Annotated in this window: 93 protein-coding genes and 2 pseudogenes (2 of these 95 only partly in view); 40 read left to right on the top strand and 55 right to left on the bottom strand. The window is 61.0% G+C overall.

Annotation, left to right across the window (positions count from 1 at the left end):
* Together LQ249_RS15155 and LQ249_RS15150 are read right to left on the bottom strand one after the other, a co-directional pair.
* On the bottom strand, nucleotides 1-417 hold the beginning of the coding sequence (locus tag LQ249_RS15155; RefSeq protein ID WP_057004111.1) for a HAMP domain-containing sensor histidine kinase. Its footprint begins 867 nt before the window's first position; 417 of the gene's 1284 nt are visible here — the first part of the coding sequence; the start codon lies at nucleotides 415-417; its stop codon lies beyond the left edge, outside the window.
* Complete coding sequence (locus LQ249_RS15150) at nucleotides 414-1097, bottom strand: response regulator transcription factor (RefSeq protein ID WP_046383420.1); 684 nt, start codon at nucleotides 1095-1097, stop codon at nucleotides 414-416. The genes LQ249_RS15155 and LQ249_RS15150 overlap by 4 nt, the downstream gene beginning before the upstream one ends.
* 187 nt (nucleotides 1098-1284) lie before the next feature.
* On the opposite strand from LQ249_RS15150, the gene bamA reads away from it, so the two are divergent.
* Nucleotides 1285-3651 carry an outer membrane protein assembly factor BamA gene (gene bamA / locus LQ249_RS15145; RefSeq protein ID WP_079443785.1) on the top strand — a complete coding sequence of 789 codons (2367 nt, stop codon included), beginning with the start codon at nucleotides 1285-1287 and terminating at the stop codon, nucleotides 3649-3651.
* Nucleotides 3652-4050: 399 nt separating this feature from the next.
* Here bamA and LQ249_RS15140 read toward each other — a convergent pair whose 3' ends face one another.
* The 5 genes from LQ249_RS15140 to LQ249_RS15120 form a co-directional block, all read right to left on the bottom strand.
* Entirely contained in the window at nucleotides 4051-4941 is an 891-nt protein-coding gene (locus LQ249_RS15140) for a helix-turn-helix domain-containing protein (RefSeq protein WP_046383417.1), read from the bottom strand.
* A gap of 407 nt (nucleotides 4942-5348) precedes the next feature.
* Complete coding sequence (locus LQ249_RS15135) at nucleotides 5349-6326, bottom strand: transporter (RefSeq protein WP_232565572.1); 978 nt, start codon at nucleotides 6324-6326, stop codon at nucleotides 5349-5351.
* A gap of 73 nt (nucleotides 6327-6399) precedes the next feature.
* Nucleotides 6400-7449, bottom strand: coding sequence for an alpha/beta fold hydrolase (locus LQ249_RS15130; protein WP_108524084.1), 1050 nt, complete (start codon nucleotides 7447-7449; stop codon nucleotides 6400-6402).
* An 83-nt stretch (nucleotides 7450-7532) separates the two neighbouring features.
* Nucleotides 7533-9182, bottom strand: a complete 1650-nt coding sequence (locus LQ249_RS15125; protein ID WP_232565571.1) for a flavin-containing monooxygenase — start codon at nucleotides 9180-9182, stop codon at nucleotides 7533-7535.
* A 231-nt stretch (nucleotides 9183-9413) separates the two neighbouring features.
* Nucleotides 9414-10979 (bottom strand): carbohydrate porin, encoded by a 1566-nt coding sequence (locus LQ249_RS15120; protein WP_046383413.1) that lies wholly within the window; start codon nucleotides 10977-10979, stop codon nucleotides 9414-9416.
* Nucleotides 10980-11148: 169 nt separating this feature from the next.
* On the opposite strand from LQ249_RS15120, the gene LQ249_RS15115 reads away from it, so the two are divergent.
* The 6 genes from LQ249_RS15115 to LQ249_RS15090 all read left to right on the top strand — a co-directional run bounded on the left by LQ249_RS15115 (nucleotide 11149) and on the right by LQ249_RS15090 (nucleotide 17986).
* Nucleotides 11149-12423: an ABC transporter substrate-binding protein gene (locus LQ249_RS15115; protein WP_232565570.1), complete on the top strand. Its 1275-nt coding sequence runs from the start codon at nucleotides 11149-11151 to the stop codon at nucleotides 12421-12423.
* Nucleotides 12424-12444: 21 nt separating this feature from the next.
* A complete protein-coding gene (locus LQ249_RS15110; RefSeq protein ID WP_046383411.1) occupies nucleotides 12445-13407 on the top strand; it encodes a carbohydrate ABC transporter permease in 963 nt (320 codons plus the stop codon).
* Nucleotides 13404-14246, top strand: a complete 843-nt coding sequence (locus tag LQ249_RS15105) for a carbohydrate ABC transporter permease (protein ID WP_046383410.1) — start codon at nucleotides 13404-13406, stop codon at nucleotides 14244-14246. Before LQ249_RS15110 ends, LQ249_RS15105 begins: the two co-directional genes overlap by 4 nt.
* A 27-nt stretch (nucleotides 14247-14273) precedes the next feature.
* Nucleotides 14274-15419, top strand: coding sequence for an ABC transporter ATP-binding protein (locus LQ249_RS15100; RefSeq protein WP_232565569.1), 1146 nt, complete (start codon nucleotides 14274-14276; stop codon nucleotides 15417-15419).
* Entirely contained in the window at nucleotides 15416-16918 is a 1503-nt protein-coding gene (locus LQ249_RS15095) for a glycoside hydrolase family 32 protein (protein ID WP_232565568.1), read from the top strand. Before LQ249_RS15100 ends, LQ249_RS15095 begins: the two co-directional genes overlap by 4 nt.
* A 75-nt stretch (nucleotides 16919-16993) precedes the next feature.
* Entirely contained in the window at nucleotides 16994-17986 is a 993-nt protein-coding gene (locus LQ249_RS15090) for a LacI family DNA-binding transcriptional regulator (protein WP_046383407.1), read from the top strand.
* A gap of 16 nt (nucleotides 17987-18002) precedes the next feature.
* Here the strand turns inward: LQ249_RS15090 and LQ249_RS15085 are convergent, their stop codons facing one another.
* The 5 genes from LQ249_RS15085 to LQ249_RS15065 form a co-directional block, all read right to left on the bottom strand.
* Entirely contained in the window at nucleotides 18003-19445 is a 1443-nt protein-coding gene (locus LQ249_RS15085) for a hypothetical protein (protein WP_232565567.1), read from the bottom strand.
* A 120-nt stretch (nucleotides 19446-19565) separates the two neighbouring features.
* Nucleotides 19566-20666: a hypothetical protein gene (locus tag LQ249_RS15080; protein WP_232565566.1), complete on the bottom strand. Its 1101-nt coding sequence runs from the start codon at nucleotides 20664-20666 to the stop codon at nucleotides 19566-19568.
* Nucleotides 20663-21646, bottom strand: a complete 984-nt coding sequence (locus tag LQ249_RS15075; RefSeq protein ID WP_177030146.1) for a hypothetical protein — start codon at nucleotides 21644-21646, stop codon at nucleotides 20663-20665. Before LQ249_RS15075 ends, LQ249_RS15080 begins: the two co-directional genes overlap by 4 nt.
* 10 nt (nucleotides 21647-21656) lie before the next feature.
* Nucleotides 21657-23333: a hypothetical protein gene (locus tag LQ249_RS15070; RefSeq protein ID WP_177030145.1), complete on the bottom strand. Its 1677-nt coding sequence runs from the start codon at nucleotides 23331-23333 to the stop codon at nucleotides 21657-21659.
* A 94-nt stretch (nucleotides 23334-23427) separates the two neighbouring features.
* Entirely contained in the window at nucleotides 23428-23799 is a 372-nt protein-coding gene (locus LQ249_RS15065) for a winged helix-turn-helix transcriptional regulator (protein WP_177030144.1), read from the bottom strand.
* A gap of 149 nt (nucleotides 23800-23948) precedes the next feature.
* On the opposite strand from LQ249_RS15065, the gene gstA reads away from it, so the two are divergent.
* Complete coding sequence (gstA, locus tag LQ249_RS15060; protein ID WP_046383405.1) at nucleotides 23949-24578, top strand: glutathione transferase GstA; 630 nt, start codon at nucleotides 23949-23951, stop codon at nucleotides 24576-24578.
* A gap of 6 nt (nucleotides 24579-24584) precedes the next feature.
* On the opposite strand, the gene ppsA is transcribed toward gstA, so the two are convergent.
* On the bottom strand, nucleotides 24585-27041 hold the full coding sequence (ppsA, locus tag LQ249_RS15055; RefSeq protein WP_232565565.1) for a phosphoenolpyruvate synthase: 2457 nt from the start codon (nucleotides 27039-27041) through the stop codon (nucleotides 24585-24587).
* The gene (gene glgA, locus LQ249_RS15050) at nucleotides 27038-28630 is read right to left on the bottom strand and encodes a glycogen synthase GlgA (RefSeq protein ID WP_057004104.1); all 1593 of its coding nucleotides are present in this window, start codon (nucleotides 28628-28630) and stop codon (nucleotides 27038-27040) included. The genes ppsA and glgA overlap by 4 nt, the downstream gene beginning before the upstream one ends.
* A 250-nt stretch (nucleotides 28631-28880) precedes the next feature.
* Between glgA and LQ249_RS15045 the strand changes: the two genes are divergently transcribed.
* Both LQ249_RS15045 and LQ249_RS15040 read left to right on the top strand, forming a co-directional pair.
* Nucleotides 28881-29690 (top strand): ABC transporter ATP-binding protein, encoded by an 810-nt coding sequence (locus tag LQ249_RS15045; RefSeq protein WP_057004103.1) that lies wholly within the window; start codon nucleotides 28881-28883, stop codon nucleotides 29688-29690.
* On the top strand, nucleotides 29687-30466 hold the full coding sequence (locus LQ249_RS15040) for an ABC transporter permease (RefSeq protein WP_169850537.1): 780 nt from the start codon (nucleotides 29687-29689) through the stop codon (nucleotides 30464-30466). The genes LQ249_RS15045 and LQ249_RS15040 overlap by 4 nt, the downstream gene beginning before the upstream one ends.
* An 18-nt stretch (nucleotides 30467-30484) precedes the next feature.
* On the opposite strand, the gene glgP is transcribed toward LQ249_RS15040, so the two are convergent.
* Nucleotides 30485-32986, bottom strand: coding sequence for an alpha-glucan family phosphorylase (glgP, locus tag LQ249_RS15035; RefSeq protein ID WP_232565564.1), 2502 nt, complete (start codon nucleotides 32984-32986; stop codon nucleotides 30485-30487).
* A 24-nt stretch (nucleotides 32987-33010) separates the two neighbouring features.
* Nucleotides 33011-34216: an acetate/propionate family kinase gene (locus tag LQ249_RS15030; RefSeq protein WP_201022240.1), complete on the bottom strand. Its 1206-nt coding sequence runs from the start codon at nucleotides 34214-34216 to the stop codon at nucleotides 33011-33013.
* 432 nt (nucleotides 34217-34648) lie between these two features.
* Between LQ249_RS15030 and arcD the strand changes: the two genes are divergently transcribed.
* Together arcD and LQ249_RS15020 are read left to right on the top strand one after the other, a co-directional pair.
* On the top strand, nucleotides 34649-36139 hold the full coding sequence (gene arcD, locus LQ249_RS15025; protein ID WP_057004100.1) for an arginine-ornithine antiporter: 1491 nt from the start codon (nucleotides 34649-34651) through the stop codon (nucleotides 36137-36139).
* Nucleotides 36140-36227: 88 nt separating this feature from the next.
* Nucleotides 36228-36770, top strand: a complete 543-nt coding sequence (locus tag LQ249_RS15020) for an Hsp20/alpha crystallin family protein (protein WP_046383400.1) — start codon at nucleotides 36228-36230, stop codon at nucleotides 36768-36770.
* A 322-nt stretch (nucleotides 36771-37092) separates the two neighbouring features.
* Here LQ249_RS15020 and LQ249_RS15015 read toward each other — a convergent pair whose 3' ends face one another.
* From LQ249_RS15015 to LQ249_RS15005, 3 genes are all read right to left on the bottom strand, one after another.
* Entirely contained in the window at nucleotides 37093-37347 is a 255-nt protein-coding gene (locus tag LQ249_RS15015) for an Lpp/OprI family alanine-zipper lipoprotein (protein ID WP_017845783.1), read from the bottom strand.
* 116 nt (nucleotides 37348-37463) lie between these two features.
* Complete coding sequence (polX, locus tag LQ249_RS15010) at nucleotides 37464-39251, bottom strand: DNA polymerase/3'-5' exonuclease PolX (protein WP_232565563.1); 1788 nt, start codon at nucleotides 39249-39251, stop codon at nucleotides 37464-37466.
* Nucleotides 39248-39781 (bottom strand): c-type cytochrome, encoded by a 534-nt coding sequence (locus LQ249_RS15005; RefSeq protein WP_167379485.1) that lies wholly within the window; start codon nucleotides 39779-39781, stop codon nucleotides 39248-39250. The genes polX and LQ249_RS15005 overlap by 4 nt, the downstream gene beginning before the upstream one ends.
* Before the next feature lie 275 nt (nucleotides 39782-40056).
* Here LQ249_RS15005 and LQ249_RS15000 point away from each other — a divergent pair, with 275 nt between their 5' ends.
* The gene (locus LQ249_RS15000) at nucleotides 40057-41403 is read left to right on the top strand and encodes an erythromycin esterase family protein (protein ID WP_232566611.1); all 1347 of its coding nucleotides are present in this window, start codon (nucleotides 40057-40059) and stop codon (nucleotides 41401-41403) included.
* Nucleotides 41404-41424: 21 nt separating this feature from the next.
* Here LQ249_RS15000 and LQ249_RS14995 read toward each other — a convergent pair whose 3' ends face one another.
* From LQ249_RS14995 to groL, 6 genes are all read right to left on the bottom strand, one after another.
* Nucleotides 41425-42114, bottom strand: a complete 690-nt coding sequence (locus LQ249_RS14995; protein ID WP_108524073.1) for a phosphoribosyltransferase — start codon at nucleotides 42112-42114, stop codon at nucleotides 41425-41427.
* A 44-nt stretch (nucleotides 42115-42158) separates the two neighbouring features.
* Nucleotides 42159-43043, bottom strand: a complete 885-nt coding sequence (locus LQ249_RS14990) for a universal stress protein (RefSeq protein WP_108524072.1) — start codon at nucleotides 43041-43043, stop codon at nucleotides 42159-42161.
* 47 nt (nucleotides 43044-43090) lie between these two features.
* Nucleotides 43091-43486, bottom strand: coding sequence for a hypothetical protein (locus LQ249_RS14985; RefSeq protein ID WP_026139877.1), 396 nt, complete (start codon nucleotides 43484-43486; stop codon nucleotides 43091-43093).
* 30 nt (nucleotides 43487-43516) lie between these two features.
* Complete coding sequence (locus LQ249_RS14980; RefSeq protein WP_169864555.1) at nucleotides 43517-44128, bottom strand: Spy/CpxP family protein refolding chaperone; 612 nt, start codon at nucleotides 44126-44128, stop codon at nucleotides 43517-43519.
* Between the two features lie 126 nt (nucleotides 44129-44254).
* Nucleotides 44255-44815 carry a nitroreductase family protein gene (locus LQ249_RS14975; protein WP_057004094.1) on the bottom strand — a complete coding sequence of 187 codons (561 nt, stop codon included), beginning with the start codon at nucleotides 44813-44815 and terminating at the stop codon, nucleotides 44255-44257.
* Between the two features lie 54 nt (nucleotides 44816-44869).
* Complete coding sequence (gene groL, locus LQ249_RS14970) at nucleotides 44870-46489, bottom strand: chaperonin GroEL (RefSeq protein ID WP_057004093.1); 1620 nt, start codon at nucleotides 46487-46489, stop codon at nucleotides 44870-44872.
* Nucleotides 46490-46742: 253 nt separating this feature from the next.
* On the opposite strand from groL, the gene LQ249_RS14965 reads away from it, so the two are divergent.
* Complete coding sequence (locus tag LQ249_RS14965; protein ID WP_232565562.1) at nucleotides 46743-47240, top strand: BCAM0308 family protein; 498 nt, start codon at nucleotides 46743-46745, stop codon at nucleotides 47238-47240.
* Nucleotides 47241-47254: 14 nt separating this feature from the next.
* Here LQ249_RS14965 and mgtA read toward each other — a convergent pair whose 3' ends face one another.
* The gene (mgtA, locus tag LQ249_RS14960; protein WP_232565561.1) at nucleotides 47255-50836 is read right to left on the bottom strand and encodes a magnesium-translocating P-type ATPase; all 3582 of its coding nucleotides are present in this window, start codon (nucleotides 50834-50836) and stop codon (nucleotides 47255-47257) included.
* A 197-nt stretch (nucleotides 50837-51033) separates the two neighbouring features.
* Between mgtA and LQ249_RS14955 the strand changes: the two genes are divergently transcribed.
* Nucleotides 51034-51603 carry a GNAT family N-acetyltransferase gene (locus LQ249_RS14955; RefSeq protein WP_232565560.1) on the top strand — a complete coding sequence of 190 codons (570 nt, stop codon included), beginning with the start codon at nucleotides 51034-51036 and terminating at the stop codon, nucleotides 51601-51603.
* Nucleotides 51604-51624: 21 nt separating this feature from the next.
* Here LQ249_RS14955 and LQ249_RS14950 read toward each other — a convergent pair whose 3' ends face one another.
* The 7 genes from LQ249_RS14950 to LQ249_RS14920 all read right to left on the bottom strand — a co-directional run bounded on the left by LQ249_RS14950 (nucleotide 51625) and on the right by LQ249_RS14920 (nucleotide 59942).
* A complete protein-coding gene (locus LQ249_RS14950) occupies nucleotides 51625-53313 on the bottom strand; it encodes an HAD-IIB family hydrolase (RefSeq protein WP_232565559.1) in 1689 nt (562 codons plus the stop codon).
* A 37-nt stretch (nucleotides 53314-53350) separates the two neighbouring features.
* Entirely contained in the window at nucleotides 53351-54076 is a 726-nt protein-coding gene (locus LQ249_RS14945) for a dienelactone hydrolase family protein (protein WP_046383389.1), read from the bottom strand.
* A gap of 296 nt (nucleotides 54077-54372) precedes the next feature.
* Complete coding sequence (locus tag LQ249_RS14940) at nucleotides 54373-55506, bottom strand: NAD(P)H-hydrate epimerase (protein WP_232565558.1); 1134 nt, start codon at nucleotides 55504-55506, stop codon at nucleotides 54373-54375.
* A 66-nt stretch (nucleotides 55507-55572) separates the two neighbouring features.
* On the bottom strand, nucleotides 55573-57009 hold the full coding sequence (locus tag LQ249_RS14935; protein ID WP_017845767.1) for an NAD(P)(+) transhydrogenase (Re/Si-specific) subunit beta: 1437 nt from the start codon (nucleotides 57007-57009) through the stop codon (nucleotides 55573-55575).
* Between the two features lie 9 nt (nucleotides 57010-57018).
* Nucleotides 57019-57360, bottom strand: a complete 342-nt coding sequence (locus LQ249_RS14930; protein ID WP_017845766.1) for an NAD(P) transhydrogenase subunit alpha — start codon at nucleotides 57358-57360, stop codon at nucleotides 57019-57021.
* Nucleotides 57357-58496 carry an NAD(P) transhydrogenase subunit alpha gene (locus LQ249_RS14925; RefSeq protein WP_128191457.1) on the bottom strand — a complete coding sequence of 380 codons (1140 nt, stop codon included), beginning with the start codon at nucleotides 58494-58496 and terminating at the stop codon, nucleotides 57357-57359. The genes LQ249_RS14930 and LQ249_RS14925 overlap by 4 nt, the downstream gene beginning before the upstream one ends.
* A 63-nt stretch (nucleotides 58497-58559) precedes the next feature.
* A complete protein-coding gene (locus tag LQ249_RS14920) occupies nucleotides 58560-59942 on the bottom strand; it encodes an NAD-dependent succinate-semialdehyde dehydrogenase (protein WP_046383385.1) in 1383 nt (460 codons plus the stop codon).
* Nucleotides 59943-60341: 399 nt separating this feature from the next.
* Here LQ249_RS14920 and LQ249_RS14915 point away from each other — a divergent pair, with 399 nt between their 5' ends.
* Nucleotides 60342-62186, top strand: coding sequence for a response regulator (locus tag LQ249_RS14915; protein ID WP_232565557.1), 1845 nt, complete (start codon nucleotides 60342-60344; stop codon nucleotides 62184-62186).
* A gap of 10 nt (nucleotides 62187-62196) precedes the next feature.
* Here LQ249_RS14915 and LQ249_RS14910 read toward each other — a convergent pair whose 3' ends face one another.
* From LQ249_RS14910 to LQ249_RS14900, 3 genes are all read right to left on the bottom strand, one after another.
* Entirely contained in the window at nucleotides 62197-62877 is a 681-nt protein-coding gene (locus LQ249_RS14910; RefSeq protein WP_017845762.1) for a BON domain-containing protein, read from the bottom strand.
* A gap of 126 nt (nucleotides 62878-63003) precedes the next feature.
* Nucleotides 63004-64386 carry an MBL fold metallo-hydrolase RNA specificity domain-containing protein gene (locus LQ249_RS14905; RefSeq protein ID WP_046383383.1) on the bottom strand — a complete coding sequence of 461 codons (1383 nt, stop codon included), beginning with the start codon at nucleotides 64384-64386 and terminating at the stop codon, nucleotides 63004-63006.
* Between the two features lie 35 nt (nucleotides 64387-64421).
* The gene (locus LQ249_RS14900; RefSeq protein ID WP_057004087.1) at nucleotides 64422-65342 is read right to left on the bottom strand and encodes a universal stress protein; all 921 of its coding nucleotides are present in this window, start codon (nucleotides 65340-65342) and stop codon (nucleotides 64422-64424) included.
* 283 nt (nucleotides 65343-65625) lie between these two features.
* On the opposite strand from LQ249_RS14900, the gene LQ249_RS14895 reads away from it, so the two are divergent.
* The 3 genes from LQ249_RS14895 (at nucleotide 65626) to LQ249_RS14885 (ending at nucleotide 68635) form a co-directional block, all read left to right on the top strand.
* Complete coding sequence (locus LQ249_RS14895; protein ID WP_017845759.1) at nucleotides 65626-66273, top strand: BON domain-containing protein; 648 nt, start codon at nucleotides 65626-65628, stop codon at nucleotides 66271-66273.
* A 79-nt stretch (nucleotides 66274-66352) separates the two neighbouring features.
* On the top strand, nucleotides 66353-68176 hold the full coding sequence (ftsH, locus tag LQ249_RS14890; protein WP_057004085.1) for an ATP-dependent zinc metalloprotease FtsH: 1824 nt from the start codon (nucleotides 66353-66355) through the stop codon (nucleotides 68174-68176).
* A gap of 33 nt (nucleotides 68177-68209) precedes the next feature.
* Nucleotides 68210-68635, top strand: coding sequence for a potassium channel family protein (locus LQ249_RS14885; protein WP_046383380.1), 426 nt, complete (start codon nucleotides 68210-68212; stop codon nucleotides 68633-68635).
* A gap of 3 nt (nucleotides 68636-68638) precedes the next feature.
* On the opposite strand, the gene LQ249_RS14880 is transcribed toward LQ249_RS14885, so the two are convergent.
* Nucleotides 68639-71008, bottom strand: a complete 2370-nt coding sequence (locus LQ249_RS14880; protein ID WP_057004084.1) for a phosphoketolase family protein — start codon at nucleotides 71006-71008, stop codon at nucleotides 68639-68641.
* Nucleotides 71009-71370: 362 nt separating this feature from the next.
* Between LQ249_RS14880 and LQ249_RS14875 the strand changes: the two genes are divergently transcribed.
* Nucleotides 71371-72000 carry a helix-turn-helix domain-containing protein gene (locus LQ249_RS14875; protein WP_017845755.1) on the top strand — a complete coding sequence of 210 codons (630 nt, stop codon included), beginning with the start codon at nucleotides 71371-71373 and terminating at the stop codon, nucleotides 71998-72000.
* 30 nt (nucleotides 72001-72030) lie between these two features.
* A complete protein-coding gene (locus tag LQ249_RS14870) occupies nucleotides 72031-73014 on the top strand; it encodes a zinc-dependent alcohol dehydrogenase family protein (protein ID WP_102617453.1) in 984 nt (327 codons plus the stop codon).
* A 13-nt stretch (nucleotides 73015-73027) separates the two neighbouring features.
* Here LQ249_RS14870 and LQ249_RS14865 read toward each other — a convergent pair whose 3' ends face one another.
* From LQ249_RS14865 to LQ249_RS14855, 3 genes are all read right to left on the bottom strand, one after another.
* On the bottom strand, nucleotides 73028-73279 hold the full coding sequence (locus LQ249_RS14865) for an Lpp/OprI family alanine-zipper lipoprotein (protein WP_017845753.1): 252 nt from the start codon (nucleotides 73277-73279) through the stop codon (nucleotides 73028-73030).
* A gap of 110 nt (nucleotides 73280-73389) precedes the next feature.
* Nucleotides 73390-74310, bottom strand: coding sequence for a universal stress protein (locus tag LQ249_RS14860; protein WP_232565556.1), 921 nt, complete (start codon nucleotides 74308-74310; stop codon nucleotides 73390-73392).
* A 51-nt stretch (nucleotides 74311-74361) separates the two neighbouring features.
* Nucleotides 74362-75276, bottom strand: coding sequence for a universal stress protein (locus LQ249_RS14855; RefSeq protein WP_232565555.1), 915 nt, complete (start codon nucleotides 75274-75276; stop codon nucleotides 74362-74364).
* A 188-nt stretch (nucleotides 75277-75464) separates the two neighbouring features.
* Here LQ249_RS14855 and LQ249_RS14850 point away from each other — a divergent pair, with 188 nt between their 5' ends.
* Both LQ249_RS14850 and LQ249_RS14845 read left to right on the top strand, forming a co-directional pair.
* Nucleotides 75465-76367 (top strand): GGDEF domain-containing protein, encoded by a 903-nt coding sequence (locus LQ249_RS14850; protein WP_017845750.1) that lies wholly within the window; start codon nucleotides 75465-75467, stop codon nucleotides 76365-76367.
* Between the two features lie 147 nt (nucleotides 76368-76514).
* Nucleotides 76515-77384 carry an isocitrate lyase/PEP mutase family protein gene (locus LQ249_RS14845; protein ID WP_046383376.1) on the top strand — a complete coding sequence of 290 codons (870 nt, stop codon included), beginning with the start codon at nucleotides 76515-76517 and terminating at the stop codon, nucleotides 77382-77384.
* Between the two features lie 20 nt (nucleotides 77385-77404).
* Here the strand turns inward: LQ249_RS14845 and LQ249_RS31790 are convergent.
* Nucleotides 77405-77881 (bottom strand): annotated as a pseudogene (locus LQ249_RS31790) (methyl-accepting chemotaxis protein); the annotation flags it as partial.
* A 111-nt stretch (nucleotides 77882-77992) separates the two neighbouring features.
* Nucleotides 77993-78760, bottom strand: a pseudogene (locus tag LQ249_RS31785) (PAS domain-containing protein); the annotation flags it as partial.
* Between the two features lie 199 nt (nucleotides 78761-78959).
* On the opposite strand from LQ249_RS31785, the gene LQ249_RS14835 reads away from it, so the two are divergent.
* Nucleotides 78960-79340: a RidA family protein gene (locus tag LQ249_RS14835; protein WP_046383374.1), complete on the top strand. Its 381-nt coding sequence runs from the start codon at nucleotides 78960-78962 to the stop codon at nucleotides 79338-79340.
* A 139-nt stretch (nucleotides 79341-79479) separates the two neighbouring features.
* Nucleotides 79480-81468 carry a peptidase U32 family protein gene (locus tag LQ249_RS14830; RefSeq protein WP_057004080.1) on the top strand — a complete coding sequence of 663 codons (1989 nt, stop codon included), beginning with the start codon at nucleotides 79480-79482 and terminating at the stop codon, nucleotides 81466-81468.
* Nucleotides 81469-81508: 40 nt separating this feature from the next.
* Here the strand turns inward: LQ249_RS14830 and LQ249_RS14825 are convergent, their stop codons facing one another.
* On the bottom strand, nucleotides 81509-82402 hold the full coding sequence (locus LQ249_RS14825; protein WP_057004079.1) for a DMT family transporter: 894 nt from the start codon (nucleotides 82400-82402) through the stop codon (nucleotides 81509-81511).
* 109 nt (nucleotides 82403-82511) lie between these two features.
* Here LQ249_RS14825 and LQ249_RS14820 point away from each other — a divergent pair, with 109 nt between their 5' ends.
* Entirely contained in the window at nucleotides 82512-82952 is a 441-nt protein-coding gene (locus tag LQ249_RS14820; protein ID WP_017845744.1) for an Lrp/AsnC family transcriptional regulator, read from the top strand.
* Between the two features lie 102 nt (nucleotides 82953-83054).
* Here the strand turns inward: LQ249_RS14820 and xylB are convergent, their stop codons facing one another.
* The 6 genes from xylB to LQ249_RS14790 form a co-directional block, all read right to left on the bottom strand.
* A complete protein-coding gene (xylB, locus tag LQ249_RS14815; RefSeq protein ID WP_232566596.1) occupies nucleotides 83055-84515 on the bottom strand; it encodes a xylulokinase in 1461 nt (486 codons plus the stop codon).
* Between the two features lie 16 nt (nucleotides 84516-84531).
* A complete protein-coding gene (locus tag LQ249_RS14810) occupies nucleotides 84532-85524 on the bottom strand; it encodes a LacI family DNA-binding transcriptional regulator (RefSeq protein ID WP_232566595.1) in 993 nt (330 codons plus the stop codon).
* A gap of 22 nt (nucleotides 85525-85546) precedes the next feature.
* Nucleotides 85547-86479 carry an ABC transporter substrate-binding protein gene (locus tag LQ249_RS14805; RefSeq protein ID WP_057004076.1) on the bottom strand — a complete coding sequence of 311 codons (933 nt, stop codon included), beginning with the start codon at nucleotides 86477-86479 and terminating at the stop codon, nucleotides 85547-85549.
* 34 nt (nucleotides 86480-86513) lie between these two features.
* On the bottom strand, nucleotides 86514-87482 hold the full coding sequence (locus LQ249_RS14800) for an ABC transporter permease subunit (RefSeq protein ID WP_086005473.1): 969 nt from the start codon (nucleotides 87480-87482) through the stop codon (nucleotides 86514-86516).
* 13 nt (nucleotides 87483-87495) lie between these two features.
* Complete coding sequence (locus tag LQ249_RS14795; RefSeq protein ID WP_057004075.1) at nucleotides 87496-89028, bottom strand: sugar ABC transporter ATP-binding protein; 1533 nt, start codon at nucleotides 89026-89028, stop codon at nucleotides 87496-87498.
* Between the two features lie 163 nt (nucleotides 89029-89191).
* Nucleotides 89192-89734: a cytochrome b gene (locus tag LQ249_RS14790; RefSeq protein ID WP_017845739.1), complete on the bottom strand. Its 543-nt coding sequence runs from the start codon at nucleotides 89732-89734 to the stop codon at nucleotides 89192-89194.
* Between the two features lie 182 nt (nucleotides 89735-89916).
* Between LQ249_RS14790 and LQ249_RS14785 the strand changes: the two genes are divergently transcribed.
* The 7 genes from LQ249_RS14785 to LQ249_RS14755 are packed head-to-tail and all read left to right on the top strand — an operon-like array spanning nucleotide 89917 to nucleotide 96205.
* Nucleotides 89917-90594 carry a thermostable hemolysin gene (locus tag LQ249_RS14785; protein WP_057004074.1) on the top strand — a complete coding sequence of 226 codons (678 nt, stop codon included), beginning with the start codon at nucleotides 89917-89919 and terminating at the stop codon, nucleotides 90592-90594.
* A complete protein-coding gene (locus LQ249_RS14780) occupies nucleotides 90584-92062 on the top strand; it encodes an AMP-binding protein (protein WP_057004073.1) in 1479 nt (492 codons plus the stop codon). The genes LQ249_RS14785 and LQ249_RS14780 overlap by 11 nt, the downstream gene beginning before the upstream one ends.
* The gene (locus tag LQ249_RS14775) at nucleotides 92059-92733 is read left to right on the top strand and encodes a TenA family transcriptional regulator (RefSeq protein ID WP_126588362.1); all 675 of its coding nucleotides are present in this window, start codon (nucleotides 92059-92061) and stop codon (nucleotides 92731-92733) included. Before LQ249_RS14780 ends, LQ249_RS14775 begins: the two co-directional genes overlap by 4 nt.
* Nucleotides 92720-93529: an SDR family oxidoreductase gene (locus LQ249_RS14770; protein ID WP_046383363.1), complete on the top strand. Its 810-nt coding sequence runs from the start codon at nucleotides 92720-92722 to the stop codon at nucleotides 93527-93529. The genes LQ249_RS14775 and LQ249_RS14770 overlap by 14 nt, the downstream gene beginning before the upstream one ends.
* Nucleotides 93526-94170 (top strand): tetratricopeptide repeat protein, encoded by a 645-nt coding sequence (locus tag LQ249_RS14765; RefSeq protein ID WP_046383362.1) that lies wholly within the window; start codon nucleotides 93526-93528, stop codon nucleotides 94168-94170. The genes LQ249_RS14770 and LQ249_RS14765 overlap by 4 nt, the downstream gene beginning before the upstream one ends.
* 11 nt (nucleotides 94171-94181) lie before the next feature.
* On the top strand, nucleotides 94182-94844 hold the full coding sequence (locus LQ249_RS14760) for a response regulator (RefSeq protein WP_017845733.1): 663 nt from the start codon (nucleotides 94182-94184) through the stop codon (nucleotides 94842-94844).
* Nucleotides 94841-96205 carry a sensor histidine kinase gene (locus LQ249_RS14755; RefSeq protein WP_232566594.1) on the top strand — a complete coding sequence of 455 codons (1365 nt, stop codon included), beginning with the start codon at nucleotides 94841-94843 and terminating at the stop codon, nucleotides 96203-96205. The genes LQ249_RS14760 and LQ249_RS14755 overlap by 4 nt, the downstream gene beginning before the upstream one ends.
* 7 nt (nucleotides 96206-96212) lie before the next feature.
* Here the strand turns inward: LQ249_RS14755 and LQ249_RS14750 are convergent, their stop codons facing one another.
* Together LQ249_RS14750 and LQ249_RS14745 are read right to left on the bottom strand one after the other, a co-directional pair.
* Nucleotides 96213-97451 carry an MgtC/SapB family protein gene (locus tag LQ249_RS14750; protein ID WP_079443751.1) on the bottom strand — a complete coding sequence of 413 codons (1239 nt, stop codon included), beginning with the start codon at nucleotides 97449-97451 and terminating at the stop codon, nucleotides 96213-96215.
* A 12-nt stretch (nucleotides 97452-97463) separates the two neighbouring features.
* On the bottom strand, nucleotides 97464-98537 hold the full coding sequence (locus LQ249_RS14745) for an NAD(P)-dependent alcohol dehydrogenase (RefSeq protein WP_090234857.1): 1074 nt from the start codon (nucleotides 98535-98537) through the stop codon (nucleotides 97464-97466).
* Nucleotides 98538-98780: 243 nt separating this feature from the next.
* On the opposite strand from LQ249_RS14745, the gene LQ249_RS14740 reads away from it, so the two are divergent.
* The 4 genes from LQ249_RS14740 to LQ249_RS14725 all read left to right on the top strand — a co-directional run bounded on the left by LQ249_RS14740 (nucleotide 98781) and on the right by LQ249_RS14725 (nucleotide 106573).
* Nucleotides 98781-99704: a universal stress protein gene (locus LQ249_RS14740; protein WP_046383358.1), complete on the top strand. Its 924-nt coding sequence runs from the start codon at nucleotides 98781-98783 to the stop codon at nucleotides 99702-99704.
* Between the two features lie 199 nt (nucleotides 99705-99903).
* Nucleotides 99904-100653 (top strand): helix-turn-helix domain-containing protein, encoded by a 750-nt coding sequence (locus LQ249_RS14735; protein WP_032804245.1) that lies wholly within the window; start codon nucleotides 99904-99906, stop codon nucleotides 100651-100653.
* A gap of 103 nt (nucleotides 100654-100756) precedes the next feature.
* Nucleotides 100757-101320, top strand: coding sequence for a GNAT family N-acetyltransferase (locus LQ249_RS14730; protein ID WP_046383356.1), 564 nt, complete (start codon nucleotides 100757-100759; stop codon nucleotides 101318-101320).
* Nucleotides 101321-101581: 261 nt separating this feature from the next.
* Entirely contained in the window at nucleotides 101582-106573 is a 4992-nt protein-coding gene (locus LQ249_RS14725; RefSeq protein ID WP_201022225.1) for a glycosyltransferase family 32 protein, read from the top strand.
* A 51-nt stretch (nucleotides 106574-106624) separates the two neighbouring features.
* On the opposite strand, the gene LQ249_RS31525 is transcribed toward LQ249_RS14725, so the two are convergent.
* Nucleotides 106625-106759, bottom strand: coding sequence for a hypothetical protein (locus LQ249_RS31525; protein ID WP_256350977.1), 135 nt, complete (start codon nucleotides 106757-106759; stop codon nucleotides 106625-106627).
* Nucleotides 106760-107182: 423 nt separating this feature from the next.
* On the opposite strand from LQ249_RS31525, the gene LQ249_RS14720 reads away from it, so the two are divergent.
* On the top strand, nucleotides 107183-108592 hold the full coding sequence (locus LQ249_RS14720; protein ID WP_026139870.1) for a circularly permuted type 2 ATP-grasp protein: 1410 nt from the start codon (nucleotides 107183-107185) through the stop codon (nucleotides 108590-108592).
* Between the two features lie 2 nt (nucleotides 108593-108594).
* Nucleotides 108595-109545 (top strand): alpha-E domain-containing protein, encoded by a 951-nt coding sequence (locus LQ249_RS14715; protein ID WP_057004065.1) that lies wholly within the window; start codon nucleotides 108595-108597, stop codon nucleotides 109543-109545.
* Here the strand turns inward: LQ249_RS14715 and LQ249_RS14710 are convergent.
* Nucleotides 109542-110462 carry an AraC family transcriptional regulator gene (locus LQ249_RS14710; protein ID WP_046383354.1) on the bottom strand — a complete coding sequence of 307 codons (921 nt, stop codon included), beginning with the start codon at nucleotides 110460-110462 and terminating at the stop codon, nucleotides 109542-109544. The two genes, LQ249_RS14715 and LQ249_RS14710, sit on opposite strands and share 4 nt — an antisense overlap.
* 99 nt (nucleotides 110463-110561) lie before the next feature.
* On the opposite strand from LQ249_RS14710, the gene LQ249_RS14705 reads away from it, so the two are divergent.
* Entirely contained in the window at nucleotides 110562-111521 is a 960-nt protein-coding gene (locus LQ249_RS14705) for an oxidoreductase (RefSeq protein ID WP_232566593.1), read from the top strand.
* Here LQ249_RS14705 and LQ249_RS14700 read toward each other — a convergent pair.
* Nucleotides 111511-113775, bottom strand: a complete 2265-nt coding sequence (locus LQ249_RS14700) for an ATP-dependent DNA helicase (RefSeq protein ID WP_169881104.1) — start codon at nucleotides 113773-113775, stop codon at nucleotides 111511-111513. The two genes, LQ249_RS14705 and LQ249_RS14700, sit on opposite strands and share 11 nt — an antisense overlap.
* A protein-coding gene (locus LQ249_RS14695) for a VRR-NUC domain-containing protein (protein ID WP_057004063.1) crosses the window boundary here: on the bottom strand, nucleotides 113772-115343 show its 3' portion. 75 nt of this gene lie beyond the right edge of the window; only the last 1572 of its 1647 coding nucleotides appear in the window; its start codon lies off the right edge, out of view; the stop codon is at nucleotides 113772-113774. Before LQ249_RS14695 ends, LQ249_RS14700 begins: the two co-directional genes overlap by 4 nt.

Genomic DNA, 115343 nt, shown 5'->3' with positions numbered 1-115343 from the left:
GAACAGCGCACTCATCAACGTGCCGATGAGCAGCGGGATCTGGTGCCAGGGCCGGCCGGGGACGTTGCCGGGGGCGTGGGTGGACCTGATCGAAAGCGCCAGGCCTTCCTTGCTGGTGACCGCTCGTTCATAGGCCGGTTGTTCAACGGGCGACCCCACGAGCAAGTGACCGTTGCTGTCATAGACGCCGATGTTCTCATCCGGCGGACGTTCCCAGACCGTGAGGAGCTGGCCTGCCGCGTCGACACCGACGCGTTCGAGCAGCCCGGTTTCCGCTGCCAGAATGGCTTCCACATACGGGTCGCTCGGGCGAAAACGGCTCAGTTCAAGCACGCCGATCCCGACCAGAAACGTCAGGGTGGTCGCCAGCCAGAAGGCCAGGAACAGTTTCCAGAACAGCAGGCTGGGCCGGGTCATTCGGCGATCAACAGGTAGCCAAGGCCGCGCACGCTCTGGATCCAGGCCTTGGTGTCCAGGCGCGGCCCCAACTTCTGCCGGATGCTGCTGATGTGTACGTCGATGCGCCGGTCGTAGCGGGTCAGCGGGCAGCCCAGGGCGTTGAGGGACAGGTCCTTTTTACTCACCACTTGGCCGGCGTTGCGGGCCAGTTCTTCGAGCAGGCTGAATTCGGTGCTGGTCAGGCCCAGCTCGACACCGCTCCATAGGGCCTGGCGCTTGCCGGGCCACAACACCAGCGCGCCGGTCTTGATCACTTCGGTGAGCGGCTGGCCCACCGGCTGCACCCTGCGCATGATCGCGCGCAGCCGTGCCACCAGCTCGCCCGGGGAGCTGGGCTTGGGCACGTAATCGTCGGCGCCGAGTTCCAGGCCGGTGATGCGGTCGATGTTGTCGCCACGGGCGGTCAGCAGCACCACGGGCACTTGGCTGACCGCGCGGATGCGCCGCAGCACCTCGATACCCGAACGCTGGGGCAGCATGACGTCCAGCACCACAATGCTGTAGCGCCCCGACAGCGCCTCGACCTCGCCCTCCTCGCCCGTATGCACGGCCGTGGCCTCAAAACCTTCGCGCGCCAAGTATTGGCTGAGCATTTCCGTCAATTCCTGGTCGTCGTCGACCAACAGTACGCAGATCATCGTGGGCTCGTCAGTGTGGGGTTGTCCATTATCAGCCTTTGCGCAGGTTATCAGGCCCACCTTTACCTAACTTGACATTCGGTTAACCGCACCAAACGCCGCGCGCTCTTATGCTGGCTGTTCACCGGTCGGCGAGTGAACCCAGCACGCCGGCGCTGCTTGTCGATGTGTTCTGGAAAAGATCTTGATGAATTTTTCGCGCCTGCTCTGCTCGGTTGCGCTGCTGCTCAATACCTCACTGGCACTCGCCCAAGGCTTCAAAATCTCGGATATTCGAATCAATGGCCTGCAACGCGTCTCGGCGGGCAGCGTATTCGGCGCATTGCCGCTGAACGTCGGCGACGAAGCGGATGACCGGCGCCTGGTGGACTCCACTCGCGCGCTGTTCAAGACCGGGTTCTTCCAGGATATCCAGCTGAGTCGCGAAGGTGATGTGCTGATTATCAATGTCGTCGAGCGTCCTTCGGTTGCCAGCATCGAGTTCGAGGGCAACAAGGCGATCTCCACCGAAGATTTGATGAAAGGCATGAAGCAATCGGGCCTTGCCGAAGGCGAGATATTCCAGCGCGCCACCCTGGAAGGCGTGCGCAACGAGTTGCAGCGTCAATACGTTGCCCAGGGCCGTTACTCGGCCTCGGTCGACACCGAGGTCGTGGCCCAGCCGCGCAATCGGGTCGGCCTGAAGATCAAGATCGATGAAGGCGAAGTGGCGTCGATCCAGCACATCAACGTGGTGGGCAATACGGTGTTCCCCGACGACGCGTTGATCGACCAATTCACGCTCAAGACCAGCAACTGGCTGTCATTTTTCAAGAACGACGATAAATACGCACGGGAGAAACTCTCCGGCGACCTCGAACGGCTGCGCTCCTATTACCTGGACCGTGGCTATATCAACATGGATATCACCTCGACCCAGGTCTCCATGACCCCGGATAAAAAGCACGTCTATATCACCGTGAACATCCAGGAAGGCCAGAAATACACGGTGCGTGAAGTCAAGCTGAGCGGCGAGCTGAAAGTCCCGCAAGAGCAGGTCCAGTCATTATTGCTGGTGCAAAAGGGCCAGGTGTTTTCGCGCAAGTTGATGACCACCACCTCGGAACTGATCACCCGCCGCCTGGGCAACGAAGGCTATACGTTCGCCAACGTCAACGGTACGCCTCAGGTGCATGAAGAAGACCACACGGTAGACATCACTTTCAGCATCGACCCCGGCAAGCGAGCTTACGTCAATCGCATCAACTTCCGAGGCAATACCAAGACCGACGACAAAGTGCTGCGTCGCGAAATGCGGCAGATGGAAGGCGGCTGGGCGTCGACCTACCTGATCGACCAATCCAAGGTGCGCCTGGAACGCCTGGGGTTCTTCAAGGAAGTGAACGTCGAGACGCCGGCCGTGGCCGGGCTGGATGACCAGCTGGATGTGAACTACGCCGTGGAAGAACAAGCCTCCGGCTCGATCACGGCCAGCGTCGGCTTCGCCCAGAGTTCGGGCCTGATCCTTGGCGGGTCGATTACCCAGAACAACTTTCTTGGCACGGGCAATTACGCCAGCCTGGGGCTGACCCGTTCGTCCTACCAGAGCAAGTACAACATCGGTTTCACCGACCCCTACTTCACCACCGATGGGGTTAGCCTGGGCTACAACGCGTTCTACAGCAAAACCGACTACAACAAATACTACGATGACGGGGTGTCCTATTACGCCATCAACAGTTTTGGCCTGGGTGCCAGCCTCGGTTACCCGATCAACGAGACTTCGCGCCTGACGTTCGGCCTGACCGCACAACACGACAGCATCGAGCCGGGCACCTACAGCGCCGACGAGATCTACGATTTCATCGAGCGCGAAGGCAAGGAATTCACCAACTTCAAGGCCAGCGCAGGCTGGTCGGAGTCGACCTTGAACAAAGGCGTACTGGCCACGCGCGGGCACGCGCAGAACCTCAACCTGACGGTGACGGTGCCCGGCAGTGACCTGAGTTTCTACAAAATCGACTATACGGGGCAAACCTTCCTGCCGGTCAGCAATACCACCGCCCTGCGCTTCCATACCAAGCTCGGTTACGGCAACGGTTATGGCTCCACGGACGGGTTGCCGTTCTATGAGAGCTATACGGCCGGCGGCGAAGGCACGGTACGTGGTTTTGAAAGCGGCACGCTCGGCCCGCGCAATACCCCGGCGACCGGGACCTATGCCAGCGCAGGTCAAGCGTACTACTCGGACCGGACTACGGAGGCGCTGGGCGGTAATATTCTGATTACCGGGGGCACGGAGTACTTGTTCCCCGTGCCGTTCATCAAAGACAACAAATCCGTGCGGACCTCCTTGTTCTGGGATGTGGGCACGGTGTATTCGGACAAGTGTTACCTCAGCACCACCCAAGGCTGCGGTGGTGTGGACCTGAGTCAGATGGCCAGTTCGGTGGGGGTTGGCGTGACCTGGTACAGCCCGCTGGGGCCGTTGAGTGTCAACCTGGCTTATCCGATTCGCACGCCGGAGAACGCGGATAAACAGGTGTTCCAGTTTTCCATGGGCCAGACGTTCTGACCATTTCAGCGGGTTAACGCGTTGCTCGCCGTCGCGGGATACCGGCGTTATGTTTTATCGCCTGGATCCGACAGGGCCTCGGCGACGGTTGCAGATTCGCGAGGCACATACGGTTCTGGAATAGAGGGTGCGAGTGGGGGCCGTGTGAGGGCTGACCGGGACTTACCGCGAACTTTCTCTTCCCATTTGGCACGCTCCTGAGGGATGTCTTCGATCGGGATTTTCCTGTCCGTGCGCCTAAGTGCGATCAGTGCCACCACCAATACGGTTACGACGGCCGAGGATAGAATATCTAAAAGGTCCATGTTTCTTTCCGGTAGCCGTTGGCCGGCGATGGCTTGACTTCGTTGATGGTTGTTCGGCGAAGCAGAAAATTACTTTCCGATCGTTGTAAGAACACTATTCCAGGTTGTTTGTTTTCCTTAGTTGCGTAGGCGTTACGCCAAGTTTGCTGCGCAGGACACGGGTCAAATGTGCCTGATCTGAAAACCCACAATGATAGGCAATTTCCTTAATCGACAGTGTGCCGCTGTACAGCATTCGCTTGGCCCGCTCGATGCGCTGCTCGGTAACAAAAGTGTGTGGCGAACAGTCGAACGATTCACTGAATTTCCTGGAAAACGTCCAGACGCCCAACCCTACGGCATCGGCCATTTCGTCCAGGCGTATGGACTCTTCCAGATGAGCATCGATGAACTCGAGCAAGTATTTTTTTTGCTGTTGCGACAGCCGACCAGGCGCACTGGACTCTTTAAAGGTGACACTCGCGTAATGCCGTAGAAGGTGAATGGCCAACTGCATGCTCAAGGCTTCCACATACAATGCGCCACCAATCCCACGACTTCTTACTTCATTGGTAATTGCGCCGACAATAGCCGTGAGGATCGTGTCTTGGGTACGGAGCAGATCATGCAGGCGCACCTCTTCAATCGGACGCTCCATAACATCCATGGCCACACGAGACATCAGCGCATTGGAAAGATAGAGATGAGAAACATCAATGTCTTGCGTCCAGTTCCAATGGGAGTCCTGTGACATCGTAAGCAGCGAAATATCGCCCGGCGCGCAAGCGGTACGTGTCCAGCCCTCATCCACACAGCGATCCATCGGTGTGCGGCCGCCAAAGTAATAAACGATCATGAAATGATCAAGGGGTGGAATGAGGACGTCCTGACCTTTATATCGATATGAGCGTTGCTGCATATCTTTCCATCCGAGTTCTTCGCTTGAGCTGAGAACTACGCCTGGCACCCACTTGAGAAGTTCCTTTGGAGTAATGACGGTCGGCATACTTGAAGTCTCACTTGAGGGCCGTCACCCTGGCTCTTATTGCGCTCCTACGCAAAGTTGAAAGCACTCGAGAGATGGCCGTGGAGTATTATTTTTATTAGTATTTACAGCTCACCAGAATACTAGCACGGGATGAGCAGTGTCGAAAAAAATATCCACCGTTATGCGACTTAAGTGATTATAAAAAAACCGAACACAGGGATTAAATGGGTATAAAGCGTGACCGAGATGATTTGCATGGGTTGAGGGTTGCGAACGTTTCCCGCCCCGCTAAAAAAACGGCCACCGCCGGGCGGCCGTAAAGGGGCTGCGAGAAGTGATTCTCGCAACGGAGCGACGCCTGCCAGGCCACTGCCCTGGTGATGTCTTCACTGATTTTCCTGGCGTAGCCGGCGTTGCTCAGTGACTTAGAATACGTAAAGCAATCGAAGATTGACGCGAGACTCTTCCTTGAAGCCATTTTCAACTGAAAGGTCTCGCCCCAATGTCGCAAGCAACTGAGTTTTCGGCGTCACGAAATAAGACCCGCCCAGCACTATTTTTGCTTGACGGCTTTCATCTTCCAGTTCGGTTCCGTCAACTTTCCTCTGCCCGCCCCATAGCCGGGAATAGCCGACATGCATAGCCGCGCGCTCACTGAACATGTACCTGATGAATCCCTGCATCTGATACTGCGGGTCCTGCTTCAGCGTCAGGTCGCGGGAGGAATAACGATCGTTGTCGCCGAAAAAAGTCACGTCAGCGACGAAATCCAGAATGACGCGGCTGCCGATGCCGTGCATGTATCCGCCCTGCAAGACATACTTCCATCGGTTCTCCCCAATATTCAACTCTTTATTCTTGTTGTAGTCGCCTACTGGCAAAAAAAGATATTGAGTGACGGCCAATGCGCGGTTTGTTGAAGGGTCCTGATGGATCCAGACCGCATTGGCCAGAATCGGATCGCCCATTCCGCTTTCGCTGCCCATGCCTTTAATATCACCACCGGCCGACAGGTGGCCAAAAGGCAATAGCAGTTGGATATTCGTCAGGACGCCTGCAAACGCTTGATAGCTGACCCCCCTCAGAATACTGACATCCGAGTACAGGTTATATTTGTCGCTTAACTGATTGCCGCGCACGTAATAATCGTGGCGTTCTGCGTGCTGTAAATACAGCAGCCCGAGCTGTGTGCCGTCTGGCATTGGCGTATAGTCGCCAGGATCGACATCCAGTGCGTGGCACACAATCGAAAGTTGTAGGCCAAGCATTAAAGTCGCCAACTGAAACGCATGCATAATTCGGCAGTGGGTATTGTTTTTCCTCAGGCAGCCGACGCTAGCAGCAGAACTCGACTTGAGCGTATTGGCCGCGCGCAAAGCATGTGCTGTTGTTATTATGTTCATCTTCAACCCTGTTTTTTTTAAAATTGTTCTGGGTCTAGCACAGGTGCCCTGTGCTATTTTTTTGAAGCTTGGTTCAATGTGTCGGGGACGAAAGCAGCTCTGCCAGATGGGCGTCCAGTTGATTGAGCATTTGCGTGTCGGTGCCAAAAAGTCCGAGGTGACCGTCGATTGATTGCAATGGCCTGAACTCGCTGTTCGGGATCATTTTCTGCTCCGACAGACAATCGTCCACGGTAAAGAACTGGTCATGTGAGATGGGCATGACATAGGTTTTCGCGCGGATTCGCCCCAGGGCCGTCGCAAGATCACCGCCCGTGTTTCGACTGACATCGCCCCGCTGCCATTTCCAGGCCATGGTCAGGAGGTTGTTAGGGTCCATTGCCGCAAAGTAGTTCGTCATAAAGCTGTCGACGAATACCTGCATCGACTCGAAACCCAGTGCCTTATGTCGCTCGGCGCGGAAGAACGCGGTACTCCAGCCCATCAATGTCCAAACTTTCGCGTGGCGCTTGAGCCCAGCCGCCACTGCCGCCGATGAGCCGTATAAGCCGGCCCGGAAGGCCGGATCGGTGGTTATCGCATCAATCAGTATTTCGCTGAACAGGAAGTCATGTTCGCTATTGCGCGCAGTGCCCGCTATGGCTGCGGCGCGTTTGACAAAGTCTGGATAGCGCACGGCCCACTCGTAGGTTTGCTGCGCGCCCATCGATCCCCCGACCACTAACGCCAGGCTCTCGATGCCAAAGTATTCGGTGAGCAATGTGTGCTGGGCACTGACGTCATCGCCAATCCTGACATTCGGGAACCCAGGGCCAGCCAATGAACCGCCGGTGTTACTCGCAGAGCTGGAAAGACCGTTACCGATCTGGTTGACGACGATGATGCAGTATTTCGCAGGGTCCAGCGCCCGCCCTTCGCCGATGTAAATCTGCTCCATCGCCTTGCTTGTGCCGGAATACCAAGTGGGAACCAGTATGGCGTTAGTCTTGTCGGCGTTCAGGGTGCCATGTACGGCTACGGCCAGCTGACATTCAGGAATGCACGAGCCTTCTTCAAGCTGAAGCGCTCCGATGTTGATCAGTTCAAAAGGACCGTGATGTTCCTGGGAGTAATAGTTGTTCATTTCAGGTTACCTCGAATATCGAGCTGTCACGGCGCAATAGAGAGTCGGAGTGACAGCTGCAATCAATGAGCAGTCGTTCGACCTCAAGCCATTTCAAAGCCTGGGTAACCCTGTGCGGCTATTTCGTCGCAGCGGCGATGATAGTTACCGACACCGCCGATATACGATACAAGTCGGTGCGGTTTTCCATCGACGTTGGAGCCCATGTACCAAGAGTCGGTTTTGACGACCAGGGTCTTCGCCGCCGTCTCGTCGTGATGCTGTACCCAGTCGTCCTCGAACTCTTTGGAAGCTTCCACGACGTGTTTGCCGTGCTGGATGGCAAACTCAATGCATCCGGTGATCCAGTCCACCTGCTGCTGCAGGCAAGTGGTCATGTTGCAAAGTGCAGCCGACGGTGCCAATGGCGCACCGGTGGTGAACAGGTTGGGGTAGCCATGGATCTGCAGCCCCATCGATGTACGGATTTCTTGTTTCCACTGCTCCCTCAGCGACCGGTTATCGCGCCCTCGAATGTCGATCCGGCTGAGTGCGCCGGAACCTGCATCGAAACCCACGGCCAGCACGATGATGTCTACCTCGTGAATCTTTCCATCCGCGGTCTGGAGCCCCTCCGGCACAATGCGCTCGATCGGCGACTGCTTGCAGTCGACCGCCTCGACGTTGGGTTGCAGATAGACTTCAAGGTACTTGCTTTCCAGCGGTACGCGATGGGTGCCGAAGCCATAGTCGGTCGGGATCAGCAGGTTGCAGAGATCTGGCCTCGACTGCAGGCGCTCACGCATCTTGATACGCACGAACTCCGACACGACTTCATTGACCTGTTCGTCAAAGAACATCTCGGGAAACGACGCCAGCCACATGGCCAAAGAGCCATCCTCCCAGAGTTGTTCAAGCACGGCTTGTCGCTCGTCGGGGGTTTTCTCGGCCCAGGGGCCGGCGTCGAAGTCATAGTCGAAACCGGCAAAGGTCTCTCGCACGCGCTTCTTGAGCTGGTGGAATTGGGTGCCCCACTTTTCCCAGTCTTCTTTGCTGTACTTAGGGTTCCTCATCGGAATCACATACTGCGGGGTACGCACGAAGACCTTCATCGATCCCACCGCCGGAGCGATGGTCTGGATCACCTGAATACCGGTGGCGCCAGTGCCTACCACGGCCACGCGCTTGCCGTTGAAGTCCACGGGGTCTTTTGGCCACAGGCCGGTGTGATAGATCTGACCGTTGAAGTCGGTTTGGCCGGGGAACCGATCGGACAGCGGAGCGGACAGCATCCCGCAGCAAGAGATCAGATATTGCGTATTGATCGTTTCGCCGGCCTCGGTTGTCACCCTCCAGTGCCCGCTCTCTTCGCAGAAGTGCGCGGCAGCGATGCGGGTGTTGAACTGGATATCTTTCTTGAGGTCGAGCCGATTGGCGACGAAGTTCAGCCACTGCTCTGTTTCGGGCTGAGCCGGGAAACGCTCGGTGGGTTGCCAGGACTTATAGAGTTCTTCAGAGAACCAGTACTGATAAATTTCTGCCTGAGAGTCAAACCGCGCACCGGGGTAACGATTCCAATACCATGTGCCGCCCACTCCGGAAGCCGTATCGTAGGCGCGGACCGTCAAGCCCATCTCACGAAGTCGATACAACTGGTAGAGGCCAGCTACCCCTGCACCAATCACCATTGCGTCCAAGTACGTGACTTTGCCGTTTTCGGCAGACACAGCGGCGAGTTTAGATTGAGCACTCATTTTGAAGCCTCATATTGTTATGTTTATATTTGCCTTTACTTACTTGCTGCCAGGCAATGCTTAAGGCACGGATAAACGATAACAACCGAGGCGCGTTCTACTCTTGAAGGAAATGGTGAATAGCTTGAACAATCCGGTGCGATGAACCGGGCTTCGCCGAGGCCGACGACAGAGGGGCGCGACGCAACCCGACCGACGCGCTGAAGGCGCGTAGGCCGGCGCGTCCAGGCATTAAAACCAGGTTTCCATCTGTATCCCGTATTGCCATACACCGCCGGCCTTGAAGTCGGTCTTGCCGAAGGCGTCAGAGGTCGCGTAGTTGTCCAGATCGGAAGACCAGTTCATCACGCTTGCGAACACTCGCAACTCGGGCCGCGTGAGAAGGTCGCCAACGTCAAGCTTGAATGTTGGCGCGACAGTGAACTTCCAGAAGTTACCGTCGACTGCATTACGTTGTAGATAGCCCTTCGGGTCGAGGTTCATGGTTTGCCAGCTCAATTCGTAGGCCATCTCAAAATTGCTGTTGATTTCATTGGCCAAACGCATGTTGAGGGTCATCCAGCGGTAGTCGTCACCCTTGACGTATCTATCCTTGCTCTGCTCGGCCAACAAGCTCGGGCCGATGCGCCAACCAGGCGCGATGGGCGTCTCGCCATACAGTGCCAGGCGCAGAGCGCGGGCGTCGTCAATCAACTCACCGTCCGAGCCGACGTTCTTGACCTCCGCGCCCAGGCCTTGCCCATAGAGCAGCGCGGTTTTGAAGAAGCCTTCCCTGCCGAAAAAGTTTTTCTGGTGGTTGGCCAGCATGGTGTGTACACCGGAATTCGCAGGCCTGAACCCCGCTTCGTTGGTGCGGGTGGCGAAATCGTTTTTCTTGGCGCCAATGCCATTGAACATCCACTGCCACTGACCATTATCGAAGAACTGGTTGGAGGTCAGGATGTAGCTTTCCACATCGGCATTCACACCGTCTCGACTGAAATCGCCGTAGGTACGCCCGATCAACGAGTAATTCGAGCGCCAATTCTTGTTCATCTGCACATCGTAGATGCCACCCCCGGTGCCGGCCAGATAGACAACGTCCGAATCCATCCAGTGGATATCGAAGTTATCGCGATCAAATCGCTTACCGGCCCACAAGGTCGCGTTCTCGAACACTGAGTTGCCCTTGAACGCGGCGAGATGGTCGAGTTCCGTGAAGACCTGGCGCACGTTCAACTTGCTTTCTTCGGCGGTCCAGTCATTGGAACTTTCCACGCCGTCGGCGATGGAGACCGTGAATTTCGCGCGGGTACCGTTCTGCGCATAGATCTCTTTCGACAGGTCTATACGCATGTAGGTGTCGTCTTCGTTACCGAGGCGCCCAACCGCGCCACCGACCGAGCCGGCCGGTGTCGTATACGGCCCGCCGCGGCCACCGCCGAGTCCCTGGTCAATCAGCAATCCCGAGCGGGCATAGCCTTTGAAGCTGAAGCCGTCTGTGAGGTGTCCGGTACCGCCCGGTTTTTCCAGGCTTTCTTGGCGGGCTTCGAGCTTTGCCAGCCGGGTATCCAGGGTCGGTGCCGCCGTTGCTTGCGCAGTGGCGGCAGCGGGCTGCAAGGGCGGCGTGGCGAGTTTGATCTGTTGCAATTCTCTGGCGAGTGCCTGGGTTTGCTGCTCGGCTGCGGCGGCACGTTTCTCGGCGGCGCTGGCGCGGGCTTCGAACGCGGCCATGCGTTCTTCCAGAGTCGCGGCCTGGGACGTCGCCGCCGAGGTGCTGAGCACGCCTGCGAGCAGCCATTGTGATGCTTTCTGCATGTGGATTTCCCTGTTTTGTTTTTATTGTTTTGTCCCAGCGACAGACGTGTTTTTCCGTGAGGTGTGAATTGCCAGAGTCGGCAAAAAAAAGGATGCCTCATCGAAAATACGCTGATACATTGATCGTGTTAACGTTAACTTCTCTAAAAACAAAAATAAAGAGGGCTTTATGAAACAACTGAAATCGCTCCTTCCCGCAGCGCTGCTTACCCTCTGTGCCGGGCTTCCTGGCGTCTCAAGCGCAGCCGATCTGACGATCTCGTGCGGTGCAGTGGGTGCCGAGTTACAACTGTGCAAAGAGGCTGTCGAGGCATGGTCGAAACAGACCGGCAACAACGTCGAGGTGGTTTCCACGCCTAACTCGGCAACCGAGAGGCTGTCGTTCTACCAACAGATCCTCAGTGCGCAGTCCAGCGACATCGACATCATTCAAATCGACATGGTGTGGCCGGGAATGCTGGCCAAACACCTGATGGATCTGCGCGAGGTGCTTGCGCCGGACGCGACCCAAGGCTACTTCCAGGCCCAGATCGATAACGCCACGGTGAACGGACGGCTGGTGACGATGCCATGGTTCACCGATTCGGGCCTGCTGTATTACCGCAAGGACTGGCTCGAGAAGTACAACAAGCCGGTGCCCCAGACGTGGGAGGAAATGACCGCTACCGCCAAGGAAGTTCAACACGCCGAACGCAACGCCGGTAACCCCAATGTGTGGGGCTACATATTTCAGGGGCGCGCCTACGAAGGTCTGACGTGCAATGCACTGGAGTGGATCAGCAGCCAACCGGAAGGCGGACTGGTCACCCCGCAAGGCGACATCGTGGTCAACAGCCCGGCTTCAAGAGCGGCTTTGACCCTGGCGAAAAGCTGGGTCGGCGACATCTCCCCGCGTGGCGTACTCAATTACACCGAGGAAGAAGGACGTGGTGTCTTCCAGTCGGGCAATGCGCTGTTCATGCGTAACTGGCCTTATGTCTGGGCCCTGGTGCAAAGCCCGGACAGTGCCGTCAAAGACAAGGTGGGCGTCGCTCCCCTGCCCCGCGGCGGCAACGCCGGCAGCCACGCGTCCACCCTTGGTGGGTGGGGTCTGGCGGTTTCGCGTTACAGCGCCCATCCGAAGCTTGCCGCAGAGCTGGTGAGTTACCTGACCAACGCTCAAGAGCAAAAACGGCGTGCGCTGATAGGCGCCTATAACCCGGTGATCGAGGCGCTGTATCAAGACCCCGAACTGCTCGCAGCAATGCCTTACTACCGTCAGCTCCACAGCATCCTCAACGACGGGGTCATGCGCCCCGCCTCAGTCACTGCCGAGCGCTATCCACGGGTCTCCAATGCGTTCTTCGATCGGGTGCATGGCGTGTTGGCGGGTGAGTTGCCCGTCGATCAGGCGCTTGCCGAGCTGGAAAGCGAACTCACGCGCATCAAACGCCGGAACTGGTAAGCCACAAGGAAGGAAATCACCATGTCTGTCTCTACTCCCCACGCCTCCTGTGACGAGCCCCTGCTCGCCAGGGAGACGCCCATACAGCGCCGCCGCCTGCGCGCCGCCTGGCTGTTTCTGACACCGATGTTGCTGTGCCTGGCCCTGGTAGCGGCCTGGCCGCTATTGCGCACATTCTGGTTCAGCCTGACCGACGCCAACCTGGCGGACACGCGTGGCGCAACCTTCGTCGGCTTTAGCAATTACCTGTTCTACAACGGCTCCGGCTGGTCGGGCATCCTGGTCGATCCACAATGGTGGAACGCGGTGCGCAACACGCTGCATTTCACCGTGGTGTCGGTGGGCCTGGAAATCGTCCTCGGGCTGCTGGTGGCATTGCTGCTGAACATCAAGTTCACCGGTCGGTCCCTGGTGCGTGCATTGATACTGATTCCCTGGGCGATTCCTACGATTGTCTCGGCGAAAATCTGGTCGTGGATGCTCAACGACCAGTTCGGCATCATCAATCACCTGATGCTGAGCCTCGGCCTGATTGACATGCCGTTGGCCTGGACGGCTGATGCGAGTCTGTCGATGTGGGCCGTCATCATCGTCGACGTCTGGAAGACCGTGCCCTTTGTCACACTGCTGATGCTGGCGGCCTTGCAGATGTTGCCGAGCGATTGCTACGAAGCCGCCAGGGTCGATGGCATTCATCCGCTGCACGTGTTCTGGCGTGTCACGCTTCCACTGTTGATGCCTGCATTGCTGGTGGCGGCGATCTTTCGCATCCTCGATTCGCTGCGGGTATTCGACGTTATCTATGTGCTGACCTCGAACTCGTCGAGCACCATGAGCATGTCGGTCTATGCGCGCCAGCACCTGGTGGAGTTCCAGGACGTGGGCTATGGCAGCGCGGCGTCGACGTTGCTGTTCCTGGTCGTCGCGGTGATTGCGTTGCTGTATCTCTACCTCGGACGCCGTCAACTGGAGGTGCGCTCATGAGCCCGCGTCTACTCAAAAAAGCGCTGTTGCGCCTCGGGTTCTGGTGCCTGATCGGAATTTTGCTGCTGTATGCGGTCTTCCCTTTCTACTACGCCATCGTGACGTCGCTGAAGCCATCCAGCACCTTGTTCGAGGTGAGCTACTGGATCGACCGTCCCGACTTCTCCAATTATGCGGCGGTACTCCATCAACCCTCGTTCCTGAAAGCTATCGGCAACTCGCTGGTGGTTGCGCTGTGCGTCGTGACGCTGGCGTTGTTCCTCAGCCTGACCGCCGCCTATGCCTTGGGCAGGGTGAAGTTCCGTGGGCGCGGCACAGTATTGATGATGGTGCTTGGCGTCTCGATGTTTCCCCAGGTCGCGGTACTGTCGGGGCTGTTCGAAGTGATCCGCGCCCTGGGCCTGTACAACACGTCCTGGGCGTTGATCCTGAGCTACACGATTTTCACCCTGCCCTTCACCGTCTGGGTGCTGACCACATTCATGGGCCAACTGCCCCATGAGCTGGAAGAGGCGGCAATCATGGATGGCGCTTCGCCGTGGGTCACGCTGACGCGGGTGCTGTTGCCGCTGCTCTGGCCCGCCCTGGTCACCACTGGCTTATTGGCCTTTATCGCAGCGTGGAACGAGTTCCTGTTCGCCCTGACCTTCACCCTCACCGACACGCAACGCACGGTACCGGTCGCCATTGCCTTGATTTCCGGCGGGAGCCCCCATGAGCTGCCGTGGGGACTGTTGATGGCCGCTTCGGTGCTGGTCACGGTCCCATTGGTGATTCTGGTGCTGATCTTCCAGCGCCGAATCGTATCCGGCCTCACTGCCGGCGCGTTAAAGGGTTGATGCCCAACAAATACAAGGAACAGCATCGTGATCAAATTGAAACTGGACAACGTGAACAAACAATTGGGCGGCGCGCGGATTCTTCGCGACGTCAGCCTGGAGATTGCCGCGGGCGAGTTCGTGGTGTTCGTTGGCCCTTCGGGCTGCGGAAAATCGACCCTGCTGCGACTGATCGCCGGGCTGGATTCGATCTGCGGCGGCGACCTGCTGATCGACGGACGACGGGTCAACGACCTGGAACCGCGTGAGCGCGGCGTCGGCATGGTGTTTCAGTCGTATGCGCTGTACCCGCACATGAGTGTCTACGACAACATCAGCTTCGGTCTCAAACTGGCCAAGACGGAAAAGAGCAGCTTGCGCGAGCGCGTGCTGAAAACTGCGCAGATCCTGCAACTGGACAAACTGCTGCAACGCAAACCAAAGGAACTGTCCGGAGGCCAGCGTCAGCGTGTGGCCATGGGCAGAGCCATGGCGCGGGAGCCGGACATTCTGTTGTTCGATGAACCGCTTTCCAATCTGGACGCATCCCTGCGGGTGCAGATGCGCAACGAAATCGCCCGTCTGCGTGCTCGACTGGGCTCGACCATGATCTACGTCACCCACGACCAGGTGGAAGCGATGACCCTGGCCGACAAAATTGTCGTGCTCAACGGCGGCCGCGTGGAGCAGGTCGGCTCACCGCGCGAACTCTATGAACGCCCGGCCAGCCGCTTTGTCGCCGGTTTTCTCGGCTCGCCCAGAATGAACTTTATGCCGGCGCGCCTGCATGCCCCAGGCAAAACCAGCCTGATCGACACCCCTGTAGCGGGCATGACTGCCCTGCCCTTCGACAGCTCGAACCTGCCGGCAGACGCGCAGCTGAGCCTGGGGATTCGCCCGGAGCACCTGTCGCTCAAAGCGGCTGAGGGCGCCAGCGGTGTCGTCGTGACCGGGGTCGAATACCTGGGCAGCGAAACCTATGTACACCTCGAATCGGGTCAGGACGAACCCCTGATCTGCCGTTGCGAGGTCAACGCCGGATGGCAGGTGGGCGATCGGGTCGAGCTGCAGCTGGACACTGACAACCTGCACCTGTTCGACGCCGACGGCACCGCCTTGAAACGCCATCCGGCCGCCGCCGAACACCTGCCCGATGACGTCGCTCTGCATTCATTCCGAGCACGCGCCCTATGACTTTGTCCTTGAATACCCTGAGCCAGCCAATGCCTTCAGCCCTTGACCTTGCGCAGCGCGCACTGCATGACGGTGCGTCTCGCGTCGTCGACGACTATCGCCCCGGCTATCATATTGCGCCACCGGCCGGCTGGATGAACGACCCGAACGGGGTCGTGTACTTTCGTGGCGAATATCACGTGTTCTATCAACATTACCCATTTGAAGCGAAATGGGGCCCGATGTATTGGGGGCACGCCAAGAGTGCCGACCTGGTTCATTGGCAGCACCTGCCCATTGCGCTGGCGCCCGGTGATGAGTGCGACCGTGACGGTTGTTTTTCCGGTAGCGCAGTGGTGTGTGGGGATACCTTGGCACTGATCTATACCGGGCACACTTGGCTTGGGGAAGTGGGCGACGAACGCTCGATCCGTCAAGTCCAGTGCCTGGCCACCAGTGTCGACGGCATCCGCTTCGTCAAGCATGGCGCAGTCATCGAGACCGCGCCGCAAGACAACATCATGCATTTTCGCGACCCCAAGGTATGGAAGGAGGATGACGCTTGGTACCTCATTGCCGGCGCACGCCTGGGCGACAGGCCGCTGCTTCCGTTGTACCGCTCCACCGATCTGCACACCTGGGAGTTCCTTGACTATATTGCCGCGGGCAGCGACGGCGATGGTTATATGTGGGAGTGTCCGGACCTGTTTCGACTGAACGGACGCGACGTGCTGCTGTATTCCCCGCAAGGCATGCTTGCCCAAGGGTACGAACGGCTGAACAAATACCAGACGGGTTATCGAGTGGGCCGACTCGACAGCGCGTGGCACTTCACCGGCGGGCCGTTTATCGAGCTGGATAACGGCCACGATTTCTACGCCGCGCAGACCCTCGTGGCCGCCGATGGTCGGCGTCTTGCCTGGGCCTGGCTCGACATGTGGGAAAGCCCGATGCCGAGCCAGGCGCATCACTGGAGCGGCATGCTCGGATTGCCACGCGAACTTGAACTGTGTGCCGATCGCCTGCGCATGTTTCCGGCCCGGGAACTCACCGCACTGCGCGGGACGCTGCTGCCGGCTACCGCGTGGTGGGAGGCGTCGGGAAGCCGCTGGGTGCCGCAAGTGAATGGCGATATGCTGGAAATCCATGTGCATCTGGATTTACTCGGCTGCACCGACGGCCACTTGGGAGTCGCCTTGCGTTGCAGCGACGATGGCCAGGAACAAACCCTGCTCTACTACGATGCGGCGTTGCAGCGCCTGGTTCTTGACCGCAGCCGCTCGGGCGCGCAAGTCAGCGGCCAGCGCAGCGTGGCGATAGACCCGACACAAGGGCAACTGGCACTGCGGGTGTTCCTCGATCGCTCGTCCATTGAAGTGTTCGACGAAAACGGCAGCTTCAGCCTGAGCAGTCGCCTCTACCCGCAGCCTGGCAGTCTGGGGGTGAAGCTCCTTGCAAGCGGGAGTGGTGGGCGTGTCGCCATTCCCAAGGCATGGCCACTCGCCTCGGGATGGTTATGAACCGTGTCATTCGAGTCGCGAGAAGCGCAGGCCATGTGTCATGATTCGGCCTCAACCTGACCGGTCTCGCTTCGCATGACTTCAGTGAAAGACGTTGCACAGCTAGCCGGCGTGTCCCTGATGACGGTTTCCCGAGCGCTCAACAACCCGGAAAAATTGAGCCCCGAAACCTATCAACGGGTGCGCCGCGCCATCGACGAATTGCAATTCGTGCCCAGCCTGTCGGCGCGCAGGATTCGCGGCGACAACCTCCAGACTCGAACCATCGGCGTCTTCGCGCTGGACACCGCGACAACCCCGTTCGCCGTCGAACTGCTGCTGTCCATCGAACAGACCGCGCAGCAAGCCGGCTGGAATGTATTTATCCTCAACCTGTTAAGCAACCCGCCCACCGACCAGAACATCGACCTGATGTTATCGCACCGTCCCGACGGGTTGATCTTCAGCGCCATGGGGCTGCGCCAGGTGTGCATTCCCGAGCGATTGAAGAGCACCCGCCTGGTGCTTGCCAATTGCCTGGCGGATGACAGCCGCCTGGTCAGTTATGTGCCCGACGATGAAATGGGGCAGTATCGAGCCGTACATCACGCCTTGAGCCAAGGCTATCGGCGCCCTCTGTTGATCAATCTCCCAAAACAGAGCCTGGCGTGGGGGCTGCGGCAAAAAGGCCTGCAGCGTGCCTGTCAGGCATTCGGGTTGTTGCCTGAGGCACTCCTGCAATATGACCTTTCCGATCATGACGCCTATGGTGAAACCGCGACCATCCTCGACCGGCACATCATCGAGGGTCGCCCCCAATTCGACATTCTGATCTGTGGCAACGACCGGATTGCTTTTTGTGCCTACCAGGTGTTGTTGGGCCGCGGGCTGAAAATCCCCGATGATGTCGCCGTGCTCGGCTACGACAATATGATCGGTATCGCCGAACTGTTCATCCCACCGCTGACAACGGTACAACTGCCGTACTACGAGATCGGTCGCAGGGCCGCCCGACACCTGATCGACGCCGTCGAGGTATCGGGAGCCCAGTCAGTCGATTGCCCGTTGGTTGCCAGGGCGTCGCTCTAAGGGATCGGTTAGGGTTTCAATCAGCCCAGAAACGCTCCAATGCCTCGACTGCAAAGTCCGGCAGCGGCGGCATTTTGCGGGTGTTGACACACGCCAGGCGCAGAATCAGCAATTCATACGCGGTGAATTGGGAGAAGTCCAAGTTCAGGTCAAACACCTTGTTTTCATTGGTCATAAAGAAGTAGGTAAAGTCCCTGAACCCTTCAATCACCAGCGAATCGACGCCGGCTTTACTCGAGGATGAATCGCAGAAGTAGTCACACTGTGAGCCGAGGAAGTACAGGCAGCCTTGGATCACGTGGCCGAGGACTTTTTGCGTATCGATCCCTACCATGTCGTAGGAAAACCGAGTCAGCTTTGCCAGATTCGTCATCGCTATAAAGTCGGCCAAGCAAAACGCCTGCTGTCGAATATCCAGCAACTCGTCGCAGAATCGCTCCAGCAGACGGTCCGAGTCATGAAGGGCGCTGAACAATGGATCGCGTGAAATCAGTCCAGGATCTTTTACGTATTCTTCAGGCAGGTAGTTGATGGCAGTGATCACCGAGCACTCCCATTCATCTTGGACAAGTTCCGACATAACTCCCTGAAGGGTGACCAGAAGCGCACGTTTATCGACATCGCGCGCGATCAGATCGCAGGCCTGGACCTTGGGTGTATTCTCATTCAGATCAAGGAATACGGCGTTGAGCAGCCCGGTGATGAAGCCGTCCTGTTGCTCGTCAGTGAGGTACTCAAGATGGCTCAGAATGGCGCTTGGCGTATCCGGCCCGGTTTCCGTCAGCTCAAGCAGCAAGGCTTCATAAAACCAGTCCAGGCCGTAGACCTTCCGGATGTAATCCAGGTTCAAGATCCCGGACCGGGTGATGAAGTCAGTCCAGTTGTGGTTCGGGATATCCATCACATTTGAAAAGCGATGGGGCACGCTGATGTTGATGGGCATCAGCGGGAGCAAGGTTTCCCGGTCGCCGCCCAACCGCGTGCTCGTCCAGAGCGCTGGATTCTCACTGTGAAGCAAGGCCGCAATGGTTGTGGGTTTGAACTGCGTGGAACGTAGGGACTTTTCCATGAGGTAGGCTTGGATCGGGCAGGCAGCCATTGCCTCAACCAGGCGCACGGTCAATTCGGAAGCCGTCAGCGCCGTGCCCGACGCAGTTAACAAGAACCAATCCGGGCGATCCCAGATCCGCAGCGCGTCAATATCCTCAAGCCGGGCTTCGGCCTGACGCATGAACGTTGTGAGCACGGCTTGTGAAAAACCCATGCTTAGGGCAACCAAGGCTGGCGCCAATGCGCTGGGAACCTCTGCAATCCTGCAGTTCAGGTTGAGATCAAGCACCTGCGTCGGATCTTCGCAGCGATACGCGGTGGCATCAAAGTTGGCGCCCTGGCGATTCAGTTGGGTCGCGATAAAACCCGCGCCCCAATTCGGATGAGGGCGTGTCGAGTGAAAATACATCGTGTGCTCCAAGCCTTGATGTTGAAATGACATTGTCGGTGGTTTTCAAGGCAGAGGACATACTCACGCGCGAAGATTTGGTGCGGCGATTGCGCGAAAGTGTCTGTCCTACCCCAGCCACTATGGATCAATCTTACGACGCAGCCACGACAACGGGCCCGCAACGCAAAAAACCACGTAAAGCAATGTCCGTATCAACGCTCGTACCGGCCAGCATGCGGGCTGCCATTTAAGCGCGGGTACAAAAGCCCCGTGTGGTCTGAAATGCGCGAGTGGGCGGGTTAGGAAGTCGTACCACAATCCACCTTCAGCTATCTGCGTGCGTAAATTCTGCGGAACAAAAAAATCCGAGTGGCCAAACTGGGGGTTGCTTACGTTGAGTGTGCTCATGGATGCGTAGCCCACTTTGCCGCCTGGGCCCGCTCCCGGGATGGTGTATTGAGCCAGCGGCACGGCTGAGTCTTTGCCTCCGACATGATTCATGACGGCCTCCACCCGCCCTGACTCGATATGGCTGCTCCAATCAAAATCAGGCCGCACGATGCTACCGGCGGTGATGACGCGCCCGAATTCGAGGTCTTGGAAATCTGGATCCTCCAGAATCAACGAAAACAATCGAGTGCCGAAGCTGTGCGCAATGATGTCCGGCTTCGACGGGCGCTCGCTGCCGGTCGCCTGCTTGATCGCAATTCTGATTCTGTCGCCCAGCCGTCTTGCCAACCTTCGATGGAGTGGCGTTATCAGCACGTCGATGGTTGCCCAACCGTATTTATAGATGAGCACCGGAGCCGAATAACGTAGTCGATTGGCTATTTGCCAACTGAACTCTTCTTGCCATGGCGCGCGGCTGTTCATGCCATGGATGACGATGACCCACCGGATGTCGCGACTGTTGGCGCCCTCGAGTCGATAGAAATACTCGACGGTAATCTCGACGCCCTCCTGCTGAAAATCTGCCTGGCAGTAGGGGCAACTTGCAAGCGTCTCGACTGTATCCGCGGGCAGCACGCTGGCGCATAACGGGCAACGACAAGCCTCGATTCTCCTGGCCGCCGTTGATCTCACAAGATTGTTAAAAAAGGATATCAGCGCAGGATCGTTGGCGTCGGCGCCCACGGATTTTGCGAAGTGTGCGAGGGTGAACTCCAGACCATCGCCCTGCCCCATGCGCCGGTTGATTTCCGCCTCCCAGCGACGTTCTTGCGCTTCAAAAGGCGTCATGATTGGCTATTGTAATCCCACAAAATCTCAACCACTCTAAATACATCCTCACGCTTGCATTGCGCCAAGATCCTCAGTCGGCCTTCACTGCCATAGACCTGCACGACGATTCGACGACTTGTACCGTGTTCCTCTGGGACAAAATGAAGCATACCTTGGGCTCTATCGAACTGACTGGCGTCCACTGCGTGGAGAACGCCGCGAACGGCGGCAACGGATTCAATGCCGCCTTCGGCAAGGGTCGACGCCATCTCCACATAACCACTGTCGAGTTCGTAGCGTGTCGAATGCACCCCCTTGTCATCCCTGGCGGCCACTTTGACCGCCTGGCTGAGCGAGATCCGCACAAGGGGCACAACCGGGCAACCGATGGCCCACAATACTGCATCGACCTCTTTCAGCACCGCCGCATGATCTATATCCGGATTGCGATGAATCAGGATCGCGCAATAATTCTCAGCAAAATGCCACTCAAAGCGCACCACGCTACGATCAAAGCGTTGACGATAAGCCTCGAACCGGAACCGTTGCAGTCCCTCCGCCACGATGTAGTCTTTAGGTGTCCAGCGATTCCAGCCTTCCCTGCTCTGATGCCACTCCATTGAGAGCCCGGCCTGCCCCAGGCCAATATGTTTGAGTTCAAGTCCCTTGGGGAAATCCAGGCTCGCCCCCGCGCCCAATACACCCGCATACGGGCTGGCAGCGATTCCCGAGGCGAGCGCCACGGCCTCGATATCGGGCACTTGGAACAAGTAGAGATGCTGGTCGCCCCAGCCTTCAACCTGCGCAAGCCAAGCCTCGAGCTTGTCCTGGGTGATGATGTCCTCTTCAATGGCGCTATCAAGGTTGTTAGCGAAGTCCTCCTTGGTGGCGCCGATCCGGGCGCCGCTATCGCGCAGCAGTTCCTTGATGAACGCGTTTCCCTGAGCCACAGCGACCTTGCGCCCTAACTCCTTGAGTTGCTGCTTGTTCATCGCCATGGCCGCGGCCTCAAGGAACCACTACAAATGGCACGCTCTGGATCACCGGCATCATCTCTCCCGAACTGGTGACGACCAGTTGATGCCGGCCCTTGTGAAGGGTGTTCGCGGCATAGTTGAAACACGCCAGATTGGTTGACCCATTGACGCTGACAAGGGTCAAGCCTTTTACCTCTGTAGGGGGGGTATCTTCCAGATTGAATACCCGATAGGTCGGCGAATTGACTGGTTTGTTGTGACTCAGACAGAACGACGTGTTGGTGGTGGCGCTGGGTGCAAACTCGCCCTTGTCGTTCAACGGCGATACGAAGGAGATCCCGTTGCGGCCGGTCAGCTCCAGCGCTTGCGCGGTATCCAGGGCGGTCCTGGCACGTTCGTAACCTGCATTCATCAATAACGCGCTGGTGCTTTTCTTGTTAATGGATTGCACGGCCTGCTCCGCCTCGATCAATGCACGGCGACGGCCCCACAGCCCAGCGTCGCCGCCCTTGACCACGGAGAATGACAGCCAGGTTTTGTCCTTGAACAACTCACTGCCTTTACGTAAACCATGGTTGCCTGGCTCAATGCCGTCTGCCCCTAAATCGATATCCTGGAGGGATGCCCGATCCGGCGTGTCAGTCCAACCGCGCCGGATGGCGGTAGGAATCAGCATCAGCGAATCGCCGATCCAGGCCAGTGGGTTTTCTTGATTACCCCTGCCCGTTAGGTAGAAATAGCAATTGGCCGGCGCGCATCGCTCCTGGTTGATCAGCACGTAGTTACCGGGGTTGAGGGGTAGCATCGCGCCATTTTCACCAGCCGTGGCATCCGCCGGGCGGGCAACCATGTCCATGTCGATTTGCATCACCACGTCGTCCTTGTTCAGGGCTAGCAGACTCTTGGCAACTTCCTTGGCGAACACCTGCTCGGCAGCGGTAACCGGGTTGGCCAGCGATAATGTCTTGCTGGCAGAACCGATGAAATCGAGAAAGGCGGCAGTGTCTTCATTCTCGCCTTGATCGTATTCCAGCACCGTCAGCTTCATTGACAAATGATCGGAGTCTAGCTTCTTGGGGCCATACAGCAGCTTGTTCAAAATCGGAGGGTTGGCGCCGTCGGCGACGCCGAGATAAGGGCCGAGCACTTTAGTGATGGTTTCGGTTTTTTCGTCATTCCCCACCTCGGTGAATTCGGCAACGATCAGCACCTCATTGACCCCACCGAAGTCTTTGAGGTACTTGAAGTAGGCGTCCGTCAGGTACACCGCGAAGACATCGCCGCCACTGCCGTTGCTGTCAGGCTTGCGAATGGCGTGGGTGTTGTCGGTGCTGAAAAGATCGGCCGTAACGCGGCTGGCGCGGGCGTTTTTCAAATCATCCAGGGCGTGTTTGTATTGAAGGTCGGCGGCGTCGAACTTACTTTTTGCAGCCTTGATCGATTCGTCCGTCGCTGGCGGTTTTTTTAACTCTGCCAGCTCGTTTCCTGCTTTGATCCGCGCTTGCAGGAGCGTGGCCGTGTCGAGGAGTTTTTGATCGGCAACCGCGGTTGGTTTTGGTTGGATCTGATAGAGATGAGCCGTTGCAGTCGGGACCGCACAGCCGGACATCATCAATGATAACCCGCCTACAAGTGCTGATAGAGCACAGCCACCAGCGATAGCACTCAGCCTTCCAGTGGCCTGTTTTAACCGGTTAGAGGTCTGCATCCTGTCTCCCTCTGCTCAATGCTGGCAATTTGACTTTCGGTGCAGCCTAGATCAGGCCTAGAGGGAACGCAATTGGATGTCCTACCAGTAAATATCAAACAGGGTCTTCCAAAGACACAACGGGCTGATGGGGCGCCGGTATCACCTCACATGGGCGACTCTTGACCCACAGCCCAAACTCTTTCATTACCGCAACGACCGGTTCCAATCGTCGCCCGTCCACGGTGAGTTCGTACTCAACCGTCACGGGCACGGTGGGGAATACCGTCCGTTTGACCAGCCCGGCTTGCTCAAGGGCGCGCAAGTCGAGGGTCAGCATGCGTTGTGAAATAGCCGGAATGTCGCGCCTCAGCGCATTAAAACGCTTCGGCCCATCGAGCAGGTAGGACGCAAGAAGCAGGCGCCAGCGGCCACCCAACAAACGCATCGCTTCTTCGACCGAGCAGCCAGAGATGTTGTCTTTCATAGTCAGAGTCCTGGCCGGGTGTAGGTATATTTTTTGTACCTATACTACAAAATAGTGCGTTCTTCCTATTTTATACCGGGCATCTAGAATCAGCTGAAGCGCGCTCTCCATTGGATTGACAGCGCTCCCCCCTGTTCTGGAGTTTGCCAATGAAGTTGTACTACATCCCCGCGTCTTGCTCGCTTTCGCCCCACATCGTTCTGAATGAATTGGGTCTCGATGCCACGCTGATCAAGGTCGATCACAAGACGCACCTTACCGACTCGGGCGCCAACTACTTCGAGGTCAACCGTCTGGGCTACGTACCCGCCATCGAGCTGGACGATGGCACGCTCCTGCGTGAAGGCCCGGCAATCGTGCAGTATTTGGGCGACCTGAAGCCGGCGCTTGGGCTGGTTCCCGCTCATGGCACCCTCGATCGATACCGACTTCAGGAATGGCTGAGCTTCCTGTCGTCTGAGATTCACAAGGGCTACATTCCGCTGTTGTACGCCACACTCGCAGGTCAATACGTCGAGACTGCCAAGCCAAAGCTGGAAAAGCGCTTCGCCTGGATCGACGAACAATTGAGTACCCGTCCATACCTCATGGGCGATGCCTTCACGGTGGCGGATGCCTATCTGTTCGCATTGACCGGCTGGGGCCAGGCCTCTTGGCTGACCAGCTATTACAAGGCCGACATCCACTTCGAGCACTTGCATAACCTCCGGGCCTGGTATGACCGGGTCAAGGTGCGTCCTGCGGTGCGCAAAGCATTGCGAGACGAAGGCCTTGCGTGAAAGGCCTCACGTGCCGATGTTGCCCCGGTCGGCCTCATCGCTCGGTAACCGCTGCGTCTGCACCGCCAGCACATGCCGAATCGTCGCCAGCACCGCATCCGGGCTGAGGCTCATTGAGTCGATGCCAATCGACACCAAAAACTCCGCCATCTCGGGATAATCCGACGGCGCCTGCCCGCAGATTCCCGAGTGTCGGCCGTTACGCTTGGCGCCTTCTACCGCCAGGCGAATCATCTGCTTGACGCCCGGGTCGCGCTCATCGAAATCGAAGGCGACGATTTCCGAGTCGCGGTCCACGCCGAGCGTCAACTGGGTCAGGTCGTTGGAACCGATCGAGAAGCCGTCGAACAGTTTGGCGAACGCGTCGATCTGGATCACGTTGTTGGGTATTTCGCACATGATGTAGACCTCCAGCCCGTGTTCTCCGCGCTGCAGGCCATGGTTGGCCATGGTCGCCAATACCCTTTCGCCCTCCGCCACGGTGCGGCAAAACGGGATCATCAACTTGATGTTGGTGAGGCCAATGTGTTCGCGCGCCCATTTCATCGCCGCGCACTCCAGCGCAAACCCTTCGGCATAAGCCGGATGGCTGTATCGGGACGCGCCGCGAAAACCGATCATCGGGTTGTGTTCTACCGGCTCGAAATACTGCCCACCCAGCAGGGTCGCGTACTCATTGCTCTTGAAGTCGCTCATGCGTACCACGCACGGTTTTGGGTACACCGCTGCGGCAATGGTGGCGACGCCTTCGGCCAAGGTCTTGATGAAAAAATCCGTAGGGTCCGCATGCGCGGCGCTCAGCACGGCGATTTTTTCACGGGTGGCGTCATCCAGCTTTTCCGGGTGGACAAGGGCCATCGGATGGACCTTGATGCATTCATTGATGATGAACTCCATGCGCGCCAGACCGATACCGTCGACCGGCAGCGAGGCCAGGCTGAAGGCCTGGTCGGGGTTGGCCAGGTTCATCATGATGTGCGTGTCGGGATGCCCGAGTTGGCTGAGGTCCGTTTCCTCCACATCAAAATCCAGGATGCCGTCGTAGACCGTTCCGATTTCGCCTTCGGCGCAACTGACGGTCAACAAGGCGCCGGTTTTGATTGTCGCTGCCGCATTGGTGGCGCCCACGATCGCGGGAATACCCAGCTCCCGCGCCACGATGGCCGCGTGGCAGGTGCGTCCGCCGCGGTTCGTCACAATCGCGGCGGCGGTTTTCATCACCGGTTCCCAATCCGGAGTCGTGGCTTCGGAGACCAGCACTTCACCCGGTTGAAACTCGCTGAGCTGTTTCACATCGTTGACGATACGGGCCTTCCCGGCACCGATGCGGGTGCCGACCGCCTTCCCCTTGAGCAGCACTGACGAGCGTTGCTTGAGGTGATAGATCTGCAGCACGCTGCCTTTTTTCTGCGAGGCCACCGTTTCGGGGCGCGCCTGGACCATATACAAGTGGCCATCGATCCCGTCTTTCGCCCATTCCATGTCCATGGGTTTGTAGAAACCGGCTTTGCTCGAATAGTGGTTTTCAACCTTGATGGCATAGTCAGCCAGGACCATCACGTCCCCGTCCGAGAGGCAAAAGCGCGTTTGTTCTTCGTCGGGTGTTTCGATATTCGCGGTGTACTCCTGCGCGATGTTCCCGGTATTGAGGGTATCGGTAAACACCATCTTCTTTTCTTTGCTGCCCAGGCTACGCTTGAGCACGCCACGATAACCGGCGACGAAGCTGGGTTTGTGTACGTAGAAACTGTCCGGGGCCAGCGCGCCCTGCACCACATTCTCCCCAAGCCCCCACGCGGCGTTGATGAACACGACATCCTTGAAGCCGGTTTCCGTATCCAGGGAAAACATCACGCCACTGGCCCCGAGATCACTGCGCACCATTTTCATGATGACGACGGCGAGATCGACTTTGAAGCAATCAAAGCCGTTGTCGTATTTGTAATGGATCGACCGATCGGTGAAGTTGGAGGCCAGGCAACGCTTGTAGGCATCGAGCAGCGCATCTTCATTGGCGATGTTGAGATAGGTCTCGTTCTGCCCGGCAAATGACGCCTGCGGCGAGTCCTCGGCGGTTGCCGAGGAGCGCACGGCCAGTGAAAGGCTGTTGCCATATTCGCGCTTGAGCTGGGCGTAACTGTGCAGTATCGCGCTCTTCAGGTCTTCCGGCAGCGTACAGCCATACACAATCGCCCGCGCCCGTTTGCCGCGGGCTTGCAGGTCCTTGATGTCGTTGGGGTCGAGGCCGTCGAGCGCGGCATGCAGCGGCGCCCACGCCTTGTTGTGCTCAAGGACATAACGGTACGCGTCTGAAGTAACGGCAAACCCGTTGGGTACGCGGATGCCCTGGCCTGTCAGGTTCTGGTACATCTCTCCCAGCGAGGCGTTCTTGCCACCGACCTGTGCGACGTCGTTGATACCCAAGTCCTTGAACCAACGAATGTGCGGCTGTGAATGGGTCACGATATCTCTCCATTGAGTGAGGGGGCCGCCAGGGATACCCGATTGGCCTTCAGCAATCGCAGATACAGGGCGCTGTAAGGCTTTATGGCTTGGTGCCAATCGAACGGCTTGCGCATGGCGCGGCAACGCATTGCATTGAGCAGTTCAGGGTTGGCGAACACCTTGATCGCCCGCGTCAGTGCTGCCGCGTAGCTTTCCACGGTGGGTTCCTCGAACAGAAAACCGCTCACGCCATCTTCGATCGTGTCGGCCAGCCCACCGGTATTACGGGCTACCGGTAATGAGCCGAAACGCTGCGCATACATCTGGCTCAGGCCGCACGGTTCATAGCGCGACGGCATGAGCAGGAAGTCACTGCCGGCAAACATGCGCCGGGCATCCGTTTCGTTGAAGCCGATAAGCACACCGACCTGGCCCGGGAAGCGCTGGGCCAGCTCCCGTGCGGCCTCCTCTTCCTGCGGTTCGCCACGGCCGATGATGGCGATCTGCCCGCCCTGCCTGACGATGTGCCCGGCAACGCCAATGGTCAGATCCAGGCCTTTCTGGAAGACCAGACGCGATACCACCGCGAACAGAGGCCCCGTCGACGGCTTGAGATTGAACAACTGACGGACATAGTGGGCGTTCACCGCCTTGCCGAGCCAATCGTTAGCGGCAAACCGGCAGATCAAGTGCTCATCGGTTTCGGCGTCCCAACTGGCGTCGATACCATTGGCAATGCCGCTGAGCAGCCCTTGTTCGGCTTTGCTCTGCAGAAAGCCGTCCAGGCCGCAACCGAATGCTGGCGTGGTGATTTCCCGGGCGTAGGTCGCGCTGACGGTGGTGATGTGGTTGGCATAGGCCATGCCGGCCTTGAGCAATGAGAGCTTGCCGTAGAACTCCATACCGTCCGAGGCCAGCGCGTGCTCGGGGATGCCCAGTTCGCGCCGGGAACCGCTGCTGACCATGCCTTGATAGGCAAGGTTATGGATGGTGAAAACGCTCGGCGTGGCCTGCCCACGCCAGCGCATGTACGCCGGCGCGAGGCCGGCCGGCCAATCATGCGCGTGTACCAGCTCCGGACGCCACTGGCACTTCACCGCGCCTGCGGCGAAGTCGGCTGCAGCCAGGCCGAGACGGGCAAACCGGATATGGTTATCCGGCCAGTCACGGCCATTGTTATCCCCGTAAGGAGTGCCTTCACGCTCATACAGTTCGGGACAGATCACCAGGTAAATGACCAGGCCATCCGTCATGTCCATCCGCCCGATCTTGCACGCCGGCAATGCCGCATGGCCCTCCAGCTCGCTGATCACATGGACCGGATTTCCACTGTTGAGCACTTGCGGGTAACCCGGCATCAACACGCGCACATCGTGCAGGGGATGCAGGGCCCGGGGCAATGCCGCCGATACATCGCCGAGCCCGCCGGTTTTCACGAGGCCGGCCAATTCGGAGGTCACGAACAAGACCTTGGCTCTCGCCGCCACGCTGGTAATGGCCGGTGAAACCGGCGCTAGCGCCAGCGGATCAACAGTCGAGGTAACCCATTCACTGACCGGCAGATTGAAACGTTCAGCCTGCGGGGAAATGGCGGCTGCGCCCATGATCCTTTTCCTTTTTGTTGAGTCGAGAGTGCGGGAAGACGGTTAAGTCAGTCGCACGAGTATCTGGGGTTGCTCCCAATGGCCTCTGATCTTTATCAACAAATGCGCTTTGCTGCCGCGTGGGACAGCGCCCATTGCGACAGACGACACCTCAGCCTGGCGTTGTTGATTTAGCTCAATGATTTTCCATGGCGCAGGTGTAGAAATTTTAAAGCGAGGGCGTGCGTCCCCGCCCCAGCCTACGGAAGCCACCATGCCCGATGCCAGCGAACCCTTTGCCATCGCCACCCACCAGTTGCGCAAATGCTTCGATCACTTCGTGGCACTCGAAGGGTTGAGCCTGCAAGTGCCGCATGCCTGCATATTCGGCCTGTTGGGCCCGAATGGAGCCGGCAAGAGCACTGCCATCAAGATGCTCACCACCTTACTGGACCCCACTTCCGGCTCGGCGACGGTGGCGGGTTTCGATATCGCGCGCCAACCCGTCGAGGTGCGCCGCCATATCGGCTACGTGCCGCAGATGCTCTCGGCGGACGGCGCATTGACCGCCATCGAGAACTTGAACCTTTCGGCGCGGTTGCAGGGGTTGCGCGGTGCCGAGCGCCGGGCCCGGGTCAAAGAAGCGCTCGCGTTCGCCGGCCTGGAGGCGACGGCCTCAAAACTGGTTCGTGCCTATTCCGGCGGCATGATCCGTCGCCTGGAAATCGCCCAGGCCACCTTGCACAACCCCCAAGTGCTGTTTCTGGATGAGCCGACCATCGGCCTGGACCCCATCGCACGCCGAACCGTCTGGGAACGCCTGGAACACTTGCGCGAGAAAGGCACGACGATCCTGATCACCACCCACGACATGGAAGAAGCCGACACGTTGTGTGATGAACTGGCAATCCTCCATCAGGGACGCCTGGCCGTCGTCGGCAAGCCCGAGTCGCTCAAGGCGCAAGTCGGCGAAAATGCCAGCCTGGACGACGTCTTCGTGCATTTCAGTGGCGTCGGCCTTGAACAAGGCGGCGATTACCGTGGCACACGCGATAGCCGTGATGCGATCCAGAGGTTGGGATGAACCGCCTGCTCAGTTACCTCAACGAGACATTCGCGGTCTGCGACGCCGAGGTGCGCAAGCTGATTCGCGACCCTACCGAGCTGCTGTCCAGAGCCATCCAGCCGGTGCTGTGGCTGGCGGTATTCGGCCAGGTCTTCAGCCAGGTGCGCGGCATTCCCACCGGTAACCTGCGTTATCTGGACTTCATGGCCCCGGGCATTCTGGCGCAGAGCATCCTGTTCAGTGCGATCTTCTACGGCATCGCCATCATCTGGGAACGCGATCTGGGGATCGTGCATAAACTCCTGGTCACCCCGGCGCACCGCAGCGCGTTGATCATGGGCAAGGCCTTCGCCGCAGGCCTGCGCGGGCTGGTGCAAGCGGCCGTGGTCTATCTGGTGGCGATTGCCTTGCACGTTGAAATCCGTTGGGAGTTGATGCCGATCCTGACAGTGGCCGCTGGCGTCTTCGTGGGCTCGTGTATCTTCTCGACGTTTTCCCTGGTCATCGCCTGCATCGTCAAAACCCGGGAGCGCTTCATGGGCATCGGCCAAGTCCTGACCATGCCGTTGTTTTTCGCCTCCAACGCGATTTACCCCCTGGAGTTGATGCCCGGCTGGTTGAAAGTGATTGCCGTGTGCAACCCGCTGACCTACCTGGTCGATGCATTGCGCTCAGGCATGATTGTCGGTGGAACCAGTGTGTATGCCCTGACCACCAGCTTTGCGGTGATGCTCTCGGTGTTCACCGTTCTTCTGCTGTTGGCCGCCAGGCTTTACCCCGGTTTGGCTCGCTGACAATAGGCGTATCGCAGCTCAACGCTGCCACGCAATCAATGGGTTTTCCGCTGGCAGAAAGGCATCCGCGTGCCAGGCGCGAACCCTCGGAGTGTAGTGCTCCAGCGAGCGCGTGGCGGCGACCGAAATGGAATAGATATAACCCTGGATGGCACCCGGAATCACATCGACGGCTTTCATCAGCAAGCACTCTGCGGGGTACTCGTCGCACAGGCCGCCATAGAGTTCCACCTTGACCCACAGAGGCGAGATCTCACCCAAATAGACCGGCACGCGAACGCACAGGCAGTCGCCATCGCGATGCCCCTCGACCGCGCCGAAGTGAATATTGTCCCAGGCCGCCGTCAACGCCTTCTGCCAGGCATGGAGCGTGCGCGCCAGTGCCGCGTTATCCTCGCGGCGGCGTCGAAACGCCTGAATCGCCGGTTGGTAAAGATGCTCCAGGTATTCCTGCAGCATGCGATTGCTGCTGTAGTACGGCCCCAGCTGCGACATGCTGGCGCGCATGCGTTGCACCCAGTCGCGTGGAATACCCTGTGCATCGCGTGAATAGAACGTGGGGACGACCTCGTTTTCCAACAGGCCGTACAAGCGCTCGGCGTCGACGTCGTCATCGCTCGGCGCGTCATCCCCGATCGCCCAGCCATAGGCGGGCTGGTACGCTTGTGCCCACCAACCATCGAGTTCCGAGAGGTTCAACCCGCCGTTGACGAGCACCTTCATGCCACTGGTGCCGCAGGCTTCCCAGGGCCGACGCGGGGTGTTGATCCAGACATCGACGCCTTGCACCAGGTGTTGGGCCATTTCCAGGTCGTAGTCTTCCAGGAACACCACATGCCGGCGCAGCCCCGGGCGATGCACGAAGTCGAGCCATGCCTGGATCAGTTGCTTGCCGCGCTCATCGGCGGGATGAGCCTTGCCAGCGATGAGCAGTTGTACCGGATGCTGCTCGTTGGTTAACAGCCGCGCCAGGCGGTCGCTGTCGTGCAGCAGCAGGTTCGGGCGCTTATAGTCGGTGAAGCGTCGCGCAAACCCGAGCGTGAGGCAGTTGGGGTCAAACACCTGCCCGCCCTCCGCCACCTGCTGCGCCGATTCGCCACGCTGCTCGAGCTGCCAGGCCAGGCGCTTGCGCGCATAGCTCACCAGGTCGCGCCGTTGCTCGGCAGCCATGTTCCACAAGGCCTCGTCGTCATTGTTGGCGACCGTCGCCGGCAGCAACTCGACTGCGCCGCGCCAACGCTCCTTGCCGCAGCTTGTGGTCCACAGATGATCGGACCACATTGAGTCCCAGGACGGCACATGCACACCGTTGGTGACATGCCCCACCGGTATCTCTTGAACAGGCCAGCGGGGATACAAATCGCTGAATAGCCGTCGGCTGACCTCGCCGTGCAAGCGGCTCACGCCATTGGCTTGAGCGCACCCACGCAGCGCCAGAAAAGCCATGTTGAAGGGTTCATCCGCGTCCGACGGATTGCGTCGGCCCAACGCCAGCAACTCGTGCGAGGTGAGGCGGCAGTCGTCGAGATAGCCGCGGGCATATTTGAGTACCAGTTCCGCGGAAAACACATCGAAACCCGCAGCCACTGGCGTATGGGTCGTAAACACGTTGCCTGCCCGCGTCGCCCACCAGGCTTCCTGGAACGATGTGCCCTTCTGATGCATGAAGCGCCGGGCACGCTCCAGCACCAGCAGTGCAGCATGACCTTCGTTGAGGTGGCACACATCGACATTGATCGCCAACGCTTCGAGTGTGGCCCAGCCGCCGATGCCAAGCACCACTTCCTGCAGCAAGCGCATCTCCGAACCGCCGCCGTACAACTTCGAGGTGATACCACGGTCGCTGGCGCCGTTGAGCAGGTCATTACTGTCGAGCAGGTACAGGCTGGTACGCCCGACGATGGCCTGCCACACGCGTAAATACAGGGTCCGGCCGGGAAGCGCCAAGGGGATTTTCAACCACGCGCCGTCCTGTCCAAACGTCGGCTGGATCGGCAGGCTGGTGGGGTCGTTATAGGGGTAGGCCTCCTGCTGGCGCCCCATCGCGTCGATGGATTGTCGAAAATAGCCTTCCTGATAGAGCAACCCCACCCCGAGCACCGGTACGCCCATGTCGCTTGCCGTCTTCAGGTAATCCCCGGCCAGCACACCGAGCCCGCCGGCATAAAGCGCCAGCGCCTCGCTCAGGCCGAATTCCATGCTGAAGTAGGCGATCCGCTTGGAATCGCCGGCGCTTGTCTGCTGCGCATACCAACCCGGCTCGCTGAGGTAGTGCCGATGCTCTTCGATGGCGTGCGCGAGGGTTTGCGAGAACGTCGCATCTCGGCAGAGTTCTCCTAGCCGGTGCGGCGAGGTGTTCTGCAGTATCAACCAGGGGTTGTGGGTACGCTCCCACAGCTGCGGGTCGATGCTTTTCCAGAGCTCGTCGAGCGCATGGTTCCAGGTCCAGCGCAGGTTAAGCGCAAGCTCGGTCAATGCGCGCAACTGCTTCGGCAGTTCGCGTGGCAGGAATGCATACACGTCGACACCTCAAGGCGATAGTGGCTAAAGCGCCTCGCTCGATGCCGGCGCCGGCAGCAAGGCCAGGCTGTGTCGAGCGATGACTGCATTTTCATCAGTGGCTATGACCCAGGCCGATACCGGGCTGTCCGGCGTCGTCAGGCAGGCTCCGGTGGGAGGGTGCTGGTTGCGGGTTACGCCTAACCAGGCGCAACCGTCGAGAATCCCGTCACGCACGGTGGGTGCATGTTCGCCAATGCCGCCGGTGAACACCAACGCGTCGAGCCCGCCGAGCAATGCGGCCAGCGCGCCGATCTCCTTGACGGCACGCCGTACAAACAACTCAACGGCCTGCGCGGCCCCTTCGGCGTGGCTGGCCAGCAGCGTCCGCATGTCACTCGCCACACCGCCAGAGACGCCCAGCAATCCGGACTCATGGTACAGCAGGTGTTCGACCGCCGCCGCGCTCATGCCGCGTTCGCGCAGCAGGTACAGCACGATGCCGGGGTCCAGGTTGCCCGGGCGGGTGCCCATCAACAGCCCGTCCAGGGTGGAAAACCCCATGGTGGTGCCGCAACTGATGCGGTTACGCATCGCGCACAGGCTGGCACCGTTGCCCAGGTGTGCGACCAAGGTGCGCCCGGCCGCCGCGCGCGGGTCGTAATCCGCCAGGACCCCGGCAATGTACTCGTAGGACAAACCATGGAAGCCGTAACGCCGCAGGCCCGCCTCGCTCAGTGCCCGGGGCAGGCCGTACAAGGTTTCCAGCGGGTCGAGTGTGTGGTGAAAGGCAGTGTCGAAGCAGGCCACCTGAGGCAGGTCGGGATGCTCGCGGGCCATATGGAGAATCGGTGCCAGGCACAAGGGCTGGTGCAAGGGCGCCATTGGAATCAGTCGTTGTATCTCGTCGATCAGCGCGCTATCGACCCGCGCAGCCACTTCCCGACGGGCGCCGCCATGGACCACCCGATGCGCCGCGCCGACAATCTGCCATTGGCGGTTGCTGCCCAGCCAACGCATCAGGTTGCCCAGGGAAACTGCGTCCATGCAACTGTCGGCGCGCCATTGCTCCTGATGTTCGGCCTCGGATCCTGGGGCCTGATACACCAGCGTTGCCCTGCCCTGGCGCACTTCAATCATGCCGCTGCCCAGGCAATGGACCGTTGGTGCCGCCACGAAGTAAAGGGAAAACTTGAGGGTTGAAGAGCCCGCATTCAGCACCAACAACGCCGGGCAAGGGGCATCCATCATGCGCGGCTCCACAGCGCCGGGGAATCCACGGCCTGACGGGAGCCGCCAAGCAGTAACCGTAATGCTCGCATCATGGGCCGCCTCGACACTCGATGAGGTTACAGGGAACCTTGCCCCAGGTTGGCCTTATCCTGGCATCCACGGGGCGCGGCGGCTTGACCTTCCTCAATAAAATGTTCCCGTTACGGTTCAGCGCGTTCCTGGCGCATCAATATCATCGACGAACAACACTTTGGCGTTTAACGACGAAAACACCCGCGAAAAAATGTTTTTTGAAAAACAATTCAATCAGTTAAGTATTGCGACTGATCCGCAGACACTTACATCTGATCTAAATCAACCAGACCCAGCCCCTTCGCGCAGAAATTAGATGCAGCAGTCGCACCCTCGCATTCGAGGGTGCAGATACTCACGTTTTCGTGGAGGCTCGTCATGGCTACGCATCTGCAAGGCTCTCAACCGATCGTCCCGCCGGCTGTCCAACCCGTGGCAGGCAGTCTGCGCAAGGTAGAACCCAAGCGCTTGTCGCTGAGCTTGTTGATTGCCCTGGTGGTCGGTTCGATGATCGGCAGCGGCATTTTCAGCCTGCCGCAAAACATGGCCGCCAGTGCGGGCGCCGGTGCGATTCTGATCGGTTGGTTGATCACCGGCGTCGGCATGCTGTCGCTGGCGCTGGTCTATCAGACCCTGTCCAACCGCCAGCCCGCGCTGGACAACGGTGTGTTTGCCTATGCGCGTGCGCTGGGTGGCGAATACCTGAGCTTCAACTCCGCCTGGGGTTATTGGATCAGTGCCTGGATCGGCAACGTCAGTTACCTGGTGATCCTGTTCGCTGCGCTGAGTTACTTCTTCCCGGTGTTTGGCGAAGGCAATAACAAGGCGGCGATCGCCGGTGCGTCCGTGGTGTTGTGGGCGTTGCACTGGATGATCCTCAGGGGCTTGCGCACCGCTGCGCGGGCCAATGCGTTGACGACGGTCGCGAAGATCGTGCCGTTGCTGTTGTTCATCGGCCTGGTGATCGCCGCGTTCCAGCGTGAAACGTTCACTGTCGACTTCTGGGGCTCGCCGGCGTTGGGCAGTACGCTCGATCAAGTCAAAAGCACGATGCTGGTCACCGTTTGGGTGTTTATCGGGATCGAGGGCGCCAACGTGTTTTCTGCCCGTGCGGCGGAGCGGGCCAATGTCGGGCGGGCCACGGTGATCGGTTTTGTCATCACGTTGTTGCTGCTGATTTCGGTGTCCTTGCTGTCGCTGGGGGTGCTCAAACAACCGGAACTCGCCGCCTTGAAGAACCCCTCGATGGCGGGCGTGCTGCAGGCCGCGGCCGGGCCATGGGGCGCAGTGCTGATCAGCATCGGCCTGATCGTTTCGGTCGGCGGCGCCCTGCTCGCCTGGACGTTGCTGGCGGCCGAGTCGGTGTTCACGCCCGCCAAGGAAAAGGTCATGCCTGTCTCGCTGGGCGTGGAAAACACCCAAGGCGCGCCAGCCAATGCGCTGTGGCTGACCAACGGCTGCATTCAATTGTTCTTGCTGCTGACCTTGTATTCGAGCGCTACCTATCTCGCGCTGATCTCCCTGGCCACCTCGATGATTCTATTGCCGTACCTGTTCAGCGGCCTGTATGCGCTGAAACTGACCTGGAAGGGTGACACCTATGCCGGCCACCGCGGCCTGCAATTGCGCGACATGGCCATCGCGGCCGTCGCCACACTGTATTGCATGTGGTTGCTCTATGCCGCCGGGCCGAAATACATGCTGCTCAGCGCCCTCCTCTACGCCCCGGGCTCGTTGATCTACCTGGGCACCCTGCGCGCCCGTCAGGGACAAGCGCTCAGCGGCCCCGAGACCGGCCTGTTGATCATCATCTGGGCGGCCGCGGCCTATGCCGGCTGGATGCTGTGGTCGGGGACGCTGACCTTGTAACGATGGGCTTGCCCCCGTGTTCTGTCCTGGCAGGCCGCGCAGAGGCCGTTCTGCTGCCTGCCTTCTATCTGAAGAGGAGTACCGAAAGATGAGCAATTCCGCAAAAAAAATGCCGGTCACTACCGAACACAAATCCGACCAGCATCCCGTGACGACAGACCTGTGGCGGCCGCTGGAAAAACTGCGGCAACAGGTGGACCACCTGTTTGATGACTTCAATCTCGGTTCCGGCCTGTCGCCCTTCAGCCGGGGGCTGTTCGACGTTGAACCGTTCTGGCGTCGCGAGCTGATCGGCCATGGCATGCCTGCCGTGGACATCACCGAGAAAGACAAAAGCTACGAGATCACCGCCGAAGTACCCGGCATGGATCAGAAAGACATTGAGGTCAAACTGTCCAACGGCAGCCTGATCATCAAAGGCGAGAAACAGGAGGACAAGGAAGAAAAACGCAAAGGCTACCACCTTAGCGAGCGTCACTACGGTTCCTTCGAGCGGGTGTTCAACCTGCCCAAAGGTATTGATGCCGATAAGATCGACGCGAGTTTCAGCAAAGGCGTGCTGTGCATCTCGTTGCCGAAAAAGCCAGAAGCCATGAAAGCGGATAAAGTCGTGCCGATCAAAGGCGAATGAATCCCAGGCTGCACTGCCCCTTGGCGGGAAACCGACAAGGGGCTTTTTTTATCTGCAGTGGTTCAACGCTTCATCCCCGGAAAATATCGAACAGCTCGATCTTCAAGAGCGTGCGAATGCACAGGTAACGCCTGCCGAACGTCAGCCTAAGCCACATGTTCAGCGTCAGTCCGTTACGCGAAGAGATGATAGTCGGGGAAAACCACGCCAATGCTGTTGAGTCGACGCGCAGGTGCCAGATGTGCTGCCTGGCAGGACTGGTTGCAGGCCTGCGGCTGTCTTGCAGCAAACCCGACGACGTGTCGGGTGCTGCAACCGTTCACTATTTGCGGCTGGCTTTTTCGAGCATCCGGCTGGCGCGCTCATTGGCCTGGTCGGCAGTCTGTTGCGCCTGATTGGCCGCCATCGCCGCCTGCTCCGCTTTCGAGTAGGCTTCATCGGCTCTGGCGCGTGCCGACAGCGCAGTGCTTTGAGCAGCCTCCAGGCGTGCATCCAGTTCTTTGGCCGGTTTGTTACTGCAACCAGCCGATAACGCGAGGAGGACGCTGAGCAACACTACGGGTAAACGCATATTCATGGGTATTCTCCTTGAGGGTCGTAGCAGGAACGCTCCGGCTACGGTTCAAGTATCCGGCGCCGTCGGTGCGGGGCTCTGATTTTTGTCAAGTTTCGACCAAGAATCAGACCGAACCGTCAGTTCCCGGCGCCTTGCGAACGCCCGCCTGCCGTAGCAGCCAACAACGACTTCAGCGCGCTCAGCGAACGGGTATTGAGTACATCGCCCTTTTCCAGCCAGGCACGCCGGGCTTGCGCGACGCCGTAGCGCAAGTATGCAAAATCCGCGGTGCGCTGGGCATCCGAATTGATGCTGATCAGCACGTGTTGGTCTTTGGCGTATTGGCATTGAAGGTCGAACAGGTCCATGCGCTGGGGTTGTGCGTTGAGCTCCAGGCAGCAGCCGCGTGCAGAGGCGGCCCTGATGACGGCCGACAGGTCCATGTTCAACGGCGCGCGCTGATTGATCAGGCGACACAGCGGGTGCGCCAGTAGCGTGAAATAGCGATGATCCGTGGCCCTGAGCAGGCGTTGCGTCTGTTGCCGCAGCGTCAGGCCGAAATGCGTGTGGACCGCGCCCACCACAAGGTCCAGGCGAGCGAGGACAGCGTCTGGCAGCCCCAGGCTGCCATCTTCCAGGATCTCGACTTCAACCCCCTTGAGCAAGGTGATGCCGCGCAGGCGGGCGTTGAGCGCATCGATCTGGTCGATCTGCTTCAGCAGCCGCTCGCTGTCCAGGAAATGATCGGTGATCGCCAGGTATTCCAACCCGGTTTGCTGCGCGGCCAGTGCCATCTGCTCCAGGGTATTGGCGCCATCCGCGTCGCAGGTGTGCGCGTGCAAGTCACCCTTGAGATCACTCACTTCCACCAGCCTGGGCAAACGCCCGCTGAGTGCCGCCGCGACCTCACCGCGATCTTCGCGCAGCTCCGGCGTGATCCACGGCAACCCCAGGGCCTGATAAACCGAGACCTCCGTGGCACCCGCCAGGCGTTCCTGACCCTTGAACACGCCATACTCGTTGAGCTTCAGGCCCTGTTCCCGCGCCTGCTTGCGAATCGCAATGTTGTGCGCCTTGCTGCCGGTGAAATATACCAGCGCGGCGCCCCAGTCCGCAGGCTTGACCACCCGCATGTCGACTTGCAGGCCGGAGTCCAGTACGACACTGGCCCGCGTGCGGCCTTTGACCAATACGGTGGACACCTCCGGGTGCTTGATCAGGTGCGCCGTGACCGCCACTGCGGGCGCTGCCGCCACCAGGATGTCGATGTCGCCCACGGTATCGCGCATGCGCCGCAGACTGCCGGCCAGCCTCGCGTCCTCGACCCCGGGCAGTTGATGCAGATACTCGATCAACTGCAGCGCCACGGGCTCGACAACGCCCAGCGGCAACCGGCGATCCTTTCCGAGCCCCTTCTGCGCGGCGCTCAATAAGCGCGCCTCAAGCCTTTCGCCAAAACCGGGCACGTGGCGGATGTGGCCCTGCTCGGCGGCCTCGCACAGTTGCTGGGCGGTTTCGATCCCCAGGCCGTGATACAGGTGTTTGATGCGTTTGGGGCCGAGGCCGGCGATGGACAGCAGTTCAACCAGCCCAGGCGGCAATGTCGAGCGCAGGCGTTGCCGTAGCGCACAATCACCGGTGCTGGCGATTTCACTGATCTTGGCCGTCAGATCGACGCCGATACCCGGCAGTTTCGGCAAGGCTTCCCCACGTGCGATGAGCGGCGCCAACTCGACCGTCAGCGCCCTCAGCGTGCGCGCAGCAACCCGATAAGCGCGGATGCGAAACGGGTTGGCGTCATCGATTTCGAGCAGGTCGGCGATATCGTCAAACACCGCGGCAATGTCCTCATTACTCACCGCCCGCGAGCGCTGGACCGTCGACGTCGGCGCGCTGGGCGCCTGCGGTACGGCCGTGAGCTTCATGGCCCCAGCCTGGCCATGTAATGCGCGACCGCCTCGGCATCGGCGTCCGACAGTGTGTGCGCAATCTGGCTCGTCAGGTCACCGCGCTCACGCAGGTCGGCCTGTTGAAACACCTGGATCTGGCGAACCATGTAGGCGGCATGCTGGCCTGCCACGCGTGGGGTCTGGCCATGGCCCCGGCCCTCGGCGCCATGACAGGCGCTGCACTGAGCGATGCCGGATTCCGGCACGCCGTGGCGAAAGATCAATTCGCCCCGCGCGTCAGGCGTTTCGGCTTCAGCCTGCATGGCCGGCTGTTTTGAATAGTAGTCCGCCAGTTCAGTGATCTGCGATTCGGTCAAATGGGTAAAGCCCCACATGTATTGAGTCGAGGCTTTATCCATGCGCGTATGGTTTTTGAAATCCGTCAACTGCTGCTTCAGGTAGTCTTTTTGCTGGCCGGCCAATTTGGGAAACAACGGCGATACCGACTCCCCCGTCAGCCCGTGGCACAGCGAACACACGTCGTTTACCAAGGCCAGCGCGGGCATGGATGCGGTTTTTTGCGATGCCCGGTCGCGGGTGTCGGTACAGCCCACAAGGGCCACCACACAGAGGGCAAGCGTCAGGTGTGATCGATTGATAGAGCACCTCATATCACAAGCCTCCATGAGCAGCGTCGGTAGCCGGCGCGTAACGGGTTCATCCACCTTGGCCCAAGGCCGTGCGGGCTTTATTGACAAAACTCAATGATTCACCTGAGTCAGGGTGTAGGAATAGATAAACACTGAACGGGACGACGGCCGTGAGCACACCCGCCCAACGCATGCTGGATAAACACTATGGCGCGTCTCGGCAGGTCGATAGAGCCGCCATCGCGGCGGTCCTGCACCAATTTGCCGAGCCTCTGCCGGCGTTCGATTCTGCGGCGTTCGGCGAAATGTTCGATCGCTACGCGGATGCGCGGGTGGTGCTGATCGGCGAAGCCAGCCACGGCACCAGCGATTTCTATCGCGCCCGGGCCGCCATCACGCAACGCTTGATTGAGCGGCATGGCTTCTCCATCGTCGCCGTTGAGGCCGACTGGCCCGATGCAGGGCATGTCGACAAATACGTCCGAGGGCTGGCCCCGTCGGCCTGGAAACGCCATATCTTCAGCCGCTTCCCGACCTGGATGTGGCGCAACGCCGAAGTCAAAGCCTTTGCCCACTGGCTGCACCGCTACAACCATCAACGCGCCAGTGCAGACCGCGTGGAGTTCCGTGGCCTCGACGTTTACAGCATGCGCAACTCAATCCATGAGGTGCTGCACTATCTGGACAGCGTTGACCCGCAACTGGCCCAGGAAGCACGGCGGCGCTACGGCTGCCTGACGCCCTGGCAGGATGACCCGGCCTTGTACGGTCACTTCGTCGAACGCAATGGCCTGATGCCCTGTGAACCGCAGGTGGTCGAACAACTCAACGTGATGCTGGCCAAGCAATTGGCCGGGCTCATCCAGGATGACGAAGGGTTTTTCAACGCCACGCAAAACGCCCGCGTGGTGCGTGCGGCGGAACAGTACTACCGCGCCGTCTATCGCGGCTCGACCGCGTCGTGGAACCTGCGTGACCGCCACATGTTCGACACCCTGCGCGCCCTGCTGGAGCACCGGGGCCCGCAGGCCAAAGCGGTGGTCTGGGCGCACAACTCGCATATCGGCAATGCCGCGGCCACGGAGATGGGCTGGAAGGGCCAGTTCAACATCGGCCAGCTGTGCCGCAGTGCCTATGGGCGCGACGCCGTGCTGATCGGCATGAGCACCGACCGTGGCCACGTGGCGGCGGCCGACGATTGGGACGCCGAGATGCTCATCAAGGCGGTGCGGCCTTCCCGTCCCGACAGTTGGGAGCATCAGTTCCTCGAAGCCGGCGTGCCGGCGTCGTTGACCGACTGGCGCGACCCGCAGCGCGCCGAGCTGCGCACGGTGTTGTCCGCCACCCTGCTGGAACGCGCGATTGGCGTGATTTACCGGCCCACAACCGAACGCGACAGCCACTACTTCGAAGCGGTACTGGCCGAACAGTTCGACGCCATGCTCTGGTTCGAGCAGACACAGGCGGTAAAGGCCCTGGCACTGCCCAAAAACGAGGAGCTGGAAGCGGAAGACGAAACCTTTCCGTTCGGTGTGTAAGGCTCACCTGGCGCGACGCATCTACAGCGGGTGCGCTTCAGTCGATTCGCGTTGCCAGGCCCGCTGCAATAACTCAATGACCTCTGCATCGGTGGTCTGGGGGAAGTTCGAGTACCAGTAACCGATGGACATCATCCGCTCAGGAATCAGCGGGCAGATCACTTCATTGACGATGCAGCGCAGGGTTTCCACCGTATCCAGCGGCGCGACCGGCACCGCCACGACGATCCGCGCCGGGGCCTGCACCTGCACCGCCTGGATCGCGGCGAGCATCGAAGCCCCTGTGGCCAGGCCGTCATCGATCAGGATGACCACCTGATCCTTCAACTGCAGCGGCGCCCGCGTGCCCCGGTAAACCTGCTCACGGCGCGATAACTCGCGAGTTTCGCGGGCGACCACCGCGTCATAACTGTCTTGATCAATCGAATGAGCCCGCAGCACCTCTTCATTGCGGATCTGGATACCGCCACTGGCGATGGCGCCCATGGCGAATTCGGGCTGGGACGGAATGCCGAGCTTGCGTACCACCATCAGATCCAGACGCACCTGCAGGGCCGTGGCCACCTCATACGCCACCGGGACGCCGCCACGCGGCAAGGCCAGGATGATCACGTCGGGGCGGCGGGCGTATCTGAGCAACGGCTCCACCAGGCTTTGACCGGCCACCGACCGATCCTGCCAGAGCGTTTGCAGCGAAGGGCTATAACTCATGGGTCACCTCATCTGTCGTTTCATTGCACACCGCCTTTGCCGCGCTAGACCGCCAGTACGCCGCAAGGCACCTGATAGAGAATGTGTTCGGTGGTACTGCCCAGCAGCTTCTCGATGCCGTGATACTGGACCCGGCCCATCACGATCACATCCACCTGGTGTTCCTTGGCGAATTGACTCAACACCGCAACCGGATTGCCCAAAACGAAGTGATGACGATCGGAAGGCACGCCATAGTCTCGCGCCAGTTCGAGGAAGGTTTTTTCCTCCTTGCTCGCCAGGTCCTTACTGAGATTGGACAGGGCCATACCGCCCATGTCAGCCATGTAGATCGTCGACATGTCGCAGGCATACAGCAGGTGCAGCTCGGCATCGCATTGCAGCGCCAGGCTGGTGGCCTGCTCAATGATGCGCTGGTTCAACGCGCTGTTGGCCGGTTGAACATTCGACACGTCAACCGCTGCCACGACGATGCGCGGCAAGGCATGCCCACCACCGCCGACCAGATAGACCGGAATCGGACACTCGCGCAGCAACTGCCAGTCCAGCGGGGTGAAGAACGCGCGCTTGAACGCGGACTCTTGCTGAACCTGTTTGATCAACAGATCGGGCTGCGTCTCGGTGACGTAATCCAGGATGTCTTGCTTGAGGTTGGTGGCCCAGGTCACCTGGGCGGTCACGTTGAGCCCCAGGGCGTGGAGATTCTTGGTTTGGGCGTTCAGCCAGTCGCGGTGGTCCTCGAGGTAGCTGGCCCGGGCCTTTTCACGCACGTTCTCGGCCAGTAGCAACAAGATGTCCAACGGTGTTGCCAGCGCGACAATATGCAGGCTCGCGCCGCTGGCCTTGGCCAGGGCGGCAGCATGGCCGATTGCCGGGGAGTCACGCAGGGCGGGATTGATGATCAGTAACAAACACTGGTATTGGCTCATGATCTGGCTCCAGGGAGGAATGAAAAACAGCCCACGCGTCCGGGGTCTTAACGGATGGGGCCAGGCGGCGGCGTCGCGGGAACCATGCGCCATCCCTCAGGACACTGGCGTACGCTCGGGTAATAGCCTTTGGCGGAATCGCAGTAGTACCAGGCCGATGGCGCGGCCGTGACGGGCTGAGGCTCGACCACCACCGTCGGCGGGCTGGCCGGGTAGTAGTACGTCGGGGCGGGATAGTAATAAACCGGATACGTCGGGTAGTAATACGGCGTGGCGATACGCGCGGCTTCCCAACCCAGTCCCAGGCCGAGACCAAACCCCCACCAGCCCGGCCCGCCCCCATGCCCACCGCCATGCGGCCCGGCATGCGCCGGCAATGCAACGGCGGCAGCCAGCAGGATGAACCCTGTCAGCACGCACTGTTTTACTGAGTCACTGTTCATGATGTTTACCCAGGAGGCTCGCGAATAGCATTACGGTTGGCTGGTCGGGTTGAGCCCGCCGCACCCTTGCGGCCATGCCATGGGCATGTGCATGGGCATTCGCCAACCGTCCTGATCGGCGATGCGGTGATGCATCACCGTCCAGAACAGATCGAAGATGGTTTTTTGCTGGGCATCGAGGGCATCGTAGAAGGTTTGGGTGCGTGCCTGAGCCGCGTCCAGACGGACCAGTTGCGCCTGCATCCAGCTGGTTTGCGTGCGCAGGCGCTCTATGCCTTTGGCCATTCTCTGCGGTGTTGTTTCGTCCTTCAGCGCTTGTCTGGCACTTGCCTTGTCAGTAGCGGCTGGGTTGTCGTTTTCCACTTGCTGATTGGCGTCTGCGATGACGCCTGCGGCCCAGGTTTCCCAGGCGGGCATTTGCTCCGGCTTGAGACTGAGCTTGCCCTTGAGTTCTTCCAGGGTCTGCTGCGTATGCTTGACCCAATCGAAATTCGAGGCGTGACGGAACATACCGCCCTGCCCTGGCCCTAGCCCTAGCCCTAACCCTGGCATCGCGGGGTTGGCAAACGCGCCGGTGGACGGTAACAGCAGAACACTTGCCGCGATCAGCAAGCACTGGCCAAGCAAGCGTGGCTTGTTCATTTCAGCTCATCTCAACGTCGTGGGTTCAATCCGAGCATAGGAGCCGGCCTGGCGGGCGATCTGATCCACGTCAGAAAACCGAGACACCGGTCAACCGCTGGATCAACGGTAGCCCTGCCTGGGGCATCAGCCTATCCAATGGATCTCTGGGGTCTTATGCACGATGGGCGCGGGCACAGACTTCGGGTGCCCCACGATAATCGGTGCCACGGGCATCCACTCGGCGGGCAGGCCGAGCGCCTGCTTACCCTGCGGCGTATTCAGAAAGCCCTGGGCGAAACCGATCCAGCACGTCCCGAGCCCCTCGGCATACGCCGCGAGCATCAGGTTCTCGGCCGCCAGGGCACAGTCTTCGACAATCCACTGATTGGGCGCGTTGCCCGAGATCAGCACCAGGACCGGCGCGTGGTAGAAAATCTGAAAACTGTCCTCGCTGAGCAACGCTTGGAAGTGGCTGGAGTGCGTTCCTGCGGGCGTGGTGGCGAGCATCCAGGCCCTGGCTTCGCGGGAAACCCGCTCCAGCAGCGCCTGGTCGCGGATCACCGTGAACGTCCACGGTTGTTGGTTCATCGCGCTGGGCGCCTGGGCGGCGGCATCGATCAAGCGACAAATGAGTTTTTCATCGAGCGGTTCTGGCGTGTAGTCACGTGTCGAGCGCCGGCCGGCGATTGCCTTGGTTACGTTCATGGGTGCATGCCTCCATCAGGGCGATTCAAATCGAAGCAAGGCGCGAGCAGGTGCTCAACCTTCAGGGAACGACGGTTGGGCTGGCGGTTCTTTTTCTGGGATATCGGTAATGGTCGCTTCGGTCAGCAGCAGGATACTGGCCACGGAAACTGCATTTTCCAGGGCAATACGCACGACTTTGGTCGGATCGATGATGCCGGCTTCGTACATGTCGACATAGGTATTGGCGGACGCATCAAAGCCAATGTTGCCCGGCTCCGCCAGCATGCGCGCAACGACCACGCCGGCGTCCACCGCCGAGTTTTCCGCAATGCGCCGCGCCGGTGCTTCCAATGCCCGACGCAGTATCTGCAGGCCGGTGCGGACATCGCCCTCCTGCCGGGCTTCCTCGGCGGCGATCAGCGGCACCGCTTTGAGCAGCGCGAGGCCGCCGCCGGGGACAATCCCTTCGGTGATCGCCGCGCGGGTCGCCGAGATCGCGTCATCCAGGGCGTCCTTGCGCGCTTTCATTTCGGCTTCGGACGGCGCGCCGACCCGGATCACCGCGACGCCGCCGGACAGCCTGGCCAGCCGCTCCTGCAGCTTTTCACGGTCGTAATCGCTGGTGGTAGCCGCCATTTGCCCGCGGATCTGCTGCAGGCGTGCGTCGATCGCTGCGCGTGTACCGGCGCCGCCGATCAGCGAAGTGCTGTCCTTCGACACCACCACCCGATGGGCCCGTCCCAACTGCTGCAGGTCGACCTGTTCGAGGCTGATCCCCAGTTCGTTGGAGACCACCGTGGCGCCGGTCAATACGGCCATGTCCTGCAGCATGTCCTTGCGCCGGTCGCCAAAGCCCGGGGCCTTGATCGCCACGGCCTTGAGCACGCCGCGGATGTGGTTGACCACCAGCGTGGTCAACGCTTCGCCTTCGATGTCATCTGCGATCAACACCAGGGGCTGACCGCTTTTGGCGACCTGTTCCAACAACGGCAGCAAGTCTTTGAGTGCGCCGATCTTGTGGTCACAGAGCAGCAGGCAGGCATCGTCGAGTTCGACCTGCATTTTCTCGGTGTCGGTGACGAAATAAGGTGAGACATAACCCCGGTCAAAACGCATGCCCTCCATGACCTCGACCACCGTTTCGGTGGTCTTGGACTCTTCGACGCTGACCACGCCTTCAACGCCGACCTTCTCCAGCGCGTCGGCCACCAGTTGACCGATGACCGCGTCGTTATGCGCCGACAGCGTCGCCACCTGGGCTTTTTCCTTGGGCGTGCTGACGGGACGGGACTGCGCCGCCAGCGACTCGACGACCAGCTGCAGGCCCCGATCCAGGCCGCGCTTGAGATCGATCGCGCTGGCCCCCGCGACCACGTTGCGAATGCCATCGGCCAGGATCGCATGGGCCAGCACCGTTGACGTACTGGTCCCGTCGCCGACCGCGTCACCCGTGCGTTCCGCGGCCTGGCGCAGCATTTGCGCGCCGAGGTTCTCCTCGGGGTCCTGCAGGTCAATGCGTTTGGCAATCGTGACGCCGTCATTGCAGACCGTCGGGTTGCCCCACTTGTTCTGCATCAACACCGACTTGGACTTCGGCCCCAGCGTCACGCGCACCGCGTCCGCCAATTGGGTGGCGCCGCTGAGGATCTTCTCGCGGGCAGCCGCGCGAAACACGATTTTACTGTGAGCCATCAGGGTGCTCTCCTCTCACGTCGACGGAACTTGCATGCTTCTCTGAAGTGCCTGCGGCGAGGTTGACTTTTATCAACAAACTCACACCCGTTGCCGACGCCCGCCGCAACGCTTACACCGGCGGTCGCCGGGCGCTCTGCGAGTTGACAAAAATCAACCCGCTCGGGCGGAAACAGCGTCCAAATCAACCTGTGAAATCCACCCGATCGTCAACACGTGGGTTTGCCCCTCTCGATGCGTCAGGAGAAACACTATGGACAAGTATCAGCAGAGTCAGAAAAACAAGCTGTTCAAAACGCCGCCCCATGATCCCTATTGCTTGCCGCGGGTTGAAGGTTCGGCGGTGTGCCCGCAGTGCGACGCGGTGTATCAGGCCGGGAACTGGACCTGGAACCGACCTGAAAACGCGGTGGTGCATGACGCCCAAACCGTCACCTGCCCGGCCTGCCGCCGCATCGCGGACAACATGCCGGCCGGCACCCTGACGCTATCGGGCGGCTTCTTGCAAAAGCACCATGATGAAATCATCCACCTGATCGAAAACACCGAAAAAAACGAAATGGCCGAGCATGCGCTGGAGCGCATCATGCGCGTGACGGAGGTGGCGGACGACCTTATGGTGACCACCACCGGCATTCATCTGGCCAATCGCCTGGCGCATGCACTGGAAGGCGCATTCAAAGGCAAGGCGCAGTACCGCTACGGTGATAGTCAGTACGGCGTGAACGTCACGTGGGCACGTAACGAGTAACCCCTCACGCCACGCTACGGCGCAGCGCGAGCGCGGCTCAACCGCTGGCGACGGTAAAAGAGCCGCTTGACCCATTCCGCCGCGCCCATGTAGGCCAGGCTGATTGCCAGCACTGTCAGCAGGATCGGCAGTGGCAAGGACACCAGGCCGAACCAGGACGCGATCGGGCTGTAAGGTAGCCCGACGGCCAGCAGGCCGATGGCTGCGGCGCTGAGCAACAGCAGTGTGGCCGGGCGGCTTTGGTAGAACGGGCGGTAGGTTCGCACGATGAAGATTGTCAGCAGTTGGGTCAGCAGCGATTCGACGAACCAGCCGCTGCGAAACACTTCCGGGCCCTTTTCCGCCAGCAGGTACAGGGCCGCGAACGTGAGCACATCAAACAGCGAACTGACCAGCCCGAACACCACCATGAAGTTGCGGATTTCCCTGATGTTCCAGCGGTGCGGGGTGTTTTCCCATTCGCGGTCGACGTTGTCGCTGGCGATCCCCATGGAGGGGATATCGGACAGGAAGTTGTTGAGCAGTATCTGCTTGGCCAGCATCGGCAGGAACGGCAATACCAACGAAGCCAGGGCCATGCTGATCATGTTGCCGAAATTGGCGCTGGAGACGATGGAAATGTACTTCAAGGTATTGGCAAAGGTATGCCGGCCCTCTTCGATGCCTTCGCGCAACACATCGAGGTTGTGCTCCAGCAACACGAAGTCGGCGGCCTGCTTGGCCACGTCGGCGGCGTTATCCACCGAGATCCCGATATCGGCGACTTGCAGCGCCGGGGCATCGTTGATGCCATCGCCCATATAGCCGACAACGTGCCCGGTCTTCTGCAGGGCGCGGATGATGCGTTCTTTCTGGTTGGGGTCGACCTCGGCAAAGAGCGTCGTCAGTGGCGCCAGGTGCATCAACGCTTCGTCTTTCATGGCCGCCAGCTCGGCGCCGGTGATGATGCGCTCTACGGGCAGACCCACGGCCATGCCGACATGGCGGGCGACCAGATGGCTGTCGCCACTGATGATCTTGACTTGCACACCCAGGCGCTCGAGGTTGGCGAGGGTGTCTTTCACCCCCGGCTCCGGCGGGTCGAAGAACAACAGAAAACCGCGGAAGGTCATGGCCTTTTCTTCATCCCGGCCGTAGTGCGGCTGGTCCGGCAAGACCCGCGTGGCCAGGCCCAAAACCCTGAAGCCCTGCTCGCTCCAGTCGGCGAAACGCTGCGCGATGGCGGCCCGCTCGGTGTCGCTCAGCACCAGCAACTGTTCGCCGCGGCGCACCTGTGTGCAAACCTCGAGCACATTGTCCAGCGCCCCCTTGGTCACCATCAGCCGGGCGGCCTCAGGCGCATTCGCGACCACCACGCTCAGGCGCTTGCGCACGAAGTCATATGGCACTTCATCGAGCTTGCTCGCGCCGGGGCATGGCGCCAGGGTTTTGCCGGCCAGGGTGATCGCATCGTCCATGGCGTTGCGCATGCCGGTCTGCAGGCTGGAGTTGAACACCGCCAGTTGCAGGATCGTGGCATCGGCATTGCCCGCCAGATCCATGGCGCCGTCCAGCACCACGACACCGCGGGTCAGCGTACCGGTCTTGTCGGTACACAGGATGTCCATCGCCCCGAGGTTTTCAATCGCATTGAGGTGACGCACGATGACCCCTTTGGCGGCCATGCGTTGCGCGCCTTTGGCCAGCGTGATGCTCAGGATCGCCGGCAACAGTTCCGGCGACAGCCCGATGGACAACGCGATGGCAAACAACAGGGTGTCGAGGGCGGGACGATGCAGCAGGATATTGATGCCGAACACCACGATCGTGATCACCAGCATCACCCGCAACAGCAAGCTGCCGAAGCGACGCAGGCCGCGCTCGAACTCCGTCTCGGGCGGGCGCAGCGTCAGGGTCTTGGCGATGCGCCCGATCTCACTGTCCGAGGCGTAGCGCGTGACCAGCACCTCGGCGGTGCCGCTGCGCACCGAGGTGCCCATGAACACGCAATTATGCCGCTGCCCGAGCGTGGCATCGGCGGCGCAGTCGCCCGGCAATTTTTCCACCGGGAAGGTTTCGCCGGTCAGCAGGCCTTCACCGATGAAGCAATCGAGCGCCTGCAGGATCCGGCCATCGGCCGCGATCAGGCTGCCGGCGCTGAGTATCAGGATATCCCCCGGCACCACCTCGCTGGCGGCGATGTCCACGGCCTTGCCGTCGCGCCGCACCGTGGCGCGCAGCGCGATCTTGCTGCGCAGTTGCTCCACCGCCGTACTGGCGCGATTTTCATACCAGGCGCTGAGAACCGCGCTGATCAGCACGATGCAGCCGACAATCGCCGCATCCAGCCAGTCCCCCACCACCACGGCGACCAGCGCGCCCACGATCAGGATCAGCACCAAGGGCGTCCGCATTTGCTCCAGCACCAACCGGGCCAGGCCACGCGGTCGGTCCTTGGGCGTGGCCGGCGCGCTGCGCACCCGCGCGTTGGCGTCGGCCTCGCTCAAGCCCTGCGGCGTGCTGTGCAGGCTGCTGAACACCTGGCTGACTGGCGGGCTCCAATAATCGCCGGTTGCCACGCGGGTGGGCGGCTTGACGTTGGATCGCCATTCACGATGGGCCAACCAGAGGCCGGGCAGCATCGGCAACCAGAACGTCAGCCCGCGGAATAACAACGTGGCGGAAAGTGCCACCGCAATGTTCACCCCCACCCAATGCAGCGTGACCACCGCCGCCGCTTCAAAGGCGCCGAGCCCGCCCGGCACAATGCCGATACTGCGCAGCACGCTGGCCAGCATAAAACCGGCAAACAGCCCCAACGGCGGCGCGGACACACCCAGCGCGCGCACCAGCACCCACAATGTGGCGCTGTCGAGCACAATGATCACCAATTCCAGCAAGGTAATCCGCCAGAGTAACCCTTGGCTGCGCACCAGTTGCTTGTCGGCCCCGGTGAGCAATGACGCGATTCTGGCGACAATCGGAAAATGGCGCCCCGGCAAATGCGCGACCAGGCGCCGATTGCCGGCCAGCCTAGGCGTGACCACTGCCAGCAACAGGCTGACGGCGACGAACACCAGGCACGCCGTCATCACCGCAGGCGTGGCATGACCCTGGAAGATCACCACCGGTAACGCCACGCCGACCGACACCGCATAGGCCAGGAAATACCCGGACAAATCCAGCACCAGGCTCGCCAGCACCAGCGGTTTTGCGAACCCGAGGCGGACGAAGGAGGCCACGACCGCAAAGGCGCCGCTGATGCCGGAGGACGGCAGGGCCTGATCGACAAACAGCTTCATCACGCTGAGTTTGCCCGCCTCCCAGAGTGAAAGCGGCTGCGCCCCGGCCCTGAGCACCACCCGAAAGACCTGCCCTTGCGCCATATACGTCAGGACTTGCAACGCCAGGGCGCCGACCAGCCACAGCGGCTCTGCCTGGGTCAGCAAGTGTGTGAAGGATTCGACGTCGGTGAATTGCAGCGCCACGCCGACCACTGTCGCAAACATCGCGGCGCCGAGCAGCCACGTCAGCCACAGCGCGGAACGGCTGTAATGCTGTTCCTCTTCAGGTACAGCCGGATCGATGAAACCAGCAGTGGGCGGTTTGACAGGCATGCCGTGCCCCTGAGCGAATCAGCAGAGAGTCCGATTCTGGCGCGGCCTGCGCGGGGCCGTTTGATCCAGGTCAACCTGCCCCTGGACGGTCTGTTAGTCCGCATCACGCTTTCTGACCTTGATCAATACGCCTGCCGCGCATCCCCCTCAGTGTGAACAGGGCCGTTCTTCGACCCCACTGTGCGCTGGAGCCCCCCATGCTAGCTAATCAACACACCGCTGCTCTGATTGCCGAGATGGATAAAGCCTCGCCCACCGAGCATTGGCTGGAAAAACTGCACGACGGAACGCATGTGCTTATCCGTCCGTTGTCGACGCACGATCACCTGGGCCTGCTGCATTTTTTCCAGCGGTTGTCGCCGCTGTCACTGCGCTTCCGGTTTTTGGGCGCGGTGACCCATGTCGATGCGAGCGCAATCGATACACTGCTGAGCGAGTCGGCGCAGATCAGCCGCGGCTACCTGGCCTTGATCCACCATGACGGCGAGTTGCAGGTAATCGGTGTCAGCCGCTACCGGCGTGCCACCGATCAGGACGAACAGTGCGATTGCGCGGTCGCCGTCGCCGACCCGTGGCTGCGCAGGGGCCTGGGCCGTTTATTGCTGGGGCATCTGATCGATGCCGCCAAGCGTGAGAGGTTTCGCAAAATGTGCTCGACGGACCTGTCGACCGATTACCCGATTCATGGCTTGTACAAACAATTGGGTTTTACCTCGGCCTATCTGGGCCGGGATTTTGATCGCATCGTTCACGAGCTGGAACTGTAGACGCGCACGCCGCCCGACCATTCACTGCGGTTCCAAGTGGTAGCGCGATTGCACCAGGTGCGCGATCTGTTCCTGGGCATCCCGCAGCGGTACAGACGCATCGTTTTCCAGCAGACGGGTTTCGTTGGCCAGCACGTCGTCGCGGATCACCTCGCGAAACCAGTTGGAAAAGTCCCCGGCCTCGCGGTGTTGGCGGAACGCGGGATCGTCCAGGCGCGCAAGCGAAGACAAAAACTCCGCAAGGTTCGAGGCGCGCTGGTCAAGGCTGGGAAAGTAGAATGCATGCCAGGCGCCCACATCCCCGACCGCATACTTGCCGCTGTGGCGATGATGTTTCTGCTCGGGTTGCTGCTGCGCCATCAGCACCACGTCGCCGCCATGACGAACGTCCCACAGACAGAAATAGTCGGGCTCGGATGAGCGCGCCGGGAATTCGGGGCAGCGTCGCTGCGTATGCTGGGCGTAGCGTTGGACCAGTTCGCGGGCGGTGCTGCCCAGGGTCACCAGTACGTCTACCGCGTCCAGCAGCGACGGGCAGACTTGATCGAAGTCCAGGGCAACGATGATCGCCCCCATATTCGCCAGAAACCCCGGAGGCCAAGCGGCGCAATGGGGCAGCATGTAGTGGGCCTCGTCCACGACCATCCAGTACGGGCGGCCGGTGCTGCTGCGTAGCTGCTGGATAAACGGCAGCAATTCGCCGAACAACTGCACGCGGGCGGCCGGGTCCAGGGCCAGGGTGCTCACCACCACGTTAAGCCGCGCCTGTAACAGGTGATGCAACGATTCTTCGGTTGTCGGCGGAGTGGTCAGGCCACCGACCGTGACCGCACCGTCCAGCGACAGATAGTCGCCTTCCGGATCAATGATGCAGAAGCCCTGGTGGGCCTCGACCATGCGTTCTGTCAGCCAGGTCACGTAGCTCGACTTGCCGGAGCCTGAATTGCCGATCACCAGCAGCACCGATTCCGGCGGCAACCACACCTTGCGTGCATCGGCGGTCCGCCCCAGTTGCACGCCGATACGCTCGACCGGCACCAGCGCGGCGTCCTTTTGCAGCAGCATGTCTATCAGCTCGCAGACCCCGCGCCCGTGATCCTGGCTCAGGCAGATGTCCGCGCGGGCCTTGATTGAGTCGATCGCGTTGTTCACCGCCGCCGCACAACCGCAGATCGCGAGAAACGCGTGGTCATTTTCGGCGTCGCCCACGCCGACCACGTTCAGTTCGCAGATGCCCAGCCTCAGCAACGCGGCACTCAGCCCCGAGGCCTTGTTCACCCCCGTCGGCAGCACCATGATCGCGTCCTTGTTGAACGTCATCTGCAGCTCCAGGCCCAGCTCGCGAATCGAGCTGATCACCGCGTCCTCGAACGGATGCCAGGTGGCGATGACGGACCTGCCGACGGACAAGGATGAAACCCCTTTGTCGCGCAGGCGCTCGACCAGTTCGGTGGAGGCCGAATCGGCGATGAGTTCCTCGGTGTCAGTGCGCGGGTCGTACAGGAGCGCGCCATTCTCCACGACCACCAGGTCAAACAGATCGAGCTGGGTAAAATGATGCTTGAGCGCCTGCAACTCCCTGCCGGTAATCAACAGCAACTTGCGACCGCTGGCCTTGAGGCTGGCAAGCGCTGTACAGACGTGTTCGGGAACATTGCCGTTTTCGGCAATGGTTCCGTCATAGTCGACCGCCAAGGCTAAGAAATGCATGTTCGCTCCATGACGGGTTGGGTTGTACAGGCCCGCGCTAAGAAGATGAAACCTTGCCATTGATTCCGGGCAGCGGCTCGCTGGGCAAAGGTTCCTTGTGCAGGTACTTTTCGAACCAATCGCCGGTCAGCCTGGCTACGTCCGCCAGGGTGCCCGGCTCTTTGAAAAGGTGCGTCGCGCCTTTGACGACCTCCAGGCTTTGCGTGCAGTGCAACGCCCGACTGGTCCGCACATTCAAGCGCAGGATCATCGGGTCTTCCGCGCCCACCACCTGCAACGTCGGCGCTTTGACCTCGCACAACGCCTGGGCGGCCAGATCGGTGCGCCCGCCTCGACAGACCACCGCCCGCACACCGCCCACGTGAGCCGCGGCGACCAGCACGGCGGCGGCGCCCGTACTGGCACCGAACAAGCCCATGGCAAGACGGCGTAATTCAGCGTCTCGGGCGATCGCGTCGATGACCTTGACCAGTCGATCGGCGAGCAATGCAATATCGAAACGCAGCACACCGGTCAGGTTATCCCAGCGCTGCTCTGTCCTTGTCAGCAGGTCGATCACCAAGGTGCCCATCCCGTGGCGCGCCAGGTACTCCGCGATAAAATGGTTACGCGGGTTCGAATGACCGCCGCCACTGGCATGGACGAGAACGACCAGGCTTTCGGCGCCTCGCGGCAATCGCAGATCACCGGCCAATTCATAGCCGGCAAAGTTAAACTTTTTGTATTGGAGCTCAGATACTGCAACACCGCAGTGAGAGGCCATTAGTTGAATACCTTCGTATATAACCTTTTCGAGGGGCAAGGTACTTCAAGAGTGGCTTCATCTTTCTTTTTGATTGTTCGTCAGGTCGATGGATTGGGCATGAACGCCTATCAGGTTAAAACCGAAAAAAGCCCGGCCTGCTCTGTTGGATACACGACGATGACCTGAAGCCTCTGCGGGTTAAACTGCGCTTTTCCGGCAAAGCGTACTTGATAAATATCAAACGCACGCCCATCCACGTTTCAAATCGGACATTTGACGTGCAATACACCTCTCGCCGACATGTCCACGGACAATCAGCCGTACAGTCGACGCAATAACCCAGGTAAAAGATTCGGCACTTCTTTGGCCAGTAACCCCGGGCCGAATTCGGCAGCGACCACATCATGCAACCACACGCCCGCTGCCGCAGCCGGAAAGGCCGGCATGCCCTGGGTCCGCAGCCACCGAATAATGCCGCCCAAAAGCTCGCCGGTGGCGGCCGAGGGCACACTGCAATGGATCACGGCGCGGCCATCGGGGCAGGCAATCACCGTGTCACTGCCGCGATGCACAACCACAGCCGAGCCGAGCTGGGCAGCGGCTCGAGTGCGGGTCAGTTTGTCGCCGACGAAGTCGAACATCCGCCGAAATTCGCTCTCGTGAAGGGTCAGCACCTGCGTGGCATCCGCCGCAACGACCGCTGGGTGCCCCGCGACAGTATCGAGACCGGCTCGCGGTAAGTCGGGCAGCCACAACCCAGGGTGATTCTCAAATGCCTGGGGGACGATGGCGTCGAGCACCGCTTCGGGCGTGCCAATATCGGCCACAATCACTTCGCCACACAGATCGCGCCCCGGTAACAGCAGATGCCCCGGCTTTTTGCGAAAAAACGTCACCGTCAGCACCGCCGCCACCGCGCCCAACGACTCACCGCTATCGCCCATCACTCCGCTGGGCGTGTCGACCGCGACAATCGGCACCGTGCCACGGCCAGCCGCAGCCAGGGTGTCCAACACCTGCCCCTCCAGCGCACGGGCGAGGCCGGCGCCGAACACCGCGTCGACAATCAGCTCGGCCCCTTCAAGCACCGCGGGGCTCAGGGCTTGCACCTCGCCGGGCCAGCGCTGTGCATGTTGCCCGGCTTCGCCTTTCAGCGCGGCGCGACTGCCCCACATCGCCACCCGCACTGGCCAGCCCGCTTGCGCAAGCCGGTACGCGCAGACAAAACCATCGCCGCCATTGTTGCCCGGCCCGCAGAGCACCAGCAGCGGCCGGGGTGTCCAGCGCCGCTGGATTTCGCGTGCCACCGCCGCGCCGGCATTGCTCATCAACTCGAAAGACGACACGCCGGCAACCACCGAAAGCCGGTCGGCTTCCGCCATCTGGCGCACCGTCAGCAAGGCCGCCTGGCGCGCGCCGTTATCGAGGTCGGGACTCAACGTGTTCATGCTTTTCACACTCTCGATCGCTACTGAAGTCACTCACCGCCTGCGCGGTGACGTCGCCCCGCTTGGTTACCCCAAGCCTCTGACCGCCTCGATCATCTTGACCAGGACGGCCTGTGCATCGCCGTACACCATGTTGCAGTTTTCCGCATAAAACAGCTGGTTCTGAATACCAGCATAGCCCTTGCCCTCCCCGCGCTTGACCACGTACACGTGATGAGCCTTGTCCACATCGAGGATCGGCATGCCGTAGATGGGCGAGGCTTTGTCGCTGCGCGCGGCGGGGTTGACCACGTCGTTTGCTCCGATCACCAACACCACATCGGTGTCGGCGAAATCGGTGTTGATGTCGTCCAACTGGAAGATCAGGTCGTAAGGCACACCGGCCTCTGCCAGTAACACGTCCATTTGTCCCGGCATACGCCCCGCCACCGGGTGGACCGCGAATCGCACAAGCACGCCGTGGGCCTGTAACAACTTCACGAACTCATAGAGCTTTTGTTGGCCCTGTGCAACGGCCAGGCCATAACCGGGCACGATGATGACTTTATTGGCGTACCGCATGGCGACGCCGGCATCACTCGCCGCCGTCGGCTTGAGCTCACCCACGATCGCCGCGCCTTTGCGCACGGGTTGGCCACCAAATCGGGCAAACAACACATGCGCGACCGTGCGATTCATGGCCTTGGCCATCAGCAATGTGAGCAACACGCCCGCGGCGCCGACCAGCATGCCGGCGATCATCATGGCCGGAACCTGCAACACAAACCCTTCGAGGCCGACCGCCAGGCCGGTGAAGGCATTGTAGATGGAGATGACCACCGGCATGTCGGCACCGCCGATGGGCAACGTCATCAGCACACCGAACAACAGCGCGCAGCCGAAGAACACTCCAATCAACCACAGCACGCCGTTCAACGAACCGTGTTCGGCGTGCATGACCACCATCAGCCAAGCGCCTACGCACAGCGTCACCAGCATCAGCAAGGCATTGATCAGTTGCAGGCCTTTCATGTGCAGTGGCTTGTTGATGCGGCCATCCAACTTGGCCCAGGCAATCAAGGAGCCGGATAACGAAATCGCACCGATCAACGCGCCAAACAAGGTGCCGGCCAATGCGGAAAGGTCGAACACTCGGCCCCCGAACAACTCCATGGCGGCGATCGCGGCGGCAGCGCCCCCGCCCATGCCGTTGTATATCGCGACCATCTGCGGCATGGCGGTCATGGCCGCCTTGCGCCCGCTCCACCACGCTGCGCCACCGCCCAGCAGCAGCGCGACGAGCGCGAGGCTGACGTTGACAGGCAAATGTGGCCGGGCCGCCTCACTCACCGAAAATACGTAGAGAAAACTCACGATAACGGCGGCCGCCATGCCCCAACCGGCGACATGGATGCCACCGGCCGCCGTGACCGGCGAAGACATGCGCCACAACCCGAAAATCAGTAGAAAAGCGGCGAAGAAATACACCAGCCCTATCAGCCACTGCGACGTCATAATCAACATGGTCAAACCTCAAACCTTTTCAGGCTTCCGGGTGGCAGAGTGATGAGCTTTGCGCCGCTTGGGTTCCGGCGCGCTGGTCTGGAACATCGCCAGCATCCGGCCCGTGACGGCGTACCCGCCCGCGGCATTCCCCGCGCCCAGCAACACCGCGACAAAACCAGCCGCCTGTTCGGCCACGCTCGCCGCATCGAGCAGGCCGATAAGCCCGCCGATCACCACGATGCCATGGATAAAATTCGAGCCCGACATCAACGGCGTGTGCAGAATCGCCGGGACCCGCCCGATGATGACCCAGCCGGCGAACGCGGCGAGCATGAAAATATAAAGCCCGACGAAGCCAACACTGTTCATGAGGTCTTCTCCTGGGTTGCGGCATCCGCCGGGCTCAGCGAATGCATGAGTTTGCCGGCGTGGGTGAGTACCGTTTGCGCCAGAATCTGATCGTCCCAGTCGATGCTGATGACGTTGTTCTTCAACATCAGCGCCAACAGGTTGAACTGGTTTTTCGCATACAGCAGGCTGGCGTCCTGGCTCAACGATGAGGGCAGATTCAACGGTGCCATCAGGGTTACCCGACCGATCGTGACGGTCTGTCCGGGCACGCAGCCTTCGCAGTTGCCGCCGCCTTCGGCGCCAAGATCGACGATCACCGCGCCAGGCTTCATCCCGGCAAGCTGTGCGGCACTGATCAGCCGCGGAGACGGCCGCCCCGGCACTGCCGCCGTGGTAATGACCAGGTCCGCCTGTTGGATATGCTCCGTCAGCACTTGAGCGACTTGGGTTTTCTCTGCCTCACTCAGCTCCCGTGCATAGCCGCCCTTGCCTCGCGCATCGACCCCGACATCGACAAACTCGGCCCCCAGGGACCGCGCCTGTTCCGCGGTTTCCGGGCGCACGTCGTAGCCCTCCACCACCGCGCCCAGGCGATGGGCAGTCGCGATCGCCTCCAGCCCCGCCACGCCCAACCCCAGGACCAATACCCGCGCCGGCCCCACGATACCCGCCGCGGTGGTGACTTTTGGCAGGATGCGAGACATCTGCACCGAGCCCAGTTGGACCGCATAGTACCCAGACAACGCCGATTGACTGGACAGTGCATCCATCGACTGGGCCCGCGTGATGCGCGGCAGGCGCTCCATGGCAAAACACGTGATTTGGCGCTCCAGTAAACGTTGCACCAAGGCCGGATTCTTCTGCGCATACACAAAACACAGGAGTACCGACCCGGGCTTCATCTTGCCTACGACTTCCAGCGAGGGCGCCTGCACCGCGAGAAGCACATCGGCCTCATGCAGCCACTGTCCGCCGCTGGACACGAACAGCACATCCGAATAAGCAGCGTCCGGCAAAAAACTCGCTTCACCCGCCCCCGCCTGCATATGAAGCCTTGCCCCCAGCGCGCATAACTTCGCGCAGAGGCCAGGCACGAGGGCCACACGTCGTTCGTGCGGGTGGGTTTCTTTCAGCACAGCCACATTGACGTACATCGCGCGCTCCGTTGAAGGCACCCGCGCATGGCCGGGCACCCGGAATGTAAACAGGACAAGGCTTCAGATCGGCGCCTGAGCCAACACGTAACGCACCAGTTTTTTATTCACGAACTGCTGGATACCCATGTCGCCCAACTCGCGGCCATAGCCGGAGTCCTTGATGCCGCCAAAGGGCAACTCGGCGTCGCTCCAACTGATGTTGTTGATGAACATCATCCCGGTCTCGACGCGACTTGCCACACGACGCCCCCTGTCCAGGTCACGTGTAAACACCGAGCCGCCCAGGCCGAAGTCGGAGTCGTTGGCCAGGGCAATCGCGGCGTCTTCGTCCTTGACGCGGAAAAACAGCGCCACCGGGCCGAAGAACTCATCCCGGAACGCCGGGTTTTCAGGGGCAATGTCAGTGAGAATGGTCGGCGTCATAAAGGCGCCGGGGCGATCGATACGTGTGCCCCCGAGCAGAACCTTCGCTCCGTGATCGGTCGCCGTGCGAACCTGCCCGAGCAACTGCACCAATGCCGCTTCCGAAGACAGCGGGCCCAGGGTCGTCGCTTCGTCCATGGGATCGCCGGGTTTCAGCGCCGCGAGCCCGGCCTGAAAGCCCTTCAGGAACGCATCGGCGACCTTATCCACGACAATGAAGCGTTTTGCCGCGCAACAGGTCTGCCCGCAGTTGTACATCCGCCCCCAGATCGCCCATTTGACGGCCAGCTCCAGGTCGGCGTCTTCCAGCACAATGAACGCGTCGCTGCCGCCCAGCTCCATGGAAGACGGTTTCAGGTTCTGCCCGGCCCAGGCCGCCAGGCTGCGGCCCGCGGCGACACTGCCGGTCAGTGCAACCCCGCGAACACGCGGGTCATCGACCACCTGTCTGGACTGTTCATGGGAGATCGACAAGTTGGTATAAAGCCCGGCAGGCGCGCCGGCTTCGAGCAGGATTTGCTCGAAGGCCATCGCGCATTGAGGCACGCAACCGGCATGCTTGATCACCAGCACGTTGCCTGCCATCAAATGCGGACCGGCCACGCGAGCCAACTGATAGAACGGAAAGTTCCACGGTTCGACCCCGAAGATCACGCCGATGGGGCTGCTCTCCATGTGCGCCTCGCCTTGGCTCGGCTCCAGCGCTTGCGGGGCCAGGAAGCGTTCCGCGTTCTTGGCGTAGTACGCCATGATATCGGCGCTGAATTTGACTTCGCCTCGGGCCTCGTCGATGCGCTTGCCCATTTCCAGCGTGATCTTACGGGCCAGGGCATCGAAGCGCTGATGCATCAATTCACCGGCCTTCGCGATGATCGAGGCGCGCTGGGCATACGTTGTGTGTTTCCACGTCGCATAGCACTGCGCCGCAGCCGCCAGTTTGTGCTCCAGTTGCTCAGCCGTCAGCGTATCGAATTGTGCGAGCAACTCGCCGTTGTATGGATTGATCGTTGTATAAGCCATAACGGTTGCCTTCCCATGAGATTGAGTTAACCAACGTCAACCGGCTACCTTCAGCCGCCGTCCCCACGAACCGGCATTACGTTGGCCTGAATGCATTCAGCTGGCTAGCGTCGGAAACTACTTACGTCTGCCCCCTTGAGCCCGGGCCAGGGCCTGAAGAGCGGGCACTCTAACGGTGCCGTCGGCGCACTTCGTTGGCGCAAAGCGCGGTGATGTGAACCGAAAGGCGGCCTGAACAAGGCGTTCAGCGTGAATGGCCTGCTGGCTCGCGATCAACCGAGCGGTTTAGAACCGTCGGGGTTCGGTAAATACTTACATAGATCAATTAAGCCGCCTTACAAACTGCATAGGATTGCGCATCAGGCAATACGACTTTGCGTCTTGCCAGGAGGGGTAATCATGCAAGTCAAGCAATCCATGTCGGAAGATGTGTTGCCACGTCAGGCATCAGGCCCGGCATCGGCCTACTGTCCTCTCCCCGCTGAACGGTTGGGCGGCATCGATCAGAAACTTCGCCAGACCGCGCAATTGGTTTCACTCATCGTCGGGCAGCTTGAGGCCTGTGAATTCGACCCCGCGACACCGGCGCGCAGGGTGCTTGAACAATTGGATGCCACGCTGGAGAAATTGTTGAGTCGATTCGGGCTCGACCAACCCGCCCCCACGACAGACTATGATCGCCACGCAGCGGTGGATTTCCCCATACAGGCCCTCTTCAAGGCATTGGCTCAAGACTTTTTGCCGTTGGCCGCCGCCCAGCACCGCAACCTGCGAATCGTGCCGTGTTCGTCGTGGGTCAGGAGCCTTCCCGATTGCCTCAGGCAACTCTTGAGCGGTCTGCTTGCCAACATCATGGACAGTACCAGCACGCTGCGCCTGACACTGGGCTGCAGGCGCCACTCGGAGTGGCTGAGCATCGAGCTGTGGTTCGCGGGCTGCAAAAGCCGCGACGACGCCTTGCGTATCGTGTCGATGCCTGTCTATGAGGCTTCGTTGCCGGGTGCCTGTGGCAAGCCTGCCCTTCGCTCGATAGCGGAACTCAGCGCGATGCTGGGTTTACAGCTTCAGGTCAAAACCGCCGACGAACGCGCGACGCTGATCTCCATCAGCGCGCCGTTATCGCCGTCAGTCGTTCAGCCCGGCGCGCGCAGGCAACAGAACGCTCGAGCGCTGGGCATGGCTCGCACGTGCCTGCTGTTGATCGTGGAACCGGACGCCCTGCTAGGCGATATGCTCAGTTGCGGTTTGGGGGCGCTGGGCTATCGAACGGCAGCGGTGCGCGATAGCGTCGCCGCGTTGGAATGGATCGCGCGCTCGGGCATTCAACCGGACCTGATCTTGACCGAGCACGTGCTCGATCGGTCCTCGGACGGCGTCCAACTGGTGCAAAAGATTCGCGATCAATTCAGTCGAGCCACACCCGCGGTCATATTGACCGCCGAGACGAAAAAGCAGGTTTCCCAGTCCGCCCTGACCGCCGACTGCATGCTCCTTCGCAAACCGGTGAGCCTGAACCTGCTGCGCGTCACCCTCGCCAGTGCATTGAGTACACACGCCGAAGTACACGCTGTTCACGCCATGCCCCCGTCGCGCCAACCCGTCATTTACGTGGTGGACGACGACGCCGCGCTGCGCAGCGACTTGCGCACGCTATTGGAGTCGGAAGGTTACCTGGTGCGCGACTACGGCGCTGCCGAGCAGTTTCTCGACAGTTATACCGCTGACCAACCGGGCTGCCTGATCATTGATGCGCGCCGCTCGGGCATCAGCGGGCTTGAGACGGTGGCCCGTCTTAAAGCACAGGGCGACGAGTTGCCCGTTCTGATGATCAGTTGCAACAGCCGCGTTGCCGATGTCGTCGATGCGATGAAGGCTGGGGTATGCGACTTCATTGAAAAGCCGTTTCGTTATCAGCAGCTGTTAACCAGCGTGAAGAAAGCGTTGGCCAGCCAAGTCGCAACCGAGAGTTCCCAGGTCCTTCGCAAGGCTGCGATTGACCATATCAACCACCTCACCGCACGGCAGCGCCAGATTCTGGCGATGGTGCTGGACGGTCATCCGAGCAAAAACATCGCTGCCAACCTGGGGATCAGTCAACGGACAGTGGAAAAGCACCGAGCGTCGATCATGAGCAGGACCGAAGCCAGGTCGATTCCCGAACTCGCCCGCATCGCCCTGGCAGCCGGCGAAAAAACACTCTCGGCGGCTACCAATGACAAACGCAACGGGCTCATCGGCGGGTAATCGCGGACGGTTATGTCGAACCCGGCGATTCAAGGCCGCTGGGCGATACCATCAGATTGTCGACAACCTTCTGCACACCCGCAGTGCCCGATGCCGTCAACCGCGCCATATCCCGCTCCGGGAGCGATCCGACAACCCCCGAGAGCGTGACTTCCCCGCCCTCCACGCGCACGTCGATAGCGTGGGCGTCGATGATCGCCTTGCGGCGAAACGCTGATTCGATATCGGTCTTGATGGTTTGCGCAGAGGCATGGGCCTTGACGACGATATCGTTACTGATCCCCTTGATCCCTTGCAGATAGCGCACCGCATAGCCGGCCGTCTGGCGCTGATGCTCAGAGTCCACTTCTCCGCTGAGCACCAGCCAGCCATCGGTCACGCTGACTTTGACGCGGTGGTCCGCCAGCGAGGTATTCCATTGCAATGCGGAAACGGCAGCCGCGACGAGATCACTGTCGGTCCGCACATGACTGGAAGGCAGCACGACATCGATCTGGTTGAGCAGATCCACGACACCGGCGACATGTGCGACCGCCTGTTCCGCGTGCCAGCGCTCGGCGTGACTGGCGACATTGCCGGAAAGCGTGACGATGCCATCGGACACTTGAACCAAAATCTGATCGGCTTTGAGTGCCAGGTCCCAATTCAGTTCTTCGATCACCTGTTGCCTAAGCTTTTCATCGGTATTCATAAAAAAGCTCCAGAATTTTTCAAAAGTCTCAATCAGCCAAAGCGTATCCGGTTGCGATGTTTTTCAGCAGGTCGGAAAGTACCCATCCTTGGCGCGGGAGCGGTGATTCAGGCGCGTTTTTTGGCGCTAGACCGGCAAAGGCTGCGCGACCGCCGGCAGTTCGACACTGTCCCGATACTCCGGCACCGACACCGACCAGCCCAGTTCCTGGCTGATGCGCCGCCGCAGCACGTCCGAGGCGTTCGGCTCGCCGTGTACGACGTAGGTGTGTTTCGGCGCACGCTTGAAGCCGCGCAGCCACTGCATGATTTCATCGGCATCGGCGTGTGCGGACAGGGTTTGCATCGGCACCACCTCGGCGTTGATCGGCACGTCCTGGCCGTGGATACGCACCGACGGCACACCCGCGACAATCTGCGCGCCACGTGTGCCGCCGGCCTGAAAGCCTGGCACCAACAGGGTGTTGAGCGGGTTGGGCGCCAGCGCCTTGAGGTGGTGCAGCACCCGCCCACCGGTGGCCATGCCACTGGCGGCAATGATGATCGCGGGGGTGCGCTGCTGGTCCAGGTCAATCGACTGTTGCACGGAACACACAAAGTGCGTGCCATCGCACATACCCTGGCAGTCCTCCAGCGACAGCCGATGCTCAGAGCGAAAACGCTGGTACAGGCGGGTGACCTCGGTGGCCATCGGGCTGTTGAGGTAGATCGGCAGGTCCGGGATCGCGTGCTGTTGTTTGAGTCGATACAGGTGATACATCAGCAGTTGCGCGCGCCCCACCGCAAACGACGGTACCAGGGTGATGCCGCGCCGCAGCGCCGTGCGGTTGATCACGTCCGCCAGTTGCTGTTCGGGAGGCTCAGCGGGGTGTCGACGATCGCCGTAGGTGGATTCCACCAGCAGGTAGTCGGTCTGCTCGATGGTTTCCGGGGCGAACATCAGGGGATCGTTTGGCCGCCCCAGGTCGCCGGAACACACCAGCGTGACGCCATCGGCGACAACTTCGACCGTCGCCGCGCCAAGAATATGCCCGGCGTCACGCAGCAGGATGGTCAAGCCCGGCGCGATCGCGACCCGGTGGTGCAGCTCGATCGGTCGCAGCAGCTTCAACGCGCGCTCGGCGTCCTGTTCGGTATAGAGCGGCAGCGCCGGGTCGTGCTTGGAGAAGCCATGCCGGTTGGCGAATTCGGCCTCTTCTTCCTGCAGGCGGCCACTGTCGCGCAGGAGAATTTTCGCCAGCTCGCAGGTGGCCGGCGTGGCATACACCGGCCCGCGATAGCCGTTGCGCACCAGTACCGGCAGGTAGCCGCTGTGGTCCAGGTGGGCGTGGGTCAACACGATGGCGTGCAGGTCTTGAACCGGCAGCTGGAACGTGTCCCAGTTGTGCAGGCGCAATTGCTTATAGCCCTGGAACAGGCCGCAATCGATCAGTACGTGCAGGTCGCGATGCTCCAGCAAGTACTTGCTGCCGGTGACCGTACCGGCCGCCCCGAGAAATGTCATACGCATGGCTATGTCCTTGAGGTCTCATGGAATCGGTGGTTTCAGTCAACCCAGGGTGATGGCTTGACGATCATCAAACTGCAGGAGGTGCGGTTCAGCACACTCTCGGCGGTGCTGCCGATCAGCCGGTCAAGCTTGTCGCGATAGACCGTGCCAAGCACCACCACGTCGAATGCATTGCGCCGGGCGAACAAGCTGATCACTTTGTGCGGAATGCCGGTCAGCACATGTTGGCGTTCCTGCTCGACCCCATAGCGTTCGGCGAGCACATCGAAGGCTTCCACCTGCGCGTCATTGACCGCCTCGCCCAAACTGCTATCCAGGCTTTGGGTCGGCACGCTCGTGGGGGTATCGCCCACCACCGACCAGTTGCTGACATTGAGCAGGTGCAGATGGGCATCGCACACATGCGCCAATGTCGAAGCCAGTTCGAGGACGCGCTCGTTCAGCCCATATGTGAGTTCTTCGAGGTGCGACAGGTCAATGGCCGCGAGTACTTTCAGCGGTTTGGGGTGCCTGGCGTCGGTGACCAGGTGCAGACAGGCCGGACAATCGCGCAACAACAGCCAATCCAGGGGTTGATGGAAGGTCCGGTCAAGGGCCGAGACATGCTGGACGTCTTTGATCACCAGGTCGGCGTGAAAGTCGTTCACATACGCCAGCACATGCGCCAGGTTGGGTTTGGCCCACACCACTTCACAGCTGACCGCCAGCCCCGCACGCCGTTGAAAGCGCACTTGCTGCTCCAACCAGTGGCGGTGGACCTGCAGGTAGCCTTCCCTGGCCTGGGCCATCGCGTCATGGTCAAACAGGCCGGCCACCTCCAGCGATGCGACATAATCAAACGCCACAATGTGCAACAACGCGCCGGTTGCAATGGCCAGTGCCTGGGCCCGGTCAAAGGCCGGGGTGCGTGTCATCTCCGAGGGGGCAATCAATAAAATACGTTTGAGTGGCAGCATTAGATACCTCGGCCTGGGCGCATGTAATCACCTGACTGCAACCCGACGTCCTAGCGAGTAGCGTGGTGCCCTGTTGTTGTGACTGAAAACCGTCGGTCAAGTATCTGGCGCCATGGGGCGTGCGCTCTGATCTTTGTCAACTAATGGCTGGCTTTCACACAATGAGTGAATCACTCAGGCCTTGTTGATATAGCTCAATGATTTTCCGTGGTTCGAGCGTAGAAACCAGTGACTGGCCACTCTCGGCCCGTCATCAGCCACGAATTCGATTGAGGACACCATCATGAGCGACTTGAGTTTGCGCAAAGCCATTATGGAAGAGCTTGAATTCCAACCGCAGATCGATGCAGCCAGCATCGGTGTTGCCGTGGAAAACGGCGTTGTCACGCTCACCGGACATGTCAGTAGCTATGAACAGAAGGTCTGCGCCGAGCGCGCGGTAAAAGGCATCAAAGGCGTGCGCGCAGTCGCCGAGGAGATCCAGGTGCGCCTGCACAAAGGCGCCGGAACCGCGGACGACACCATCGCCTCCCGCGCCCTGAGCATCATCAACTGGAGCGCCGACGTACCGGCGAATGCGGTTAAGGTCATCGTTCAGAACGGCTGGATCACCCTCGAAGGCCAAGTCGACTGGCAGTACCAGAAAGAAACCGTAGAGAAGGCGGTGCGCAAGCTGTCCGGCGTGCTTGGGGTGGATAATCGGCTGACCCTGAGCCCGCGGGTAGACATCGTCGATATCCGCAAACGCATCGAAGATGCGCTCAAACGCAATGCTGAAGTGGACGCCAAGGATATTCATGTCAGGGTCGACGGTGATGTGGTCCGGCTCGACGGCAAGGTTCACCTGTGGCGCGAGCGCAAGCTCGTAGAACGGGCGGCCTGGTCGGTGCCGGGCGTCACGCGGGTGGAAGATCACCTGCTGCTCGCCTGAGGTGATGCAGGCTCCAGTGCGCCGACTGGGGCATCCAACGTTTGTGTCTGCCTTGCGTGCCCTTTTTTGAGTCAAGGTCATGAAAAAGAACCATCAGTGGAACCTGTCTTACTTTCTGACCGCGTTTGTCGTGTTCACCGTTGTGCAGTTTCTATGGACGGAACACCGCGTGGTGCAAAGCATCCCGTACAGTCAGTTTCTGCAGTTGCTGAACGAGCAGAAAGTCAGCGACCTGCAGGTCGAGAAAGACCAGATCAGCGGCAAGCTGCAAGTGCCGATCGACGGCCATAACCTGTTCACGACGGTGCGGGTCGACCCGACGTTGGCCACCAGCCTGGCGCAGTCGGGCGCGAGCTTCACCGGGGTCACTGACAATACCTTTTTAAGCGGCCTGCTGGGTTGGCTGCTGCCTTTTATGCTGATCATGGTGGTCTGGCACTTTTTGTTTCGCGGCGTCGCGGAAAAACAGGGCCTGGGCGGGCTGATGAACATCGGCAAGTCTCGGGCCAAGGTGTTTGTCCAGCGCGACACCGGGATCACCTTCGCGGATGTCGCCGGCATCGACGAAGCCAAGGCCGAACTGGTGGAGATCGTCTCGTTCCTCAAGGACAAGGCCAAGTACGCACGGCTGGGCGCGCATATTCCCAAAGGCACGCTGCTGGTCGGTCCGCCGGGCACCGGCAAGACCCTGGTGGCCAAAGCCATCGCCGGCGAAGCCGGGGTGCCGTTTTTCTCGATCTCGGGCTCGGAATTCGTCGAGATGTTCGTCGGCGTCGGCGCCGCGCGGGTCCACGATCTGTTCGAACAGGCGCGCCAAGCGGCGCCGTGCATCATTTTCATCGATGAACTGGATGCCCTGGGCAAGATGCGTGGCGTCGGTGTAATGGGCGGCAATGACGAAAAGGAACAGACCCTCAACCAGCTCCTGGCCGAACTGGACGGCTTCGATCCCCGCGAGGGCGTGGTGCTGCTCGCTGCGACCAATCGCCCGGAGATTCTCGACCCGGCGCTGCTGCGCGCCGGCCGGATCGACCGCCAGGTGTTGATCGATCGCCCTGACCGCAAGGGGCGGCAGGCGATTCTCAAGGTTCACCTGCAGAAAATCACCGTGGACAAGGCCCTCGACAGCGAGCGCATTGCCGACATCACCACCGGTTTCACCGGCGCCGACCTGGCGAACCTGGTCAACGAAGCGGCGATTGTCGCCACCCGCCGTGGCGCCGACACGGTCGGCCTGGACGACTTCACCGCGGCCGTGGAACGCCTGATCGCGGGCATCGAACGCAAGAGCAGCGTGCTGCGCCCCGAAGAACGCCAGGTGGTGGCGTACCACGAGATGGGCCATGCACTGGCGGCGAGCCACCTGCCGGCCATGGACCCGGTACACAAGGTGTCCATCGTGCCGCGCGCCATTGGCTCGTTGGGCTACACGCTGCAGCGCCCGACGGAGGACCACTTCCTGATCAGTTGCCAGATGCTCAAGGACCGCATCGTCGTGCTGATGGCCGGCCGCGCCGCCGAATTTCTGATATATGCTCAGACGTCCACCGGGGCCGCCGATGACCTGGCCCGTGCGACCGATATCGCCCGGCAGTTGGTGACCCGCTTCGGCATGAGCGCCGAACTGGGGCAGTCGGTGCTGGAGCGACAAAACATGACCTACCTGGGTGAGCAGATGCAGAGTACGGGGCAGAAAGATTATTCGGAACAGACCGCCAGGGAAGTCGACCTGTGTATACGCGGCCTGCTCGACGAGGCCTACGCCCGCGCCAAGAGCCTACTCCAGGCACATCGCGCCGACCTGGAGGCCGGCGCGCACCTGTTGATGGAAAAGGAAAGCCTGACCCCAGAGGACTTCCCCGCGCTGCTGCCGATGAAACCCGTGCCGGTCGCCGCAGGTTGAGCGTCGCCCTGAAACCACGCACTGAGGCTCGCCATGCTGGCCGTCACGCTGATTAATACGCTGGTGGTCATCATCGCCGTGGTCATTCATTACGAATGCCTGTTGCGCCTGAACGACTGGCTGCCGCGGCTCAAGGTCTGGAGCCGCTTCAGGATGGTCATCGGAGTATTCGGTGCCCTGCTCGCCCACGCGATCGAAGTCTGGTGCTTCGCCCTGGTCTATTACCTGATGACACGCGACGGCGAGTGGGGCAGCCTGTCGGGCCAGTTCGATGGCTCGTTCATGGACTGCGTGTACTTTTCCTTCACGACCTACACCACCATCGGTTTCGGCGACATCACCCCCATGGGCCACATCAAGTTCCTGACCGGCCTGCAAGCGCTGACCGGTCTGGTGCTGATCACGTGGACGGCGTCCTTTCTGTTCCTGGAAATGCAGAAGTACTGGAAGAACAAGTAGCCCCTAGCCGGCCGGGGTCCATTGCCAGTTCAGCACCTCGGGCAGGTCTTCGCCGTGTTCGATCAGGTACAGCTTGTGTTTCTCCATCATCGCCCAGTAGCGCGCCTGCGCGGTGTGGCGTTGCTCGTGCAGCCGGGGCACGCGCTCGATGACGTCCAACGCCAACCGGTAGCGATCCAGGTTGTTGATCACCGCCATATCGAACGGGGTGGTGGTGGCGCCCTCCTCTATGAAGCCGCGCACATGGAAGTTGTCGTGATTGGTGCGCTTGTACAGCAGCCGATGCACCAGCGCCGGGTAGCCGTGGAAGGCAAAGATCACCGGTTTGTCGGTGGTGAACAACTCATCGAAGGCGGCATCCGCCAGGCCATGGGGATGCTGCGATGACGACTGCAGCACCATCAGGTCCACCACATTGATGACCCTGACCCGCAGATCCGGCACGTATTCGCGCAGCAATGTCACGGCGGCCAGAGTTTCCAGGGTCGGTACGTCGCCGGCGCAAGCCATGACCACGTCCGGCTCCTGATCATCGCGGCAGGCCCAGTCCCAGCGGCCGATGCCCGCCAGGCAATGGCGCACGGCCGCGTCGATATCCAGCCACTGCCACTCCGGCTGCTTGCCCACTACGATGACATTGATGTAATTGCGGCTGCGCAGGCAGTGATCCGCCACCGACAGCAGGCAGTTGGCATCCGGCGGCAGGTAGATGCGCGCCACGTCGGACTTCTTGTTCGCCACCAGGTCGATGAAGCCGGGGTCTTGATGAGAGAACCCGTTGTGGTCCTGGCGCCAGACATGGGACGTCAGCAGCAGGTTGAGCGACGCCAGCGGCTTGCGCCAGGGCACGTCGGCCGCAGTTTTCAGCCACTTGGCATGCTGGTTGACCATCGAATCGACGATATGGATGAACGCTTCGTAACACGACAGCAGGCCATGACGCCCGGTGAGCAGGTAGCCTTCGAGCCAGCCCTCACACACGTGTTCGCTGAGAATCTCCATGACCCGGCCATCCGCCGCCAGGTTCACGTCGTCGGCCTCCAACGGGTCCATCCACGCCTTGGCGCTGACCTCATACACGGCGTCCAGGCGATTGGAGGCGGTTTCATCCGGACCGAACAGGCGGAAGTTGGCGGCGCCCTGTGCGTTTTTCATCACGTCGCGCAAAAAGCTGCCCAATACCCGGGTCGCCTCGGCACGCAGGCAACCGGGGGCCGGCAGGGCTACCGCGTAGTCGGTAAAGCGTGGCAAGTCGAGCGTGCGTAATACCAGCCCGCCGTTGGCGTGCGGGTTGGCGCTCATGCGGCGGTGCCCGGTGGGCGCCAGCGCGGCGATTTCCGGGAGCAAGGCGCCGTCGGCATCGAACAGTTCGTCGGGACGGTAGCTGTTCAGCCATTCCGCCAGTTGCTGCACATGCCCCGGCGCCTGAAAGTTGGCCAACGGCACTTGGTGGGCGCGCCAGGTGCCTTCGACCCGACAGCCATCGACAAATTTCGGCCCGGTCCAGCCCTTGGGCGTGCGCAATACCAGCACCGGCCACAGCTGGCGCTCCGGCGTCTCGGCCCGCCGGGGCTGGCGCGCCGCGTGCTGAATCTCGCGGATTTTCAGCAGCATGGTGTGAAGGGTGCGGGCAAGCTCCTGATGCACCTGCGCCGGGTCATCGCCTTCGACGAAGTACGCATCGTAACCATAGCCATACAACAGCGCCGACAGTTCATCTTCGCTGATCCTGGACAGGACCGTCGGGTTGGCGATCTTGTAACCGTTGAGGTGCAGGATCGGCAGCACCGCCCCATCGCGCGCGGGGTTGATGAATTTGTTGGAGTGCCAACTGGCGGCCAGCGGGCCGGTTTCGGCCTCGCCGTCGCCGATCACGCAGGCGACGATCAGGTCCGGGTTATCGAAGACCGCGCCGTAGGCGTGCGCCAGGCAATAACCCAGCTCGCCGCCTTCATGGATCGAGCCTGGGATTTGCGCCGAAACGTGGCTGGAAATCCCATAGGGCCAGGAAAACTGCCGAAACAGCCGCAGCAGGCCATTGGCATTGCGCTCCACCGAGGGATAACACTCGGTGTAGGTGCCTTCCAGGTAGGTCTGCGCGACCACCGCCGGCCCGCCATGCCCGGGGCCGGCGACAAAGAGCATGTTCAAGTCGTACTGGTTGATCAGCCGATTGAGGTGCGTATAGAGCAGATTCAGCCCCGGCGTGGTGCCCCAATGCCCCAACAGGCGCGGTTTGATGTGCGCCAGGGTCAAGGGTGTCTTTAACAACGGGTTGCTCTTGAGGTAGATCTGCCCAACCGCCAGGTAATTGGACGCCCGCCAATACGCGTCCAGCCCTTCCAGCTCCTCTGCACTCAAAAAATCGCTCATACACCCCTCCGTCAAGGCTCGACCCGTGGATTGTCGTTCGTCGATTCTGGGTGCCTCAACTGCGCGAGGCTTGATGTATATCAAGTCTTAAAGCCGGCGCTGAAGCTCAATTGAAACAGGAACTCGGGATATTGAGCAAAAGCGCTGGCAGCGCATTTTCCTCGTTCTCTCTATCACTCAGGCACATGCCTGGACGGAGCGCATGCATGAATGCCCATCACCTGCGTTTAGTCGGTCGCTCGACGGTGCTACCGCACACCTCCTGCCCCAGACCGGTAATCCCCCCCAAAACGGCATGTTCCGGTTGCGGCGTGTCGGCATGCAGCTTGCCGATCGGTCTCGATAGTCCTGACGTGTCCCACTTGGATGCGTTGGTGGTGCAACGCTTCAAGGTCAAAAAAGGCGCAGCTTTATTCCGTACCGGCGACCCCTTGCGTTCGCTGTATACGGTTCGCACCGGCTCGTTCAAGACCGGCATCGTGTCTGTCGATGGCCGTGAACAAGTGACCGGCTTTCAACTCTCCGGCGATATGCTCGGCCTGGACGCCATCAGTGACGATGCACACGCCTGCACGGCGGTCGCCCTTGAGGACAGTGAGGTCTGCCCCATCCACTTCGCCCATCTGGAGAGCCTGGCGCGCAACCTTCCGTCGCTGCAGCACAACCTCACGCGGCTGCTGAGCCGTGAAATCGTGCAGGATCACACCCTGCTGATGCTGATGGGCAACATGAGTTCGGATGAACGCCTGGCCGCGTTCCTGCTGAACCTGTCGCAACGCTTCAGCTCCCGCGGGTATTCGGCCAGGCACTTTGTGCTGAAAATGCGCCGTGAGGAAATCGGCTCCTACCTGGGCTTGCGCCTGGAAACCATCTGCCGCGGCATCGCGCACCTGCGCGACCAGGGGTTGGCGCAGATCGTCGGCCGCAACGTCACGATCCTGGACCTGGAAGGTCTCAAGCGTCTGGTCGCGGGCTGCCGCCGACCGATCTAGCATTACCGCCCGAACACCTGGAGATTCGTCATGCGTGCGATGGTTCTGCACACCCCCGGCCAGCCGCTGCAACTGGAGCAGCGCCCGATCCCGACACCCGGAAGCGGGCAGCTGTTGATCAAGGTCCTGGCCTGTGGCGTGTGCCGCACCGACCTGCACCTGGTCGACGGCGAGTTGCCGCAAGCGCAACTGCCACGGGTGCCAGGCCATGAAATCGTCGGTGAAGTGACGGCCGTGGGCGCCGCGGTCGGGGCTGACTGGATCGGCCGCCGCGTCGGGGTGCCGTGGCTCGGCTGGACCTGCGGCGAGTGCGCTTTCTGTCGATCGGGCCGGGAAAACCTCTGCGATCAGGCGCTGTTCACCGGCTGCAATCTGGACGGCGGCTACGCTGAATACACGGTGGCGGACGAACGCTTCTGCCTGCCGATTCCCGACACACTGTCGGACGTTCAAGCCGCGCCCCTGTTGTGTGCCGGCCTGATCGGCTTTCGCGCCTTGCAAATGGCCGCCGACGCCGCCCACCTGGGGCTTTACGGCTTCGGTGCGGCCGCCCATCTGGCGATCCAGGTGGCGCTGGGCCGCGGGCAACAGGTGTACGCGTTCACCCGCCCGGGTGACAGCGCAGGCCAGGCTTATGCACGCTCATTGGGCGCCGTGTGGGCCGGGCCTTCGGACCAACTGCCGCCGCACCTGCTGGATGCCAGCCTGATATTCGCCCCGGTCGGAGCGCTTGTACCGCTGGCATTGGCCGCCACCGTCAAGGGCGGCTGTGTGATTTGCGCCGGGATTCACATGAGCGATATTCCGGCCTTCCCCTATCGACTGCTATGGGGCGAGCGCAGCGTGCGTTCAGTGGCGAACCTGACCCGACAGGACGGCACAGCGTTTTTTCAAACCGTGCAGCACACGCCGGTCCACTGCGACATCACCCGCTTCGCCCTGGAAGACGCCAATCAGGCACTCGCGCACCTGCGCAGCGGGCAGTTCAACGGCGCGATTGTGCTGACCCCATAACACGCAGCAGCGGCTATTTGCGGGTCGCGCTGGTCAGCATATGGATCGCTCTCTCGTTGGCTTCGTCAGCGGTGCGCTGGGCCTGGTTGGCCAGCGCCATCGCCTGCTCCGCCTTGAGGTAGGCTTCGTCAGCGCGCAGGCGCGCCGTGGCGGCATTGTTTTCCGCGGAGTCCAGGCGAGCCTCAAGCTCCTTGACATGTTGACTGCACCCGGCGGACGTTGCCAATACCAGCGCCAACAGTGAAACGGACAGGTAGCGGTTCATGGTGTTTCCCCTCGATTCATCGCGGTAAGAAATCAACAACGCACATTTTCAGTATCCGGCGTGGGCCCGCCGTGCCTCTGACCTTTGTCAATAAAGGATCAGAGCCCGGGCTAGCCCTTGACGTCGTTTCCCGGCTGGCGGATCGCTAAAATGCTGCCCGGCACCGAATACAGCGCCCGTTCGGTGTTGCTGCCGATCAGTCGGTCGAGCCCGACCCGGTGAGCAGTCCCCATGACCACCACGTCGGCCTGGAATTGCTCGACAAACTCCTGAATCACCGGCACTGGCTGGCCCATGACAAAGTGGCGTCTTTCCGGCGGTACGCCATAACGGTCGGCCAAGGTCACGAATGCCTGGTGCAACGACTGGCGCAGCTCTTCGGCGAAGTCCACGTTCCAACCGCCCATGGCCATCGGCGCATCGCCGTTGAATGCCGGGGACAGGTCATAGGCGTACAACAGATGCAGCGGCGCATCGCATTGCAGGGCCATGGAGTAGGCGCACTGAATGATGGTGTCGTTCAGACCGCTGATCTGCGTGCCGGGCTCGAACGGATCGACGGCCGCCACCACGCGATGGGGCAAACCGTAGCGCGCCTGACTCACCAGATGCAGGGGGGTCGGGCACTCGCGCAGCAGGTGGCAATCGAGCGGGGTGATGAATATGCGCTTGAGAACCGGCTCCAGCTTCACGTCCTTGATCACCAGGTCCGGGTTCAGATCGGCGATCGTGCGCAGGATCTCCAGCACAGGGTGGGTGGTGAAGAGCAATTCAACCGTCACCTTCAGCCCGTTACCGCCCAGGCGCTGGACTTCGTCGATCAGCCAATCGCGATAGCGGTGCAGGTAGTCCTGGAAAACCGACTCATCGACGTGTTCTTCCCACAAATGAATGATCGGCGCAGGTTCGATAAACGCCCTGATATCGAGCGCCGCGCCGCTGGCCTTGGCCAGGGCCACCGCGCGCAGCAGCGCCGGGGAGTGATACAACGAACGGTCGGTGATCAGCAACAGACGTTGATATTGGCTCATTTCGCACCTCGTCGGGCACCGGTTGGTCCTGGCGCCAGGTTCAATCCTTCATCAACTGCGCGTCGGTTTGATCGCCCACATGCTGCACGGCGCGTGGTGCAGCAGGCTTTCGGCGGTAGTGCCCAACAGCTTGTTCAAGCCCCAGTGCTGCACGGTGCCCATAACGATGATGTCGATCTGGTGATCGCGGGCGAAGTCGCAAATGTTGAAGAGCGGCGTGCCCTCGATAAAGTGCCGATGCTCGACGGGAATCCCCTGGCGCTCGGCCAACGCGGCAAACGCCTCATGCTGGGCTTCATTCAACGACTCATAGAGCCCGGCGGCCAGGGGCACCGCGCCGAAGCCCATGTCCTTGGCATACACCGCGGCCCAGTCGTACACATGCAGCAACTCGAGCTGGGCCTGGCATTGCGCGGCCAGCTTGACCGCCGCTTCGACAATCTGGTCGTTGAAGATCTGGTCCTGCTCCTCGCTGCGCAACACATCGACAATCGCCAGCACCTTGCGTGGCAACGGGTGGCGCGAGTCGGTGACCAGATGCACCGGCACCGGGCAGTCGCGCAGCAGTTGCCAATCCAGCGGGGTGAAGAACACCCGTTTCAACGCCGGCTCTTCCTCGGCATCCTTGATGATCAGGGCCAGCGACATCTCGTTGACGAAATGCAGGATTTCCTCATAAGGATGATGCACCCAGACTACTTCGCTGGTGACCTCGACCCCGCGCTGGCGCATCACCTCGGCCTGCTCGGCGAGCCAGTGGCGATGGGTGTCCAGGTACCCTTCCCGGGCCCGATTGATCTGTTCGGGCGCAAACAACCCGGCGATCGCCAGGGCCTGCAAATAGTCGAATGCCACGATATGCAACGGCAACTGCATCGCGCGCGCCAAGGCAGCTGCACGATCGAACGAGGGTGTGCGGGTCATGGACGAAGGGGCAATCAACAGTAAACGCTGAGTCTGCAACATGGGGGCACCTCGGCACGCGGCCATCTGATTCGGTGGATAGGTCTTCAGATTGAGCGTTCCGGCTCAGCGGCTACTTGATCTTTATCAGTTGGTGCCCGCAAAAGTTGATTTTCATCAACAGCCGCCGGGCCCCTTGCCCCTAGCCTGCATCAAGACTTGCAGCGTCACCGGCTCCGTCGGAGGGCACCATGATCGAAGATGAGCAGCAAGTGTTGGTGAGGGCGTTGGACGCGGCGACAAACCCGGTGCTGATCACCGAGAGATCGGGTTGCATTGTGTGGATCAACCGAGCGTTCAGCCTGTTGAGTGGCTATTCGAAGCTGGAGCTGGTCGGCAAAACCCCGCACCTTTTGTCGTCGGGACGGCAAACCACCACGTTCTATCGGGAACTGTGGATGACCATCATGGCGGGCCTGACCTGGCAGGGTGAGATGGTCGAGCGCCGCAAGGACGGCTCCAACTGTACGATCAATCAGGTCATTACCCCGGTGCTCGACCCGCAGGGCGTGGTCACGCACTTCATCGCGATCCTGCACAACTTCAAGGTGATGGACGAAGAACGTGCGCGCATGCAACAACTGGCGTTCCATGACGGACTGACCGGTTTGCCCAACCGCAGCCTGTTTCTGAGCCTGCTCAATCAAGCGATGAGTCATGCCACCCAGCAGCAACAGCCGCTGGCGTTGATGTTTATCGACCTGGACCGTTTCAAAGCGGTCAACGACACCCATGGGCATGCGTGCGGCGACAAGTTGCTGGTGGCGGTGGCCGAACGCCTCAGCCAGTCGGTGCGCAGGTCCGATGTCGTCGGCCGTTTGAGCGGCGACGAGTTTGCGATCCTGGTGACCGGCATGGACCACGCCAGGCAGGTCGAGGTGTTGGCCGATAAATTGATCGGCGCGATCAACCAGCCGTTCATGATCGATGCCCACCGCCTGAACACACACATCAGCGTCGGCATCAGCCTGTATCCATGGGACGGGGCAAGCGTCGAGCAACTGCTCGCACGGGCCGACGACGCGATGTACCAGGCTAAACGACGCGGTGGCAGCGCCTGTCATTTCAACCTGCTTAGCCAGCCTGCCGACTGAACGGCGCACACCTCGCGCCCACCGTATGTGCGGTGGGCATAGCCCATTCTCAAACGTCATAATCCTGGGTTTTGTGGCGTGGTAATCTCTTACGACTATGAATAGGCATTGATCGTCAGTCGACAATGACCAGAACCAGGAAAGATCATGCCCAAAGTGTCCCACTCAGCCCTGCGTCGTAATTTCCGTGAACTGCTTGCTACGCCCCTGTGCGTTGAGACGGCCTCTGTGTTCGACCCGATGTCGGCGCGTATCGCCGCCGACCTGGGCTTCGAGGTCGGCATTCTGGGGGGCTCGGTCGCTTCGCTGCAGGTACTGGCGGCACCTGATTTTGCGTTGATCACCTTGAGTGAGTTCGCTGAACAGGCCACCCGGATCGGCCGCGTTGCGCAGTTGCCGGTGATTGCCGATGCCGACCACGGCTATGGCAATGCCCTGAATGTCATGCGTACCGTCGCGGAGCTGGAACGCGCAGGCGTAGCGGCACTGACGATTGAAGACACGCTGTTGCCGGCGCAGTTCGGGCGCAAATCGACCGATCTGATTTCCATCGAGGAAGGCATCGGCAAAGTCAGGGCCGCCCTTGAAGCACGGGTCGACCCCGAGCTGTCCATCATCGCCCGCACTAACGCGAAGGTGTTGCCGACCGAGGCCGTGATCGAACGCACCCTGGCCTATGAAAAAGCCGGTGCCGATGGGATCTGCATGGTGGGTGTCAGCGACTTCGAGCACCTTGAGCAGATTGCGCAACAACTCACGGTGCCCTTGATGCTGGTGACCTACGGCAACCCGAAACTCAATGACAGCCAGCGCCTGGCAAGCCTGGGAGTACGCATCGTGGTGGCCGGCCACGGCGCCTACTTCGCGGCGATCAAGGCCACCTACGACAGCCTGCGCGCCCAACGTCAGCTCACCCACAGCACCTCGAACCTCAGTGCCACCGAGCTTACTCACACCTACACCCTGCCGGAGAGCTACGTGGCCTGGGCCAAAGAGTTCATGGATGTAGAGGAGTGAGACTGACCCCGGGTGCGCGTCTAGCCGACCCAGCCGACAGCGGTTTTCGGAACCACCTCCGACTCATCCAGCTTTGACGCAAACATGCTCACGGCTTGCACCGCATCGCTGGTGCTGGTGCGGATCTGCAGAATCACCGAACCCGCCTGGTCGGCCAGGCTGACGCCACGTTGCGCGCCTTCCTGGGTCGCGCTCATGCTGGCGACCGCGTCACGGGTTTCCGACAGAATCAGGCCGATCATCTCGGCAATCTCGGCCGTCGAACGGCTGGTGCGCCCCGCCAGTTGCCTGACCTCATCGGCCACCACCGCAAAACCACGGCCCTGATCGCCCGCGCGCGCGGCCTCGATGGCGGCGTTGAGCGCCAGCAGGTTGGTCTGGTCGGCAATACCGCGAATGGTATTGACGATCGCAGTGATCTGCTCGGAACGATCACCCAGTTGCCCCACCAGACGTGCGGAGGCGCCGATGTTTTCGGCAATGCGGCGCATTTCACTGGCGGTTTCGTGGATCACCTGGGTGCCATGTTCGGCGAATCGCTCGGTTTCCGAGGAGATATGGTAAGCGCGGGAAGCACCGCGTGAATCCTCCTCGAACTTCTCGACGCGCTCGCTGATGTCGCTGGCGAACTTGACGATTTTGATCAGCTTGCCGTCGCCGTCATACACCGGGTTGTAACTCGCTTCCAACCACACCACGCGGCCGTGCTTGCCGATACGCTTGAATTGCCCGGTGAAGAATTCACCATTGTTCAAGCGCCGCCAGAAGTCGGCGTACTCAGGGCTGTTGACCTGGGTCGGTTCGCAAAACATACGGTGATGTTTGCCTTTGAGTTCCGTCAGTGAATACCCCATGACCGCGAGGAAATTCTCGTTGGCATCGAGCACTTGCCCGTTCAAGTCGAACTCGATCACCGCCATCGCCCGGTCCAGCGCAGCCAGCTTGCTGCGGGTCGCCGCCTCCTGCTCCACTTTGCGCGTGACGTCGAGGGCGTACTTGACCACTTTCACGACCTGGCCACGCTCATCCAGCACCGGGTTGTAGCTGGCCTCCAGCCAGATGATCTTGCCGTGGGCGTCCACGCGCTTGAATGTGCCCGAGACGAACTTGCCGGCCCTGAGTTCCTGCCAGAACTCGGCATAGGCAGGGCTGCTGGTCAGCGCCGACGGGCAAAAATCACGGTGGGTCTTGCCGGCCAATTGAGCGCTGCTGTAACCCAGGGTTTTCATAAAGTTGTCATTGGCGCGCAACACCTTGCCATTGAGGTCGAATTCGACCACGGCCATGGAGCGCTCAAGCGCGGCAATCAATCCTTGGTATTCAGCGACTTCGGCCCTCCTGGCCGCCAGTTCTGTTTTTAGTGTGTGATTGAACATGACGTAGCCTCAGCCGTGCGTGGAATCGGGGGTTATCTCCTGCGCTATCGGCCAATAAATACCGGACTTGACCGATGAAAAATAAATATCATTTGACGTCAAATACCCGTCGCTCGCCACGCCTGCAACGCCGAAGAGTACTGATCCTCGCGCCCCCTGTGTTTAAATTGGCGGCCCTTTTCCCTGCCAAGAGAACGTCATGGCCAACCACGACCTGTCCTTCACCCCTGATCCGGATGCCGACTCGATTTCCTCCGACGTGATCGGCTTCAACGGCATCCTGGTCTCCACCCAGATCCCGACCCGCGCCGACGGCAGCCTGGAACTGGGCGACATCACCGCGCAAAGCGAATGCACCCTGCAAGCCCTGAAAGTCGCCCTTGAACGCGCCGGCAGTTCCATGGACCGGGTGATGCACCTGACCATCTACCTGACCGACATGGCCGACCGCGCGGCGTTCAACGAGGTCTACAAGCGCTTCTTCGCCAAGCCGTGGCCGGTGCGTGCCGCAGTTGGCGTGGCGGCTCTGGCGGTGGAAGGCATGCGCGTGGAGGTCACCGCGATGGCCGCCAAGGCCTGAACCCGCGTCGATTGAAACACCCGTCATTGGCCTGGCACCTTGCAGGCCAAGCCCGCCGGCGGCCCTGCGGTAGGTGCCGGTCAGGCGTTTCACGGCTACAATGCGCGCCTCGACCGTGACAAGCCTGACTAAAAAAACTATGTCCTTGCCCAAGCATCACCTGGAATTGCTCAGCCCTGCCCGCGATGTCGCCATCGCGCGCGAGGCCATCCTGCATGGCGCCGACGCCATCTACATCGGCGGCCCAAGCTTCGGCGCCCGCCACAACGCCTGCAACGAGGTCAGCGATATCGCGCAGTTGGTCGAATTCGCCCGGCGCTACCACGCCCGCGTCTTCACCACCCTCAACACCATCTTGCATGACAACGAACTGGAACCGGCGCGCAAGCTGATCCATCAGCTCTACGACGCTGGCGTCGACGCGTTGATCGTGCAAGACCTGGGCGTGATGGAGCTGGATATCCCGCCGATCGAGCTGCACGCCAGCACCCAGACCGACATCCGCACCCTGGGCCGCGCCAAGTTTCTCGACCAGGCAGGCTTCTCGCAGCTGGTATTGGCCCGCGAGCTGAACCTGCAGGAAATCCGCGCCATTGCCGATGAAACCGATGCCGCTATCGAGTTCTTCATCCACGGCGCCCTGTGCGTGGCGTTCTCCGGGCAGTGCAATATCTCCCACGCGCAGAACGGCCGCAGCGCCAACCGCGGCGACTGTTCCCAGGCGTGCCGCCTGCCGTACACCCTCAAAGACGATCAAGGCCGCGTCGTCGCCTTTGAAAAGCACCTGCTGTCGATGAAAGACAACAACCAGAGCGCCAACCTGCGCGCCCTGGTCGATGCCGGTGTTCGCTCGTTCAAGATCGAAGGGCGCTACAAGGACATGGGCTATGTGAAGAACATCACCGCCTATTACCGCCAGCGCCTCGACGAGATCCTCGAAGACCGCCCCGACCTGGCCCGCGCTTCCAGCGGCCGGACCGCGCATTTCTTCCTGCCCGACCCGGAAAAGACCTTCCACCGGGGCAGCACCGACTATTTCGTCAGCGACCGCAAGATCGACATCGGCGCCTTCGACACCCCGACCTTCACCGGCCTGCCGGTGGGCGTGGTGGAAAAAGCCGGCAAACGCGACCTGCAAGTGATCACCCATGAGCCGCTGTCCAACGGCGACGGCCTGAATGTGCTGGTCAAGCGTGAAGTGGTGGGTTTCCGCGCCAATATCGCCGAGGCCAAGGGCGAGTTCGAGGAAGACGGCGAGAAGCGCTACCGCTATCGCGTCGAGCCGAACGAAATGCCGGCCGGCCTGCATCAGTTGCGCCCCAACCACCCGCTGAACCGCAACCTCGACCACAACTGGCAACAGGCGCTGCTCAAAACCTCCGCCGAGCGCCGGATCGGCCTGTCGTGGGTCGCCCGACTGCGCGAAGAGCGCCTGGAACTGAACGCCACCAGCGAAGAAGGCATCACCGCCAGCGTCGCCCTGCCCGGCCCGTTCGGCGCGGCCAACAAGCCGGAACAGGCGCTGGACACCCTGCGTGACCTGCTCGGCCAACTGGGCACCACCGAATACCACGCCACCGCCATCGAGCTGGATGCGCCGCAGGCGTTCTTCATCCCCAACTCGCAGCTCAAGGCCGCGCGCCGTGAAGTGATCGAAGCGCTGACAGCGGCGCGCATCGACGCTCACCCGCGTGGTGGGCGCAAGGCCGAAACCAGCCCGCCGCCGGTGTACCCGGAAGCGCACCTGTCGTTCCTGGCCAACGTGTATAACCAGAAGGCCCGGGATTTCTACCACCGCCACGGCGTGAAACTGATCGACGCGGCCTTCGAAGCCCACGAAGAAACCGGTGAAGTGCCGGTGATGATCACCAAGCACTGCCTGCGTTTCTCGTTCAACCTCTGCCCCAAACAGGCCAAGGGCGTGACGGGGGTGAAGACCAAGGTTGCGCCGATGCAGTTGATCCATGGCGATGAAGTGCTGACCCTGAAATTCGACTGCAAGCCTTGCGAAATGCATGTGGTGGGCAAGATCAAGGGGCACATCCTCGGGTTGCCGCAGCCAGGCAGCGTGGTCGGCTACATCAGCCCGGACGATCTGCTCAAGACCATCCCGCGCGCGCCGCATTGATCGAACCGCGGGCGCGCTGCAACGGCGCGCCCGCTCTCGATCACTGCACTTGCACCACCGCTTTGGGGCGCCACCACCAGCCCCTTTGCAACCCGGCGGCAGCCAACAGAATCGCCGCGACACCCAGCCATTGCAGCCAACCCAGGCGATGCCCGAAGGCAATCCAGTCGACCAGAATCGCCGCAATCGGGTAGATAAACGACAACGCGCCGGTGATGGCCGTCGGCAACTTCTGGATCGCCCCGTACAGCAACACATACATCAAACCGGTGTGTACCACCCCGAGCGTCAACAAGGCCGCCCAGGCGTTGTGCGCCACCGGCAGACTGTGCCACGGCACCAGCGGCGCCAGTAACAACGCACCGGTCGTGACCTGGATCAGCGCGATCAAATGCGGCGGCACTGCCTTCAGACGCTTGATGATCAGCGCGGCAAGCGCATACAGAAACGCCGCGCCGAGGGCCAGGGCGATACCGGCCAGGTAATCGTCGCCGGTTGGCTGATTGCCATGGGCGCTGACAATCGCCAGCATCCCGAGGAATGCCACACTCAGCCACGCCAGCTTCGGCACGCTGAGCTTTTCACCGAGAAACAGCGCCGCCAGCATCACCAACATGAACGGCTGCACGTTGTACACCGCAGTGCTGATGGCGATGGACGCGCGGGAATACGATTCGAACAGCAGCAACCAGTTGCCGACAATGGCCACTCCGCTGAGCATCGCCAGGCCGAGCCCGGCCCAACTGAGCAAGTCCCGGCGCAGATACCCGAGCAGCGCGCACACCAGCAATAATGTCAGCGCCCCGATCACGCAGCGCCAGAACACCACTTCGAGCACCGATACGCCCGACACCAGTACAAACCAGCCAATGGTGCCCGAGATCAGCATGGCGGCGACCATTTCCCACGACCCGCGACGGATGGATGTATCCATGATTGAGACTCCTCAAGTGAGGCTCAATTATGGCAAGCTGGTTCGCCGCGGCTCCAGCGCCTAAAAAAGGCGAAAAGCCTCAATGACCTTTATTTATTAGGCGCACACCATGATCGACACCATCGACCAACAACTGATCGGCGCTTTGATGGACGACTCCCGGCTGTCCCTCAAGGCCCTGGCCGGCATCACCGGCCTGTCCTCGCCCAGCGTCGGCGAACGCCTGCGCCGCCTGGAAGAGCGCGGCGTGCTGACCCATTACACGGTCGACATCGACCCCAAACACTTCGGCTACCTGCTGCAAGCCATCGTGCGTATCCGTCCCCTGCCCGGCCAATTGCAGGAAGTGGAGCGGCAGATCCAGGCCATCCCCGAATTCACCGAATGCGACAAAGTCACCGGCGAGGACTGCTTCATCGCACGCCTGCATGTACGCACCATGGACCACCTCGACAGTCTGCTGGATCGGCTCAACGTCTATGCCGAGACCAACACCGCCATCGTCAAGAAAACCCCAGTGAAGCGGCGCCTGCCACCGCTGACGGACTAACGCCGACAAACCTTAGGTGGGGATAGCAGCGGTTCAGGCACTTATGCGGTGACTGACACTCCGCTATCGGGAGCAAACTCCCTCCCACAGGGCCGGATCAAGTCAGCCGTGCAGAGCCTTGGCCGCGCCCAACAGCCCCTGAAACTTGCGATAACGCGCCTCCAGCACCGGCTGTTGCGCCACGTCCGGCACATACCGCGCCTTGACCGGCATGCCCGCCGCGAGCAACGCCGCGCCCTGCCCGATGGCCAAAAAGCCCAACTTCGCCGCGCCGATGCACGCGCTCAGTTCACTGCCGTGCAGCGTGAAGATTTCCCGCTGCAGGATGTTGGCCAGCAACTGCGCCCAATACTCACTGCGCGCGCCGCCACCCACCAGCGCACAGGCGGTGACGTCGGCGCCGCTCGATTGCACCGCGCGCAACGCGTCGAGCAGGCCAAAACCCACGCCTTCCATCACCGCATACCCCAGCATCGCCGGGGTGCAGTCGTGGCCCAGGTTCATAAAGCCGCCGCGCAATAAGGGGTCGTTATGCGGGGTGCGTTCGCCGGCCAGGTACGGCAGGAACAACGGCGTGTCCAGCGGCACCGATTGGCCGATGGGCAACTGGGCCTGGACCTGATCCAACAGCGCCTGTTCGTCCGGCATGCCCGTCAGGCGCGTGACCCAGCGCAAACAACTGGCGCCGGCCAGCATCGCGCCCATGGTGTACCAACGGTCGGGCAGCGCATGGCAGAAGCTGTGTACCGCGCTGGCCGGGTTGCCCGCCGCATGGTCGGTGATCGCGACAATCGCCGCGCTGGTGCCCAACGTGATGAAACCGTCGCCGGCATTGATCGCGCCGATGCCGACCGCCGCAACCGGGTTGTCGCCACCGCCGCCGGCAATCACCACCTCGGCGCGCAAACCCAGCTCGCGGGCGGTCAGACACGCGCTTGCCGCACCGCCCTCCACCAGCCTGGGCATTTGTTCCGGCGCCAGGCCGGTGGCCCGCAGCATGGGGCTGAACCATTGACGATTGGCCACGTCCAGCCACAGCGTTCCGGCCGCATCGGACATCTCGCTGACGCGCTCCCCACTCAAGCGCAGGCGCAGGTAATCCTTGGGCGACAGCACGCAATCGATGGCCTTGAACACTTCGGGCTCATGCCGTTGCAGCCAGAGCAGTTTCGGCGCGGTCAAGCCGGCCATGGGCAAGCTGCCGGTGACGTCGGCAAACCCTGGGCCGAGCTGTGCCGCTTCGGCCACCGCGCGCGAGTCGTCCCACAGAATCGCCGGGTATAACACGCGGTTGTCATCCCCCAGCAATACCGCGCCGTGCATTTGCCCAGACAGGCCGATGCACGCCACACCGGCAAACGATTCATGAGCGCGCAACACATCCAGCGCCTGCAAACAGGCTTGCCACCAGTCTTGCGGCGCCTGTTCGGACCAGCCGGGGTGCCGGCGCGAGACGCTCAAGCGCACGCCGGCCTGAGCCAGCACCGCGCCGCTGGCGTCCATCAGGATGGCTTTGAGTTCCGAGGTGCCCAGGTCGATGCCGAGGGAAACAGCAGTGTTCATACGCGAGTCATTCCAATCAATCACAGCCACAGGAGTTACGTATTTGCAGGGTCGGCTCCAGACGCACACTGCGGGTCGGCGCATCGGGTGCGGCCATGCGTTGCAGTAACAGGTTGACCGCACGAGCGCCGAGCGCCTGGACCGGCTGGGCGATCAACGTCAGACGCGGCACAAAGAAATCCGCCCAATCAAAATCATCGAAGCCCACCAGCGCCATCTGCGCCGGCACCTCGATATGTGCATCGCGCAAGGCCTGCATGGCGCCGAGGGTCATCAGGTTGTTGCCGGCCATGATCGCGGTCGGCGGCGCAGCCAGGCCCAGTAACTGCACCGTGGCCTGGCGTGCCGGTTCGGTGTTGGAGCCGCCGTTGACCAGCAGTTGCGGATCGAACGCCAGCCCCGCGGCCGCCAATGCCGCGCGGTAACCGGCCACCCGTTCATCCGTGGTGCTGAACCCCAGGCGCCCGGCGATAAAGCCGATTCGGCGATGCCCATGGGCGATCAGGTGGGCAATCAGCGCCTGGGTGGGCTGGGTATTCGCCACCCCGACCTGATCGAATTTTTCACTCATCATCCGGTCCACCAGCACCGCCGGAATCTCGCTGGCCCGTAGATACTCCAGGGCCAGCGAACCGTTCGAGGGCGCCAATACAATGCCGTCGACGCGCCGGTGATGCAGCGCCGTGACCACCCGCAGCTCCTGCTCCGGGTCGTCGTGGGTATCGACGAACAGCATCATGTAGCCGTGCTTGGCGCATTCGGTTTCGATCGCGTGTACGGTTTCGCTGAAGTAATGATTGGACAGCGCCGAGATCGCCACGCCGATGGTGTTGGTGCTCGAACGCGCCAGCGAACGCGCCAGGGTGTTGGGGATATAACCCAGTTCCTGGATCGCGCGCTGCACCGCTTGCACCGTGGCCGGGCTGACCTTGCGGGTGCCGTTCAACACATGGGACACCGTTGACGTCGACACCCCCGCTCTGCTTGCGACGTCATCCATGGTGACCACGGCGCTGTCCCCCCTCAATGACTCAGTGTTTACTCGACCAACCGCTGTACGTCGCGACGTTGTCGCGGGTGATCAGTTTGGGCGTGAGCAGCGTAACCGTTTCGGCCGGCGCCTTGTCGTTGAGAAGGTCATTGCCGATGTTCACCGCCGTCTGCGCCATGGCCCATGGGTCCTGGCTGGAGGACGCCTGGATCTGGGTGTCGGTCTTCAGCGCATTCTCGATATCCGGCGCGCCATCTACCGAGGTGATGATGATACCGCTGCGTTTAAGCTGCTTGGCCGCCAGGTCGCTGCCGATGGCCTGGGGGTCGTTGATCGCGAACAGACCGTCGATTTTCGCAAAACGCGTGAGGTAGCCCTGCATCACGTTCAGGCCGCCTTCACGCGAGCCCTTGCCGTCCTGGTCATCGGACAGCACCTTGATCTGCGGCGCAGCGGCCAAGGCGGCCTTGCAACCTTTGACGCGGTCGGTCACGGCGGTCACTTGCGGGCCGTTCTGGATAATCACGTTGCCTTTACCCGCGAGCTTGTCCACCAGGAATTGGCAGGCCAGTTTGCCGGCTTCGACGTTGTCGGTCTGGACGGTCGCGTTGACCCCCTTGGCGTCCACGTCCACCGCCACCACGACGATACCGGCGTCACGGGCTTTCTTGATCGCCGAGGCCATCGCGGAGGGGTCGACGGCGTTGATCAGAATCAGGTCGACCTTGGACGAGATGAAGTTGTCGATCTGCGAAAACTGCTTGCTCAAGTCATAGTCGGCCGACACCGACGTGACCTTGACGCCGGGGTTCAGCTCCTTGGCGCGGGCCGTGGCGCCGTCGGCCAGGGTCACGAAATACGGGTTGCCCAGCGAGCCCATGCTGATGCCCAGGGCTTTCAATTCACGCGCTTCCACGGCTTGGGACATCAGGGCAGCCAAGGCAATGACGGGAAAGATGTGTTTTAGGTTCATGTGGGTCTCTCTTGTGATTGTTGTAGGAGTGAACTCAGGTCCGCGCACCGGACTGGCGATAGCGATCCAGCGCGACCGCGCCGATGATCACGATGCCCTTGATGATGTACTGCCAGATATCCGAGACGCCCAGCAGCACCAGGCCATTGGTCAGTACCGCGATGATCAGTGCGCCGATCAGCGTGCCGCCAATGGTGCCGACGCCGCCGGTAAAGCTGGTGCCGCCGAGGATCACCGCGGCGATCGCATCCAGCTCGTAGGATTGCCCCAGTTGCAGGCCATTGGCGGCGAACAGGCGTGAAGCACTCATCACCGCGCCAAGCCCGGCCAACGCACCGGACATCGCGTAGACGAACAGCAGCACCTTCCACACCTTGATCCCGGAAAGCCGCGCCGCTTCCGGGTTGCCGCCCACCGAATAGATCTGCACGCCCATCACCGTGCGCCGCAGGATGAACCACGACAACGCAACCACCGCGACCGCGATCACCACCAACCACGGCACGCCGAGGATCGAGTCATTGCCGATAAAGGCAAACGGCAGGTCGGGGTTGAACACGGTCTTGTCGTCGGCCAGCAAACGCGCCAGGCCGCGCATGGCGGTCAGCGCGCCGAGGGTGACGATAAACGGCGGCAAGCGCATGAACGCGATCAACCCACCGTTGACCAGGCCCAGCAACAGGCCAAAGCCAATCCCGGCGGCAATCCCGAACATGCCGAACTGCGGCGACATCGAGGCCTGCAACGCCACCACAGCGGACGCTGCGAGGATCGCACCGACGGACAGGTCGATGCCGGCAGTGAGGATCACAAAGGTCATGCCCGCCGCCAGCACCACGTTGACCGAGGCCTGTTGCGTGATGATCGACAGGTTCTGCACCGTCAGGAAGTTTTCACTGGCCAGGGCAAAGCCCACCAGCAGCAGGACCAGTACCGGCAACATGCCGACGCTGCGCATCAGTTCCCTGAGCCGCTCGGCCTTGCCGATTGGCGGGAGGGTCATTGTGTTGTTCGAATCAGCCATGGGCAGCCACCTGATCGCCACCGGTGGCGAGGTCAATAATACGTTCCTGGGAAATGACGTGGCCCGAAGCCCCGCCGACTTCGGCCACCAACTGGCCTTCGCGCATGATCAGCACGCGGTCGCAGGTGCCGATGATTTCCGGCAACTCGCTGGAAATCACCACGACGCCTACACCGGCCTGCGCCAGTTGATTGATGATGCGGTAGATCTCGGATTTGGAGCCGATGTCCACGCCGCGCGTGGGTTCGTCGAGGATCAGCACATGCGGCTTGACCTCCAGCAGCCGCGCCAACAAGACCTTTTGCTGATTGCCGCCGGACAACGCGCCGACGTTGACCTTGCCCGACGCCACGCGAATCGACAGCGACTTGATCGCGTCCTGCGAGCGTTGCACGGCATGCCGTCGATTGAGCACGCCACCGGCATGGGCGTCCGGCACACAGGCGCAGACATTGATGTTGTCGGCCACGCTCATGTCCAGGAACAGGCCCTGGGCCTTGCGGTCTTCGGTGAGGTACACCACGCCGGCGCGGATCGCGTCGGCCGGGGTGCGCAGTTGGGTGACGGTCTTGCCCACCACTTCCAGGGTGCCGCCGGTGCGCGGGTCGGCGCCGAAGATCAGCCGCGCCAGTTCGGTGCGCCCTGCCCCCACCAGGCCGGCGATGCCCAGCACTTCGCCGGCATGCAGGTCGAAGCTGCAGTTGCGCACGCGTTTGCCGTCGGCCATGTCGCGCACGCGCATCACCACCGCGCCAGGGTCATAGGCCGCGTGTTCCTTCTTGTAGAAACCGGAGAGGTCGCGGCCGACCATCATCTTCACCAATACCTCGGCCGACAGCGCGTCGCGAGTCAGTTCGCCGATGTACTGGCCGTCGCGCAGCACAGAAACCCGGTCCGACAGTTCGTAGATCTCAGCCATGCGATGGCTGATATAGATGATCGCCAGGCCCTGGCTTCGCAGCTGTTTGATCAGCGCGAACAGGCGGTCGGTCTCGCGCGACGAGAGCGGCGTGGTGGGCTCGTCCATGACCAGGATCTTGGCGTGGGCATGCAGGGCGCGGGCGATTTCCACCAATTGGCGTTCGGCAATCGACAGGCTGCTGACCCGCGTCGCCGCGGTGAACTCGGCACCCAGGCGTTGCAGCACTTCCACGCAACCGGCCTGCATGCCCTGGCGGTCGATGGTCCAGCCACGGCGCAGTTCACGGCCCAGGTAGATGTTCTCGGCCACGCTCAGGTTCGGGCACAGGCTCAGTTCCTGATAGATCACGGCGATGCCGAGGGCTTTGGCGGTGGCGGGGTCGAACGTGGCGACAGGCTGGCCGGCGATGCGGATGGTGCCGCCCGGGTCGGCCTGGTAAGCGCCGGAGAGGATTTTCATCAGGGTGGATTTGCCGGCGCCGTTCTCCCCCATCAAGGCGTGGATTTCGCCGGGGTAGACTTTCAGGCTGACATTCTTGAGCACGCGCAAACCGTTGAAGGTTTTGCTGATGCCCTGCATTTCAAGCAAGGGTTCGAGGCTCATGACTGAGCTCCTGAATTTATTATTTTTGTATTCGCGCTCCTTGGATCAGAGCCGATCACCACCGACTCTAATCAGATAGATTTGCTTACGCAAGCGCTTGCGTAGCCCGTTTGTCGCTTGATGAAACGTTTCATCAAGCGACTTAACCGCAACCTCAGCGTTCTTAACGTTTTGGCAGCATGCGCAGCAAGGTGTTGTCCCGCACCCAATAGTGGTGGAACAAACCGGCGGCGGCGTGCAGGCCGATCAGCCAATAACCGGCGCTGCCCAACCATTCATGCCAGTGCTTGAACTGCCTGGCCAGGTCGGGGTCCGCTGCGACCAGGGTCGGCAAGGAAAACTCGAAATACGGCACCGGTTTGCCTGCGGCGTTGAGCATCAGCCAGGCCAGCAGCGGCGTGACGATCATCAGGCCGTACAACGCCAGGTGCATCAGGTGCGACATGCCCGTCTGCCAGGCCGGCGGGCGCGGCACGATCGGTGGGCGCGGCGTCAGGCGCCCGAGCAGGCGCAGCCAGACCAGCAGGAAAATCCCGATACCGAACAGCGCATGGGCGCCGAGGAACAGCCCCTTGAGTGCGTGCCCGCGGGGCAACAGACCTTTGATTTCGATGCAACCGTACACGCCGACAAACAACGCCAGCATCAACCAGTGCAGAATCATCGACAGCCTTGAGTAGCGCGCTGTCATCAGGTTTTCGCTCATAGAAAAGGCACCTTGTGCAGGGGGTGGGGCCGAACCCGGCCTTGATAAAGTCGCGATCACCCTGCCCGGCTAGTCTTAAGACAATCTGAAGATCGCTGAAACGATCATTTTCAGCACCTTCAGACTTCGTTAAGAAACGCCCTCGATACTCCTCCCAACTTCACTTGGGAGGCATAACGCCAATGCCCAGTATCGATTGGAAGATCCCCCTGCCCCTGCTGTTCGGCCAAGCCGACAGCGCATCGCTGTGCCTTTCCCGAGCACTGCCCCAAGACCCCCAACGCCCGGCCTTCGAAGCCTTCATCCAGCAGCGCTTTCGGATTGCCCACGGTGCCGATATCCGTCATTTCATGCCGCAGCTGTTTGGCGTCAGCCAGGCCAACGGTGAACTCTGCGCCGTCGCCGGGGTGCGCCTGGCGAGCGCCGAGCCGTTGTTCCTGGAGCGCTACCTCGACCATCCGATCGAGCCGCTGATCAGCGCCGCCGCCGCGCAACCGGTAGACCGCCGGGCCATCGCCGAAGTCGGCAACCTGGCCGCCAGCGACACCGGCAGTGCGCGCCTGAGCATCATCGCCATCACCTGGTTGCTGGCGATGGCCGGCCTGGAGTGGGTGGCGTTCACCGGCAATATCGGCCTGGTCAACAGTTTCCATCGCCTCGGTCTGAAGCCCGTCACCCTGTGCGCCGCCGACCCGCAGCGCCTGGGCGATGAGCGCCATCACTGGGGCAGTTATTACGAAAGCCAACCCTGGGTGCATGTCGGCAATATCCGCGCCGGCTTCATCCATCTGCGCAACATGGGCCTGTTCTCGCGCCTGGGGTTGCCGACCACGATTGAGGATGCCAGCCATGTCGCCTGAAACCCGCCGTTTCCACGCTGTTCTTCGCGGCTATGCCGAACGCAATGACGGCGCCGTCGCCCTGTGGGGCGACACCTTGAAGATGGATTACACCGCGCTGTTCGCCGAGGTGACCGCTCGACAGGAACGCCTGCGCGATGAAGGCGTGAAGGTGGTGGCGCTGGCCCTGGACAATGGCATCGAGGCCATGCTGTGGGACCTGGCGATCCTGTTCGAAGGCTTGACCTGCCTGACCCTGCCGCCGTTCTTCAGCCCGACCCAACGCGCCCACTGCCTGGAACAGAGCCACGCCGAGCGCGTGATCGCCGAGCCCTACCTGGACGCCGAATTGCACGCTGGCGGTTACCGCAAAACCGGTGACTTCTGGTGCCGCGCGTTCGACGGCCGCCCTTCAATGCCCCTGGGCACGGCCAAGGTGACCTTTACCTCCGGCACCACCGGCACGCCCAAAGGCGTGTGCCTGAGCGCCGACAGCGTACTGCGGGTGGCCCGCGAGTTGTACCAGGCCAGCCATGCCAGCGACCCGCGCCATCACCTGTCATTATTGCCGCTTGCCATCCTGCTCGAGAACCTGGGTTGCTACGCCGCGCTGTATGCCGGCGCCACCTTGAGCCTGCCCAGCCAGAAGAGCCTGGGCATCCAGGGCGCCAGTGCGGTGGACGCCGCGCAATTGCTCGGTTGCCTGGCGGTGCGCCAACCCCACAGCCTGATCCTGGTTCCGCAGTTGCTGCTGATGCTGGTCATCGCCGCCGAGCAGAAAGCCTTCAATCCGCAAGGCCTGCGCTTTGCCGCGGTGGGCGGTGCGCGGGTCTCCAAGGCCTTGCTGCTGCGCGCGCAGCACTTGGGCGTGCCGGTGTTCGAAGGCTACGGCCTGTCGGAATGCGCCTCGGTGGTGTGCCTCAACCGGCCCGGCGCCCAGCGCGCCGGCAGTGTTGGCCAGCCGCTGCCCCATGTGGAGATCCGCCTCGCCGAAGACAACGAGGTGCTGATCAAAGGCTCGACCTTGCTCGGCTATCTGGGCCAGACCGAACAGCCCGAACAATGGTGGCCCAGCGGTGACCTCGGCGCGTTCGACGACGACGGTTTTCTCTACCTCAAAGGCCGCAAGAAGCATCAGTTCGTCACCAGTTACGGGCGCAACGTCAACCCGGACTGGGTCGAGGCCGAACTGACCCAGGGCGGCGCCATCGCCCAGGCCTTCGTCTATGGCGAAGCCCTGCCGCAGAACCACGCGCTGCTGTGGCCTCATCGCGCCGACTGCTCCGACGCCCAACTGGCCGCCGCTGTGGCCCTGGCCAACAGCGGCCTGCCCGACTACGCACAGGTGCATCGCTGGACGCGCCTGGAAGAACCGTTCACCGCCGCCAACGGCTTGCTCACCGCCAATGGCCGGCCACGGCGTGACGCCATCGTCGCGCGTTATCAATCCCAACTTGCCCCTGCACTCAACGAGGAAACTTCATCGTGAACTTTTTCGACACACTGCAAGACGCCACCCAACAAGAACGCCAGGCCCTGTTCAGCCTGCCGATCATCCGTGATGCACTGGAAGGCAAGGTCAGCCTGGAGAGCTACCGTGAATTCCTCGCCCAGGCTTACTACCACGTGCGCCACACCGTGCCGTTGATGATGGCCTGCGGTGCGCGCCTGCCCTCGCGCCTGGAGTGGTTGCGCAAGGCAGTCAGCGACTACATCGAGGATGAATATGGCCATGAGCAATGGGTGCTCGATGACATCGAGGCCTGTGGCGGCGACCGCGACGCGGTACGTGACGGACGCCCGGGCTTGCCCATCGAGTTGATGGTCAGCTACCTCTACGACCTGATCGCCCGTGACAACCCGGTCGGCCTGTTCGGCATGGTCAATGTACTGGAAGGCACCAGCATCGCCCTGGCCACCCACGCCGCCGGCAGCATCCGCGATCATCTGCAACTGCCGGAGACGGCGTTCAGCTACCTGAGCTCCCACGGTGCCCTGGACATCGGGCACATGGAAACGTACCGCCGCTTGATGAACAGCCTGGACGACCCCGAAGACCAGGCCGCCGTGATCCGCGCCTCCAAAGTCGTGTACGCGCTGTACACCGACATGTTCCGCAACCTGTCGCGTAGCGGGGAGGCTCCCCATGCGCCTGTCTGAAGCCCGTGTGGTGCTGACCGGCGCCAGCGGTGGCATTGGCCTGGCGATTGCCACCGCACTGTGCGCCAGTGGCGCGCATGTGCTGGCCGTGGCGCGTCATCGCGAACCGCTGGAAGCCTTGTTGGCGCAGTACCCGGAACAACTGTGCTGGGTCGGTGCCGACCTGACCTTCCTCAACGACCGGCGCAAGGTGCTGGCCGCCGCGCAAGCCATCGGCGGCGTCAACTTGCTGATCAACGCAGCCGGGATCAACCACTTCGCCATGCTGGAACAGCTCGACGAAAACGAGATCAACGGCATGCTCGCGTTGAACATCACCGCGCCGATCTGCCTGACCAAGCTGCTGCTGCCCATGCTCAAGCAAGCCGCGAGCGCGATGGTGGTGAACGTCGGCTCCACTTACGGCTCCATCGGTTACCCCGGTTATGCCACCTACTGCGCGACCAAGTTCGCCTTGCGCGGGTTTTCCGAAGCCCTGCGCCGGGAACTGGCCGATACGCGGGTCGGCGTGTTGTACGTCGCGCCGCGTGCCACCCATACGCGCATGAACAGCCCCGCGGCGCAAGCCTTGAACGATGCGCTCAAATCCAACGTCGACGACCCGCACAGCGTGGCCGCCGCGGTGATCAAAGCGATTGCCAACGACCGCCGCGACCTTTACCTGGGCTGGCCGGAGCGCTTTTTTGTGCGCCTCAACAGCCTGCTGCCGAACCTGGTCGACCGAGGCTTGCGCAAACAACTGCCGCTGGTCCGCCGCCTGAGCGATAAACCCGTGAAAAAGGATCTGAACCCATGAAACGCCTCATCGCCGCGCTGCTGCTCACCGCCCTGAGCCCACTCACCTGGGCGCTGGACAGCGCCGACCAGCAACGCCTGACCGAGATCCAGACACGCTGGGCCCATATTCAATACAACTTGCCCGAGGAACAGCGCACCAAGGCCTTTGAGCAACTCGCCGCCCAGGCGACAGCCTTCACCCAGGCGCGCCCTCAAGCGGCCGAGGCCTGGATCTGGTCCGGCATCGTCAGCAGCAGCTGGGCCGGTGCCCAGGGCGGGCTTGGCGCGTTGAGCAAGGTCAAGGCGGCCAAGGTCGACCTGGAAAAAGCCCTCGCCCTCGACCCCAAGGCCCTGCAAGGCTCGGCCTACACCAGCCTCGCCGCATTGTATGATCGGGTTCCCGGCTGGCCGATCGGCTTCGGCGATGCCGACAAGGCTGACCAGTTACTCAAACAGGCCTTGCAACTGAACCCGACGGGCATAGATAGTCTGTATTTCTGGGGGGACCACCTGTACCGGCAGAAACGCTACAGCGAAGCCCGCGAGGCCCTGCAAAAAGCCTTGCTCGCCGCTCCACGGCCGGGCCGGGAAACCGCCGATGCCGGACGGCGCAAAGAGATCGAAAGCGTGCTGGCCGACATCAACAAAAAACTCAACTGACAGGAGTCCGCGTGCGCCTATTACTGATCGAGGACGACGAAGCATTGGGTGAAGGTATTCACCAGGCGCTGGTGCGAGAGGGCTACACCGTTGATTGGCTCAAAGATGGCAGCAGTGCATTACATGCACTGCTCAGCGAAACCTTTGACGTGGCGGTGCTCGATCTCGGGCTGCCGCGCATGGATGGGCTGGAGGTGCTGCGCCGCTTGCGCGACAGCGGCTCGAACCTGCCGGTGCTGATCCTCACGGCACGGGATGCCACCGAAGACCGGATCGCCGGGCTGGACGCCGGCGCCGACGATTACCTGATCAAGCCCTTCGACCTGGCCGAACTCAAGGCGCGCCTGCGCGCGTTGCTGCGCCGCAGCGCCGGGCGCGCACGGGTGATGATCGAACACGCGGGCATCTGCCTGGACCCGAGCACGCAACAGGTCAGCTACCACGGCGAACCGGTGCTGCTCACCCCCAAGGAATACCAACTGCTGCACGAACTGCTGTCGCCACCGGGCCGCGTCATGACCCGCGACCAGTTGATGCAGTTGCTCTACGGCTGGAACGAAGAAGCTGAAAGCAACACCCTGGAAGTGCATATCCATCACCTGCGCAAGAAGTTCTCCAGCGAGCTGATCCGCACCGTTCGCGGCGTCGGCTATCTGGTTGAGGAGCGCGGATGACTTCTATACGACGGCGAACCCTGACCCTGATCATCGGCCTGCTGCTCGTCGGCCTGCTGCTGATCAGCGCGCTCAACCTGCATGACAGCAATCACGAAATCGCCGAAGTCTATGACGCGCAACTGGCGCAGAACGCCCGCCTGCTCCAGGGCGTGATGAGCATGCCGCTGGCCAGCCAGGACCAGGAAGACCTGTACCGCGCGTTCAACAAAGCCTTGGGCGAAGCGATGCCCAAGGTGGATGGGCACCCCTACGAAAGCAAAGTCGCCTTCCAGGTGTGGAACCCCAAGGGCGAACTGCTGGTGTTCACCGCCAGCGCCCCGTCATTTGTCCCCGCGCCCACCCAGCCGGGCTTCAGCAACGTCGAAGACCTGAACGGCCGTCAATGGCGCGGCTTTGTGCTCAAGGACAAGGACAACGGCCTGCGGATCTGGGTGGGCGAGCGCGACGACGTGCGCGCCGACCTGGTGCAACGCATCGTGCGGCATACCTTGTGGCCCAACGTGCTGGGCAGCCTGATTCTCGCGGCGATGGTCTGGCTGGCGATCGGCTGGGGCCTCAAGCCCCTGGCCGACATGGCCGCCACCCTGCGTGCGCGGCATTCGGGCTCGCTCGAACCGATGCAACTGACGCCGCTGCCCACGGAGCTTGAGCCGATGCAGGCGGCGCTCAACCGCATGCTCGCGCAGATCCAGGAAATGCTCGGCCGCGAACGGCGCTTTATTGCCGATGCGGCCCATGAGATGCGTACACCATTGGCGGTATTGCGCGTGCATGCCCAGAACCTGCTGGAAGCCGGCACAGAAACCGAACGGCGCGAGTCCCTGGCCTTTCTGATCGCCGGCGTCGACCGTACCAGCCGCCTGGTCAACCAATTGCTGACCATGGCGCGCCTGGAGCCCAGCGCCGGGCAACCGCCGCTGCAGGCCGTCGACCTGGCGACAACGGTGCGCGAAACCCTGATTCAGTTGACCCCGTGGCTGTTGAGCAAAGGCCTTGAGCTGGTATTCGACGTCGAGGATGGCCCGTGCCCGGTGAATACCGATACCGCCGCGATCAATATCGCCCTGACCAACCTGGTGACCAACGCCGCGAATTTCTCCCCGGAACACGGGGTGATCACCGTGGGCTTGCGCAAGAACGCCATGCGTTTTGCCCTTACCGTCGACGATCAGGGCCCTGGCATCGACGAAAACCAGCGCGAGCGCCTGTTCGAACGCTTCTACAGCCGTGGCAATGCCCAAGGCGCAGGCCTGGGCCTGACCATCGTACGAACCATCGCCCAACGCCTGGGCGGCCAGGTCAGCCTGGAAAACCTGGCGGCCGGCGGCCTGCGGGCGACCCTGGAAATCCCTGCCTGACGGAGCATCAGCCGGCCCATGTGACCAGCCACATCGCGCCGACCAGCAAGACCTGGCCGACGATCACATACACCGCGAAGTAACGACCGCCGCTGACCCCGGCCACCACGCACTTGCTCAGCGCGTTGCAACTGACCGCGAGCAACACCGGGATGGACGCGGCCTCCAGGGACAGTTGGCCGCTGGTGGCCAGGGCCGCGATCGAGGCGATGGACGCGTGGGCATCGGCAAAGCCACTCAAGGTGGCAGTCAATATCACGCCAACCTGGCCGAAGTGATGGAGCATCAGCGACGACAAGAAGGTAATGCCGGTCAGGGTCACGACCATGATCAGCGCCAGCTTGAGGTCGAATGCGCCGCCCACCTTGATGGTTTGGCTGGCCGCCGCCGTCGGCGCGTGCCACATCAGGCACACACCGTACAACGCGGTGGTGGCAAACCCGGCGAGCAGCGGCCAGGCCATCTGCGACAGCAGCGCCGGTTCCACGGTGCCGAGGATCAGCGCCGCCTGGGCCACCGTCGCAATATTCGAGAAAATGGCCGCCGCCGCGAGGATGCGCAGGTGCTCCGGCTCTTTGGCGACCATCTGGCCCATGGCAGCAACGGTCACGGTACTGGAGGCGAACCCCGAAGCAATGGCGCTCACGACGTAGCCATAACGTGGCCCCAGCGCGCGCACCGCCACGTGCCCCACCGCGCCGACCGCCATCAACAACACCGTCAACGTGCAGATGGTGCGCGGGTTCAGCGCGCCGTAGGGGCCGATAAAGCGATCCGGCGCCAACGGCAGGACCACCAGCGCAACGACCAACAGCAACAGGCCGTCGCGCATTTCCACATCGGTCAATTGACTGCGAGCAAAGTTGTGCAACTTGTCGCGATAGGCCAGCAGGCCGGCCACCACCACGCCGACGGCCGTGGCCAGTTCGGGAGCGACCCCACACCAGGCGCCCAGCAGCAGCACCGTGAGCAACGCGACTTCACTGGTGATCCCCGGGTCGTTGTCCCGGCTCTTCCAGTAAGCGGTACTGACGATCACAGCCAGACACCCGGCGATCAGGCCCAGCAACAGGCCACCGCCGACTTGCTGCGAGACGTAGCCCAATAACGCGGTAATCGAATAGGTGCGCAAACCGGCAAACGCGCGCAACTCGCCCTGGCCCTTGTGGCGTTCGCGCTCAAGGCCGATCAGCATGCCGATGCCCAGCGCCGCGGCGGCACCGGCCAGCCCGAGGGTTTGCGTCATTTACAGGCGCCTTCAGGGCGTGATCGCGACCTTCATGACACCGTCGCGCTGATGGGCAAACAGCTCATAGGCGGCCTCGATATCGTCGAGCTTGAAACGGTGCGTCACCAGGGGCGACAGATCCACCCCGCCGCTGGCCACCACGGCGAGCAAACGGCGCATGCGTTCCTTGCCGCCAGGGCACAGGGTCGACACGATGCTGTAATCCCCCAACCCCGCGCTGAACGCGTCGTAGGGAATGCGCAGGTCGCTGGAGTAGACCCCCAGGCTGGAGACCCGCCCTCCCGGACGCAGCACGCGCAATGCCGACTCGAACGTACCCTGGGTCCCCAGGGCCTCGATCGCCACATCAACCCCACGGCCGTCGGTGATGGTCATGATCTGCTCGACCACATTGCCTTTCTTGAAGTCGACGATATGGGTGGCGCCCAGGCTGCGGGCGACGTTCATGCGCTCGCTGACGCCATCGACACCGATGATCATCGACGCGCCTTTGAGCCGGGCGCCCGCCACCGCGCACAGGCCGATCGGCCCGAGGGCGAAGACCGCGACGGTGTCGCCGATGGTCACCTCACCGCGCTCGGCGCCGGAAAAGCCGGTGGACATGATGTCCGGGCACATGAGCACTTGTTCGTCGCTCAGCCCATCGGGAATCGGGCACAGGTTGGCCAGCGCATCGGGGACCAGCACGTATTCGGCCTGGCAGCCGTCGATGGTATTGCCGAACTTCCAGCCGCCGGCCGCGCGAAAGCCATGCCGGGTGTCGGGGCCGTCCTGGGAGCCGCAGCCGCACAGGCAGGCATAACTCTGCCCGCTGGGCGTGATGGCGCCGGCGATCACCCGCTGCCCCTCAACGAAACCACGCACCTGGGAGCCCAGCCGCTCGATCACGCCCACCGGTTCATGGCCCACGGTCAGCCCTTTAGCCACCGGGTACTCACCGCGCAGGATATGCACGTCGGTGCCGCAGATGGTCGTGGTGGTGATACGCACCAACGCATCCAGCGGGCCGACTTCGGGGATGGGTTTGTCGTCGAGGACGATGCGGTTTTTTTCAACGAAGACAGCTGCTCTCATGGTTGCCACGGCGTGACCTCCTGCGTCTGGAAAAGCCTGAATGACATCCAGACTGCACCGCGATGACAACACGGGGGTTGATCATTATCAACAATCCTCTGATTGATCGAGACACCCGGCCGGATGTCGCTGAGCGTGCCCTGGCTCAAGGCGACTTGATGCAAGTCAAACCGGCGCCGGCGCCCGGCGCCATGATCTAGAGTAAGTATCATTGCCCGATGCTATCTGCTGGTTACCCAAGGGAGATTGCCCATGTCTGCTCAAGCACGTTTCTTACTGCTGGTTTCGCCACTGATGGAACACAGCCCCGCCTTCGACCGGGCCGCCGCCCTGGCCAAGGCTGAAGGCGCGGCGCTGCACATCCTCGCCTTCGATTACCTGGAAGGCCTGGCTACCGCCGGCCTGGTCAACGAGCAGGCCCTGGAACAGATGCGAATTGGCTATGTAGAGCGCCATCACCAGTGGCTGGAGGATCAGGCCAGGCCCTTGCGCAACCTCGGCCTGACCGTCACCACCGAAGTGGCGTGGGTGGAGCGCCCGCTGCAGGAGATTCTGATTCGTCTTAAGGAAGAGCCCATGGCCGTGGTGATCAAGGCGCTGGAGCATGAGTCCCTGCTGTCGCGCTTGATGTTTACGCCGCTGGACGTCCATCTGATTCGCGAATGCCCGGTGCCACTGCATTTTGTCAGCGGTGCGCCCCATGCGTTACCGCGCAAGATCGTGGCGGCCGTCGACCCGTTCCATCACGACGAGCACTACGACAGCCTTAACGACCGCATCCTGCATGAAGCCGTCAAACTGGCGACAGCCTGCGATGCCGAGGTCGAGGTGATTTATGCTCATGACCTGTCCGATCTCGGCGCTCAGGAGTATGGATTCGGCAGCGGTGCCGGGTTCTTCTCTTCGGTGGCCGCCAAACGGCTGTTCGACGAACAGGGGCAGGCCTTCAATGACTTGGCCGCGCGCAACGGTATTCCGCCGGCGCAGCGCCATATGATCTTGGGTAACCCGGCGAAAGTGCTGTCCAGCTATGCCGATGCCTACAACGTCGATGTGATCGTCATGGGCCGCGTCGGTCATCGCGGCCTATCGCGCCTGCTCGGCAGTACAGCCGAGACGCTGCTGTACAAAATGCCTTGCAGCGTGTGGATGGTTAAACCGGAAGTGCTCGACTGAGCGCGGCAATCGTATGCACACCCTCGCTGCACACTCGCAGCGAGGGCATGTCAAAGGCATTCATTGAGGGGGCATAACGAGACTCATCACACTCGAAAGCGATCAGCGGTCAAATATATGAAACATGCACCTATCTTTCTCCAATATTTGGATGTTAAGTAGGAGGAATATATATGTGTGTGTGCAAGAGGCTTTTGTGATGAAGTCAACTCCAGTTCTTGTACAAGTCCAACATTTAAAAACAACCTGCGCGAGCTGCAGCGTTTTAGAGTTGTGTTTACCCCTGGGTTTGACCGAGATCGAAGTGGGTCGCCTGGACACATTGATTCCACAACGCGTCAAAGTCAAAAAAGGTGCTTCGCTGTATCGCACCGCCGATCCGTTACGCTCGCTTTACGCCGTGCGTACCGGATTCTTCAAGACCTGCATACTGTCCATGGATGGTCGCGAGCAAGTCACCGGGTTCCAGATGGCCGGGGAAATGCTCGGCCTCGACGCCATCAGTGCCGATGCCCATGCCTGCAACGCGATTGCGCTGGAAGACAGCGAAGTGTGCCCTCTGCACTTCAACCAACTGGAGCGACTGGCCGGTCAAATACCGTCGTTGCAACATAACTTGAACAAAATCATGAGCCGCGAAATTGTGCGTGATCACGGCATGTTATTGCAGATGGGTAATATGAACGCCGATGAGCGGCTTTGTGCATTTGTATTGAATATATCAATGCGTATGAGTACGCGTGGTTATTCATCGCGATCTTTTATATTACGCATGAGACGAGAAGAGATCGGCTCTTATCTGGGCCTGCGCCTGGAGACGGTGTGCCGCAGCATTGCGCAGTTACGCAAACTGGGCCTGGTGCATATCAGCGCACGCAATGTCGAGATTCTCGACCTGGCGAAACTCAAGACGTTCATATCCGGCTGTCATCGGCATGGTCCCGAGTAACAGGGCCTCATCTGATCCAAATCAGCTTTATCTGTCGGCAAAGGCGTAGAACCGAAGCAACAGGGGGCCGCTCCTGTCGCCCCCAAACCTCGGAGCTCACACCATGCTTACCGTCGAAGAGCACAACAGACAAGCCGCCATCGCCTATAAAACAAGCCCGGAACCGCACTGGATCGATAAGCTCAATGACGGCCGCCATGTGCTGGTGCGCCCGCTGAGAATCGAAGACCGGGACCGCGAATATAACTTCATCAAGAGCTTGTCTCGCGAGTCCCGGCACGCGCGCTTCCTCGGCGAAATCAACGAGCCCGGCAAGACCCTGCTCGATCAATTGATGGATGTCGACAATCAGCAACGCGTGGCGTTTATTGCCCTGGTGCATGACAACGGCAAACTGATCGAAATCGGCGTTGCGCGCTATGCCGCGGCCAAAGAGCACGAATGCGAATGCGCGGTCACCGTGGCGGACCCTTGGCAGCACCTGGGACTTGGGCACATTTTGATGCAACACCTGATGACCGCGGCGAAAGCAAACAACTTCACGTCGATGTACACCGTGGATGAAGCGAGCAACACCCCGTTGCGTGAGTTGACCAACGCGTTGGGCTTCCACACCGTCACCAATCCGGATGACGCTACCCAAGTGATCAGCAGCGTCAAGCTCTGAGTAGCACTGCAGGGTAAAAGGGCGGCGCGCCGCCCTTGCCTTCCATACACTCGTTTGAGTGTATTCATACCGAACCGAAAACGTCTGTTGCGCGAACGCCTGTAAGCAGGGTGAACCGCACCTGCGCCTGGCACTGCGTAATACCGGGTAACGGTGTTTTGGCTGAACGAAGGAATCAAGACCGCTTCTGTCGCTACACACGGTTAATGCCACGGGCACTGCCCCCCTGGCGTCATCTCGTAACCTCAGGCGACAGACCTCATGACCAGTGTTTCCACGCACATCACCGCACAACCCCAGCCATTCGCCCTATCCCACCTGCCACTCGCCAGACACAAACGCGAAGCCCCTGCCCCCACCGAGTCGGCAGGCGACGCTCGTACCGAAGGCGATCGCGCATTGGCGGCCGAATACAGTACTGCGTTGCTGCTGGCGGCCAATCGCGAGAGCAATATCAACATCCGCCCGATACCTGCCGATTCCTCATTCGGTCGGTGGTGGGGGCAGTTGCGTGCCGCCTTTCGATCACCTGACGTCGTTCAGTGGATGCGTGACAAAGGTATTAATGCTGAGTCGATAACACTCAAACCGGAATCGGGAACGATCACCTTCAAGCTCAAGCCTTCGGTTGATCCCGAACAGAAACTGCATACCGTCGGGCAAGACGACAGGCGCTGGGGCGCGATCAGCGGCCCCATCCTCCAGGCCGCGCGTGTGATCAACGCGGGCCACGAGGATACGGCCTTCACGCCGCCGGCAAGTGATCTCAGTGAATCCGCACCTTGGTTTATGGTGGGGCGGTTTTATCAAGAGCGGCAAGACCTTACAGGGCCGGCGATGCGCAGGCGCGCTGAAGAGCTCGACCGGGACCAAGGTTTTTCACCTCTCGACCCGAGCAGCGCGGCAGGCTTGATTGAATCGCGTAGCGCGGACGCGCTCCAAAAACAGGAAGCCACGGTGGGCGATGTGCTGAATCGGCATGAGGCCATCAACGAGCTGCGGCACCTGGCAAAGTCCGTGGACATCCGCAATCCCGAGCAAATCCCGGGCGAATTGAAGAAGCGGACGCTCTCTCTGTCTTCCCCGAGCACCTACCAACCCATCAGTGCTAGCCAATCGAACAGGGTCAGCCTCGTGCAATTCCTGGAAGATCATGGCTGGCATATTCCCACCCATCACGAACAGCTGGAGAACCTCGCAACCGCCCTCTCAACCCCAGCGCCCAAGATGCCGGCACACGGTAACCTCGGCGGAGCGCTGGCTTGGCCTGTGCCGCTGGATCAGGGAGACCTGCAACAGCTGAAGGCAGATATTGGTACGGGCAAAATTGGCGATATTGACTTAGGACCGTCAAAAAATGTCCTGGACTACCTGCTGAGCGGCAGGACAATTTCCGCGGCGGAACAGAGTAACCCGCGACGGCTGATCGATACCTGGATCACATCGCCCAGAGGCAAGGCGCTGGGTGAGGCCATTCAAACTGCGTTCGAGACGCGGGGTGTCAAAGGCAGTGCTTCTGACTGGCTGCTCACGGCCCTGAACAGCGAAAGCGCCAGCGTCTCTGGCGACGACGTCGATCACCAAGCCCCTGGTCAAATTGAAGGCTATCGGCTGGTCTCGGCGGAGAACTCGGGCAAATCACCGTCGACGGTTGTCAAGGAGCTGGAGGATCACCTGGTCGCCAAAGGCAAAGCCTCATCCCCGGAAAAAGCCACGATTCAGGCTCACCTGTTACTGGCCAGCCGGGCACCGGAATTCCTGATCAAGGACATCCCGGAAGGCGTCGTCGTGGGCACCCACAGCTGGGTCAGTCTTGCCACGGCGGTTGCCCGAATCGAAGCGAAAGCGCCAGGAAACACGGCGTCGATGAGCTACGCCGACGTTATGCTCGAAGCCAGCGTTGCGCCGATCTCTGACGACGAACGCACTGTCGAATATGTCGCCCAGACCGACGCAATCAAACACTGGAGCGTTGCCAACGGTATGGATTACCCGTCGACGGATGCCTCAATGACGACTGCCCGCGAGGCCTACAGCGCGCAGATTCGAGAGTTGAGAGAGGCTGCGCAAACGCACATCGGGCAAATGCCGACGACGAGGGGCATTGCGCTGGAACAGTTAAAAGTAGCGCTGCCTCACGTCGACCCGGAACTGTTCGAAGAAAAAACTATCACCCTGCAGCCTTCCAACCGACACTTCCCCGGGCCTTACTCGATACTGGACATGTATATCGATGGTCGAGGACTCAAAGGCGCACCGGACTCAGCGGATAATTGGGGGGAAGCGGGCCGTGGTTTCGTGAACCTACTGACATTTGGCGGCGTCACTCTGCGGCCGGACGGTCGTCCCAGCGCATGGGTGTCCTCCTCGGACGGGTTCAGCATTAGCGATGTGCTGGAACGGCTTAACGAACTACCGCGCCCGACGGAGATATTCAACGAGACGTTCTCGGATTACTCCAGTGCCGTCAAAAAAACGACCGCCGCGCAGCTCAAGCACCTTATTTCGAAACAGCCGCTGGAGGATCGGCAGAATCTGGAGTTTGGCAAAATAACAATCCGCAAAGAAATGTCGTTCCACCGCGCCGATCAGCCCAGGCGTGTTTCAGACGGTGTTCTGCTGGTCGAGACCGAGCGCAATGGCCAGCGCATGAGCTATGAAATCGACCGACTAAAAGGGACGGTGACCAAGCTGCCGGACAAGACTTATCGGGACTATGAGCCGACGGTTCATTCTATAAAAGCAGGCAAACGTTTTGATGAGGTAAAACCCGCAGGTCACTATGCAGCGGGGATAACCCATGAAAACAAAGATGCACAAGGCGCACCCAATAGTTTCAGTAGCGCTAGAACCCAATACATCGTTGATGCATTGGTAGAGGATATCAACTTGCCTGCGGTGGAGAAGTACGCCAAGGGCAGAACCACCTTTGACTCTGAAGTACCGCTGCATGAGACCGTTGAGGAGATCGCGCTCAACCTGATCCCGTTACGGTCAGCCATTGTTAATTTTACCAACGGCAATGTTGGTGGGGGCGTTGTCGATCTTGCCTTCGATATCTTTGGTTTCGCCGTCGGCTTGGGAGCCGCGGCAAAAGGCGCGAAAGTCGCGGCGGCCGGCGCATCGACAGTTGCCAAGGTTGGTCAGGTCGCCAAGATTATAGGGCGCGCGACCGTGGGCGCACTCAATCCATTGGACGGGGTTGCCGACCTGGTTCGTGGCGTGGCGAACGGCCTGCATCGAGGCGTCAGCACAGCGATCAAGGGGGTCAAACATCTGCGCGGCTCTTACCGAGGTGTCGATCTACTTGAATTGGCGAAAAAAACCGACGTCGCCGAAGGCACACTCAAAACAGCTAATGGCACACGCGAAAGCAAAGCGCTGGGCAAATTCGATGAGGCGACCAATAAGTGGTACGCCTACGATCCGCTCGCGAAGCAGGCATACGGCAGGCCGTTGGACAATTTCAGCGTTGACACGCCGAGGTTGAATGACCCCAATAGCCTGCACTCGATCGGCAGTAATGATGTGGTGAAGACCGCCAGTCAGCAGCACGGCGTGGCAGCAACCGGCACATTCAGCGTGGGGCAAGAGACGGTCGAAGGTAACGTGGTTTTGTTTCAAGGTAATTGGCATCGCTACGACGCGATCAATAAACGTGCCTTCGGCCCGCCGCTGACAGATTTCAAACCGAGCCGGGTCGCGGCCAATGGTGACGTGAGGTCGATGGACGCCGATTTGTTGGGCTATGAGGTCAAGTACATTGCGCCCCAAGAGTTATCGACAAAAGGCTTACAGTCCAATGTGTACGTGGGTCGCAGTAAAAAAGAATATGTAAAAATCGATGATAAGTTTTATGAGTCACACCTCAAGGATGGCCAGCGAGTTATCCGGCATCCGACGCGCACTGGGCCTGACCTACCGGTCAGGGATCTGGGGCTTTCCGGATGGGAACCACTCTCCAGAACCGACCGCCTCCTGGGGGGCGCGGGCGGCAACCCCTGGAACCCCGGAGAAAATACCTACTTAATCCCGCTGGACGATATCCACCTGACGGGAAACCCGACACGCCCCTATTCGCTGAACCACAAGGGCGTAGAACATGATGTCACCTTCAACATCTATGCCGGTACGTGGAAATCCAGCAACCTCAAACCAGCAAGCGGTGCCCAAGATCAGGATTACTTCTGGAGGAGTGGCAAAGGAAAATGGCAACGGGGAACGTTTAGTGAGTTTAAACACGCAAAAAAAGTCGATGCCCGCGCGTTTAAATATGTTGATGTTTCCCCTCCGACAATTTTACGGGTTCCAAAAGATGCTCACCCTATCCCCAAACAGATTCACTACTTTTGGGCCGGCAGTGACATTCCGCCGAACCTGATAGAAAACATCGCCAACAACTCTGCCAATGCACCTGGGTATAAATCCATTATCCATGTAGATGCGGACAGCCCGGCGATGTTCGAAAAAATCAAAAGCAAATTGCACACTCAAGCGCCTGGCCTAAGCGTCATGAATCTGCACGAGGACGATTTTTTCAAACAATTGAAAGACACTGAAATGTACAACTATTTTCGACAGGGGCAAGGTAAAAATCTCGCCGCCACTTCGGATGTCGCCCGTTACCCACTGATGAATAAATACGGAGGCATTTACCTCGACACCGATGATGCGATTCCAGTCAATATTGGCGCTACCGCATTGAAGGCGGGCTCCAGCGACATTCTGCTTAACAGACCCGTCGCCCATACTATTACGGACTACAAACCCTTCTACAACACCAGTAACTTTGCGACACAGCCTGGCAATCCGGTTATTAACGATATGATCGCGGAGATGAATAAGCGATTTTCCGCTAACAAAGCTTACTTTGAAAGCAACCGCCCCACCGTCACCAGAGGCCCCGGAGGGGAAATCCAATACACCTCTGAATTTCGCACCTACGAAAGTAAGATTTTCGAGACGGTAGGCCCAACAATGTTTGATGACGTGCTCCAGTCAAAAAGACCTGACATGTACCATCTGGGCCTCGATGGGTTGGCTAAAGAATCGAAGATTGTCGACGGTAAGCTGGTCTCATCCGGACCGATAGTCGATATTGAACGTGAAGCGCGCCAATATTATGCGAGCAAGGGTATTACTCCGCCGGACCTGCTGGGTAATCAGATAAAAAAGATGAAGGAGCACTACCTATCACTTCTTCACCAACTCCAGATAAAGATTGGCGCCGAACACTCCTGGATAGGAACATGATCAACTAATGCTCATACCGGCAGCCGGCCAACGCTGGCAAAGTATGAACAATCAGTCTTGATGTTCACCGCTGCCAGGGTCCGCCGCGTCATCCGGTTCCTTGAGCGGCACTTCTGCATCATCCATCAGCGACCCCGGGTCTTCGTTGCCGGGGTCGTTGAGGTCTTCTTCCGAATCTTTTGACATGACCGTCTCCTCTGATCGCCTTGACATAGCGTAGCTCTTTTGAATAACGCGGCCTGCGTCAAGATGAGGCCCTGCGCGGGTCGTTAAAGTTCCGATGAATCCCTGGCCGGGCATTCAGAGACGTTCAAGTTCGCGTATGCACCGTTGTAGTGCGCGCGCCGTTCCCTGGTGGCGAGTAAACGCGCTCGCCACCAGGGAATAGAGACGCTTTGCCGGTTTCGGCACAGGCATTGCTTAATCCATTCATCGTTCACCCGTCATGCCCGGATACAGGAGCATTCGTTACCCCCCGACCCAGAGCCGACCCCATAAGAAAGTAAGGACCTGGCCCGATGGCACCCTGCGCCACGGGCTCATAAAAAATGCGTTTTTCAAAGCGGCAGTGCCCCCCCGCGCTTCCCTCGGCACTGACAAGGTACTGGAATGGCTCGATCTTTCTTTGATGAAATGAATGACGCACACGGTGTATGCCGCGCGCACTATCAGGAATTCTCCCGCTGGCTGGCCAATACGCCGCCAGAACTGCTGGACCAGCGTCGCCGCGAAGCCGACCTGTTGTTCCACCGCGCCGGGATCACCTTCACCTTGTATGGCGACGAGCAGGACACCGAACGCCTGATCCCCTTCGACATCATCCCGCGCAGCATCCCTGCCAGTGAATGGAGCATCATCGAGCGTGGCTGTATCCAGCGCGTCACTGCGCTGAACATGTTCCTTGCCGATATCTACCACGACCAGCGCATCATCAAGGCCGGGATCGTTCCGGCGGACCAGGTGCTGGGCAACGAGGGTTACCAGAAGGCGATGGTCGGCCTCGACCTGCACCGCGACATCTACTCGCATATTTCCGGGGTGGACCTGGTGCGCGATGGCGACGGCACCTACTACGTGCTCGAAGACAACCTGCGCACGCCCAGCGGTGTGAGCTATATGCTCGAAGACCGCAAGATGATGATGCGCCTGTTCCCCGAAGTGTTCGCCAAACAGCGCATCGCGCCAGTGGACCACTACCCCAACCTGCTGCTCAAAACCCTGAAAAGCGCCAGCCGCCTGGACAACCCCAATGTGGTGGTGCTGACGCCGGGGCGCTTTAACAGCGCATTTTTCGAGCATGCGTTCCTGGCCCGGGAAATGGGTGTGGAGTTGGTGGAAGGCGCCGACCTGTTCGTGCAGGATCTCAAGGTGTTCATGCGTACCACCGACGGCCCCAAGGCCGTGGACGTGATCTACCGCCGTATCGACGACGCGTTCCTCGACCCGCTGGCGTTCAACCCGGAGTCGATGCTCGGCGTGCCCGGCCTGGTCGCGGCCTACTGCGCCGGCAACGTGGTGCTGGCCAACGCCATCGGCACCGGCGTCGCGGACGACAAGTCGATATACCCCTACGTGCCGGAAATGATCCGCTTCTACCTGGACGAAGAACCGGTCCTGCAAAACGTGCCGACGTTTCAGTGCCGCAAGCCGGATGAGCTGTCCCATGTGCTGGCCCACCTGCCGGAACTGGTGGTCAAGGAAACCCAGGGCTCCGGCGGCTACGGCATGTTGGTCGGCCCCGCTTCCACGGCGGCTGAGATCGAGGACTTCCGCCAACGCATCAAGGCGCGTCCCCACGCCTATATCGCCCAACCGACCCTGAGCCTGTCCACCTGCCCGACATTTGTCGAAAACGGCATCGCCCCCCGGCATATCGACCTGCGCCCGTTCGTGCTGTCGGGCAAGGAGACCCGCCTGGTACCCGGTGGCCTCACGCGCGTGGCGTTGCGCGAAGGGTCGTTGATCGTCAACTCGTCGCAAGGCGGCGGAACCAAGGACACCTGGGTGGTGGAGGGCTGAGTATGTTGAGTAGAACCGCCGCAGACCTTTACTGGATGTCCCGTTACCTGGAGCGTGCCGAGAACCTGGCGCGCATGCTCGAGGTCAGTTATTCGCTGTCATTGATGCCCCAGGCCGGGCGCAGCGATGGCCTGGACGAACTGGCGATGTCGCTGCTCAGCAGCGGCACCCTGGACAGCTACCTGGAGCGCCACGGCCAACTGGATGCCGAGCGCATGCTGCACTTCTTCGCCCTCGACGAAGAAAACCCGGCCAGCATCTACAACTGCCTGCGCGCCGCGCGGGGCAACGCCCATGCCGTGCGCGGGCGCATCACCGCCGACATGTGGGAAAACCTCAACGCCACCTGGCTGGAAATGCGCAGCATCGCCGCCGGCGGGCTGGCGCGCCATGGCATCAGCCACTTCTGCGATTGGGTCAAGCAGCGTTCGCACCTGTTTCGCGGGGCGACGTCCGGCACCATCATGCGCAATGACGCCTACCGGTTCATTCGCCTGGGCACCTTCGTCGAGCGCGCCGACAACACCTTGCGCCTGCTGGATGCGCGCTACGAGATGTTCGGCGAGGAATCGGAGGAAGTCAGCGACTTGTCGGCACGCGGTTATTACCAGTGGAGCGCCCTGCTCCGCGCCCTGTCGTCATTCGAGGCGTACACGGAGCTGTATCCGAATGCGCTGAATGCACGCTCGGTCTCGGAGTTGCTGCTGTTGCGCAGTGATGTGCCGCGTTCGTTGCATGCCTGTATCGAGGAACTGAGCCACATTCTGGCGGACTTGCCAGGCAGTTATGGGCGCACCGCGCAGCGCTTGGCCGCCGAGTTCGAAGCGCGGCTGCGCTATACCGGGATCGACGAAATCCTCGAAGCAGGCTTGCACAGCCGCCTGACGGAATTCATCGACACGGTACGCGAATTGGCGCGGGCGATTCACTGCTCGTACCTGGAGGTGGTTTAGACACCGAGGGGCGCGTGCTTTCGCTCGCGGTATTCCCGCGGGGAGCAGTTCATCAGGCGCTTGAAGGCACTGCTGAACGCGCTGTCCGACTGATACCCGAGTGACTGGCCGATACAGGAAACACTTCTGGCAGACGTGTTCAAGGCCTGTAACGCCAGGTGCATGCGCCAGCGCGTCAGATACTCCTGGGGCGCCATTCCGACCCGCTGCTTGAAGTGCAGGGCAAAGGTCGACCGGGATTGGCTCGCGACACCGGCCATGTCGCTCAAGGTCCAGCGGCGTGCCGGCGCGGCGTGTATTTGCTGCAGTACCGGCGCCAACCGCGGATCGTTCAACGCCGCCAACCAACCGGTGGTAGTGGCGCCCATGGATGACTGATAGAGGCGCAGGATCTGCACCAACATCATTTGCGCCAGATGCTCGGTCATCAACGCCGCGCCTTGCATCGGGCTGGCATATTCCCGAGCCAGGCGATCCAGACACCAGCGCAACACGCTGGCCTGCTCGGACCTCGCACTGATACGCACCACCGGCGGCAACCCCTCCAGCAATAGACGGGCGTCGTCACCGTAGCTAAAGCGCCCGCCTATCAGGAACAAATCCACAGTCTCACCCAGGCGAGCGATCCCCCCCACAGCGTCACGGTACACCGCGCGCGCGTCAACGCCCTCCAGTGCAAGGTTGCTGGACAACCTCCAGGGACGGTTCTGCGTCAACAAAAAGCAATCGCCCTCGCTCAAGGGCATCGGTACGGGCATGCCCTCGACTTCCAGCCAACACTTTCCCTCCACCACGGCATTGAACTTGATGCCCTCCGGCGGTGGAAAATCCAGGGCCCAATCACCGCCAGCCTTGAGGCCGGCGAAATAGGACCGATGACTCTTTAACAGCGCCACCACGTCAGACAGGGTATCCATAAAAAAACTCCGGACGATCGCGACAGAAATACGGACTTTATGGCGTTTCGCGTCCGGCATCCAGGGGAGAACATAGCGGCTCCCCCTGGAGAACTCCCTATGATCAATAAACAACGCCCTATCGAGAGTGGATTCGACGGCACGACAACCGCTATGCAAGCGTTGGCGGGTAAAGATTTGCACGGTATGACTGCCATCGTCACCGGTGGTTATTCAGGCATTGGCCTGGAAGCCGTGCGCGTGTTGGCAGCCGCAGGTGCGCAGGTCATCGTGCCTGCACGGGACCCGCTCAAGGCCGAACGCAACCTCGATGGCATTGCCGGGGTTGAGTGGGGCAACCTGGATTTACTCGACTCGGCGTCCATCGACTGCTTTGCACGCAATTTCCTGGTGTCCGGGCGGGCATTACACCTGTTGATCAATAGCGCCGGGATCATGGCCACGCCACTGCAACGCAACGGCAAGGGTGTGGAAGCGCAGTTCGCCACCAATCATCTGGGCCACTTTCAACTGACCGCGCGCCTGTGGCCGGCCTTGTGCGAAGCCGACGGTGCGCGGGTAGTGTCGGTATCGTCGCTAGGCCATCGGTTGAGCCCTATTCATTTCGAAGACCCACAGTTTGAGCGACGCCCTTACGACAAGTGGGCCGCCTACGGCCAATCAAAGACGGCCAACGCGCTGTTTGCCGTGGCGCTGGATCAACGCGGTAAAGCACACGGTGTGCGTGCATTTTCCGTGCATCCCGGGGAGATCCTCACGGACCTGGTTCGCTACCTTGACAGGGACGACCTGGCGTTGATTGGAGCACTGGACGATTCAGGGAACATCCGTCCTGCCAAACATTACAAACGTCCCGAACAAGGCGCAGCGACGATGCTGTGGTGTGGCGTCAGCCCTTTACTGGAGGGTATGGGCGGCCTGTACTGCGAAGATTGTGAGGTTGCCGTGCTCTCTCAGGACGACACCAAACGCTCCGGCGTCCGCGCATGGGCCATCGATCCGGAGCAAGCCGAGCGGCTCTGGGCATTGAGCGCGCAATTGAGCGGCGTCACGCTTTAGTCGCTATCGCCCACCACCGAGGCAACAGCTGCCGCACCCGCGCTTCGCCGAACCGGTCATCGATCAACATCACCACGCCTTGGTCCTGCTGGCTGCGGATCACCCGCCCCGCCGCCTGCACGACTTTCTGAATGCCCGGGTACAAGTAGGTGTAGTCATAGCCGGAGCCGAAGATCGCGCCCATGCGCTGCTTCATCTGTTCGTTGACCGGGTTCAGTTGCGGCAGCCCCAGGGTCGCGATGAACGCGCCGATCAAGCGCGCACCGGGCAGGTCGATGCCTTCGCCAAACGCGCCGCCCAGCACCGCAAAACCGACGCCCTGGCTGTGTTCGGTGAACTGTTCGAGAAACGCCCGGCGCTCGGCTTCGGCCATGCCGCGTGACTGCTGCCACAGTGCGATATGCGGGTGTCGCTCGGCGAGTAACAGCGCCACTTGTTGCAGATAATCGAAACTGCTGAAGAACGCCAGGTAATTACCCGGTTGGTGAGCGAACTGCTCGGCGATCAATTCAACGATGGGCTCCAGCGAGGCCTGGCGATGCACGAACCGGGTGGAGACCTCATCGACAATCCGCACCCGCAACTGCGCGGCATTGAACGGTGATTCCACGTCGACCCAGGCAGTGTCCGCCGGCAGGCCCAGCAGGTCGGCGTAGTAATGGCGCGGGCTGAGTGTGGCGGAAAACAACACGCTGCTGCGCGCCGCCGTCAATCGTGGGCGGATGAATTCGGCGGGCACCACATTGCGCAGGCACAAGGTGGAACTGCTGCGCTTGCCGCGCAACTGACGCAGGCTGATATCAAAGATGAAATGTTCGTTGAACAGCTCGGCGACCTTGGCAAATTGCAGTGCCTCAAAATAGAACGCCTGCAGATCGCCATTGAGTGCTTCGGGGTGGTCGTTGAAATAGTCGCCCATGGCGCTGGCGCAAAGGCTCAGGGCCTGGAGCATTTTGTCGGGTCTGGCCGCGTAGGCCTGATACGGCGCGAGTTGGTCCTTGTGCAACGCGTTCCACTCACGATTCAAGCGCTGCAAGGGTTTCTTCAACGGCTCCGGCGCCGTATCGCGCACGGTCTTGAGGGTGTACTGATCAAGGCTGGCGCTGTACATCGATCGTGCGCGCTCCACCAGGTTATGGGCTTCGTCCACCAGCACCGCGACGCGCCACTGGTTGAGTTGGGCCAGCCCGAACAACAGCGCGCCAAAGTCGAAATAGTAGTTGTAGTCGGCGACCACCAGGTCGCTCCAGCGCGCCATTTCCTGGCTCAGGTAATACGGACAGAGGCCGTGCTCCAGGGCGACCTCGCGCAAGTTGTGTTGGTCGAGCAGGCGCACCTTGGCGGCCGCGATACGCGCGGCGGGCAAGCGGTCGTAGAAACCCTTGGCCAGCGGGCAGGATTCGCCGTGGCAGGCCTTGTCCAGGTGTTCGCAGGCCTTGTCCCGCGCCACCAGCTCCAGCACGCGCAGCGGCAGTTCGGGACTGCTGGCATACAGCACTTGCGCGGCGTCGAGGGCCAGCTTGCGACCCGGGGTCTTGGCGGTGAGGAACAACACCTTGTCCAGTTGCTGGGGCGCCAAGGCCTTGAGCATGGGGAAGATCGTGCCGACGGTTTTGCCGATGCCGGTGGGCGCCTGGGCCATCAGGCAGCGGCCGGTGCTGACGGCCTTGTACACCGACTCTGCGAGGTTGCGCTGGCCGGGGCGAAAGGCGCTGTGGGGGAACGCCAGGGCCTGTGCGGCGCGGTTGCGGGCGTCGCGGTGCTGCATCTCCTGGCGGGCCCAACCGAGAAACAACGCGCATTGCCGGTTGAAGAAACATTGCAGATCGGCGGCCGCAAAGCGCTGGTTCAGCGAGGTTTCGCCCTCGCCGACGATATCGAAATACACCAGCGCCAAATCGATGTGCGCAAGCCCGAGCTTCTGGCACATCAACCAGCCGTAGACCTTGACCTGGGCCCAATGCAATTGCCGATGGTTGGCGGGCTGGGCGTCGAGGTCGCCGCGATAGGTCTTCACCTCTTCGAGGCGGTTGCTGTCCGGGTCGTAGCCGTCCGCCCTGCCCCGCACCTTGAGTTCCTCGTACTCGCCTTCCAGGGCCACTTCGTTCTGGTAGTGCGCGCTGCGCCGCGAGGCGACCGTGCGATGGCCGGCGATGCCTTCCTGGGCGCTGGGCGATGGGGTAAAACGCAGGTCGAGGTCGCCGACCTTGGCCGTGAACTCACACAGTGCGCGCACCGCCACGGTGTAGCTCAAGCGGACTGCGCCCAGCGCACATAGCAGACGGTGACCGGCATCTGGTACTCGCCACAGAACTCCAGCCAGCGCAGTTGGTTGTCTTGCAGGCGATCGCCGGGGCCTTTGACTTCGATCATGCGGTAGGTTTTCTGCGCGGGCCAGAACTGGATCAGGTCCGGCATACCCGCGCGGTTGGCGCGAATATCCAGCAGCAGCCGCTCGAACCAGCAACGCAAGTGTTCGGCGGGCAAGCATGCCAAGGCCTGCTCCAATAGTTCTTCACTGAGCAGGTTCCAGAAGACAAAGGGTGACTGGATGCCCCACTTGTCCACGTACCGTTGGCGGATGGTGTGTTTGTAGCGGTCATCCTGCAGTTGCTCGAGACAGGCGGCAAACAGTGACGCACGGCGCTGATGGAAGTCTTCGCTGTGCAAATCCGCCGGCCCGCGCTGGAACGGGTGGAAAAATGCCCCCGGCAGCGGCGCGAAGATCGCCTCCCAGCACAGCAGGCCGAACAGCGAATTGATCAGGCCGTTTTCGACGTAGTACACCGGCGCATCGGGCTCGCTCAGATGCGCCTGCACGCAATACTCCACCGCCATCGAGGGCGGCGGCGGCGGGAGCGCCAGGTCCAGGCGCGTGACGTCCCGAGGCTTGGCCTTGGGCACGGCTGGCGCGCCCAGCTTGCGCCGCAGGCGCGGCAACACTCGCAGCAGGTGTTGCTGCTCGGCGGGGCTTTCCGGGGCCTCGTGGGCGGCACATGCCAGGGCCATGGCCTGGGCGTAGTCTTCCTGGCGCTCCAGCACGCGAATCAAGCGTGCGCGCGCGCCGGGATAAGCACAGGCCCGGTAGATCTGCTCGGCCAACGCCAACTCGGCACTGCGCTCGCAAGACTGGCCGACCTGGAACAACAGCTTGGCCCGGCGTTTTTCCAGCCAGGGGTTGTCGGTCTGCAACGTAGCGATCTGCGCCAGCACGCTGTCCAGCGCCTGCGCGGACTCAAAGGCTTGCTGGCACTGATGCAGGAACAGAAACCCCAGCACGTCATCGCGGCTGCGCAAACCACGGGACTGTGCGCAAAACTCGACTTTTTCGTAGGTATAGATGCCCAGGTCCGCCAGCACGAACTCCGACCAGTCCTGATGCAGGTTGCCGAAGAACATCAAGCGCAAGCGATCACACAAGTCCAACACGGTGACGCTGTAGAGCACGTCATCCAGCTCGGGGCACCAGTGGGCAAAGCAGCGACGCTCATCGAACTGCGGCGCCAGTTGCTCGAGCCAATCGGCCTTTTTGCCCTTGGGCTGCTCGATCCACGGCTGGAACGCGCCCAGCAACTCGCCCTTTTGCAGCAACCCGAACAGTTCGTCAAAGCCCAGCAGGCACTGATCATCCACCCAACCCAAAGCCTTCAGCGGGCGCGCTGCCGCATGAGCGCAGCCGATCTCCGGGTAATTGAGCTTGCCCGCTCGAAAATGCACGCCCTTGCGCATCACCAGACGTACCAGTAATGCCTGGGACGCCTGCGGCAACCTGTCGAATTGCTGAATGAAATGCGCTTCTTCAGCATCGAGCAGATCGGCATA

Source organism: Pseudomonas sp. 7-41, from assembly GCF_021233075.1.
GTDB lineage: Bacteria > Pseudomonadota > Gammaproteobacteria > Pseudomonadales > Pseudomonadaceae > Aquipseudomonas > Aquipseudomonas veronii.
This window is presented reverse-complemented; position numbering and strand designations above follow the sequence as displayed.

What these genes read in the sequence shown, in the direction of transcription:
- LQ249_RS15150 (WP_046383420.1), bottom strand. Translation starts at nt 1,097, where the DNA reads ATGATCTGCGTACTGTTGGTCGACGACGACCAGGAATTGACGGAAATG.
- bamA (WP_079443785.1), top strand. Translation starts at nt 1,285, where the DNA reads ATGAATTTTTCGCGCCTGCTCTGCTCGGTTGCGCTGCTGCTCAATACC.
- LQ249_RS15140 (WP_046383417.1), bottom strand. Translation starts at nt 4,941, where the DNA reads ATGCCGACCGTCATTACTCCAAAGGAACTTCTCAAGTGGGTGCCAGGC.
- LQ249_RS15135 (WP_232565572.1), bottom strand. Translation starts at nt 6,326, where the DNA reads ATGAACATAATAACAACAGCACATGCTTTGCGCGCGGCCAATACGCTC.
- LQ249_RS15130 (WP_108524084.1), bottom strand. Translation starts at nt 7,449, where the DNA reads ATGAACAACTATTACTCCCAGGAACATCACGGTCCTTTTGAACTGATC.
- LQ249_RS15125 (WP_232565571.1), bottom strand. Translation starts at nt 9,182, where the DNA reads ATGAGTGCTCAATCTAAACTCGCCGCTGTGTCTGCCGAAAACGGCAAA.
- LQ249_RS15120 (WP_046383413.1), bottom strand. Translation starts at nt 10,979, where the DNA reads ATGCAGAAAGCATCACAATGGCTGCTCGCAGGCGTGCTCAGCACCTCG.
- LQ249_RS15115 (WP_232565570.1), top strand. Translation starts at nt 11,149, where the DNA reads ATGAAACAACTGAAATCGCTCCTTCCCGCAGCGCTGCTTACCCTCTGT.
- LQ249_RS15110 (WP_046383411.1), top strand. Translation starts at nt 12,445, where the DNA reads ATGTCTGTCTCTACTCCCCACGCCTCCTGTGACGAGCCCCTGCTCGCC.
- LQ249_RS15105 (WP_046383410.1), top strand. Translation starts at nt 13,404, where the DNA reads ATGAGCCCGCGTCTACTCAAAAAAGCGCTGTTGCGCCTCGGGTTCTGG.
- LQ249_RS15095 (WP_232565568.1), top strand. Translation starts at nt 15,416, where the DNA reads ATGACTTTGTCCTTGAATACCCTGAGCCAGCCAATGCCTTCAGCCCTT.
- LQ249_RS15090 (WP_046383407.1), top strand. Translation starts at nt 16,994, where the DNA reads ATGACTTCAGTGAAAGACGTTGCACAGCTAGCCGGCGTGTCCCTGATG.
- LQ249_RS15085 (WP_232565567.1), bottom strand. Translation starts at nt 19,445, where the DNA reads ATGTATTTTCACTCGACACGCCCTCATCCGAATTGGGGCGCGGGTTTT.
- LQ249_RS15080 (WP_232565566.1), bottom strand. Translation starts at nt 20,666, where the DNA reads ATGACGCCTTTTGAAGCGCAAGAACGTCGCTGGGAGGCGGAAATCAAC.
- LQ249_RS15075 (WP_177030146.1), bottom strand. Translation starts at nt 21,646, where the DNA reads ATGGCGATGAACAAGCAGCAACTCAAGGAGTTAGGGCGCAAGGTCGCT.
- LQ249_RS15070 (WP_177030145.1), bottom strand. Translation starts at nt 23,333, where the DNA reads ATGCAGACCTCTAACCGGTTAAAACAGGCCACTGGAAGGCTGAGTGCT.
- LQ249_RS15065 (WP_177030144.1), bottom strand. Translation starts at nt 23,799, where the DNA reads ATGAAAGACAACATCTCTGGCTGCTCGGTCGAAGAAGCGATGCGTTTG.
- gstA (WP_046383405.1), top strand. Translation starts at nt 23,949, where the DNA reads ATGAAGTTGTACTACATCCCCGCGTCTTGCTCGCTTTCGCCCCACATC.
- LQ249_RS15045 (WP_057004103.1), top strand. Translation starts at nt 28,881, where the DNA reads ATGCCCGATGCCAGCGAACCCTTTGCCATCGCCACCCACCAGTTGCGC.
- LQ249_RS15040 (WP_169850537.1), top strand. Translation starts at nt 29,687, where the DNA reads ATGAACCGCCTGCTCAGTTACCTCAACGAGACATTCGCGGTCTGCGAC.
- LQ249_RS15030 (WP_201022240.1), bottom strand. Translation starts at nt 34,216, where the DNA reads ATGATGGATGCCCCTTGCCCGGCGTTGTTGGTGCTGAATGCGGGCTCT.
- arcD (WP_057004100.1), top strand. Translation starts at nt 34,649, where the DNA reads ATGGCTACGCATCTGCAAGGCTCTCAACCGATCGTCCCGCCGGCTGTC.
- LQ249_RS15020 (WP_046383400.1), top strand. Translation starts at nt 36,228, where the DNA reads ATGAGCAATTCCGCAAAAAAAATGCCGGTCACTACCGAACACAAATCC.
- LQ249_RS15015 (WP_017845783.1), bottom strand. Translation starts at nt 37,347, where the DNA reads ATGAATATGCGTTTACCCGTAGTGTTGCTCAGCGTCCTCCTCGCGTTA.
- polX (WP_232565563.1), bottom strand. Translation starts at nt 39,251, where the DNA reads ATGAAGCTCACGGCCGTACCGCAGGCGCCCAGCGCGCCGACGTCGACG.
- LQ249_RS15005 (WP_167379485.1), bottom strand. Translation starts at nt 39,781, where the DNA reads ATGCCCGCGCTGGCCTTGGTAAACGACGTGTGTTCGCTGTGCCACGGG.
- LQ249_RS15000 (WP_232566611.1), top strand. Translation starts at nt 40,057, where the DNA reads ATGCTGGATAAACACTATGGCGCGTCTCGGCAGGTCGATAGAGCCGCC.
- LQ249_RS14995 (WP_108524073.1), bottom strand. Translation starts at nt 42,114, where the DNA reads ATGAGTTATAGCCCTTCGCTGCAAACGCTCTGGCAGGATCGGTCGGTG.
- LQ249_RS14990 (WP_108524072.1), bottom strand. Translation starts at nt 43,043, where the DNA reads ATGAGCCAATACCAGTGTTTGTTACTGATCATCAATCCCGCCCTGCGT.
- LQ249_RS14985 (WP_026139877.1), bottom strand. Translation starts at nt 43,486, where the DNA reads ATGAACAGTGACTCAGTAAAACAGTGCGTGCTGACAGGGTTCATCCTG.
- LQ249_RS14980 (WP_169864555.1), bottom strand. Translation starts at nt 44,128, where the DNA reads ATGAACAAGCCACGCTTGCTTGGCCAGTGCTTGCTGATCGCGGCAAGT.
- LQ249_RS14975 (WP_057004094.1), bottom strand. Translation starts at nt 44,815, where the DNA reads ATGAACGTAACCAAGGCAATCGCCGGCCGGCGCTCGACACGTGACTAC.
- groL (WP_057004093.1), bottom strand. Translation starts at nt 46,489, where the DNA reads ATGGCTCACAGTAAAATCGTGTTTCGCGCGGCTGCCCGCGAGAAGATC.
- LQ249_RS14965 (WP_232565562.1), top strand. Translation starts at nt 46,743, where the DNA reads ATGGACAAGTATCAGCAGAGTCAGAAAAACAAGCTGTTCAAAACGCCG.
- mgtA (WP_232565561.1), bottom strand. Translation starts at nt 50,836, where the DNA reads ATGCCTGTCAAACCGCCCACTGCTGGTTTCATCGATCCGGCTGTACCT.
- LQ249_RS14955 (WP_232565560.1), top strand. Translation starts at nt 51,034, where the DNA reads ATGCTAGCTAATCAACACACCGCTGCTCTGATTGCCGAGATGGATAAA.
- LQ249_RS14950 (WP_232565559.1), bottom strand. Translation starts at nt 53,313, where the DNA reads ATGCATTTCTTAGCCTTGGCGGTCGACTATGACGGAACCATTGCCGAA.
- LQ249_RS14945 (WP_046383389.1), bottom strand. Translation starts at nt 54,076, where the DNA reads ATGGCCTCTCACTGCGGTGTTGCAGTATCTGAGCTCCAATACAAAAAG.
- LQ249_RS14940 (WP_232565558.1), bottom strand. Translation starts at nt 55,506, where the DNA reads ATGAACACGTTGAGTCCCGACCTCGATAACGGCGCGCGCCAGGCGGCC.
- LQ249_RS14935 (WP_017845767.1), bottom strand. Translation starts at nt 57,009, where the DNA reads ATGTTGATTATGACGTCGCAGTGGCTGATAGGGCTGGTGTATTTCTTC.
- LQ249_RS14930 (WP_017845766.1), bottom strand. Translation starts at nt 57,360, where the DNA reads ATGAACAGTGTTGGCTTCGTCGGGCTTTATATTTTCATGCTCGCCGCG.
- LQ249_RS14925 (WP_128191457.1), bottom strand. Translation starts at nt 58,496, where the DNA reads ATGTACGTCAATGTGGCTGTGCTGAAAGAAACCCACCCGCACGAACGA.
- LQ249_RS14920 (WP_046383385.1), bottom strand. Translation starts at nt 59,942, where the DNA reads ATGGCTTATACAACGATCAATCCATACAACGGCGAGTTGCTCGCACAA.
- LQ249_RS14915 (WP_232565557.1), top strand. Translation starts at nt 60,342, where the DNA reads ATGCAAGTCAAGCAATCCATGTCGGAAGATGTGTTGCCACGTCAGGCA.
- LQ249_RS14910 (WP_017845762.1), bottom strand. Translation starts at nt 62,877, where the DNA reads ATGAATACCGATGAAAAGCTTAGGCAACAGGTGATCGAAGAACTGAAT.
- LQ249_RS14905 (WP_046383383.1), bottom strand. Translation starts at nt 64,386, where the DNA reads ATGCGTATGACATTTCTCGGGGCGGCCGGTACGGTCACCGGCAGCAAG.
- LQ249_RS14900 (WP_057004087.1), bottom strand. Translation starts at nt 65,342, where the DNA reads ATGCTGCCACTCAAACGTATTTTATTGATTGCCCCCTCGGAGATGACA.
- LQ249_RS14895 (WP_017845759.1), top strand. Translation starts at nt 65,626, where the DNA reads ATGAGCGACTTGAGTTTGCGCAAAGCCATTATGGAAGAGCTTGAATTC.
- ftsH (WP_057004085.1), top strand. Translation starts at nt 66,353, where the DNA reads ATGAAAAAGAACCATCAGTGGAACCTGTCTTACTTTCTGACCGCGTTT.
- LQ249_RS14885 (WP_046383380.1), top strand. Translation starts at nt 68,210, where the DNA reads ATGCTGGCCGTCACGCTGATTAATACGCTGGTGGTCATCATCGCCGTG.
- LQ249_RS14880 (WP_057004084.1), bottom strand. Translation starts at nt 71,008, where the DNA reads ATGAGCGATTTTTTGAGTGCAGAGGAGCTGGAAGGGCTGGACGCGTAT.
- LQ249_RS14870 (WP_102617453.1), top strand. Translation starts at nt 72,031, where the DNA reads ATGCGTGCGATGGTTCTGCACACCCCCGGCCAGCCGCTGCAACTGGAG.
- LQ249_RS14865 (WP_017845753.1), bottom strand. Translation starts at nt 73,279, where the DNA reads ATGAACCGCTACCTGTCCGTTTCACTGTTGGCGCTGGTATTGGCAACG.
- LQ249_RS14860 (WP_232565556.1), bottom strand. Translation starts at nt 74,310, where the DNA reads ATGAGCCAATATCAACGTCTGTTGCTGATCACCGACCGTTCGTTGTAT.
- LQ249_RS14855 (WP_232565555.1), bottom strand. Translation starts at nt 75,276, where the DNA reads ATGTTGCAGACTCAGCGTTTACTGTTGATTGCCCCTTCGTCCATGACC.
- LQ249_RS14850 (WP_017845750.1), top strand. Translation starts at nt 75,465, where the DNA reads ATGATCGAAGATGAGCAGCAAGTGTTGGTGAGGGCGTTGGACGCGGCG.
- LQ249_RS14845 (WP_046383376.1), top strand. Translation starts at nt 76,515, where the DNA reads ATGCCCAAAGTGTCCCACTCAGCCCTGCGTCGTAATTTCCGTGAACTG.
- LQ249_RS14835 (WP_046383374.1), top strand. Translation starts at nt 78,960, where the DNA reads ATGGCCAACCACGACCTGTCCTTCACCCCTGATCCGGATGCCGACTCG.
- LQ249_RS14830 (WP_057004080.1), top strand. Translation starts at nt 79,480, where the DNA reads ATGTCCTTGCCCAAGCATCACCTGGAATTGCTCAGCCCTGCCCGCGAT.
- LQ249_RS14825 (WP_057004079.1), bottom strand. Translation starts at nt 82,402, where the DNA reads ATGGATACATCCATCCGTCGCGGGTCGTGGGAAATGGTCGCCGCCATG.
- LQ249_RS14820 (WP_017845744.1), top strand. Translation starts at nt 82,512, where the DNA reads ATGATCGACACCATCGACCAACAACTGATCGGCGCTTTGATGGACGAC.
- xylB (WP_232566596.1), bottom strand. Translation starts at nt 84,515, where the DNA reads ATGAACACTGCTGTTTCCCTCGGCATCGACCTGGGCACCTCGGAACTC.
- LQ249_RS14805 (WP_057004076.1), bottom strand. Translation starts at nt 86,479, where the DNA reads ATGAACCTAAAACACATCTTTCCCGTCATTGCCTTGGCTGCCCTGATG.
- LQ249_RS14800 (WP_086005473.1), bottom strand. Translation starts at nt 87,482, where the DNA reads ATGACCCTCCCGCCAATCGGCAAGGCCGAGCGGCTCAGGGAACTGATG.
- LQ249_RS14795 (WP_057004075.1), bottom strand. Translation starts at nt 89,028, where the DNA reads ATGAGCCTCGAACCCTTGCTTGAAATGCAGGGCATCAGCAAAACCTTC.
- LQ249_RS14790 (WP_017845739.1), bottom strand. Translation starts at nt 89,734, where the DNA reads ATGAGCGAAAACCTGATGACAGCGCGCTACTCAAGGCTGTCGATGATT.
- LQ249_RS14785 (WP_057004074.1), top strand. Translation starts at nt 89,917, where the DNA reads ATGCCCAGTATCGATTGGAAGATCCCCCTGCCCCTGCTGTTCGGCCAA.
- LQ249_RS14780 (WP_057004073.1), top strand. Translation starts at nt 90,584, where the DNA reads ATGTCGCCTGAAACCCGCCGTTTCCACGCTGTTCTTCGCGGCTATGCC.
- LQ249_RS14770 (WP_046383363.1), top strand. Translation starts at nt 92,720, where the DNA reads ATGCGCCTGTCTGAAGCCCGTGTGGTGCTGACCGGCGCCAGCGGTGGC.
- LQ249_RS14765 (WP_046383362.1), top strand. Translation starts at nt 93,526, where the DNA reads ATGAAACGCCTCATCGCCGCGCTGCTGCTCACCGCCCTGAGCCCACTC.
- LQ249_RS14755 (WP_232566594.1), top strand. Translation starts at nt 94,841, where the DNA reads ATGACTTCTATACGACGGCGAACCCTGACCCTGATCATCGGCCTGCTG.
- LQ249_RS14750 (WP_079443751.1), bottom strand. Translation starts at nt 97,451, where the DNA reads ATGACGCAAACCCTCGGGCTGGCCGGTGCCGCCGCGGCGCTGGGCATC.
- LQ249_RS14740 (WP_046383358.1), top strand. Translation starts at nt 98,781, where the DNA reads ATGTCTGCTCAAGCACGTTTCTTACTGCTGGTTTCGCCACTGATGGAA.
- LQ249_RS14735 (WP_032804245.1), top strand. Translation starts at nt 99,904, where the DNA reads ATGAAGTCAACTCCAGTTCTTGTACAAGTCCAACATTTAAAAACAACC.
- LQ249_RS14730 (WP_046383356.1), top strand. Translation starts at nt 100,757, where the DNA reads ATGCTTACCGTCGAAGAGCACAACAGACAAGCCGCCATCGCCTATAAA.
- LQ249_RS14725 (WP_201022225.1), top strand. Translation starts at nt 101,582, where the DNA reads ATGACCAGTGTTTCCACGCACATCACCGCACAACCCCAGCCATTCGCC.
- LQ249_RS31525 (WP_256350977.1), bottom strand. Translation starts at nt 106,759, where the DNA reads ATGTCAAAAGATTCGGAAGAAGACCTCAACGACCCCGGCAACGAAGAC.
- LQ249_RS14720 (WP_026139870.1), top strand. Translation starts at nt 107,183, where the DNA reads ATGGCTCGATCTTTCTTTGATGAAATGAATGACGCACACGGTGTATGC.
- LQ249_RS14715 (WP_057004065.1), top strand. Translation starts at nt 108,595, where the DNA reads ATGTTGAGTAGAACCGCCGCAGACCTTTACTGGATGTCCCGTTACCTG.
- LQ249_RS14710 (WP_046383354.1), bottom strand. Translation starts at nt 110,462, where the DNA reads ATGGATACCCTGTCTGACGTGGTGGCGCTGTTAAAGAGTCATCGGTCC.
- LQ249_RS14705 (WP_232566593.1), top strand. Translation starts at nt 110,562, where the DNA reads ATGATCAATAAACAACGCCCTATCGAGAGTGGATTCGACGGCACGACA.